Source organism: Pseudofrankia sp. DC12 (assembly GCF_000966285.1).
Taxonomy (GTDB): Bacteria; Actinomycetota; Actinomycetes; order Frankiales; family Frankiaceae; genus Pseudofrankia.
In genome coordinates this window covers 2,270,253-2,385,595 of sequence record NZ_KQ031391.1, presented here as the reverse complement: position 1 = coordinate 2,385,595, position 115,343 = coordinate 2,270,253, and the positions used below count along the sequence as shown (strand labels likewise).

Genomic DNA, 115,343 nt, shown 5'->3' with positions numbered 1-115,343 from the left:
GGCAGCGTGTTGGTCAGCACGACCTCGCTGATCGGCGAGTTCTTCAGCCGGTCGATGGCCGGGCCGGACAGCACGCCGTGGGTGGCCGCGGCGATCACGGTCGCCGCGCCGTTGGCCTTCAGCGCCTCGGCCGCCTTGGTGATGGTGCCGGCGGTGTCGATCATGTCGTCGACGATGACGCAGGTCCGTCCGGCGACCTGGCCGACGACCTCGAACATCTTGACCTGGTTCGGGACGTCCTTGTCGCGGCGCTTGTGGATGATCGCCAGCGGGCAGCTCAGCCGGTCGGTCCAGCGCTCAGCGACCCGGACCCGGCCCGAGTCGGGCGCGACGATGGTGACCTCGGCCGCGTCCACCCTGCGCTCGATGTAGTCGGCGAGCAGCGGCAGCGCGAACAGGTGGTCGACCGGGCCGTCGAAGAAGCCCTGGATCTGCGCGGTGTGCAGGTCGACGGACATCAGCCGGTCCGCTCCGGCGGTCTTGAACAGGTCGGCGATCAGCCGGGCGGAGATCGGCTCCCGGCCGCGGTGCTTCTTGTCCTGCCGCGCGTACGGGTAGAACGGCGCCACGACGGTGATCCGCTTGGCCGACGCGCGCTTCAGCGCGTCAACCATGATCAGCTGTTCCATCAGCCAGGTGTTCACCGGGGCTGAGTGCGCCTGCAGCACGAACGCGTCGCAGCCGCGCACCGACTCCTGGAACCGAACGAAGATCTCTCCGTTGGCGAAGTCGTAGGCGCTGGTCGGTACCGTGCGTACGCCCAGGGTCGACGCCACCTCGGCGGCGAGCTCGGGGTGGGCTCGGCCCGTGAAGAGCATGAGGTTGCGCCGGTTCTCCGTCTGGTAGCCCACCGCGTTACTCCTTGACGTGTCCTCCGGCCCATGCAGGCCCCGACCAGCCAGCTAGGTTCCGTGGACCGGGGCGGTAAAGCCAGCGATCCGGGATCGTAGCGGGGTGATGTGGCCTAGTTCATGGTTAGCGGCTCCGCGGCCGCGAGTGCCTCTTTTGTCGCCGACGTCTCCTGTGCCCGGCGGGCGGCCAGGGCGGCCGCCGTCCCGGGCCGGGAACGCTCGACCCAGCCTTCGATGGTGCGCTGCCGCCCCTCGGTGATGGCGAGCGCACCTGGAGCGACGTCCTGCTTGACGATCGCCCCGGCACCGGTGTAGGCGCCGTCGCCGACGACGACCGGCGCCACCAGTACGGTGTCGCTGCCGATCCTGACATCCGAGCCGATCACGGTCTTATGCTTGTGCACCCCGTCATAGTTCGCGAACACGGTGCTGCACCCGATGTTCGACCGCTCGCCAATGATGGCGTCACCGACGTAGGCCAGGTGCGGCACCTTCGTCTCGGCGCCGATCTCGGCGGCCTTCGTCTCCACGTAGGCGCCGATCCGGCCGTTCGCGCCCAGCCGGGTGCCCGGCCGCAGATGGGCGTAGGGCCCGACGCTGGCGCCCGGCCCGATCCACGACTGGGTGACCGTGCTGCGTTCCACGCAGGCCTCCGCCCCGACGGTCGTGTCGGTCAACGTGGTGTCCGGCCCGACGACGCTGCCCGCCGCCAGATGGGTCGCGCCGCGCAGATGGGTGTTCGGCAGCACCGTGCTGTCGGGCTCGAAGGTCACGTCGGCGTCGATCCAGGTCGTCGCCGGGTCGACGATCGTGGTGCCCGCGAGCATCGCCGCGGCGGCCAGCCGGTCTCGCAGCGCCGCGCCGGCCGCGGCCAGCTGCACCCGGTCGTTCACCCCGGCGATCTCCGTGGCGTCCGGCGTGACGTGGGCCGACACTGACTCGCCGCCGGCGACCAGCAGGCCGATCACGTCGGTGAGGTACTCCTCGCCCTGCGCGTTGTCCGTCGTCAGCCGGCTCAGTGCCGAGCGCAGCGCGCCGACGGTGAAGACGTAGACGCCCGCGTTGATCTCGCGGATCGCGGCGGTGGCCGGGTCGGCGTCCCGCTGCTCGACGATCGCCAGGACTGAGCCGCCCGGCGCCGCGCCTGCCGGGGTGTCCGCACCGGTCGCCGGTCTGGGGATCGAGGAGCTGTCGCGGACGATGCGGCCGTAGCCCGTCGGGTCATCGACGACCGCGGTCAGCACGCTCGCCGCGGCCGCGCAGCCGGTGTGCAGGCGTACCAGCTTGGCCAGCGTCGCCCGCGTGAGCAGCGGGGTGTCGCCTGGAAGCACCGCGACGGCGTCCGCCGAGCGCAGGCCGTCCAGGACGTCCATCGCCGCGCGGACCGCGTGCCCGGTGCCGCCCTGCCGGTCCTGCACGACCAGGCGCAGCCCGTGGCGCCCTTCCAGCGACTCCGCCACCGTCTCGCGGCCGTGCCCGACGACCACGACCGTGTCCGGCGCTCCCAGCGGTGCCGCGGCGGCCAGCACGTGGTCGAGCAGGGTCCGCCCGCCGACGCTGTGCAGCACCTTCGGCTTGGACGACCGCATTCGCGCACCGGCGCCCGCCGCCAGGACGATGGTGGCCGCCAGACGTGCCTGCGTCACGAGCGCTCCCGTAGAGATCCGCGCCGGGGAGCGAGGCCCCGGCACCGCGACAGGTCAACCAAGGACTGAGCGGCCGATGCGTCCGCGGCCAGGGGGGCCGCGGCCGGCTCCCGGCACCCTGGCCCGCGCGGCCGGCCGACGCCATCACCCTACTAGCGCGCCGCTCCTCGGCGGTCCACCACCGTCGCCATTTCGCCGGGACACGCACGGAGATCTCCCGTGAAACTTCGCGAGCCCATGGAAATCCGGCAACGCCGTGGCGGCGCACCGGCAGGCGTGGCGGTTGGGGAGACGGTGCGCGTGGCGGGCCGGCCGCGGGCTCGCGCGGGGGCGCCGGGCATACGGCCGGATCTGCCCGGGCCCCGGTCGGTCGGGGCCTGGGCGGGCCCGGCGCCTGGGAATCCACCGCCGGCCGGCCGGCGGCGCGAGCGGCTGTCGAAATTCAGTACGCGCGACCCGGCGATGGTAGACTTCTTCTGATTTCACGGTCCGCTGTAGTGTAATCGGCAGCACAGGAGATTTTGGTTCTCTTAGTCCACGTTCGAGTCGTGGCGGCGGAGCTGGCCGTTGCCGCCGGCCGGCCCATGGTCGACGGCATCGCCGCGTTCCCCCTGTTCTCCCCGTTGGCGGAAGTGCGTCACGATTGGCGCGGCTGCCTCGTTTTCTTGACCCTGAAAGTCGGTCCCGCGCGCCGCGAAAGTTTGTCGCCTCCGTTCTCGGCTCTTCGGCCGGTTTTCCCCGGGGCGCGGCTTCGGCGTCTTTCGCGCCGCGCTGCGGCGGCGTCAAATCATGGGCGATGATCCATGATCCATGATCCGTGCTCGGACCGAATCTGCCGCTGCCGGGACCGCGCGCGGCCGGCGGGCGAGGCCGGCAGCTACCCGGCAGTAGATGACACTCTCTGGCGCCCCACGGCCGGCCCGTGGTGTCCGGGCTGGCTCGCCCAGCCGCCGGTCTGTGGCGCAGGTTGACTGTCGGGTTTGGCGCTCTCCCATGACTCGCTGGCCGGGGCGCGACCTTCGCGGTAGACGGTCGCGGGCACGCAGGCTCACCTGGGTACAGAACGTCACTAGCGGGAGGTATCTCCGGGCGGGCCGTAACTGTGCCGGGGACGGGTAGTAAGAGCCCACGACAAGACCGAAAGAGTTTGCGTCGCGGTTGCCGGCACGCGCACAGACGCACCCCGGGGGCCGTTACCGTGAGCCCAACAGGGCCAATGTGTGGACCTGCCGCGACAGACAGGATGCCGCGATGACCGCGACCGAGACGGTGCAGCCTACGGATTCCAGTCCGCCGGATGGGCGAGGCGGGGTGGGTGTGGGCTCAGTTCCCGCGGCGGGGGCCCCGCGCGCGACCCGCAGCGAGCACACCAGCGCGCCTCGCTGGATGATCAAAGCTCGGACCGAGCAGATGGTGCTGGCCAGCATCATCTTCGTTCCGATCGCGGCGCTGATCGCCGCCGTCCCGCTGCTGTGGGATCACTGGATCACCTGGCACGACCTGGTGATCGCGGTGTTCATGTATGGCATCACCGGCCACGGCGTCACGGTGGGCTTCCACCGGTACTTCACGCACCGCGGCTTCAAGACGTCGCGGCCCGTCCGAATCCTGCTCGCGGTGTTCGGCAACATGGCGATCGAGGGCCCGGTCATCCGGTGGGTCGCCGACCACCGCCGCCATCACGCGTACAGCGACCAGGAGGGCGACCCGCACTCCCCGTGGCGGTTCGGCCCCGGCGCGCGGGCGCTGACGAAGGGCCTGTGGCACGCGCACATCGGCTGGTTGTTCGACGTTGAGCAGACCGACCAGCGCAAGTACGCGCCGGACCTGCTGGACGACAAGGACATCGTGTTGGTGAGCCGGACGTTCGCCGGCTGCGCGTTCGTGAGCCTCGCGCTGCCGGCCCTCATCGGCGGGCTGTGGGAAGGCTCCTTCGAGGCAGCGGTCCGTGCCTTCTTCTGGGGCGGCCTGGTGCGGGTGGCGCTGCTTCACCACACCACCTGGTCGGTCAACAGCATCTGTCACGTAGTGGGCAGGAGGCCGTACCGCTCGCGCGACCGTTCCGGCAACGTGTGGTGGATGTGCCTGCCGTCGATGGGCGAGTCCTGGCACAACCTGCACCACGCCGAGCCGACATCCGCGCGGCACGGGGTGCGCCCGTGGCAGATCGACACGAGCTTCTACATCATCAAGGCGCTCGAGCTGACCAGGGTCATCCGCGACGTCCGCCGCCCCACCAAGGAACGCCTGGCCAAGCTCGCCGCGCCCCGGACAGCGGCCTCGGCCGGCTGACCGCCACCGTCGTGGTCCCCGTCCCGGCGCGGTGCGGCCAGCCGCGACCACCCGGTTGCCCGAACCCCAGAAGTCCCGGCGCCCTGAACGAGGGCGCATGGGGGAGAGGCAGCCTGGGCGCGCTATTCACCCATTCCAGGCATGTTTCCCATGCCGCCGACGTCCTCGCCGGTGTCATTCGGGCCGGTGAAGCCGACGACGGGGACAACGAGCTGCAGCCGGCCGGCATGGGCGAAGCTGAGCGTAAGGGTAACCCGTTGCCCCTTTGTCAGCATTCGGACCGGGTTCACCAGCATGAGATGGGCGTGGCCGACGGTGAGTGCGGCCGTGCCATGCGCGGGGATGGTCAGCCCGGTCAGGGGGACCATCGTCGCGGCGCCGCCGTGGTCGACGGTGGTGTGCAGGCTCACCGAGCGGGCGGCGGGGGTGGTCGCCGAAATGAGGTCGTCGTCGGCCTTGCCGTCATTCTCGATGGTGAAGTAGGCGGCCGCGACATCTGGCGACGCCTGTTGCGGGATGTAGGCGCCGCGGATGCGCAGGCTGCCGAGGTCGCCGCTGCCGGTGTCGGCCGCGGCGGCTGGATCTGTGGCCGGAGGTATCCCGGGCGCCGTGCCGCGCGGCCCGGCCGCGGCGCCGTTTGGCGTGGTCGGGCGGGAGCCGGCAGCGGCGCAGCCGGCCACCAGCAGCGCGGCGACCAGCAGACTGATGGGAACGGCCCGCCTGGCCAGCCGGCAGGTCCGGCCCGCGGCAGCCAGGGAGCGATTGATCGGCATCGTGGTGGACCCTGACGTCAGCATGCGATCATCAGCCCTCCAGCAGCTGCTGGCCGACATATCCATCGGTCGGCGCGGCTGCTGGAATGGCGAACAGCGCGCTGCCGGTGTGGCGGATGAAGGCGGACAGTGCGTCGAGGCGGTCGAGCTTGCTTTGGATGGCGGTGAAGGCCACCAATGGGTCTGCCTGGTAGGCCAGGAAGAAGAGGCCGGCGTCGAGCTGGCCGGCGGCGTCGAGGCCGTCGTGATACGAGTAGCCGCGGCGCAGCATCCGAACCCCGTTGTTGGACTGCGGGTGGGCCAGCCGGATGTGGGCGTTGGCCGGGATCTCCAGATTGCCGTCGGAGCCGGTGGCGGTGAAGTCCGGGTCGGTGTGCTCGCTGCCGCCGGTCAGCGGGGCGCCGGTGGCCTTGCTCCGGCCGATGATCTGCTCCTGGCCACTGGTGGAGATCAGGTCCCATCGGTCGAGATCCATCCGGATCCGGCGGGCGACGAGGTAGCTGCCGCCGGCCATCCAGGCCGGTGCCGTGGAGTCGGCCCACACGGCCTGGTCGAAGTCGGGGGTGCCGACGACAGGGTTGTCGGTGCCGTCGAGCTGGCCCATCAGGTTTCGCGGGGTTCCGGTCGGGTCGGCCGCGGCGGCGGCAGTGCGGCGGAAGCCGTGCTGGGTCCAGCGCGGAGTCGCGTCAGCCTTGGCGAGCGTGTCGAGGTATCGCGCGGCCGAGACGACGACCATCGGATCCTCCGCGCAGATCTGCACGGCGATGTCTCCGCCGCTTCGGGCTGCGTCGAGATGATCGTGCGGGAAGCCCGGAATCGGGGCCAGCTGAGGCGGGATCCGGCTGGTCAGGCCGGCGAGGCGCAATGCCGAGGGGCCCAGGCCGATAGTGACCGTCAGCGCGGACGGCGCCAGGCCGAGGGCGCGCCCCCCGGCCGCGGCGGGCTGGGCGCCAGTCATGAGCGTACGGGCCGCGCCGGTCCATGCTGTGAGAACGGAGGTCAGCGCGGCGCGGCAACCGGCCACGCTGGTTTTGGAGGTCAGGTCGTAGGCGGTGAACACCAGGTGTGCGGGCGGCGGTTCGACGATCCCCGGCTGGTGTACCAGGCCTGGGCGTACAGCGGCGACGGCCTGGGCGCGCTCGCGAGCCACCCCGACCGGGGTGGCCGCTGGCCCGGTGCCGCGCTGAGCCAGTCCGCCGGCGACCGCGCCGGCGATCCCGCCAGCGCCGACCAGCCCCGCTCCGCCGAGGAACGCCCGCCGGCCGAGCCGTCGGGGCGGCGGTTGCTCGGCGGGTGCCGAGGCGTCCCGAGCCGGCGCCTCCCCGACCGCGGATGACGGCGGGGGTGGCGGTGCAGGCTCCGCACCGGTCGCGGGCGCGGTCTTGTCATGCCCGGCCTGCGACGGCGGCGGGGCAGGCAGCCGCGCGGCGGTCACTGTGTCTCCTTCAGTAGCAGCGGGATGTCGTGCGCGTAGTCCTCGACCTGGGTGTTCGCCAGGTAGACGGTGCGTGCGGTGCCGTCCGGGCTGAAGGCGGTGACCTGGGCGCCGTGGTCGACCGTGACCGTCCCGTCGGCCTGGCGCTGCGGCGCGGCCAGTGGGACGCCGAGCTGTCCGGCGTAGTCGGCCACCTGCGCCAATGGCCCACGCAGGCCGACGAAGGACGGGTTGAACTGGTCCAGCCATGACCGGATCACCGGCCCGGTGTCCCGGTCGGGGTCGGTGGTGATGAACACGACCGCGACCCGGCCGCGGTCGGCCGCCGGGACGAGGTCGAGCGCGCGGGCGATGTCGGCCATCGTGGTCGGGCAGACGTCCGGGCAGTGGGTATAGCCGAAGTAGACGAAGGTCAGCTTGCCGCCGGTCGCCGCTTTCACGTCGTAGGGCCTTCCGGCCGTGTCCGTCAGCCGGATGTCCGGCATGGGAAGCGGAGTAGCCAGCTCGGGGCCCCGCAGGCCGGCGGCCTTGGGGGCGTCGTCGAGATTGACCACCCCCGTTGACGAAGCCGACGAGCCGCCGCAGCCGGCGAGGGCCGCGGTCAGGACGAGGACGGCGGCGCCCAGGACCGTGAGCGTCACCACCGGATGCGTCCGTCGGCGCCGCCTGCCGGGGCGGTCTGCCGAAGCGTTCATGAACGGGATCCCTTCACATGGGGCATCGGGAACGACGGTCGCGGCATGCACGATCCGGCTGTCGCGGGCCCGCCTCGAGGTAGCCGGCCGCGGTGCGCGCGAGCTCCGCGAGGAGCCCAGCTCTCGGACGCCAGGAGCGATGTGGTGCGCTAGTGACATGGCTGACAATCTGATCTTCCGGCTTCCGCCAACCTTCGAGACCGCCGAGCAGGAGCGCCAGCACCGCAAGCAGCGGCTTGCCGCGGCACTGCGCATCTTCGGCTGGTTCGGCTTCGAGGAAGGGATCGCGGGACATATCACTGCCCGCGATCCCGAGCTGACCGATCACTTCTGGGTGAACCCGTTCGGGGTCGCGTTCTCGCACGCCCGGGTGAGCGACCTGATCCTCGTCAACGAGAGCGGGGAGACCGTCGAGGGCCGTTACCCCGCGAACCCGTCGGCATTCGCGATCCACTCCCAGATCCACCAGGCCCGCCCAGACGTGATCGCTGCCGCGCACAGCCACTCCATCTACGGCCGGGCCTTGTCGACGCTTGGCGACCTGATCGAGCCGATCACGCAGGATGCCTGTGCCTTCTACGAGGACCACAGCGTGTTCGACGACTACAACGGGCCCGTGTTCGATGTTGATGAGGGCAAGCGGATCGCCGCCGCGCTTGGTGGGTCCAAGGCCGTCATCCTCGCGAACCATGGCCTGCTGACCGTCGGCGAGTCCGTCGACGCCGCGGTCTGGTGGTTCATCGCCATGGAGCGGTCCGCGCAGGCGCAGCTGGTGGCGAAAGCCGTCGGCAAGGTGAAGCAGATTCCGCCCGAGCACGCTCAGGTGGCCCATGGCCTCACCGGCAACTCGCTCACCGGTTGGCTCAACTTCCAGCCTCTGTACGACCGGATCGTGCGCCGCGAGCCCGACCTGCTCGACTAGGAGCGTGCTGTCAGTCGCGGCGGTGCGCGGGTCATGCCGGTCTGGAGCATGACCCGCGCGGCAGCGCCGTCGAACGTGATGGGCACCGCCTACGGCGTGATCGCCCACGCAGTGGCCAGCCTGACGGTGAGTATCCTGTCACCTGGCGTGTCCTGGCCAGCGGAGAGCCAGCTTCCGGGCACCGAATGCCTCTGCGTACCGGTTGCCGGATTCCACACCCCGTAGCCGCAGGATCGACCGGAACAGCTCCTCGTCAAACCAGGGCTTGCCGAGCTGGCTGCGGAAGTGCCGATGCAGATGCTCGATCTTCGCGTCGACGACGTCCTCGGCGAGCGGGACGTACAGCGACGGGCGGCTCAGGTCCCCGTCCCACTTCGGGATCTCGTACTCGAGTATCAGCGCGCCTCGGAAAGCCTGCCAGGCCAGCTCCGCCAGGGCCCGGTGGTCCTGGTGGTAGTCCCCGACGGACGGCGCCAGGACGATGTCCGGCCGGACCTCGCGCGCGACACCGAGCAGTACCTCCTTCGCCGCGGCCCAGTCGGCCGGGACGAACCCGTCCCGGAACGAGTGCAGGTGCAGCGCGGCGAGCGAACCGCCCAGCAACGCGCGCGCGCTGGCGGCCGCCTCGTCTCGCCGGCCGCCAACGGCAGACAGAACGACCCAGTGCACGGCCGTGTCCGGGTGCGCGGCCAGCATGCTGATGATGGTCCCGCCGGCACCGATCTCGAGATCGTCGGAATGAGCGCCGAGAGCCACTACACGGTAGTGCTGGCCCTCGACAGGCAGTGCGGGTAGAAGCTCGATCACGGTGACTATCCGTGCCTACGCGACCGCTTGGGCGCCAACAGCGTCGAGACTCTCGACCGGTTCACCGGCACGCCGGCCGAGGAAGTCTCAAAGGACCACGGTCCACACTTCACGCTCCTGCCGGTCGAATTGAACGGCCCGGATCACTTCGGACCGTGTTCCGGTTGCCTTCCGCGCCGTTCGGTCAAGTCCACACGGTACTCGTCTCCTTGACGGTAACCGCACAGCCGCACCGGCCCGATAAGCGACCCCCAGGAGGCCGGTCCGCGACCGCACTCTTGCGGCTGTGCGGCGCAGCCTCTGGCGAACAGTCGCAGTGTGGTCGCTCTCCGAACTGGTCGATCTCCTTCTCGGGCCCGTGTGAATCATCGGTACGGAACTGCCACAGGGCACCAAAACCTTACCTCCAGGAAGGGTAGGCCTTCTGTTTGCGAAAGGCTTGGCCTTACGCTTGGGGAGAGTTGTCCGCGCGGTCTCGGCGGGCGAAACCCCTTGGGAAGACGTCGAGGCGGCCTTGGTGTGATGATCCGGAACGGTGGCTCGCCGAGTGGTCCGAGGTGGCGAGTGGTTAGTGTCACAGGACTTCGGAGCCGCTGCCAGGACCCCCTCGGCGCGGATCACCGACACGGTGGCCTCGCGGGCCCGGAACCCGGGACCCATGAACAGGGGAGGTTGCATTTGAGGGCGGCCGTATCTTCCGCTCGGGGAGAGTTGATTCTGTGGTGCGGGCAGGGTACATATTCTCTGGGGAGGGGTGGAGGCAGCCTCGGGGCGGGTGTCCTGAAAGGCGGGGCCCACCGCCTGGTCTGGCGTGGCCAGGCCTGGGTGGGAGGGGAGATTCAGATACCCGCCGGATCTGCCAGAAAGGTCTCGGCGGAGCGTGCGCTTTCTTGCGTACCGAGGAGTGTTCTGTCTGCCGCGTAGAGCGGCGGGGAAAAGAGAGCAACGAGTGAAGGTCGTTCTGTTCTGTGGTGGCCAGGGGCAGCGGCTCCTGGAGACGGATTCGACTCGACGTTTCGCGCCGAAGCGGGCGACCGATGCACCGAAGCCGCTGCACCCGGTTGGTGGGCGCCCTGTCCTGTGGCACCTCATGAACTGGTACGCGGCGCATGGGCACAACGACTTCATTCTTTGCGTCGGTTTCCGTGCGGAATTCGTGCGTGCCTGGGTGCAGCAGCTGAGCGAGCACCGGAGGGACGAGCCGACGCCCTGTCCGGGGGTGGTCACGCACCATCTTCTGGACGGTATGGCGGCCGGCTGGCGGGTGACGGTACTGGACAGCGGCCTGGATGCGCTTGTCGGGCAACGGCTGAAGGCGGCCCGGGATCTCGTCGCCGACGAAGATCTCTTCCTGGCGAACTATGCCGACGGCCTTTCCGATGTCCCGCTGCCGGACATGATCGAGGCGGCCCGGCGGACCGGGGCCGTCGCGACGATGCTGGCGGTTCCGCCGCCGTCGTCATTGCATTCGATCCGGATGCGCCCGGGCACGAGCGCCGTCGAGGCGATAGGCCCGCTCGCCGACGAGCGGGTCTTCGTCAACGGCGGGTTCTTCGTGATGCGTCCTGACGTGTTCTCGGTGTTGGGGGACGGCGAGGATCTGGTCGACGAGCCGTTCCGCCGCCTGGCTCGGGCCGGCGCTCTGCACGCGTATCCATATACCGGCTTCTGGCGGTCCATGGACACGGCGAAGGACCGGCAGGTCCTTGATGAGCTGTGGGCCTCCGACGTGCGGCCGTGGGCGATCTGGGAGCAGAGCCCGGCAGCCCCTCTGCTGGCCGCCGTGCCCCTTCCTCGTGAGCACGAATCGGCGGCCTCGTCGTAGGTCGTGGCGTCGACCCGGCGCGCGTTGAGTCGAGCGGCGCGCCGGGTCGCGGTGGCGCTCTGCCGAGCAGCCGTCCCGGGAAGCCTGTCGCGCGGCGCGAGCGGCGACAGGGATCCGACGGGTCGCGCGCGGCGTGCGAGATGCGCCCCTGCTCGGGCGCGCACGCTGATCGCCGGGTCACGCGGTGGCGCCGTTCAGACCGACCGACGGGCGAGCCCCAATGCGTAGTCCAGCCACCATTGTCCCGCGCCCGGTCCACCGTTGCACGTGCCGTCTGACTCGCCTGGGATTTTGATCCACAGGAACGCGTCCGCCCGGGCATCGCCGGTGGCCGCCGTCGGCCGGGCGCCCAGGCCTCGTCCGGGCGGGTTGCACCAAGCACCGTCCGGTGCTCGCCCCTGACCGTTGCGGGACGTGTCGATCACGAAGTGTGTGCCGCCACCGAGCCCCCCGGCGATGGCGTCACCGTAGGCCAGCTCATCGGCGGTGTCATCGAAGTTCGACACGTTCAGCGCGAACCCGCGGGCACGGTCGACACCCGCCTGCCGAAGCCGGGCCACCATGTCGGAGGCGTTGTGCCATTTCGCGTTGCCAGCGTCGATATACACACTGGCGCCCGCTGACGTGAGCGTGTCCACCGCGTAGCGGAGCAGCGCGTAGCGGGTCTGGGCATCGGCCGACGACAGGCAGTCGATCTGGGCCAGGGCATCCGGCTCCAGGATCACCGCGACCGGTCCGCGGCCGATGCCGGCCGCGTATGCGGAGATCCACGCCCGGTACGCGTCCGGGCTCGCCAGCCCGCCGGCCGAATAGCCGCCGCAGTCCCGGTTCGGTATGCCGTAGGCGACCACGACCGGCAGCGCGCCGGCCCCGTGTAGCTTGCCGACCCAGGCCGAAAGCCTCGACTGAAGCGTGGCGGGGTCGTGATCCCCGAACCAGGCGGCTGCCGAGCCGTTCGCCAGCCGGGACAACGTGGCGGCATCGGCCGGAGCCGACGACTGTAGAGCGCGGACAGCCGCTGCCGCGTCGCTTTCCGGATCGACGTAGAAGGTGGCGCCGCCGAAGGGGTCATCCGTTCGGACGGCTGGAGCCGGTCGCGGGGAGGCCGCCGCCGGCGCGGTCGTGGGAACCGAGGTCGGTGTCGCCTGGGCCGTCGGCTGACTCGACTGGGTCGACTGGGTCGCGGCCGGCGTGGCGGCAATGAGTGCACCCAGCGTTCCGCCGGGCACCTGCGTGGCATTCGACCTCGCGGGACCGAGCGTCGCGGTATCCGTCGATCCGGCGGCGAGGACCCGGTTCTGGAGGACGAATCCTCCGAATACCGCGAGCACCACCGCGAGCACGAAACACAGTCGCGATGTCGAAGGCGACCAGAACGGACGAACGCCGCGGCGCGCGGGCCGGCGATGGCCGCCGGTATTCGCGGCACGAGCCTCCCGAGGGTGCGTAGCTTTGCGCACCAGACCTCCGGACGGCCCACTCAACGACCGCGATTGCGGGTGACGGCAGTCTACTACCAGAGCGGCCGCCGCCTGCTTCTGGGTGCCGGCCCCGCGGACCTCGCGGGGCCGGCAGGGCCGTCGCCCGCCCCAAGGCCGCCTGGTCGGTTCGGCTGTGCCCGGAGCCCCGGCCCGGCGGCTGTCAGTGCCCCTCGGCGTTGCGGACGAGTTCTTCGGCCTGGGCCTGCCACCACTGCCCGGCCGCGGGGTCACCTCGGCCGCAGGTCCCGTCGCTGGCTCCCGGCGTCTTGATCCAAAGAAAGGCGTCGGCGCGGGGATCGCCGGTGTCTGTTGTCGGTGCCGGGCCGAGCCCCCGGCCGGGAGGGTTGCACCAGGCGTTGACGATGCCGCTGACGGCGCCTCGGCCGTTGCGTGAGGTGTCCACGACGAAGTGCGCTCCGCCGGTGAGCGCGGAAATCACGTCGCCGCGCGTGACCTCGTCCGTTGTCCGGTAGTAGTTGGCGACGTTGACCGCGAAACCACGGGCACGGCCCACGCCGGCATTTTTCAGGCGTTCGGCGATGACGGACGCCTGTGTCCAGCCGCAGTTCGCTCCGTCCAGGTAGACGCTGGTACCCGGTAGCCGGCCGTAGACATCGACGGCGTCATTCAGCAGCCCGTAGCGTTCTGCCTGCTGGGCAGCCGTCAGCTGGTCGAGCTGCGCGAGCGAGTCCGGCTCGAGGACCACGACCGCGCGGGCAGTCCCAATACCGGCCGCGACCTGGCGGGTGAAGGCCCGGTAGGCCTCCGCTGTCCGGAATCCACCGGAGGAGAAGCCAGCCCCGATGTCCCGGTGTGGGATGGCATAGACCATGAAGACGGCGGTGGACCCGGTTGCCACGGCCGCCGCGGCCCGACGGCGGACCTGCCCGGTCACGTCGGTCAGCCAGTCCCCGACTGGGAAAGCGGTCGGCGTCCGCACCAACAGGGCGATCTCGGCCGCGTGCGCCGGGTCGGCCGCGGCCTGCAGTGCCGCCTGGCTGGCGGTGTCCACCAGAAACGGCTCCCGAGGGACGGTCCCGGTGGCGCCCGACCCGACAGCCGGGGTTCCCGAAGCACCGGTTGTGCACCGGGCCTCGGGAGCCGCGCTGGCCGGCGTCTGCGCGTCCTCGGTCGCGCTCACGCCGCCACAGCCGCTGAGCACGAGACCCAGCAGCGCGGTGGCGAGACGGCGGCCGCGGATCAGTGGACCTGCACCCACTTGGCCACCGATGGAACGTTGTCGCCATTGTCGACGAAGAGCATGTAGTAGTCCGGCGGGAGCAGGTTGGCGTTGTCCGGCACGCTCACCGTGACGACGCCATTCGCCTGCTGCACGATCGGCAACTCCACCGACCGCTGCTCGGTGTCGGTGACATGGGTGTACGCGCCCGCCCGGATCAGGCGCACCTTCGACACCTTCTGGGAAGAAGTGATGTTGATCGTCGTGCCCCGGGTGGCAGCCGCTGGCGCGGACTGGATCACGGGACGGACCCCGCGGAAGAGATAGGCGGGTGAGTAGACCTCGACGCGGGTCTCGAAGAAGTTGTTGTCGGTGAGAGGGTTCGACCCGAACACCGCGACCCGGCCGTCAGGTAGCAGAAGGTACTCGGAGTGATAGTCCCGGCCGACGGTCGGATCGGCGGCCCTCGTGAACTGGTTGGTGTCGGGGTGATAGATCTCCGCCGTCAGGGAGTCCTTGGCGCGGTACGCCGCAGAACCGCCGGAGACCAGCACTGTGTCGTCGGGCAGAACCACCGCGCCAGGGTATCGCTTGGCGACCGACAGGTCCGGGCCCCGCTGCCAGGCCGGGTTGGATGAATTCAGGTCGACGATGGCCGTCCTGGCGGTCAACGTCTGGGTGTCCCCTACGCCACCGCCGCCGATGAACATCACTTTCTGTTCCTGGGCCGGCGGCAGCAGCACGGTACCAGCGGTCTCGTTGAGTTCGGGCAGGGGCAGGCCCAGCACCGGCTGGAATGCGTTGTTCGTGAGGTTCCAGAGGCCGGACTGCCTGGCCGCGAGGCTTGCCGGCCCATAGCCGGCGTTCGCGCCGGAGAAGAACAACCGGCCGTCGGCGGTGAGGAGCAGCGATGGGTAGGTCGGGAACTCCTTAACCAGGTCCGGATGCGTGATCCAGGTCTGGGTGGCCTGGTCGAAGGACTCGGTGTTACCCGGATCGATCTGGCCGTCCTCGTTCAGCCCGGACACCGCTACCACGGCGCCGTTGGCCAGCGTGACAAGCGTCGGATACCACCGCGCATAGTTCAGGGAGCCGACCTTCTCGTAGCGCTCGGTATCCGGATTGAAGACGTACGAGTCCTTCAGCCCCTGGTACTCGTGCTTCTTGCCGTCCGGCGAGTCCTGCGCCAGGACCTCGTACTTCTTCGTCCCGCCGGCGATCAGCAGCTCCCCGTCGGGCAGGAACGCATGTCCGGCGCAGAAGACGTCCCACGGTGTGTAGACGTTCTGGAACGTGTTCGCCGTCGGGTCCCACAACAGCGTCGTGAACTTCTTCGCGTCGAAGTTGTCCTGGCTGTTGCCCGATCCGGACATCAGCAGGACCTTGCCGCTGTGCAGGAGCGCCGCGTGGACGGTCCTCGACTTCGAGTCCGCGACCACGTCCCACCGGCCGTACTGGCGCTCGTACTGCGGCTGGTGTGCTTTCCAGCTGTCGTACTCGTCCGTCGCCCAGCCGCGGACGAACGGCCCGTTGCCGGCCACCAGGATGATGGCGAGGCAACAAATCTGGAATACGCGTCGGCGGCGCGGCGCACCCAACCATTCCGTCGTCGCCATCAGGTGATCTCCTCCAACTGGCCATCGAGGGACACCCTGCGGCGGCGCGGATGCAGGACGAGTGTCACGTCCTCGGTGTAGATGGGCAGGCCCCCGGTCGTGGAGGGGCTTGGGAGGGCCGGCTCTTCGGGGGCGGGCAGTGCGTCCTCGGGCCGGGCTTCGCCCGGACGCGCTGTCACGGCGGTGTCGCCTGTCGGGCTGCGCTCGTCCTGGGCCGTGACGCCGATGGGACGGACGCCGGCTGGCACGCCCGCGTCCACCAGGTCACTCCCACGGGCGATGACGGGCTGAGGCCCGGTGGCCGCGCGCCGGTCGGCCGCCGCGGCTATTGCCGGGACGTGCGCGATCCCCGTGTCGTCGGGGGCCTCGATGGTCTCGCCCAGACCAGCGGTGCGCGGCAACAAGGCCGGCGGTTGTGGAAGAGGCCCGATCAGCGGACCGGTCGCGTCGGTCGTTCCGGTACCGAAGCCGGGCGCGGCCGGCGCCCCCGTGGGCCGTGTGGGATCGACCCGTTGTCTGGGTATGTGCGCGGAGGGGAGCGGGTTCGGCGATTTGGCCCGGCGCGGGGCGAGAACCGGCTCGACCAGCCACAGCGCGATGGGAATGACGCAGGTGAGCAGCGACAGCGACGCCCAGACGAGGTTCGCCGGGTAAATATGCCCGAGGCTCGCGGCCGCGATGATCGACCCGGCCGAGATCGCCGCCCAGAACAGATGCTTTCGGAAGGTGAGCAGATGGTCCGGGCTTGCGGCGCGGCCCTTGGGGGTCACCACGAAACCGAGCTTGCGGCGCAGCAGCGCGCCGATCAGCGCGCTCGAGTAGAACGGCGTGCAGAGCACCGAGACGAAGATGCCGGACATCCCGGCGCTGCCCTTTTCCTCATGCGGGCTGATGTTGAAGCGCCGCAGCCAGAAATAGAGCAGGAGGCGGGCCAGGAACACGTCGATGTAGAGCGCCAGCCAGGCCGACACGTGGACCACGACGCCGGTCGACCCAAGCGCCATGTAGAAGATTGTCAGCGCCATGCCGAGTATCCAGGTGATGGCGATCGTCGGATAGTGCAGCATCAGCGTCAGGTAATGCAGCCGCGGCCCCCAGTCGAGCGCCTTGAGCCGGCGCGGCGCGTCTGTGACCATGACCTCGTTGGAACCCCTGGCCCAACGCAGCTGCTGGTTGAAGAAATCGGTCCAGCTCGCCGGGCCCTCGCCGACCGCGACGACGTCCGGCGTGTACACGGAGGTCCAGCGGTGGTTGGTGTCCGGGTTGCGTGCGCTGTGTACGGCGAGCGAGGTCGCGAGATCTTCCGTGATCGAGTCCTGGAAGCCGCCGATCTGGCGCCAGGTGGCGACGCGGTAGGCGTGGTTGGTGCCGACGAACATGCCTGAGGCGAACCGGTTCGCCGCCCGCTGTATCACGGAGTGGAACATGTAGTTCTGCGCTTCCGCGCCCCGGGTCAGATAGTGCCGGAAGTTCCCGTAGACCTGCGGGCCGACCACAAAGGCGACGTTCCGGTCGCGGAAGTAGCCGAGCATCCGGTCCGCGAAGTTTGGTAGCGGTATATGGTCGGGGTCGACGGAGAGCACCACGTCGTAGTCGTCACCGTGTGCGGCGAGCCATGAGTTGTGGTTGCCGTGTTTGGTCTTGGCCCGGAACGGGCCCGCCGAGGTGTTCCATTCGGCAACGCCCTTGCGGCTGAAATGCCGTACCCCGATCTCCTCGCACATGGCCCGCACGGCTGGGTCGTCACCCTCGTCCAGCAGCCATACGTCGATCGGTCGCTCATACTGGATGTTGCGGGCGGCGATCAGCGTGTCGCGGACGACGTCCAGCGGCTCCTTCGACGGCACAATCGTGGTCGTGAAGGCGACCCGCAGGCCGGGCATCGGCAGGACCGGTATCGGGTTACGCATGATGACGGATGACCAGCACAGGGTGATCGAATTCAGCAGGCGAATACCCTCGGTCACCACGATCAACCAGAACATGATGGCGTTGCCGACGCGGACGCCGGTCGGGAGATAGCGACCGTCAGGGTAGTGCTGAGGCTGGATCAGCCAGACGAAGAACAATGACGACAGGCCCAGGGTCACGACGAGCAGTGGCAGGACCTGACGCAGCTCGCGGCCCACCATCACGCGCCGGTAGGCGACCCGGTAGTCAGACCCGCCGCGAGCCAGGGTCGGCGTCCCGGCGAGCGTCGAGAAGGTGGCGTAGTCGTATGTCACCGCAGTCCCAAGTCTTCTGAAGATTTTCGATAGCCACGCGACGTCTTCGCGGTCGCCCGCGGGCCGACGTTCACCGGCGTCACCGACACGCCGTGAACCGTCGTGTCGTCAGTCGCTTGAAGCCTGGCTCCCGAGTCGGATGCACTCACCGTTGCTTCGCCGTCACGGCCGGCGGCGCGCTCCGCTGGAGTACCGCGACGACCGTTCCAGCAGCCGCGACGAGTAACCCGGCGGCGATGGTGAGCCACAGCCCGTGACCGGTACTCGTGGCCACCACGGGATGGTCGGTCTGGAACGTCCCGATCCGCAGCCGGGTCAGCTTGTGGGCGGCCGGCTCGCCGGCACCGATCCGGGTCGCCGCGAGCACGATGATCGCGGCGCCCGCCACTGGCGGCACGAGCCAGGCCCACCGCAGCCGGCCGGTGTGCGGCGCCAGCAGGCAGACGAGCATGACCAGCAACGCGAGCGCGAACACGAGCTGGCCGCTGGGGGCCAGGTCCCATCCGGACGCGGTCACGACCAGAAGATCCGATCCACGATCGGCGAGGGCTGCTCGCGACCAGTGCCGGAAGGAGCCGAGAACCGCGACCGCGGCCGCGAGCACGCAGATCCAGACCGCGGGGCTGATGTACCTCGACAGGTCGCCCTGTCGCCACTGCCCGACACCCCGTGGCGGCGTGGCAAGAGCCGCTGGGGGCTCTGGCTTGTCCCCAGCCTCTGGAACGTCCGACCTGTCGATAGACACGAGATCCTTTCCGGCGTCCGCCTGTCACCGGGCCCAGCGATGCGCCAGGCGGGGTACCCACTGCTCCCGGCGAGACATTATCTGCTGATTCTTTGGCCCATAAGGCGGGGCGTCCGCCCCCGTTTTCCCACCTCTCACGTAACTGTCTGGGGACGCTCGCGGCGTTCGATTGCTCGACCGATGTGTGATCGTATGACGACAGATAGTGGGTGAGACATGCCCTCACGTAACTGTCGAGATGGTCGAGAAGTCGCAGGTCGCCGGTACGGCGCCGCCAGGGGCTGCTCATGGCGGAAGGCTGGAGATACCCGAGCGGCCGTCATGCGCCGGAGGCCCGCGCCGCCATGAATCATGCCGATGAGCCCGACCGGACTCATCTGTACAACGGCGTCTAGCATTCAGGCTGCGGATGAGTTGACCAACGCTCGGCCGAATCCGGTTTCCTGTGGAGGTCCTGTGAGGCTGTTTCCCCGAACGGCTGGCGCGGCCACGGCGCGATCCGGGAGCTTCGCATTCCGCGGCGTCCACTCGCTGGCCGGCGTCGTGCTGCTCGCGGCCGCCGTTCTCGCGGGATGCGGTCAGAACGGCGCCGAAGAGAACGTGGTGGGGACCACACAGCCCACGCCGCCGTCCGATGTCATCGCCCCGCTCGCCGCCAGTGCGGTGGCGAGCGGAGGGAACCCGCTGGCGGGTCGCCCCTTCTACAAGGTCGAAGGGACCCAGGTCGACCACGCGGCCGACGCCATCCGGGCCGCTCGTCCCGCTGACGCCGCGCTCCTCGACAAGATCGCCAACACGCCCACCGCGATCTGGCTGGGCGCCTGGAACCCGGCCAACAAGGTCAGGGCGAACGTGACGGGCATCGTCGGTGGCGCCCGCTTCGCCAGCGCGACTCCGGTGCTGGCCATCTACCGCCTGCCGGCCCATGACTGCCGTGGCTACCCGGCAAGCGGCCCCGGATCGGCCGCCGACTACCGTGCCTGGATCGGTCAGATCGCCGCCGGCCTCAAGCCGGGTCCTGCCGCCGTGGTACTGGAACCCGGTGTCCTCGGCTATCTGGACTGCCTTCAGCCGGCCGATGCGAGCCTCACCTACACCCTGATGCGCGAGGCGGCTACGACGCTCACCAGCGCGGGTGCCGCTGTGTACCTGGACATCTCGAACCGGGCCGGGCTGAGCTCGGTCGAGGCGGCGTCCCGGCTGCGGCAGGCCGGAGTGGAGGCCGTCCGCGGATTCGCGCTGAACACCTCTCTGTTCACGGAGACGCCGGCGGTGATCTCCTACGGCGAGGCCATCGCCGCCCGCCTCGGGACCGGCGCCCACTTCGTCATCGACACCAGCCGCAATGGTGCTGGCAAACCGGCGGCCGGTCCGCTGTGCAACCCAGTCGGCCGCGCACTCGGCACCCGGCCGACGACCGCCACCGGCAGCGCGGCCGTGGACGCGCTGTTGTGGGTCAAGATGCCGGGCGAGTCCGACGGGACCTGCAACGGCGGCCCGGCAGCCGGCGTCTTCTGGACGGACTACGCGTTGGGCCTCGCGTCCCGAGCGGCCTGGTAGCGGGCGTCCCTGATGGCCGCACCCATGTCCTGGCCTCGGCCGGACCCGCGCCAGACCGGCTGGGACCGAGGCCTGCTGCTGCTCTCGCGGCTCGGCCAACCACGTTCGGCCTGCCGTGTTCCTTGGCGCCGTTCGGGAATCCGGCAGGCGTGACCATCTTGACGGCTGGGCGAGGACCGCGCCGGGCGTCCCCGGGGACCGCGGCGGCGGCCACTGCCGCGGCGGCCCTGGTCGCGGTCGTCGCCTGGTGGCTGCGCAACGTAGTCGGTAACCCGCCCACGGCCGGTGCCGCGGCCCTCTCCGCAGGCGCGCGGCTCTGTGGCCTCGTCGCTGGTTATCTCTGTCTTCTCCAGGTGCTCTTGGCAGCGCGGCTGCCGGTGCTGGAGCGGTGGATACCGGCTGGCCACCTCCGGCTCGCCCACGCCGTGAACGGCCTCGTACTCCTCGCGGTCCTGACGGGGCACGCAGGGCTCGCGGTGGCCAGCGAGGCCGCGGCCTCGAGCGCGCCCTTCGTGGGCGCCGCGATCGGTATGATCACCTCTTACCCATACCTCTGGTCGTCGGCCCTGGGCATGCTGCTCCTGTTCGCCGCCGCCGCGGCGACCGCGCGGCCGGTCCGCCGGCGGCTGCGCTACGGCTGGTGGCACGCGTTGCACCTGTCCACCTATCTCGCGGTAGCAGCCGGGTTCGCCCACCAGCTGCTTGGCGCCGATCTTCGCGGGACACCTGGCCGGGCGGTCTGGTCAGGGCTCCACATCGCCGTGCTGGCCGCGGTGGCCTGGTACCGGGTGCTGGCTCCGCTGTGGCTGTCCTGGCGGCATGACCTCCGGGTGTCCGCAGTGGTCGCGGAAACACCGGACGTGGTGTCGGTATGGGTCACCGGGCGGCAGATCGGGGCGTTGGGTGTGGAGCCCGGCCAGTATCTGCGGTGGCGGATCATGCGCCGGGGGCTGTGGCTGCACTCCCATCCCTTCTCGTTGTCGGCTGTGCCGACCGCGGAGGGGCTGCGGTTCACCGTGAAGGCGGTCGGCGACTACACCGGCGCGCTGATGCAGCTCACGCCGGGGCTGCGGCTGCTCGTGTCCAGCCCGGCCGGCGCGCTGACCGAGCGGACCCGGCGAGGCCGGAAGGTGCTTCTTCTCGCGGGCGGGATCGGCATCGCCCCACTGCGCGCCCTGCTCGAGGGGCTCGACGCCGACCGGGGTGACGTCACGCTCATCTACCGCACTGACCACGCCGACGAGGTGCTCTTTCGGTCGGAGATCGACGAGCTGGCGGACCGCAGGGGCGCGGACGTCCACTACTTGCACAGTCACCCTGAACCGGGGGGCGGGCCGGACCCGATCGGGCCTCATCAGCTGGTGAGACTTGTCCCCGCGCTGTTCGATTATGACGCGTACGTATGCGGGCCGCCGGGCATGGTGATCACCGCGGTAGCGGCGTTGCGGACAGCCGGCGTCCAGCGTCGGCGTATCCACACCGAGAACTTTCGGATCTAGTGCCAGGCAGGTTCCTCGGGCGGCCGCCGAAGGTCCGCGAGCGTGTCGGGACGCCGCGGCGTAAGACCCGGCACCCCCGTGGGGCGAAGCCGGGATCCATCCCAGACAGGCGGAGCCCTACCAGCGATCTCCAGCGGCCGTCGGGCTCGGCTGACGCCGGCCCCGATCACTAGGCTGGCGTGGTGGCCCATCTTCTCGGCGCGGAGTCCCTGCACCTGGAGTATCCGACCCGCGTCGTCTTTGACTCGTTGACCCTCGGCGTCAACGAAGGCGACCGGATCGGGATCGTGGGCCGCAACGGCGGCGGGAAGTCCAGCCTGCTCGGCATGCTGTCGGGCCGGGTCACACCGGGCGAGGGCCGGGTGACCCGGCGGGGCGGGGTCCGCGTCGGTGTGCTCGACCAGGTGGACACCCTCGACCCTGCCCAGATCGTGGGTCACGCGATCGTGGGCGACCGTCCCGAGCATGAGTGGGCCGGAGACCCGGCGGTGCGTGACGTGATCGCCGGGCTCGTCGCGGACGTCCCGTGGGAGACGGGCGTCGGCACCCTCAGCGGTGGTCAGCGCCGGCGGGTCGCCCTGGCCGCGCTGCTGGTCGAGGAGTGGGACGTGATCCTCCTGGACGAGCCGACGAACCACCTCGACGTCGAGGGCATCACCTGGCTCGCCGACCATCTCAAGCGACGCTGGGCGCGGGCCGCCGGCGGCCTGCTCGTCGTGACCCACGACCGTTGGTTCCTCGACGAGATCTGCACCGCGACCTGGGAGGTGCACGACCGGATCGTCGAGTCCTTCGAGGGCGGCTACGCGGCCTACGTGCTGCAGCGGGTCGAACGCGACCGGCAGGCCGCCGCCAGCGAGGCCAAGCGGCAGAACCTGATGCGCAAGGAGCTCGCCTGGCTGCGCCGCGGCGCGCCGGCCCGCACCTCGAAGCCGAAGTTCCGGATCGACGCGGCGAGCGCGCTCATCGCGGACGTCCCGCCGCCGCGCGACCGGGTCGAGCTGTCGCGGCTGGCGGCCGCGCGCCTCGGCAAGGAGGTCGTCGACCTGCTGGGCGTCTCGGTCTCGTTCGACGGCCGGCCCGTGCTGCGCGACATCGAATGGCGGATCGGGCCCGGGGAGCGGACCGGGCTGCTCGGCGCGAACGGCGCCGGCAAGTCGACGCTGCTCGCCCTCATCGCCGGCACGCTCGCGCCCAGCTCCGGGATCGTGAAATCCGGCAAGACCGTCCGGATCGGCGTCCTGGACCAGGGACTGCGCGAGCTGGACGAGGTCGCCGGCGACCGGGTGCGGGAGGTTCTCGCCCGGACGAAGACGACGTTCATGATCGAGGGCAGGGAACTGACGCCGGGGCAGCTGCTGGAGCGGCTCGGCTTCGCCCGCGAGCACCTGTCGGCCCGGGTCGCCGACCTCTCCGGCGGCCAGCGCCGCCGGCTGCACCTGCTGCTCGTCCTGCTGTCCGAGCCGAACGTCCTTATCCTCGACGAGCCGACGAACGACCTCGACGTCGACATGCTCGCGGTGATGGAGGACGTGCTGGACTCCTGGCCGGGCACCCTGATCGTCGTCTCGCACGACCGGTACTTCCTGGAGCGGGTGACCGACCAGCAGTACGCGGTCCTGGACGGCCGGCTGCGGCACCTGCCGGGCGGCGTCGACGAGTACCTGCGGCTGCGGGCCGCCGGCGTCGCGTCGACGGCCGTGGCCCCGGCGAACAGGGCCACCCCGGCGGGGACCGCCGGCGCCGCGGGCTTGGCCGCGCCCGCGGCGCCGAAGCTGTCCGGCGCCGAGGTGCGCGCCGCGCAGAAGGAGCTCACCGCGACTGAGCGGCGCCTCGACCGGCTCGCCGGGCAGGTCGCCACCGCCCACCAGAACCTGGCCGACCACGACCCCGCCGACTACGCGGGCGTCATGCGCATCGCCAAGGAGGTCGGCGACCTGGAGGCCGAGATCGCCGCCCTGGAGGAGCGCTGGCTCGAACTGTCCGAACAGGCGGGCTAGCACGTTCTTCGTTGATCTTTGCCGCTGTTCCTACGCCAGGTCGCATACCCAGGCAGAGATGATGCTCCACGGCGTGGGGTTTTGCCCACGCGGGCTGATCTAGAGCCACGCGGGCTGATCTAGAGCACTCTCGCGCCGGGGGCTGGCGCGGGCGCCTCGCGGACGGCGCGGGCCAGGCCGCTCGCCGCCAGGCCGGCGGCGAGATCGGCGCCGTGGGCCGCGTCCCGGGCGAGGAACGCCGTCGTCGGGCCGGAGCCGGAGACCAGCGCGCCGAGTGCGCCGAGCGCGCGGCCCTCGGCCAGCACGGCACCGAGCGACGGCCGCAGCCGGATCGCCGGAGCCTCCAGGTCGTTGCACAGCGCCGCGCCCAGCTCGGCCGGGCCGCCACCGGCGACGGCGGCCAGCACCGCGTCGGCCGGAGTCGGCGCCGTCCGGCCGTCAGCCGTGCGGCCCTCGGTCGCCCCGCTGTCGAACTCGCGGTAGACGGCCGGGGTCGACAGGCCGCCGTCGGCGAGCGCGAACACCCAGTGGTACTCGCCGGCGCCCACGACCGGGGAGAGCCGCTCGCCGCGGCCGACGCCCAGCGCGGTGCCGCCCGTCAGCGGGAAGGGCACGTCGCTGCCGAGGCGGGCGGCGAGCTCGGCGAGCGTCTCGGCGGGCAGGCCCGTGCCCCACAGCGTGTCGCAGGCGACGAGCGCGGCGGCGGCGTCGGCGCTGCCCCCGGCCATCCCGGCGGCGACCGGGATGCCCTTGGCCATCGTGAGGTGAATCCGGCGGCCGCGCAGGCCGGCGGCCTCGGCGACCAGCATCGCCGCGCGGACGGCGAGGTTGTCCGCGCCGGTCGGCACCACGGCGGGGTCGCCCGCCGGCCCGACGGCACCCTCGCCGCTGATCTCGACTGTCGCGGTGACCGCCGGCTCGTCACCGGAGCCACCCGCCGGTGCCAGCTCGGTGACGGTCAGCTCGTCGTACAGCCCGACGGCCTGCAGCACGGTGACGACCTCGTGGTAGCCGTCGGCCCGGCGGGGCCCGACCCCCAGGTGCAGGTTGACCTTGGCTGGCGCGCGCACGGTGACGCGGCGTGGCGAGGACTCGGGCGACAAGGTCGATCCGGTCGAAAGCTCGGTGGACATCGCTCGGCTCCTTGCGGGTGGCGGCCTTGCCCGAGAACCTATCCGGCCCGGTCACGGGCGCTCGCCCAGCCGGTCCGGGCGCGGTGCGGGCGCTACCGAGCGGAGCCGCGCACGGGCGGCGCCGCCGGCGGGCCCGGGCCATCGGCGTGCGTCGGAGGGGAGCGGCGTGGCGCGGCGACGTCGGTCCGGTACTGTGAAGAGCCGGAATCCTGGTGATGTCCATGGTGTCGATGTTCATGGTGTCGATGTTCGTAGTCGCGGTGTTCGTAGGCTTGGCGCTCCTGGCGCTGGCGTGCGAGGTCCCGAGGCTCGTGGTGTCGATGTTCGTGACGTCGGCGTTCGTGGTGTCCGCGTCCGGTCCCGCGCCCGCAGTCCTCGTGCCGTAGCTTATGAGAGCCTTTCGTGGCTCGACGAGCTCTGGCCTTGTGCCGCGGACCGGAGCCCCGCTGACCCGGCGGCCACGCGTCGGTCCCCACCGACCCGCCGTCGCCCGGATCCGCTAGCACCTGAGCCAGTCGAGAGGATGAGCACCGCCATGTCCGAGGTCCGCATCGTCGCGGAGCCGCGCACCGAGTTCGGGAAGGGCGGCGCTCGTCGCACCCGACGGGCCGGCAAGGTTCCGGCCGTCCTTTACGGGCACGGCCAGCCGCCGCGACACATCGCACTTTCCCAGCGTGAACTGCTGCACGCGTTCAAGACTGACGCCGGCACGAACGTGCTGCTCACCGTCGACCTGGGTGACGGCACCGAGCTGGCGCTGCCGAAGGACGTGCAGCGTCACCCCATCAAGGGCAGCTTCGAGCACGTCGACCTGGTCATCGTCCGTCGGGGCGAGAAGGTCACCGTCGACGTCCCGGTGAACATCACCGGCGAGCTGCACCCGGACGCCATTCTCGAGCAGCCGAACACCACCGTCTCGGTGTCGGCCCCGGCGACCGCGATTCCGGACTCGCTCACGGTCGACATCACGGGCATGGGCCCCGGCTCGCACCTCACAGCCGGTCAGCTCGGCCTTCCGGAAGGTGTCGCGCTCGAGGGTGACCCCGAGACGATCATCGCGCTGGCGCTGCCGAAGCCGACGGCGGCGCAGCACGAGGCCGGCCTCGGCGAGACCGGCGAAGCGGCCGAGAGCACGGGCGAGGCTGTTCCGGCCGAATCCGAGTAGTTCATCGGCGGGTCGATCGTGATGACCCGCCGCGGCGGGTCCGGCGCGGATCGTCTATCGACGGCCCGCGCCGGGCCTCCGCCTTTTCAATACCAACGGCGATGATTCGGCCAAAGCAGAGAAGATAACGGCGGGACTTCGGATGGCAGGCGAGGACGACGGAGCCTGGCTGGTTGTCGGGCTTGGTAATCCGGGTCCGGAGTACGCCAGCACCCGCCATAACGCCGGCTACCTGGTCGTGGACCTGCTCGCCGAACGGCACGGGGCCAGGCTGCGGTCGCACAAGTCGCGTGCGGACGCCGCCCAGCTCCGGCTCGGCGGCGCAGCAGCGGTGCTGGCGCGGCCCCGGTCCTACATGAACGTCTCCGGCCCGACGGTCGCGGCGCTGCGCTCGTTCTTCAAGGTCGACCCGGCGCGGGTGATCGTGGTGCACGACGAGCTCGACATCCCGTTCGGCGCGGTCCGCCTCAAGCGCGGCGGCGGCGACAACGGGCACAACGGGCTGCGGTCGATCACGTCCTCGCTCGGCACCCGTGACTACCTGCGGGTCCGCTTCGGCATCGGCCGCCCGCCTGGCCGGATGGACCCGGCCGACTTCGTGCTGCGCGACTTCGCCGCCCCGGAGCGCAGGGAGCTGCCTTTCCTGGTCGACCGTGCCGCGGACGCCGTGGAGGCGCTGGTCGCCGAGGGCCTCGAACCGGCCCAGAACCGCTTCCACTCGCTGGCCTGAGCAGGCCCGCCTCCCGATGGCCATCCGGCCTCGTCAGCGGGCGCGGACCGGCAGCTCGTCCCGCATCCGCGCGAGCAGGGTGGTGTGGTCCAAGGTCCGCAGCACGTAGGCGCGGCCGGACCGGCCCAGGTCGGCGGCTCGGCCCGGGTCGGCGAGCAGCCCGCACACCGCGTCGGTGAACGCCGCCGGCTCGTCCGCGACCAGCAGGTGTGTGGCCGGCGTCAGCTCCGCGCAGGAACGCGCGGCCTGCCAGCTCAGGCCCCGGCCGCCCGTCCGGGTGCTCACCACCGGCGTCCCCGCCGCCATCGCCGCGACCACCTTGATGTTCACCCCGGAGCCCGACCGCATCGGGTTCACCGACACTGCCGCCGTCCGCACGTAGGCCTCGACGCTCGGCACGTCGGTATGCAGCTCGATACCGGGGATCGCGCGCAGCCAGTCGGCCAGGCCCGGCTCGGGGCGCCGGCCCACCACGCGGAAGACCGCCGCCGGCTGGCGGGCCCGGACGGCGTCCCAACAATGGTCCAGGAACCAGCGCAGCGCGTCGACGTTCTGCGCGGTGTCCAGCGAGCCGACGAATACGAGCGTGCCCGCGGCCCGGCCGTCACCCGCCGCGGCTGGCCGGCCGGCCGGCTCGTCCGCGAGCGCGCCCACCGGCAGGAACGGCGGCAGGTGGAAGGTGGTTACGCTGGCCCGCCGGCGGCGCCACTCGTGGTCCTCCAGCGAGATGTCGGCGATCGCGGTGACCAGCGGCGAGTGGCCGAGCGACCGCTCCGAGAGCTGGAGCTTGCGGTACTCCAGCTCGTAGGCCACCGCACGCGGGCCGGACGAGCCGCGTGCCATCGCCCGGAAGAACGCCGACTCGATGTTGTGCGCGCGCACCAGGTGCGGCAGCCGCCAGACCCGGGCGATCTCCTGGCCGAGCCGGGCGGCCCGGAAGCTGTAGCTGATGACCGCGTCCGCGCGCGGCGGGGTGGTGCGCAGCGCCCGGCGCAGCGGCCCGACCGGCCGGGACGCGTACATGTGGGGCGTCACGTGCAGAAGTGCCAGCGGGCTGTCGTCCCGCGGGAGCGGGATCACCGCGGCACCGGGGACGGCCTTCTCGACCGCCTCGACGTCGAGGGCGCTCCTGGCCGGGACGAGGACCTGCATGCGGATGCCGGCGTTCGACGCGGCGGTGAGGAACCCGAAGGTCTCGACCCGGCCGCCGGCGTCCGCCGGGAGGAACGGCTCCTCGACGACGACGATCCAACGTTCGGCATCGCTCACGGCGCTCACTGTAGCCGGGCGGTCGATTGGCCCGACCTGGCCGCGCTGGGCCGGGCGTGGCCCGTTACCGGGTCGGATCCAGTCGGGCCGAGCTTGGTCGTCGGCCGGGGGGTCATAGTAGTCGGTGTCCGTAAACGCCCCTTCTAGGCACGACATCGTCGTCAGTGCTTGTCCCGAAGTGCGACATTGCGGATTACCCTGCGTGTCTGGTTGCTCGGATACGCATTTTCAGCGCGCAACTCGCCGGGCGATGGCCCCATCGACCAGGCATGAACAGGCTCCCGTTACGGTTGTTGCCCATGGCAGCAGTTCGGGCCCTCGGCCGTGGCGCCACCGTCGCCCTTCTGGGAGCGGCCACCGTGTACGGTCACGTTCTGTACCCGGTCTACATCGGGCTGAAAAGCCGAGGCCTTACCCCAGAGATGCCGGCTGACCCGGCTGAATGGCCGTCGGTGAGCGTCGTCGTGGCGGCGTACCGGGAGAGCGCCGTCATCGGCGCCAAGCTGGACGACCTGATGACCATCGCGTACCCCGGGCCCATCGAGATCGTCGTCGTCGCCGACGACGAGGAGACCGCCGCCGCGGCCCGCCGGGCCGGCGTCCGGGTGCTGTCCACCGGTGAGCGCCTCGGGAAGGCGCGTGCCGTGAACCGCGGCGTCTCCGCGGCCACCAACGACATCGTGCTGCTGACCGACGCGAACGCGACGGTCGCGCCGGACGCGCTGTGCGCCGCGATGCGGCACTTCGTCGACGCCGGCGTCGGCGCCGTCGCCGGCGAGAAGCAGGTCGACGACCCGCAGGGCGCGCAGGGCTTCTACTGGCGGTTCGAGTCGTGGCTCAAGCGGCGCGAGTCGGCGACCGGGGCGACCATCGGGGTCGTCGGGGAGTTCCTGGCCTTCCGGCGCGCGGCGTTCCGCCCGCTGCCCGCCGACACCGCGGTCGACGACGCCTGGCTTGCCCTCGACCTGCTGGAGAGCGGCCTGCGGGTGGTCTACGAGCCCGAGGCGTACTCCGTCGAGGGCCCGGCGCCCTCCTTCCAGGACGAGTGGGAGCGGCGCACCCGCATCGTCGCGGGCAACCTGGACATGATGTGGCGGCGTCGGGCCACGTTGTCGCCGGGCGCCCTGCCAGTCACCGGGCAGCTGTGGGGACACCGGCTGGTGCGCTCGTCGGTCGGGCCGTTCGCGCATGTCGCCCTCGTGGCGCTGAGCGTCCCGGCCACGCGGCACAGCTGGGCCGCGCGGCTGTTCCTGGCCGGCAACGTGGCTGGCGCGGCCAGCGCGGTCGCGCTGACGACCGGCCGCCAGCTGCCCGGGCCGGCGCGCCTGTTCGCCCAGGTGTTCTTCCTGCAGGCGGTCGCGCTGGGCGGCGTGCGTCGCTTCCTTGCCGGCGATCGGCCCGCGGTCTGGCCGAAGCCGGACCGGCTGCCCGAGCCCGGCCGAGCGCCCGGCCCGGACGGCGTCGCCGCGGACCGGTCAGCCACGGCCGGGTACCCGGCCCAGCGCGGCGGCCTGGGCATGGGCGAGCCGGTCATCGGCCCCGAGGCCGCGGCCACCGGCCCGATCATCCTGCCGCCCGGCTTCGGCGCCGGGAAGCCCTACGGCGCGCAGCGGCTGAGCCAGGCCTACGACCCCGCCGACCCGCTCGGCTCGGCCAGGACCTATGGGCCGGCCCAGACCTACGGACCGGCCCAGTGACCGCGGCCGCGCGGGAGCGCGACGAGCCCGGCACCGACCCGCGGTGGGCGTACGAGGTCGTCACCGTCAGCTTCCACAGCCGCGGGCAGCTGGAGCAGATGATCGCCGGGCTGCCCGCGGACATGCCTGTCGTGATCGTCGACAACGCCAAGGGCGCCGACCGGGTCTGGGAGCTGATCGCCGACCGGCCGAACGGGCGCTACGTCGACTCCGGTGGCGGGAAGGGCTTCGCCAAGGCCGCCAACATGGGCATCCGGTCGTCCGGCTACGAGTTCGTCATCCTCGGCAACCCGGACAGCCGGCCGGACATCCAGATCATTGAGGCCCTCGTCGACGACCTGCGTGCCGATGCGGAGCTGGTCTGCAGCGCGGCGACGATGCAGGGCCACGACGGCAGGCCCGAGCTGGGCAACGGCGGCTGGGAGCCGACCCCGCGCCGAGTGCTGCTGCACGTGCTCGGCGCGCACAAGCTCGCCCCGGCGGCGGCCCTGTTCGCCCGGCCCACCCCGGGCCGGGAGATGGCGCCGGAGTGGCTGACCGGGGCCTGCATGGCGGTGCGCCGGCGTACCTTCCTCGACCTCGGCGCCTTCGACGAGACGTTCTACGTCTACAACGAGGACATGGCGTTCGGCCGGGCGATCCGGGAGGCCGGGCTGCGCCAGAAGCTGCGCACCGACCTTCTGGTGCCGCACGGCGCGGGCGGCTCGGGCGCGGCGAAGACCTGGATGCTGCAGATGCGCGGCGCGTCGATGATCCGCTACCTGCGCAAGCACAACGCGCCCCTCAAGGTCAACGCGATGCGCGCGATGCTCGTCGCCGGCTACGCCGGTCGGACGGTGCTCTCCCGCGCCAGCGGCAAGGACGCGGCCGCACAGGAGCACGCCGCCTACATCAAGGGCCTGCTGGTCGGCCCGCCCAAGCCGTAGCGGACCGGCGGCGGGCCCGGCTGGGCCCGATCCCGCAGGTCGTGGCGGCTCCGCGATTCCCGCCGATTCAGCGTTGATTCCCTGCGTTCGCCGCCGTTGTCGGCGAGCAGGCGACAGCATGCCCGATGTCGGATGCGGGACCGGCCGCGCCTGAATGTCGGTCGCTGTGGAAAGCTGCCGGAATCCAGCAGACGTCCACAGCTGGCGGCATCCTGCGCCCTAACAGGCGCGCCCGATGCGGGACCAGACATGACACAGGGGGCGGGTCCGTGTCCTTCCCGCCGTCCCGGCGATCGCTGCCCGGGCTGCTACTGACGGCGCTGTGTGCCGGAGTCCTGCTCGTCGGTGGCGGGTCGCCAGCGCTGGCCGCGCAGCCGAGAGAGGCCTGGTACGCCCGCGCGCTGCGGCTCGACGACGCCCACAGGCTGTCGACCGGGAGCGGCGTCGTGGTGGCCGTCGTCGACGGCGGCGTGGACCCCGGCGCCCCAGCGCTCACCGGCGCGCTGGTGCCGGGCGCCGGCATCGGCGCGGACGCGGCGTCGGACGGACTGCGCGACGACGACCCCGAGGGTCACGGCACCTCGATGGCCGGCATCATCGCCGCCCGCCCGGTCGGGCCGGGCGGCAGCTCCACCGGCTTCCTGGGCGTGGCGCCCGACGCGAAGATCCTCTCGATCTCCACTGGCCGGGAGACCGACTCGGTGGAGGTCGCCGCCGGAATCCGGCTCGCGACCGACCGCGGCGCGACGGTCGTCAGCCTCTCGCTCGGCTCCTCCGGCCCAGCCGACCCGGACGAACGCGCCGCGGCCGCTTACGCACTGGCCCACGACGTCGTCGTGGTCGCCGCGGCCGGCAACGTGGACGCCGGCGACCCCGACCCGTTCGACCACCAGATCAACGCCCCGGCGAACATCCCCGGCGTCATCGCGGTCACCGGCTCGGACACTCACGGCGACTTCTGGGACGGCTCGGCGGCGGGCCAGCGGGCGGTGCTCGCGGCGCCGGCCCCGCTTGTCCGCGCGCCGGTCCCGGCCGCGTTGACGCCGAGCGGCGCGGAGGTGGCCGACGGCACCAGCAACTCGACCGCGATCGTCGCCGGGGTGGCCGCGCTGGTACGCGCCGAGCACCCGGAGCTCAACGCGCCGAGTGTGATCGAGCTGCTCACCAGGACGGCGGACGACAAGGGCCCGCGCGGCTGGGACCAGCAGTTCGGCTACGGGATCGTGGACCCGGTGGCCGCGCTCACGGCGCCGCCGGTCCCGGTCGCCAGCAACCCGCTGCTGACCCCCCCGCCAGGAGCCGCCGGTGGACCACTGGCGGCCGACGAGGACGCTCTGCTGGCCGCCGCGGGCCTGCCCGCCCCGGGCGGGACCGGGAACCCGGCCCGCCCGTCACCGTCACCGTCCGCGGCCGTGCCGTCTGGCCCGGCGGCATCCGCGGCTGGGGACGACGGGCCGGGCCGGCTGGCCTGGGCCGGCGGTCTCGCGGCCGCCGTGGTGCTCGGGACCGGCCTCGGTGTCGTCGCGTTCGCGCTGCGCCGGGTGCTTTCCCCGCGCGCGAGGGCTGCCCGCCGACGGCCGGCCGGCACCGGGGCCGCGGCCCCGGGCGGGCCTCCCAGCCAGCCGTCCCTCGTGCCGCCGCCCGGCGGGGGACCTGGGGGCTACGGGTGATCACGGTTGGCGCGGCCGCCGGTAACATGAGGGAATGACGAGCGCGCTACTGGAGGAGCTGGCCTGGCGTGGCCTGATCCACGACAGCACCGACCCTGCGAAGCTGCGGGCCCACCTCGACGGTGATGCGCGGCGCGTTTACATCGGCTTCGACCCAACGGCGCCGTCGCTGACGATCGGCAACCTGCTCCCGATCATCCTGCTGATCAGGGCCGGTCGCGCGGGTGTCCGGCCGGTCGCGTTGTTCGGCGGCGGCACCGGGCTGATCGGCGACCCGTCCGGCAAGTCCACCGAGCGCCAGCTGCTCTCGGCGCAGGACGTCGCGGCGAACGTCGCGCGCCACCAGGAGCTGATGCGCGGGATCTTTGCCCGCGCGCTCGAGCCCGACCAGATGCCGCTGTTCGTGGACAACTCCGCCTGGCTCGGCGGGCTTGGCATGATCGAGTTCCTGCGCGACGTCGGCAAGCACTTCCCGGTCGGCGAGATGACTAAGCGGGACACGGTCCGCCGCCGGCTGGAGGACCCGAACGTCGGCCTGTCGTACACCGAGTTCAGCTACATGCTGCTGCAGGCGTACGACTTCCGCCGGCTGTGCGAGGACCACGGGGTCACGCTGCAGATGGGCGCCTCGGACCAGTGGGGCAACATCGTCGCCGGGATCGACTACATCCGCCGGGTGCTGCGCACCCAGGCGTACGGGATCACCTGCCCGCTGCTGCTGCGCCCCGACGGCACGAAGTTCGGCAAGTCGGAGCAGGGCGCCGTCTGGATCTCCGCCGACCGCACCTCGACGTACACCTTCTACCAGTTTTTGATCAACCTCGCGGACGAGGATGCCCGCCGCTTCGCGCTGTTCTTCTCGCTCACCGCCCGGGAGCCGCTGGAGAAGCTGTTCGCCCAGCATGCGGAGACTCCGGCCCGCCGGACGCTACAGCGCTACCTCGCCAGGGAGATGACGGTCCTGGTCCACGGCGAGGCCGCCGCAGACGCGGCCGAGGCGGCGTCCGAGGCGCTGTTCAAGGGCGATGTCCGCGCGGTCAGCCCGGAGCTGATCGGTGACGTGTTCGCCGACGTCCCGAGCGTCGCCGAGCCGCTCTCCCGGCTGGATGGCGACGGCTGGCCGGTCGTTGACCTGCTGCTCGCCACTGGTCTGGCAAGCAGCAGGCGCGACGCCCGCGAGCATCTCGGCAACGGCGCCATCTCGGTCAACGGAGACACGGTGACCGCCGCCGCCGCCGTGACCGCGGCGGACCTGCTGCACGGCTCCGTCCTGCTGGTCCGCCGCGGCCGCCGCGAGTGGCGCGTCGCGCGGTTCACGTAACCGCGCGTCGCGTTCCGCCCGACGCATGCGGTTCCCGTCGTCCCCCTGAGCCGGTGCCGCGAGGACCGGGGGAACCTGTGCGGCCTTGCGGGGGCCGCCTCCGGGGGCGTCGAGTCGAGTGTGCCGGTGGGGCACCGCGCCGCAGCCGTTCCCTCAGGCGAGGGTTAGGGCGCACCTGCGCAGGTCGCGACGAGGCTGAGATCGTCCGCGGGGCGCAGGCCACAGCTGGACCTGCCGGGCCCGATCGATGGATCGCCAGAGCTGAGCGCGGGATCTACTAGCCTCTCCGATACCGGATCGCGCGTTCTGGAGGCTATGTGATCATCGCGCCAACTGAGCTGGACGGGCTGTTCATCGTCGATATCGAGCCGGTCTTCGACGAGCGCGGCCTGTTTGCCCGGACGTACAGCCAGGAGGAGTTCACCGCCGCGGGACTTCAGGTCGGCGTCACGCACGCCAGCGTCGCCTACAACCGTCGGGCCGGCACGGTGCGCGGCATGCACTGGATCTGTGAGCCAGTCCGGGAGACCAAGCTGGTGCGGGTGACCAGAGGAGCGCTGCTGGACGTGGTGGTCGACACCAGGGCCGGCTCGCCCACCTTCCTGCGCCATTTCGCCGTCGAGCTGTCCGCGGACAACCGCCGCGCGCTGTTCGTCGGCGCGGGCCTGGCACACGGCTACCAGACCCTCGTCGACGACACTGAAGCCAGCTACCAGATGAACGTTGCGTTCGAGCCGAGCTTCGAGCGGGGCCTGCGTCATGACGACCCGGCGCTCGGCATCTCCTGGCCGCTGCCGGTGACGGCGATCTCGAAGAAGGACCGGGCCTGGCCACTGTTGGGCCCGGACGCGACACAGACTGGACCGAGCCTGACCGTCAACCAGACCGCGTCGTGAGCCCGGCGTCGCCGCGCCGTGCACCGTCCCCGGCCGGGCACTCGGGGCGCTGACCTGCTCGCCCGCGGCGGCAGGCTGCTTGTGCGCCGCATGTGGGTGCGCTGGTGGCCGAGTGGTGGGTGCTAGCATGGCGCGCGGCAGGTGTCGTTCATGCACAGTGCACGTGTGGCCAGCGTGATGTGATCAGCGCACCGTGTGGCCAGCCGGCTGACCACCGCCGGCCGGGCCGGCCGTGGCCCTTGACTGGCCCGATGCCCGTGAGCAGCGGACCCGTGAAGGACGAGACGATTGAGTGGCCTGCGGGGATGGCGGCTGTCGGGACCGCGGCCACGGACCACCCGGACCGATGTATCAGAATGGGGCTGGGGTCGGACCTGACCCGGGCATTGGTGGAGCATGAGGCCCGGCCTGGCGCCGGGCGGTGAGGCAGGGGAACGGATGTCAGCGGCCACCGAGGTGACCACGTGCAGGTCGTGCGGCGGGGGGCGGCCGCGGCCGTTCCTCTCTCTGGGATCCACCCCGGTGGCCAACCGGCTGGTCCGCGCGGACGCGCTGGACGCCGTCGACCCGACGTTCCCGCTCGGCGTCGGCTTCTGTGAGCGCTGCGCCTTGGTTCAGCTCACCCACGTGCTGCCGGCCGACGAGATCTTCGACCAGGACTACCCCTACTTCTCGTCTTTCACCGACATGCTCGTCCGTCACTCCGAGAAGAACGCCGTGGATCTCATCGAGAGCTGCGGCCTCGGGCCGGACAGCCTGGTCGTCGAGGTGGCGAGCAACGACGGCTACCTGCTGAAGGCGTTCGTCGAGCGTGGCATCCCGGTGCTCGGGATCGAGCCGACGCCCGGCCCGGCCGCCGCGGCCCGCCAGGTGGGCGTGCCGACCCGGGAGGAGTTCTTCGGCGCCGAGGTCGCCCGCCGGCTGGTCGACGAGGGCCTGCGCGCCGACGTGATCATCGCGAACAATGTGATGGCGCATGTTCCCGACCTGAACAGCTTCGTCGAGGGCTTCTCGATCCTCCTCAAGGACGACGGCGTCCTCAGCATCGAGAACCCGGGTGTCGGCGCTCTGCTCGACCACACCGAGTTCGACACGATCTACCACGAGCACTTCTGCTACTTCTCCACGATCGCCGTCGATGCGTTGCTGCGCCGGCACGGCCTCGAGCTGATCGGCGTGACCGAGTTCCCCGAGCTGCACGGTGGCACGCTGCGCTGGCGGGCGGCCAAGGCTGCCGCCGTCGGTACGTCGGCAGCCGTCGACGCGTCGGTCGGTCGTGTGCTGGCCGCCGAGCGGGCCGCGGGGCTGGACTCGTACGACCGGTACGCCGGCTTCGGTGCCGAGGTCGGCGAGCTGCAGGACCAGCTGCGCGCGCTCCTGACCGACCTGAAGGCGAAGGGCGCGACGATCGCCGCCTATGGTGCCGCAGCCAAGGGCGCCACCATGGTGAACTCGACCGGCATCGACACCCGGCTCATCGACTTCGTCGTGGACCGCAATACCCACAAACAGGGAAAGTACGTGCCGGGCGCGCGGCTGCCGATCCTGCCGGCGGAGGCCGTGCTCGAGCGCCAGCCGGACTACCTGCTGCTGCTCGCCTGGAACGTGAAGAACGAAATCATGACGCAGCAGGCTGAGTACGCGGCGCGTGGCGGCGCGTTCATCGTCCCCGTGCCGCGGCCGGTCATCATATAGGCGGCGCGATGGAGCGGCCGTCGGCCTGGGCAGACGATCCCGAACGAGCCGAGCTCGTCGGTGACCGCTGGGTTCCCGGCGGGCTCCCGCCCGCTCAGCGCCCGTCCGAGGTCCGCTGGACCCAGCGCCGATCAGCCGATGCCGCACCGGTGACGTCCGAGGCCGTCCGGCCGGGAGCGCGCGGGAGCGACCGGGACGGGCGGCCACCCGAAGGCGCCGACCTGCTGCTGGGGCAACTGCAGAGCGGCTACCTGGGCAGCGCCACCCAGACGATCGACCTTTCGGTGCTCCGGCGCCTCCTCGCCGAGGAGGACGCCGGGCGGGACCAGGCGGGTCACTCAGCCGACGAGGCAGCCGGCTGGGCCCCGGGCGTCGACGATCCGCGGGGCCTCCAGGGCGCGCGCGTCCGTCCCCGGCCAGACGACCAGGCAGGGCCGCGTCAGGACGCCGAGGGCACCCAGGTCCACTTCCGGCACTGGGACGGTACCGAGTCCCCGCGCCGGGACGGCGCCGGGATGCGGACAGACCCCGAAGACACCCAGCTCCTGCGCCGGGACGGTTGTCGCGGCCGTCCCGCCAGCCACCGCCCAGACGCGGACGGCACCCAGCTGCTGCGGCGTCCCCAGACGCGCCCTCGTCGCCGTCCGGGCCGGGCCGACGACGAGGGCGTCTCGCCGGGTGAACCGCTCCTGCGGGATCTCGACGTGGCCGAGCGGCCGCGCGGGCCCGCGACCTGGGCCCGGGACGAGCACGCGTCCGGCCGGGTGAAGGGCACCCCGCGCAGCCGGGCGATCTGGACTCTGGTCGACCAGCTCATCTCCAGCGGAACCAACTCGATCCTGATGTTCGTCGTCGCCCGCGAGGTGTCGAAGGCCGACTTCGGCGCGTTCTCCGTGGCGTTCGCCGTGTTCGCCGTCGTCATCGGTTTCTCGAAGGCGGCCGGCGCGCAGCCGCTGAGCATCCGGTACTCCGGCGCGCCGGAGCGGGTGTTCGCGCGGGCCGCCGCGCGGGCCACCGGCGCGGCGCTGCTGCTAGGGGTGCTCGTCGGCGCCGGTTGCACGCTGGTGGGCGCGGCGCTGGGCGGGCTGACCGGGTCGGCGCTCGTCACGCTGGGGCTCGTGCTGCCCGGCCTGCTGGTACAGGACCAGTGGCGGCAGGTGTTCTTCGCCCAGGGCCGGCCGGCGGCCGCGGCGGCGAACGACGGAGTCTGGGCGGTCGTGCAGATCATCGGCGTGGCGCTGCTGCTGTCCCGGCACGTCACGCTGGCCGCGCCGATGCTGCTGGCCTGGGGCGCGGCGGCGGCCGTCGCGGCGTTGATCGGGGTGGCCCAGGCCGGGTTCTGGCCCGCGCCGGGGCACGGGCTGGACTGGGTCCGGGAGCACCGCGACATCAACGGCTACCTGGCGCTCGAGTACATAACCGTCCAGGGCGCGCTGAACGCGAGCCTTCTGATCATCGGGGTGATCGGGGCGGTCGAGCTGGTCGGCGCGCTGCGCGGTGTGCAGACCCTGCTGGGGCCGACGACCATCCTCGCGATGGGCCTGGTCAGCTGGGCGATCCCGGAGTTCTCCCGGCGCACGGACCTGACTGCCGCCGCCCGGATGCGCGCGGCCTACCTGCTGTCCGCCGCCGTCGCGTCGGTCGGGATCGTCTGGGGGCTGGGCTTCCTGTTCCTCGGGGTGGTCCGGGTCGGTGGGCACCAGCTCGGGCAGTCGCTGCTCGGCGACACCTGGCCGCAGACCCACCGCCTGCTGGCGCTGTCGATCGTGCAGCAGGCCGGAGCCGCGTCGACGGTCGGTGTGAGCTGCATGCTGATCGCCCTCGGCCGGGCGAAGAACACCTTCCGGCTGAATGTCATCGCTGCGCCGCAGCTGTTGCTCTACCCGGTCGTCGGCGTGGCGTTGGGCGGCGGCACCGGCGCGGTGCTGGGCTTTACGGTGGCGAACTGGATCATGCTCCCGTTCTGGGTCCGGATGCTGCGGGACGCCGCGAAGGACGCCGAACGCGAGAGCGACGCGGCGCGGCGTGGGCGGGGCGACCGCCCGAACGCGACGGGAGAGCGACGAGACCGGCGTGGCGGGCCGGTACGCCAGCCGGCGAGCCGACGAGGCGTGCCGGCGACGAAGAACCTGAGCGTGGAGTGACTCGATGAGGTTGTACGTGGTGTGCCGATCGGTGGGTTCCGAGAACGCCAAGAACCGTCCCGATTTTTACAGCAAAACCATCGCATTGGCCTCGTTGCTGCGTTCCGTAGAAAATGCCGGTGTTCCGACAAGGGTGGTCTTCGCGAACGACGGGCCGATTCCACCGGACCGGCTGGCGATGATGACGAGGGCCGGTGAGGTGCTGCCGGTCCGGTGCGGCAGCAACCGCTCGTCCTACCGCCTGGCGCTGCGGTTGCCCAAAGCCCGTGGCTGGGCGCCCGACGACCTGGTGTGGTTCGCCGAGGACGACTACCTCTACACCGCGGACGCGCTGTCCGCCGTCGTCGCGGCCGCCGAGAAGCTCCCCGAGGCCGACTACTTCACGACGTACAGCCGGCTTCGGTTCGGGGCCGACGCGACCAGGCGCAGCCCCACCTACTCGCCGCTGGACCGGTCCGACGGCGACGGTGACGCGGTCGAGATCGGCCGGGTCCGCTGGTACCGCGCGGTCAGCTCGACCAGCACCTTCGGCGCCTGGGTGCACACGATCGTCGCGGACGAGCGGCTGCTGCGCTCGGCGCCGTTCGTCGGCGGTGCGTTCGACCACGCGACCTGCCTGGCGTACCAGGGCTATCGCCCGTTCGGGCTGAGCCAGCTCGGCGGCGAGCCGCTGGCACCAGGCGAGCACCCCGCGCTCAAGCGGTTCGTCCGCCGGATCGCGCTGACCGGCCTGCGCAGCGCCCTGAACCTGGCCGCGCTGGCCAGGCCGGAGCACGACCGGCGGGTCCTCGTCGCGCCGGACCCGGATCTGGCCACCCATCTGGAGGAGGGCCACCTCGCGCCGGGGATCGACTGGGCGGCGGAGGCGCGTGACGTGGCGGACTGGCTGGGCGCCTCCCGGCGCGCCGCGGGTGACCGATGACGGCGCCGGCAGGGCCTGATCTCCCGCCCGCCGGTGGCCTCCGAAGTAGCGGCCCGCTCTTGTCTCTGATCGACGGCGAGAAGTGCGGTGAACGGGTGGGTGAGCGTATTGGCGCGTCGTAACCGCCCTGGGGTTTGGCGCTTGCCCGGTTGAGTTATGCTCGCATTCCAGGCTTCACGTTTGGTAAATCGAGCGTCCGGGCCGATCTGTCGGGCTGATCCAAGCGCGCTCGCTGCCGGCTGGGCTGATCGTCAGGTGGAAGCGAGGCGGAGGGCGTGAGCTCAGCGGGTTCGCAGAGCGGCGACGGGCGCAACGCGCCCGCGTTGTCCCTGCTGCGCGTCCTCGGGCGGCGCTGGTTCCACATCGTGATCGCCGTGGTCGCCTGCGGTGTCCTCGGGCTCGCGGTGAGCCTGGTCGCCACCCCGACCTACCAGGCCAGCGCGCGCGTGTTCCTCACCCTCGACCCGAACTCCGACCACCCCCGGACGCTGGAGACCCAGGCCGAGCTCGCGACCTCGACCCAGGCGATCTCCGACATCGCGAAGACGCTGCGGGTCTCGGAGTCCTACATCGCCGCGCATCTGACGGCCGCGCCCGCCGCTGCCGCGGACTACTTCACGATCACCGGTACGTCGAACAACCAGAAGAAGGCCAACGAGCTGGTCATCACCGCGCGGGACGAGTACAAGTCCCTGCTGGTGACGTACAGCGGGGGCAGCCAGGCCACGATCGACGATCTGACCGCCAAGCAGGCGGCGCTGGAGAAGGAGGCGAACGGGCCGAAGGACCCGTCGGGCGCCATCGCGGACGCGGCGAACCGGCTGCTGGAACAGATCACCACCGCGGAGGTGGCGCAGGCCACCGCCACGAGCATGATCGGGCTGGCTGAGGCGCCGACCGAAGGCGGGAAGATCGCTCCGAAGCCGTTCACCAACCTGCTGATCGCCATGCTGGTCGGCCTGTTCCTGGCCGTCGCCTTCGTCTGGATCCGCTACCTGCGCCGGCCGACCGTGCTCGACGGCCGAGCCGCGGCCGACGCGATCGGAGCGCCGCTCATCGTCGGCGGCTCCGGGCCCGCGACGCCCAGCATCGACACGATCGTCTCCGCCATGGCGGCCGTGCTGTCCCCGACGGTCAAGGTGGTCTCGCTGACCGCGGCGGCCCAGGGCGACCTGAGCTCCGACACGGTCGCCGGCATCGCCGCGAGCTGGTCGGACGACCAGGGGGTCGTGCTGGTCCTCGACGCGTCGCCGAGTTCCGACGTCCGCGCTGTCCTGGAGCGGCTGCCCCCGGCGACCTCGGGGGCGCTGCCCCGCTGGGCGCACGAGGCCACCTGCATGGCCCGCTCGTCCGGCGGTGGCCGCGGCCACGTCCTGTACAACCGGGTGTCCCCGTCGCGGGCGTCCCGGCCGGGCGGCCTCGCGCCGATCCTCGCCGACCGCGCCCGGGACGTCGACCTGGTGCTGCTGCTCACCCCGTCGCTGACCGACCTGCCGATGACCGCGGCCTCGGCGCTGCAGGCCGACGCGGTCGTCGTCGTGACTTCGGCGTTCACCCGTACCGACGAGCTGGCCGCCGTCGCCCGGGACTGGCCCGCGCTGTCCGACCGCATCGTCGGCGTCATCCACGGCGACCGGGGCGGCTTCCGCGCGTCGACGACCGCGGTGGAGGACCGCGGCGCGAACCGCTCCAGTCCCTCGGGCTCGGCGGACCGGGGCCGCGACCGGGACTACGACCGCGGCGACACCGAGGTGGACTCGACGGACCGCTTCGCCCGGCCGCGGTACTGAGCCCGCCGCGCGGGCGGACAGTTACGGAGCAGTTGGTGGCATACCGGCCTGGGTCGGCGTCGGAGATGGTGACGACGCTGACCACCCGCATTCCGCGGACCTGGGTCATCCCGACCCCGGAGCCGGCGGAGCGCGACACCGGTGCCGACGCGGCCACGCTGCGGCTGCTGACCATCCTGCTGGCCTGCGAGCTGTTCCTGCAGCGTCTGGTGGTGCCGGCCGGCGGCACCGGCGTCCCGATGATCATGCCCATCACGTTGGTTGGCACGATCATGCTGGTGCGTCGGGGCCAGCTGCGCACGAACCTGGTGCGCAGCCGGGCCTACCTGATCGCGATGGCGGCGTGCGTCCTCGTCGCGTTCGTCTCCTTCGCCCGCGGCGAGCAGAACGCCTCGTTGAACTCGCTGCTGCTCCTGGTGGTGTCGTACGCGCCGTTCGCCCTCGGCCTCGGCCGGGCGCAGGCCCGGGTGCTGCTGCCGCGGATGCTGGACCGGTTCGTCACCATGGCCCTAATACTGGCGGCGCTCGCCGTCGCGCAGTTCGGCCTGCAACTGGTCGGCGTGCACTACGTCGACCTGCTCGGCAAGATCGTGCCGTCCAGCTTCCTGGCGCAGAACTTCAACACGTCCTACCCCGTGCAGTACGGCTCCGGCCTCTACAAGTCGAACGCATTCGTCGGCCTGGAGCCGTCCTACGCCTCGCAGTTCCTGGCGGCCGGGCTGATCGTCTCGGTACTGCGCCGGACCCGGGTCTGGCGGATCACCCTTTTCCTGGCGGCCATCCTCTCGACGGTGTCCGGCACCGGCATCCTGCTGATCGCCTTCGCCAGCGTGCTGCTGGCCGTTCACAAGGGCGTGCGGTTCACGCTGACCGCGCTGGCCGTGCTGGTGGTCCTGGTCGGTGCGCTGTCACTGACCCCGGCGGCCAAGATCTTCGCGTCCCGTGCCACCGAGACGAAGTCCAGCGGTTCCAGCGGCAACCTGCGGTTCGTGACGCCCTACGTCCGGACCTACGACAACCTCTCGGCGAACCCGGAACGGGCGCTGTTCGGTAACGGCCCCGGCTGGTCTGACCGGGACTCCCAGGCGTTCACCGCGCGGACCGGCCTGCCGCTGAACTACGCGCTGCTGCCCAAGCTGCTGCTGGAGTACGGGCTGATCGGCGGCATCGGCTTCCTCGTCTTCATGGCGGCCGTGTTCATCCGCGGCTCGCCGTCGTTCGTCCTGACGGGGACGATGCTGTTCTTCTACGTCGTGCTGTCCAGCAGCCTGCTGAACCCGGTCGTCGGCTACCTGGTGCTGCTGTTGCTGAGCTGGTTCTGCGAGGACCAGCATCCGCTCGCGGCCGGCCGGCCGGCCCAGCGCCAGCTTCGGCTGCCCGCCCAGCGTGACCTCGCCGACCTCGCCGGCTACCGCTGACGGATCCGGCCGGTCTTCGGGCTGCCCATCTCCCGGCTCGCCCGCCGGCACATGGTGAGCTCATCTCCCGGCTGGCGCGGTCGCACCCACCATCAGGCTCGTCGGAGCGGTCCGCGGCCGGCCCCGCTACGCAGTGATGCCAGCTCCCTCACGTAAGGTGAGAGTTGTGTTGCGAGATGGCGATCTACGCGCCAGCCCCGCCTTCCGGGGGCGGGCCGCCGGCCGCGCTTTGATCGCCGCGCTGCTGCTGGCCGTCGTCGGGCTGAGCGCCTGCTCGCACTCGTCGCCCAGGAGTTCGCGTCCGCCGGCGGCCGTGGCCAACCCGTCGGTAGCGGGTACCGGCGTGCGCTGGGTCTCGGGGGCGAACGGCAACTACCCAGCCGAGATCCAGCCGTGGGCGGCCTGGACCGGCCGGCCCGTCGACCTCGCCATGATCTTCACGACGCGCACCGACTGGAGCACGGTCGAGTCACCGGACTGGCCGCTCAACGCCTTCACCAGGGCGGCCTGGCCCGGCCAGGTCTCGATCGCCCAGCCGCTGTGGCCGGACAGCGGCGGCAACGAGCGCGACTGTGCCGCCGGCGCCTACGACGAGCACTGGCACCGGTTCGGCGCGAACCTGCTGAAGTACGGCCGGGGCGACGCGATCGTCCGGCTGGGCTGGGAGTTCAACGGGGACTGGTACGACTGGTACCCGCGGGACGTCGACGTCTGGAAACGGTGCTACCAGCGGGCGGTCACCGCGCTTCGGGCCACCGCCCCCGACGTGAAGATCGACTGGACGATGACCATGCACCGGGACACCCTGGCGCACGGCGGGGACGTCTGGTCGGCCTACCCCGGCGACGCGTACGTCGACATCATCGGGATCGACTACTACGACATGTCGCCGCCGGCGTCGACCCAGGGGCTCTGGGACCGGCTCTGCGTCGCGCCGTCCGGCCTCTGCACGGTGATCCAGCAGGCCAGAGCGCACGGAAAGGAGTTCTCCGTCCCTGAATGGGGTGTCGTGAGCGGCGCGGGCGGCGGCGGCGACAACCCGTTCTTCGTCCAGAAGATGTATGCGATGTTTCAGGCGAACGCCGGCATTCTGGCCTACGAGGCGTACTACAACAACGCGGAGATGGACAACGTGCGCTCGTCGCTGCTGAATCCGGTCCTGAACCCGCTGTCCGCGCGGCGCTACCTGCAGCTCTTCGGCCCCGGCTGACGCCCGAGCCAGCCTGGTCTCGGGCGCTGCGCTGGTCGCGGCCCGACGGCGGCCGGCTCAGCGGTGCCGGGCCGTGGATTCCGCCGGACGCCACGGAGCTTCGCGCGGCCCGGCCGCCGCCTTCGGCGCGGCCTTCCTCCGATACGCTTTCGCCGTATTTCGGGCGGTGCCCGGCCGCCAGTGTTCCGGCCGCCGGCTCACACGGAGGAGTTGCGGGATGAGCGAAATCGCGGCCGCCCGGCTGACCGGCGCCGCGGCCACCGTGCGCCGTTCGATGACCCCGGCGGCGCTGCGCGAACGGGCACTGCTCCCGGCGCGGTCGCTCTACCGCCGGGCCTGGATGCGCCGAGGTCGCGACATCACCCGGGCCATGTCCCGGTCCTCCTGCCTCGTGGTCGCCCCGCATCCGGACGACGAGACCGTCGGCTGTGCTGTGGCCATCATGCGCAAGCGGGAGACCGGCACCCACGTGACGGTCGTCATCGTAAGCGACGGCGCCGCCGCCGAGCCCGCGCCGATGCCGCCCGCCGAGCTGGCCGCGCTGCGCAAGGACGAGGCGCGCCGCGCCGTCACCCGGCTCGGGCTGCGTCCGGCCGACGTCCGCTTCCTCGACGTGCCGGACACCAAGGTCGCCCAGCACGTGGACGAGGTCGCCGATCAGCTGGCCCAGCTGATCAAGGAGCTGGCGCCGGAACAGCTGCTGATCCCGACGTCCTGTGACGGCCACCCGGACCACGACGCGACCAACGTCGCCGCGCTGGAGGCCGTACGCCGGGCCGACTTCACCGGTCAGGTGCTGGAGTACGGCGTCTGGCTCTGGACGCACTGGCCGTGGACCCGCGGGTACGGCACCGAGGGCTACACCGCCCGCCGGCTGCTGCGCGACCCGCTGGACCGGATCCGCGAGGTGCGCCCGTTGCTCGTGGCGGCGAAGGGCTACCGCTCGCGCCAGGCCTACGCGCTGGCTGCCCACGGCAGCCAGGTCGGCCCGGCCGTCGGCGGTGGCTCGCTCCCGCCGTCGCTGCTGGCGGCGATGCGGACTCCGTTCGAGCTCTACCTGGAGGCCGGCGCGCTCGCGCACCTGAACTTCCTGCCCACGGCCCGGTCCGGCGCCGCCGACGAGGCGTCATCAGCCCCCCTCGCCGACGCCCCGGCGGGCGACTGACCGGGCCAAGCCCGCCGAGGCCAGGCCGCCCGCCAAGCGGGCCAGGGCCGACGCCTGGTACCGCGCCCGTCAAGGCCAGCCCGTCGCCATGATCGCCGGCTCGGCCTTCTGGTGGCTGAGAACCGGCCCCGGCCACGACCATTCGAGGGCCAAAACGGCGATCAGGGTCGCCGGGACCGGGCCCACCTGATCGAGGGTGGGACTAGCGAGCGGCCGCGGCCCGGGCCTGCCCGAACGAGGTGACGGCCCTGCGGTAGACGGCTACCCGGTCGCGGGCGATCTGCGCCGGGTCCAGCCGGTCGGCGCCGGCGCGCCCGTTACGGCCGATCCGCTCGGCCAGCTCGACATCGGTCAGGTACGGATCCAGGGCGTCCGCCAGCGCGGTGGGGTCCTCCGGCGGGACGACCGTGCCCGCCTCCCACTCCGCCAGGAACGGCGCGATGCCGGTGCGGGTGGTGGTCACCACCGGTCGGCCGGACGCCATGCCCTCCACGGCGGCGATCGAGAAGCTCTCGAACCGGCTGGGCACGGCGACGACCCTGGCCTGGCCATAGACGTCAACGAGCTCGCGCTGAGTTAGATGGCCCGCGAAGACGGTTGGCACGGCCAGCTCCAGGGCCCGCCGTTCCAGCCAGCGCCCGGTCGGCACGCCGTCGACATGGCCGGACGTGCTGCCAGCCAGGATCAGCTTCGCGTCGGTCCCCCTGGCGGCGACCAGCGCCAGCGCGTCCAGCAGCACGTCGAGGCCCTTGTTCGGCTCCAGCCGGCCGACCGCGGCGACCACGGCCCCCGTCCGGCTCACCGGCGGCACCCCGCGCCACGGGCCCGCGTCGAACGGGTTCGGCACGACCGCCACGTCCTCGCGGCGCAGCCAGCCGTACGGACGGACCGTGTCGACCAGGAGCTGGGACGGTGACGTCACCATGGCGGCCCGGTCGGCGGTGATCCGGTCCAGCCGGTCGGCGATCCGGCCGCGCAGCGACAGCGGCGGGCCAGCCAGCCGCAGCGTGAGCATGGTCGGAGCGTGCATGTGCACGACGACCGGGCAGGACGGGGCGACCACCTTCATCAGCGCGCGGGTCTCGCCGTCCTGCGTCTCGATCACGTCCGGCCGCAGGCCGAGCTGGCGCAGGTAGAGGGCGTAGGAGAAGGTCAGGCTGGCCCGAAGCGCCAGCGAGTCGCGCGGGTAGTTCGGGCCGGTCAGATAGCGGGCGTACCTGCCGAGCACCCGGCTCAGCGGCAACCGCAGCAGCGGGCGGCGATGGACGTGCACCCCGTCGACCTGCTCGTCGACGATGCGGTGGCCCTGCGCGCAGATGACGTGCACCTCGTGGCCGAGCGCCGAGAGCGCGGCCGAGAGCACCGCCGTGTAGATCCCGGCGCCGTCCCAGACGACCGGCGGGTACTGCTCACAGAGGAACGTGATGAGCAGCTTCCCGTCGACGGTCACGTTCGCACGCTCCCTGCCCGGTGGTCGGTGCCCCTGTGGTCGATGACGTTGTCGTCGCCGCCATCGGGCCGGGCGGGCGCGGGCCGCGACCGGGGGCGAAGCCGGCGAGGTCACTGTACAGTTGGCCGCTTTGCGCAACGCCCGTGGGAACGGTGCGCCTGGGCCGTTTCGTCATCGGGTCGGCGCCGCGTGGCCTCAACAGCGGGGGTGACATCAGTAGGACTTCCTGGCGGGCCGCAGGTGGACCTCGGTGATCTCCGCGTTCGCCGGCAGCGTCAGCACTCCGGCGACGACCTCCGCCACGTCCTGGGCCGCGAGCAGCAGCTCGGGCCGGTAGGGCCGACCCTCCTGGGCGAACAGCGCCTCCTGCCGCGGGGTCGCCGTCCGGCCGGGATGCACGCCGCAGACCCGGATGCCGTCCGCGTTGATCTCCTGGCGAAGGCTGTCGGTGACGGCCCGCATCGCGTGCTGCGTGGCGGCGAACTGGCCCAGGTTCGTGCCCGCGTGCAGGCCCTGCGACGAGTTGATCACGATGACGTCTCCACCGCCGGTGCGCAGCGCGGGCAGCAGCTCCTGGGTCAGCGCGTACGGCGCCCGGACGTTCGCCGCGTACAGCCAGTCGAGGTCGTCGAGCGGCGCCTCGGCATGCGGGCCGTTGGTGTAGCCGCCGGCACTGTGCACCAGGATGTCGACTCGAGGACCGGCCAGGAGCGCGGCGACCAGGGCCCGGCGGGCGTCGTCGTCGGTCAGGTCGACCTGCACCGGGCGCAGCTGCCCCGGGCAGCCGGCGGATGCGACCTCGGCGGCGGCAGCGGGCAGCGCGTCCAGCCGGGACTTGTCGCGGCCGACGGCGGTCACGTGCGCGCCCTCGGCGACCAGCCGCAGCGCGACGGCCCGCCCGATGCCGCTGGAGGCGCCGGTGACGACGGCGACCCGGCCGGCGAGCCGGAACTCGCCCGGGCTCCGGGCCGGCCGGCCCGGCGGGGTGGTGCCGTTCGCCTCGGCCGGGTTCACGCGATGCCCAGCGGGGCCTGTGCCTTGAGCGCCGCGTCGCCGAAGACGAGCAGGGCGTCGGACTTCGGCGGGACCTGGTCGTACTCGAGGCAGAGCTCCTCGGGCAGCGTCGCGAGGTCGGTGGCCCGCAGGTAGTCGCGCATCGTGGTGCCCGTGCAGGCCGAGTCGACGTTGGCCGCGCCATGGTGGCCGACCACGTCGGCGTGGTGCACGGTCCGGAAGTCGATGCTGAAGCGGGTACGGCCGGTGCTGTTCGGTACCGACGAGTGCAGCTGCTGCGCCGAGAAGATCATCATCCCGCCCGAGGGTGCGGCGACCCGCGTCTGGGGGAAGAGCTCGATCTCCTCCTGCGGCTTGGGCTGCACCCGGGTGTCGCTCTTGATGTGCTTCGCCGCCGAGGCCCGGTTGGTGGCGTTCCACTCGTAGTAGTCGTAGGTCTCGGAGTTGTTCAGGACCGGGCCGGCGAAGTACTTCGGATGGAAGGCGAGGCCGTTCTCCGGGACGATGTCGAAGATCGGCATCCACCAGTTGAGCTGGCAGAACGGCGCCGAGTACCAGGTGTCCCGGTGCGGGTGGAAGGCGTAGGCGATCCCCGACGTGAGGTAGTCGTCCGAGGTGGACGTGCGCAGCCGGGGCACGTCGAAGTACGTCTGCGCCGGGTCGGCGCCATGCTCGGCCAACAGGTCGCGGATCAGCTCCTTGCACCTCGGGTGGTGGATGAACCGCGGCTTGAGCTGCGCCAGCAGGGCCGCGTAGTCCTCCACGGCCATCTCGTACTGCGCCTTCTCCGGGTCGAGCCCGCCGAACGCGTCGCGGATCATCTCCCGGGTGAACTCGACGAGCGCGAGCGTCGACGGCTTCGGCGCGTAGACGAAGATGTCGCCGGCGAACAGCCGGGAGCGGCGCTCGTCATCGGACAGCGTGGACTCGACCAGAACCGTGCTCATCAAGCGTCCTTATCGCATTGGGCCAAGATCGGGCCGACTCGCAGTTGGGCCCACATGGGCCGGCTCGCAACTGGGCCAGGATCGGGCCGGCTCGTCTCCGGGCCAAGGCCGGGCCGGCTCGGCGCCGGCCTGGTCACCCGACGACCTCCGGCTCGCGGACGAGCAGCCCGACGCCGGCGAGGGCGTCGACCGCCGCGGTGACGGTGTCGAACGGGAGCTGGGCGCGCGCGGCTATGTCGAGCAGGTCGTGGCTGCCGTCGGCGAGGTTGAGCACCCAGAGCAGGCCCATCTCGATCGCCTGGCGGTTCATCGTCGCGCCGATCGCCCGGTACAGCCCGCGCCGGCCGAGCTGGGGCTCACCATAGGGGCTGGTGTTGCGCCAGACGGCGTTGCGCTCACAGATCTCGATGATCCTCGTCAGCACGCCGAAGGAGCCGGCAAGGCTCTCCGGCGTCACGAACGACAGATCGTCGGCCGACGTGTGGTACTCGGGGTACTCGCCGTGCTGGCCGCGACCGAGCCGGCCGACCGGGAGGTCGAAACCGGGGGAGCAGAACTGCCGCTCGTCGTAGCCGTACGGCGAGAAGTCGACCAGCCGATGCTCGGACCCGCTCTCGGCCAGCGCGACGGCGGCGGCCCGGTCGACGGTGCTGTCGCCGCGCCGGGTGCGCTTGTACGTGAACGCCGACCGGTCGCCCAGGCCGGTGAGGACGAGTCCGTGCCGGATCCGGCCGACGACGTCCCGGTTGCGGGCAAGCCAGGTGATCGACCCGATCGTGCCGGGGATGAACAGCAGCCGGAAGGTATGGCGTCTGCTCGGCAGTGCGGCCAGGTGACGGGCCAGTTCGGTGAGTACCGCGACGCCGGAGCCGTTGTCGTTCGCCATCGCCGGGTGGCAGACGTGCGTCGTCACCAGGAACTCGGGCGCCTCACCACCCGGCTCGCCCGTCGTCGCGCCGGGCAGGCCCGGCTCTGTCTCTGGGAGCAGGCCCGGCTCTGTCGCCGGGAGCACGATCTCGGCGTAGGTGAGCGAGCCGTCCTCGAGCGACGTGTCGATCACGACCTCGTACTCGCCGTCGGGCAGCGCCCGCAGCGCGGTGTCGGACAGGCAGAAGCCCCAGTTCTCGTTCCAGTAGGAGGTCCGGTAGGGAATCCAGTCCGGCCGGTCCGGCAGCGAGAACAGGTGCCCGCGCAGCTCGTCCAGCCCCAGCCTGGCCCGGGCCGGGACGCTGTAGCCCAGCAGGTGCAGCGGATGGTCGGCGACGTCGGCAACCCGCGAACCGTCCGGCCCGACGAGGTAGCCGGCCCGGACGTTCCACTCCTTCGGCACCGTCCAGTCGAGCACCGGCGTGCCGGACGGCACCTCGCGCACCTCGAACGGAACGGCGGCCCCGGCCAGCGCCTTCTGGACGAGGTCGAGGGCGGCGCGGACGCCGTCGCCGGTGATCGACCGCACCGGAGCCGCCGCCAGCTGGCCGACCAGCCCGTACAGCCGCTCGCCCAGCCCGGTGTCGCGGCCGGCATCCGCACCTTCAGTCATGGTGGTGATTGTCGGTCCCTGCCATCCAGGAGATCCTCACTGCCTCCGCGCCCGACCACGAGTTTCCAGGCTCCCGACCCGGGTCGACCAGACCGGAGCGGCCGGAGGCGCGGAGCCCCGTTTCTCTTCGCGTTCTTCCGGTAGGCGACCAGGCTCCCGACCCTGGACCAGCGGCGACCCCCGGCTTCCCGGGTCCGCCTCGGTCCAGCGTTGGGGAGGGCGCCCAGCGCCCGGCCCGGGCCGACTAGGGCGGAGCGGCCTCCGGCCGCTCCGCCCTAGTCGGCCCACACCCGCCAGGGGGCCGCACCGGCGTCCCACAGCTGGTTGAGCTCGGTCCAGTCCCGGAAGGTGTCCATGCCCATCCAGAATCCGTCGTGCGGGTAGAGGGTGAGCTGCCCGTCGCGGGCCAGCTGTTGCAACGGCGCGCGTTCCAGCATCATCCCCGGGTCGTCGTCCATGTACTTGTCGACGAACTCCCGCTCGAAGACGAAGAACCCGCCGCTGACCCAGCCGACCTGCGGCGGCTTCTCGGCGAACAGGGCGACGGTGTCCCCCTCGGTCCGCAGCTCGCCGTAGCGGCTGGACGGGCGGACCCCGGTCACCGTCCCGATCCGGCCGCCACGCTGGTGTGCGTCCCACAGGCCAGCCACGTCGATCGCGCCGACGCCGTCACCGTAGGTGAGCAGGAAGCGCGGGCCGGTCAGGTAGTCGCGGACCCGGCGCACCCGGGCACCGGTGCCGGAGAGCAGGCCGGTCTCGGCGAAGGTGACCTCCCAGTCCTCGTCGCCGATGGTGTTGTGGAAGGTGGGCGTGTGGTCGTCGGCGAGTTTCAGCGTGAAGTCCGCGACCTGTTCCCGGTAGTTGAGGAAGTAGTTCTTGATGACGTCGCTCTTGTAACCAAGACACAGGATGAAGCGGCGGAAACCGTAGTGCCCGTAGGTCTTCATGACGTGCCACAGAATGGGCTTGCCGCCGATGTCGACCATCGGTTTCGGCAGCTTCTCGCTGGCTTCGCGGATCCGCGTGCCCATGCCGCCGCAGAGGATGACGACCGGGATGTCCGCGGCGCCGGGGACGACGCGGCCTGGCGTGGAAGCCGAGCTCGAGGATGTCACGGCTGTTGTTCTCCCAGGGTCGGACCTGTTGGTTGGGGCCAGGGGCGGCCGAGCGTGCTCCTGAGCGTCGCTCTTGCCGACGCATGGGCTGACCAGGCCCTAGGCGCCCCCGGCGACGGCTCCGCGCCCGCGCTGGCCGGGGTGGTGCCGCCCGCGCCGGCCACGGCCGACCTGCCCGGCGGCCACCGTCGGCCGGCGTCGCCGGGGCAGGGCCGCGCGGCGGGAGCCACGCCTGCTGACGAGATCGCGCACCGGCCGGCGCGGCCGGAATTCGCGGCAGGATGCCGTCTCCTGCGCGGCGACGCCCGGGCGGTGACGCTCAGGACTGGCGCTCAGGACGCCGCCGAAACAACCGTACCGTACTGAACTTCTCCCACCGTGCAGGAAGCGCCGAGGGCTCCCGCGCGGGTGGCCTGGGCCTTTTCGCCACCCGGGTCGCGGAAAAGCCTGCGGCCGGGTTGGACAGCCCTGGTCGCCGAGCTTCGACAACGCCTCACCGGACGGCCTCGCTACGGGTTTACAGTTCGTTTCCGTCTACCCGGCGAGCCTTTCCTGCGGGTTGATCCGGATCCGGACGTGTCGGTCGACAGTGGCCGTTGTGCGGGGGAGGCGGCGACGGCCCCGGGGCCGGTCCGCCACGAGATCCGCCCGCGGCGCCTGGTTGGCGTCGACTGCTACCGCTGGCCGGGTATGCGCCGGACTGCCCGATGTATGTGCCGATTATCGTCATCGTCCAGCCTGTCCCACGGACGTCGCGGGACGGTGTCGCGCCGCGACGGAGGTGGACGTCGGTGCCCCAGCGTGGGACCCGGGAACGCACGTACGAGGCCTGTCGCGGCCCGGAGCGGCCAGCTGGCTGGTATGACCGGCTGGTCGACCTGGCTGGTGGCCCGCGGCGCTTCCGTCGCCGAGTGCTTCCAGGAGTCGCGCTCGTGCTGGTCGCGGTCCTCGGGCTGACAGCGTGGGCCGTGACGACCCGGCCGGGCCAGGGCGGCGGCTCCGGCTTCGCCGCGGTCGCGCCCGCCTCGACGGCGGCCCCGACCGAGGCCGCCGAAGCGGCGTCGGGCGACGGCGCCACGCCGGTCCGGGCGAAGGCGCGTCCCGCGGCGACCACCGGCGCGTGGGCGACCGGGGTGAACAGCGGCGACACGATCGCCGACGCGAATGCCTTCGCCAGGTTCCGCGGCCGGCCCAACGACGTCGTCGTGCTGTTCACCGCCCGCGACAGCTGGTCCTCGATCACCGACCCGTGGATCGGCGACTCCCCGGCGAAGTTCGCGAACTTCCCCGGCACCTGGTCGATCAGCTATCCGTTGTTCCCGGACCCGGCCGTCGGGACGCCGAGGTCCCAGCTGTCCCAGTGGTCGGCGGATCACATGGCCGCCTGCGTCCAGCACCAGTACGACGGCTACTACCGGCAGATCGGCGCCTGGCTCAACTCCCAGCCGAACCGGGCGAACTCGTTCGTCCGCATCGGCTGGGAGGCCAACGGTGACTGGTTCGCCTGGCAGGCGAACGACCCGAACACCTACAGGGAGTGCTTCCGCAACGAGGCCCTTGCGCTGCTCAGCGTGGACCCGCACGCCCGGATCGACTGGACGCTCAACGCCCACACCACCCTGCCGAACGTGTCCAGGGGCGACCCGTTCCGCGCCTACCCGGGCGATGACGTCGTCGACGTGATCGGCGTCGACACCTACGACCAGTACCCGCCGAGCCCGACGGTGTCCGCCTTTGACGAGCAGTGCTGGATGCCGAGCCCGACCCCGGGCCTGTGCACCGTGATCGCGTTCGCCTCGAGACATCGGAAGCTGTTCTCGGTGCCGGAATGGGGCGTCGTCGGCAAGGACAGCGGGGCCGGCAAGGCAGGGGCTGCGGGTGGTGACAACCCGACCTACATCGAGCAGATGGCCGCGATCTTCAAGCAATACAGCTCAATGCTCGCCTATGAGGCGTATTACAACAACAGCGAGCCGAACAACGTCCGTTCCTCGCTGGTGAACCCGGAGCTGCAGCCCCGCTCGGCCCGCGCCTACCAGAGTCTCTGGAACTGACCCGCCGGCCCGGCGCCGGGATGCCGGCCCGGCCCGGCCCGGCCTGGCCTGGCCGCCGGCCGCTCCGGTCCCGTAGGCTGACCATGGTGGCTTTGCCGGTGCGGTCGGCTGGGTATGGGCCTTACCCGTGCCCGCCCCGGGCCGTCGGCGCCGCCCCTGCCGGCGACTCCGCTCGCGGACCGCGCTGCACGTTGGCGCCTCGGCCCGGCCCCGCCGGCCCGAACGCGACCAGCCCTGGCCCCGGCTCTCGCGAGGTAGTCGAGAGTCGTGTGGGTAGCCGGCGACGCGGACCTGCTCGTGGCAGGCAGGGCAAGCCATGCGCCCGGACAACGGCGCAGACCGACATCCGCCGTCCGGCGGGCCGCCGCCGGACATGGAAGAGGCCCGGGACGGACTCGATGACCCTCGCGCCGCTGCTCGACGCTCTCACCGCCCGCCCGGGCGGCGAACCGGCGCTGGCCCGTGTCCAGGACGCCGTCACAGCCGCGGGAGGTACTGGCCCGGGTTTGGCCGCGGGAGGTACTGGCCCGGGCTCGGCGGTTGTGAGCCCGGTCGACCTGTCGGGGCCGCCGGGGCTGCGGCCGTTCGCCGTCGCGGCGCTGGCCCGGTCGGGGCGCACGGTCCTCGCCGTCACCGCGACGGACCGTGAGGCCGACGACCTCACCGAGGCCCTCGGCAGCCTGTTGGACCCGAGGTCGGTCGCCCTCTACCCCAGCTGGGAGACGCTGCCGCACGAGCGCCTGTCGCCGGGCGCGGACACCGTCGGGCGCCGGCTGGCCGTGCTGCGCCGTCTCGCGCACCCGGAGACCGTGGCGGCCAGCGGGCCGTCCGACACGCTGGCAGGCCCACTGGCGGTGGTCGTCGCCCCTGTGCGCGCGGTGCTGCAGCCCCAGGTCAAGGACCTGGGCCAGCTGGAGCCGGTGCTGCTGCGCACCGGCGACAGCGCCGATCTCGCGGACGTCGTCGAGCGGCTGGTCGGGATCGCGTACCACCGCGTCGACCTGGTCGAGCGACGCGGCGAGATCGCGGTCCGCGGCGGCATCCTCGACGTCTTCCCGCCGACCGAGGAGCACCCGCTGCGGGTCGAGTTCTTCGGCGACGAGATCGAGGACATCCGGCCGTTCGCGGTCGCCGACCAGCGTGCGCTCGACGCGCTGTCCCCAGGTACCGGCTATGCCCTGTTCGCCCCGCCCTGCCGCGAGCTGCTGCTGAACCCGGACGTGCGGGCGCGGGCGGCGCGGCTGGCCCAGGAGCACCCCGACCTCGTCGACATGCTCGACAAGATCGCGTCCGGTATCCCGGTGGAGGGCATGGAGGCGCTGGCCCCGGTCCTCGTCGACGACCTGGTGCTGCTGCTCGACGAGCTGCCCGCCGGCACCCAGGTGCTGCTGTGTGACCCCGAGCGGGTCCGGGCCCGGGCCGTTGAGCTGGTCCGCACCAGCCAGGAGTTCCTGGCCGCCTCGTGGAGCTCGGCCGCGCTGGGGTCCGAGACGCCCATCGACCTGGGCTCGGCGGCCTACCGCACGCTGGCCGACGTCCGGGCCCGGGCCATCGAGCTCGGCCTGCCCTGGTGGACCGTCAGCCAGTTCGGCGCCGTGGCCGGCGCCGACGGCTCGGACGCCGACGAGTCGCTCGCCTCCGACGTGCCCGACGAGGCGGTCGCGACCAGCCTGCGCCCGCCGCCCGCCTACCACGGCGACACGGCCCGCCTGCTCGCCGACGTCAAGGGCTGGCTGAACGACTCCTGGCGGGTCCTGCTGGTCACCGCGGGCCACGGCCCGGCGCAGCGACTGGTCGAGCTGCTGCGCGAGGCCGATCTCGGCGCCCGGCTGACCGACGACGCCGAGCTCGCCCCGTCGGTCGTCACCGTCACCCAGGGCCAGCTGGTCACCGGCTTCACCAGCGACCTGCTGCGCCTCGCGGTGCTGACCGAGACCGACCTGGCCGGTGCGCGCGGCGTCACCACCAAGGACATGCGCCGGATGCCGAGCCGGCGGCGCAAGGGCATCGACCCGCTGGCCCTCGCGGTCGGTGACCTGGTCGTCCACGAGGCGCACGGCGTCGGCCGGTACGTCGAGATGGTCACCCGCACCGTCGCCGGCGCCAAGCGCGAGTACCTCGTCCTGGAGTACGCCAAGGGTGACCGCCTTTACGTCCCCACCGACGCGCTGGAGCTGGTGACTCGCTACGTCGGCGGCGACGCGCCCACCCTGGACCGGATCGGCGGCGCCGACTGGACCAAGCGCAAGAGCCGCGCGCAGAAGGCCGTCAAGGAGATCGCCGGCGAGCTGATCCGGCTCTACAGCGCCCGGATGGCCGCGCCGGGGTACGCCTTCGCCCCCGACAACCCGTGGCAGCGCGAGCTGGAGGACGCGTTCCCGTTCCGGGAGACCCCGGACCAGCTGTCCGCGATCGACGAGGTCAAGCGGGACATGGAGCGCGCGGTCCCGATGGACCGGGTGATCTGCGGCGACGTCGGCTATGGCAAGACCGAGATCGCTGTGCGGGCCGCGTTCAAGGCGGCCCAGGACGGCAAGCAGGCCGCCGTGCTGGTTCCGACCACGCTGCTCGTCCAGCAGCACTTCCAGACGTTCTCCGAGCGTTACGCGGCGTTCCCGGTGATCGTCAAGGCGATGAGCCGGTTCAACACGGCGACCGAGCAGAAGGCGGTGCTGGCCGGCCTGGCCGACGGCACCGTCGACGTCGTGATCGGCACCCACCGGCTGCTCTCGAACGAGACGAGGTTCAAGGACCTCGGCCTGGTCATCGTCGACGAGGAGCAGCGCTTCGGGGTCGAGCACAAGGAGCACCTGAAGAAGATGCGGACGGCGGTGGACGTGCTCACCATGAGCGCCACCCCGATCCCGCGCACGCTGGAGATGTCGATCACCGGCATCCGGGAGCTCTCGACGATCGACACCCCGCCGGAGGAGCGCCACCCGGTGCTCACCGCGGTCAGCCCGTACGACACGCGCCAGGTCGCGGCCGCGATCCGGCGCGAGCTGCTGCGCGAGGGCCAGGTCTTCTTCATCCACAACCGGGTCGAGTCGATCGACCGGGCCGCCGCCCGGCTGCGTGAGCTGGTCCCCGAGGCGCGGATCGCGACCGCCCACGGCCAGCTCTCCGAGGACGTCCTCGAGAAGGTGATGGTCTCCTTCTGGGAGCGCAAGTTCGACGTCCTGGTCTGCACGACGATCGTCGAGTCCGGCCTGGACATCTCCAACGCGAACACGCTGATCGTCGAGCGGGCCGACGTCTTCGGCCTGTCCCAGCTGCACCAGCTGCGCGGCCGGGTCGGCCGTGGCCGGGAGCGGGCCTACGCCTACTTCCTCTACCCGCCGGACCGGCCGCTGACCGAGACCGCGCACGACCGCCTGGCCACCATCGCGCTGAACACCGACCTCGGCGCGGGAATGGCCGTCGCGATGAAGGACCTGGAGATCCGCGGCGCCGGCAACCTGCTCGGGGGCGAGCAGTCCGGGCACATCGCCGCGGTCGGTTTCGACCTGTACGTGCGGATGGTCGGCGAGGCGGTCGCGGACTTCAAGGGCGCGGCCCCCGAGGAGCTTCCGGAGGTCAAGGTCGAGCTGCCGGTCGACGCGAGCCTGCCGCACGACTACGTCGGCGCCGAGCGGCTGCGCCTGGACGCCTACCGCCGCCTGGCCGCCGCGGCCAGCGACGCGGACCTCGCCGAGGTGCGCGCCGAGCTGGTCGACCGGTTCGGCCCGCTGCCCGAGGTGGTGGAGAACCTGTTCGCCGTCGCCTCGCTGCGGGTGCTCGCCCGGGGCTACGGCCTGTCGGAGATCACCTTGGCGGGCAAGCAGATCCGGTTCGGCTCACTGGAGCTGCGGGAGAGCCAGACGCTCCGCCTGCAGCGCCTCTACAAGGGCGCCGTCACCAAGCCCGCCGCGAAGACCGTCCTGGTCCCCGTGCCCACGCAGACTGGCCGCATCGGCTCGCCGGCCCTGCGTGACAAGCCGCTGCTGGCCTGGGCCGCCGACCTGCTGTCCGCCATCCTCGGCGACTCCATCAGCGCGGCCGTGAACGCCGCCACCAACCGCCCGTAAGGTCCGCGGGTCCCGTGCTCGGCGGGACCGCGTCGAGCTCGCGGCCCGTGCGAGGCGCCGGAAACCACCACCCACGGCGGGTCGGCTCGGCCTGTGGGGCGACTGTGCACGGCAGGCGCCGAGGCGCTCGAATCCAGGCTCCGGCACGCACCGCCAGCAATTTCCGCCGCACGTATCCACGCGCCGCGGCGGTGACCAGCGGCGTCGCGGATGATCGCCGCGAGGTCGGCACCGTGTGGGCCACGGCGGTCGTGCCGCCGGGGCCGCCGGGGCCGCCGGGGCCGCCGGGGCGAGCAGGGGCTGCCTCGCGGCTCGGCGTGGCTTCGCGGTCGGCCCCATGTTGGGTGGGGTTGGCTGCATCACGCGATGTGCTCCGACTAACGTGGCGTCTGTACTGGTCTCGCCACTGGGGGACGACCCCGTCGGGAGTTGTGTCCGTGAAGCGTGCTCGGATGCTGGGTGCCATGGCCGGACTGGTCGGGCTGGTCGCGCTGGCAGCGGCCGGATGTACCAGCCATGTTGGTGCCGCAGCGCAGGTCGACGACAAGACGATCGGCACGGAAACCGTGCGCGGCATCGTCGACCGCGGCATGGCCGCGTACACCGCCTACACCACCGCATATCCCGACGCGGCAGCGCAGCAGACCCCGGTCACCCGGGACGACCTGCAGCGCCGGACGTTGGGCAGCCTCGTCGAGTACCAGCTCGACCTCACCGAGGCGCGCAAGCGCGGCATCACGCTCAGCCCGCAGGAGGCCGACGCCTACTACCAGTCGTACGCGATCTTCGGTTCCGGCAGCGTCGCGGCCTTCGAGCAGGCCGGTGCCTCGGCCGGGTTCGCCCCCGAGGACCTGCGGACGATCATCCGGACCTACGCGCTCGAGTCGAAGATCGAGGACGCGATCGCGCCGGACCTGGTTGCGTCGAGCGCGGACGTCAGGTCGGCCTACACCAGCGCGCTGACCCAGTTCAACGTGAAGTCCCTGCCGCTCAGTTTCGCCGAGGCGAGCCCGTTCCTGGCCCGCCAGCTGATGAACCAGCAGCGGGATGCGAAGCTGCGGCCGATCCTCGCCTCGGCCGCGCGCGCCGACCACGTCTCGGTGAACCCGCGGTTCGGCGTGTGGAGCGCGGACGACATCTCGGTGCTCGCGGCCGACGGCTCGATCGCGACGAAGGCGACGCCGGTGCCGGAACTTAACCTGGCTTCGTGACACCTCTGGTAACACTGCTCGAGACCAGCACCCGGGTCGCCCCCGGGCTGCTCACCGCTGACGCCTGGGACCTGGTTCGCCGGGTCCCGGTCTGCTGCGCCGATCCCGCGCACCCCCAGCTCGCCGCGCTGCGGGCCGCGGGTGTCGACGTCACGGTGCTCGCCGGGCCGGGCGAGGCGTCGGACGGGTGCGCGCTCGAGCCCGCGCGAGCGCTCGCCGCGGCGGCCGGCGCGTCCGAGGTCGTTTGGCTGCTGGAGCCGGCGGGCGCCTGGCCCGGCCTGGCGGCGGCCGCCGACACGCACCTGCGGGCCCACGCGACCGGCGAGCCGGCTGGCGTCCGCCTGCTCGCCGGCACCCACGACCTGCCCGGCGCGCGGCTGCTGGACGTCGTCGCGGTGATGGACCGCCTGCGCTCGCCCGGCGGCTGCCCGTGGGACGCCGAGCAGACCCACGGCTCGCTCGCCCCGTACCTGCTGGAGGAGGCGTACGAGGCGTACCAGGCGCTGGAGGACGCCGACCCGGTGGAGCTGCGCGAGGAGCTCGGCGACGTCCTCATGCAGGTCGTCTTTCACGCCCGCGTCGCCGAGGACGCCACCGACGGTCACGTCGACGAGGGCGGTGGGCGCTTCGACGTCGACGAGGTGGCGAACGGCATCGCGAGCAAGCTGGTCCGCCGCCACCCGCACGTGTTCGGCGACGTGGACGTCGCCGGGGCCGACGAGGTGGTCACCAACTGGGAGGCCATCAAGAAGGCCGAGAAGGGCCGGCGCTCGGTCACCGACGGGGTCCCGCTGACCCAGCCGGCCCTCTCGCTCGCCGCCAAGCTGCAGAGGCGCGCGCGCAAGGCCGGCCTGCCCGCCGACCTCGTCGTCGCGCCGGTGCTCACCGAGGGCGCCAGCCCGGCCGACCTCGCCCCGCGGTCCGCGGCCCACCCAGAGACGCTGTCAGGACGGTCCCTCGCTGCGGCCGTCGCGTCGTACGCCGCCGCCCCTGACCTGGACGAGCGAGGCGTTGGTGAGCTCCTTTTCGCTGCCGTCGCCCTGGCGGCGGCGGCCGGTGTCGACCCCGAGGCCGCGCTCCGGGCGCGGGCTCGGGCCTTCCGGGACCGGCTCGCCGGCGCCGAGGAGTCCGCCCACGCGGACGGCGTCGACCCCGCCGACCAGGACGTCGCCGCCTGGCGGGCCCGGTGGTCTCCCACCTCGCGCTGATCGGCGCAGGCGGTGACGGACCGGATCGGACAGTAGTCGCCCTCGGTTGAGGCGTGTTGGGCGAGTGATGTGCCCGAACGTGAGGTTTGGTGTGGTCATAGCCTCGGTCCATGGAGACGACGCCTCGCCACGCGCTCGCCGAGATCCGTGCGATGGCCGCGCGGCGCAACGCCCCGTTGATCCTCGAGCTGGACCTGACCGTCGACCCGGTCGAGGGGATCGTCGACGACCCGCTGACCGCGCGGTTCGGCCGACGGCGCCAGACACTGCGCGAGATCGTCGACGGCCTGCGCCGCGCCGCGCTCGACCCGAGGACGCGGGTGCTGGTCGCGCATGTCGCGAGCTGCGGGATGCCGATCGCGCGGGTGCAGGAGATCCGCGACGCCGTCGCTGAGCTCCGGGCCGCCGGGAAGTTCGCGATCGCCTACGCGGACACGTTCGGCGAGTTCGGCGGCGGCACGGTTCCCTACTACCTGGCCTGTGCGTTCGACCAGATCTGGCTCGCGCCGCCCGGTGACCTCGGGCTCACCGGCGTCGCCAGCCACACCCCGTTCCTGCGGGACGCCCTCGACCGGCTCGGCGTCGCGACCGAGCTGGGCGCCCGGCACGAGTACAAGAACGCCGTCAACACGTTCCTGGAGCGCGGCTTCACCTCCGCGCACCTGGAGGCCACCACCCGGGTGGTCGAGTCGTCCGCTGACGAGATCATCGCTGGCGTCGTGGCCGGCCGGCGGCTGCCAGCCGACCGGGTGCGCCGGCTCGTCGACGCCGGGCCGTTGTCGGCTCAGGCGGCGCTGCGGGCCGGCCTGGTCGACCGGCTCGGCTACCGCGACGAGGTCTACGCCGCCGTCCGCCGTCGCGCCGCGGCCACGGACCCGACCGAACCCCTGCCGGAGACCTCCGGCCCGTCGGCCAACGGGGTGGGCGGCCCAGCCGAGGCCGCGGCGCTGCCGCCTGAGCCGACCCCGCCAGCGGCCGTCGGTGCCGCCGCCGCTGTACCTCCGCCAGGCTCGGCCTCGGCTGCCGGGTCGGCCGACCTCGGTGGCGTGACGGCGGCCTCGGCCGGAGCCGGCGCTGACCAGCCCGCGGGAGCCGACGCGGCCGCGGCCACAGCGCGCACCGACCCGGCGGCGCCCGCCGCCGAGCCCGGCCGCACCCCACCCGTCGGCGCGCCGACCGCTGTGCCCGGCGCCTCCCCGGCGCCGGCCGCGGCCCAGGACGCCCCCGGCCGGCGGGCGGCGCCGGTCCCGCTGTACCTGGCCACCTATCGCAGGTCGGCCGCCCGCAAGGAGGCGTCGCCGCTGCGGCGGGCGGCACGCTCGTCCGGTGCCGCAGTGGCGTCCCTGCTCGGCCCGGACCGGCGCGAGGCGCGTCGCTCGGCGACGGTGCCCGGCCCGACTGGCCTCGGGGAGCTGGACGAGGCGGTCGCCGTCCCCGCGGACCGCGACCCCGGCACCGCGGCCGTCGCGCTCATCCACGGCACCGGCCCCGTGGTGCTGCGCCGAACCGGGCCGCCGGTCGGTGGTCGGATGCTGGCGGCCGACACGGTCTGCGCGGCCTTCAGGGCGGCGGCCAAGGACCCGGACATCGCCGCCGCGGTCTTCCGGGTCGACAGCCCCGGCGGCTCCTATGTCGCCTCCGACCTGGTGCGCCGGGAGGTGGAGCGGTTCCGTGCGTCCGGCCGGCCGGTCATCGTCTCGATGGGCTCGGTCGCCGCCTCGGGTGGCTACTTCGTCGCGCTCGCCGCCGACACGATCGTCGCCAGCCCCTCGACGCTGACCGGCTCGATCGGCGTCTACGGCGGCAAGCAGGTGATCAGCGGGCTGCTGGACAAGCTCGGCGTGGCGATCGGCGAGGTCGCCCAGGGCGAGCACGCGCTGATGATGTCGGCCCGCCGGCCGTTCAGCCCCGGCGAGCGGGCCAAGCTGGACGAGTTCCTCGACCGGGTCTACGCCGACTTCGTCGGCAAGGTCGCCATCGCCCGCGCGATGTCGCTGGAACGGGCGGACGAGCTGGCCCGCGGCCGGGTCTGGACCGGGGCCGACGCGCACCGGCATGGGCTGGTCGACGAGCTCGGCGGGTTGGAGCACGCGCTTCGGCTGGCCTGGACCACCGCCGGGCTGCCCGGCGCCCGGCCGTCCCGGGTGCGGCTGCTGCCGCATCGTTCGCTGGTGGACCACGTCCGGCCGGCACGGTCGAGCGAGGATGCCGCCGCGGGCTTCGGGGACGGGACCGGCGTGCACCTGGCTGGCGGCCTTGTCGGCGCCGCGCTGGGGCTGACCGGACCGTCTGCCGCGCCAATGGCTGGCGGGATGGACGCGGCGCTGGTCGGCGCGCTGGAGGCGCTCGCCGGCGGCTGGGCCGGCGTCCTGTCCGGCGGGCACGCCGGCGGCTGGGGTCCGCTCGCGGGGCTCGCGGCCCGCGCCGGCCTGCCCGCGGCCGGCCCGCTCCTGATGCCGCCGATCGGCCCCGTCGGCTGACGCCAGGACCGCCAGGACCGCCCGTAGTCGTGATCGCCGTCTGGCCCTCGACTGGTCGTGGGTCGGACCTGATCACAACCACTGGTGGGCCAGACTCGCGATCAGGCCGATGGGCCGACCTGGTTGGACGGCACGAGCTCGCTTGGTCGGACCAGATCAGGTGGTCTTCCGGGCGACGCCGACCGAGATCACGGTCGACTCCGTCTCGTCGGCCCGCCACTTTGTCGCCAGCACGACGCCGGGGCCGAGCAGGTCCCAGCCGTCGAAGAACTGGACGACCTGGTCCTGAGGACGGGCATGGAAACTGCCGGTCGAAGCCTCGCGCATCAGGGCGTACGCCGCCGCCAGGTCCTCGGCCGGGACGGCGCCGGTCGGCGCCTCGGCCGCCGGCGCGGGGCGGGTCAGGACGAGGAAGCTGCCGGGCGGCATCGCCTCGGACATTGTGCGCACGGTCGAGTACGGATCATCCTCGTCAGGCACGCAGTGCAGCATCGCGATGAGCATGAGCGCGATCTTGGCTGGGTATGACGGATCTGACCGGCCCGGCTCCTAGCCGCCTCATGGCCGAACTTTCGCTGTGCCGTCGGCGGTGTTCGGCGTGTGGGAGGCCCACGGACGCCGGGACGGCGATAGTCTCGCCAGCGGCCGGATTCGTCCGGACCTTGTAGCTTGTCCGCCCGAGCCGGCCCACCGTGGTCGCCGACCTGTGTCGGCTTCCGCGGGCCGCCTGTCGACCCGGGGTCGACCCCCGATGTCGAGCGTCGCTCGATCGCCACGTCCACCTGGAGGGAACCGTGCCGTCCATCGAGGCTGTAGCGGCCCGCGAGATCCTCGACTCGCGTGGCAACCCGACCGTCGAGGTCGAGGTCATGCTCGACGACGGCACCGAGGGCCGTGCGGCGGTTCCCAGTGGCGCGAGCACCGGTGCGTTCGAGGCCGTGGAGCTCCGCGACGGCGACGACCGTTACGGCGGCAAGGGCGTCACCAAGGCCGTCGAGGCCGTCATCGACCGGATCGGTCCCGCGCTGATCGACCTGGCCCTGGACGCCACCGAGCAGCGCCTCATCGACGCCACGATGATCGACCTGGACGGCACCCCGGACAAGTCGGGCCTCGGCGCGAACGCCATCCTCGGCGTCAGCCTCGCCGTCGCGAGGGCCGCCGCCGCCTCCAGCGGTCTGCCCCTGTTCCGCTACCTCGGCGGCCCGAGCGCGCACCTGTTGCCGGTGCCGATGATGAACATCCTCAACGGCGGCGCGCACGCGGACTCCAACGTCGACATCCAGGAGTTCATGATCGCTCCGATCGGCGCGAGCACCTTCGCCGAGTCGGTGCGCTGGGGCGCCGAGGTCTACCACTCGCTCAAGAGCGTCCTGAAGGGCCGGGGCCTCGCCACCGGCGTCGGCGACGAGGGCGGGTTCGCCCCGAGCCTGCCGGCCAACCGGGAGGCGCTCGACCTGATCGCCGAGGCGATCCAGAAGGCCGGGTTCACCCTCGGCGACGACATCGCCCTCGCCCTGGACGTCGCGTCGACCGAGTTCTTCGCGGGCGGCGCCTACACCTTCGAAGGCGCGAGCAAGAGCGCTGCCGAGCTGATCGACTACTACGCCGACCTGGTGGCCTCGTACCCGATCGTCTCGATCGAGGACCCGCTGGCCGAGGACGACTGGGACGGCTGGGTGGAGATCACCACGCGGCTTGGCTCGAAGGTGCAGATCGTCGGCGACGACCTGTTCGTCACCAACCCGGAGCGCCTCGCCCGGGGCATCGCGGCCGGCGCCGCCAACGCGCTGCTCGTCAAGGTCAACCAGATCGGCACGCTGACCGAGACCCTGGACGCCGTCACGCTGGCTCACCGGTCCGGCTACAAGGCGATGATGTCGCACCGGTCCGGCGAGACCGAGGACACCACGATCGCCGACCTGGCGGTGGCTGTCGACTGCGGCCAGATCAAGACCGGCGCCCCGGCTCGCAGCGAGCGGGTCGCGAAGTACAACCAGCTGCTGCGGATCGAGGAGGAGCTCGACGCGGCCGCGCGCTACGCCGGGGCGAGCGCCTTCCCGCGGCGGGCGGCCGGCTGAGGCCCGCGGGCCCGGGTCGATCCTCGCCATGCCGCGCCTGCCCCGGCGGACCGCACTCACCACCCGAGCCACCCTGCTCGCGGTGGTGATCTGCGTGCTCGTGCTGACGCTCGCCTACCCGCTGCGGCTCTACCTCCAGCAGCAGGCCGAGAACGCCGCGCTGGCCAAGCAGAACGCGGCGGCGCAGGCGCGCGTCGACGCGCTGAAGGCCGAGGTCGGCAAGTACGGCGACGACGCCTGGGTGCAGGACGAGGCCCGACGCCGGCTGCACTACGTCCTGCCCGGGGAGAAGACCTACGTCATGCCCGCCGCGCCGTCGCCGAGCCCGGCGGCGGGCAACGGGCGGGGCCGGTCCAGTCCGGACGAGGCGTGGTACAGCCAGCTCTGGTCCCAGACGGCCCCATAGCCAGGCGACTGGCGCGGGCCGGCCGGGCCCATCTCGGGACAGATCGCGGCGGAAGGCCAGGTCGATAGACTCGGCCGTCGGTCTTGATTTCTCGGCTGGGGGCGGTGCGGGTGGCGGGCGGTGATGCCGCGGCGGCAGGAGCGGCCACTCCCGAGGAGCCGACTGCAGCGGGATTGACGGCAGCGGCGCCGACGGGCCCGGCCGCTGACGGGCTGGCCGCGGACCTCGCGATCGTCGAACGCCAGCTCGGCCGCCGGCCGCGGGCGGTGCGTCAGGTCGCCCACCGCTGTTCGTGCGGGCTGCCCGACGTGGTCGAGACGGCACCTCGGCTGGAGGACGGCAGCCCGTTCCCCACGCTCTACTACCTCACCTGCCCGCGGGCGAGCTCCACGGTGTCCCGGCTGGAGAGCTCGGGCCTGATGCGGGAGATGACCGCCCGGCTCGCCGCGGAGCCGGAGGTCGCCGCCGCCTACCGGGCCGCCCACGAGGACTACCTCGCGCGGCGGGACCCCCTCGGCGGCCCGCTGCCCGGCAACCCGGGAGCGGGCGGGATGCCTGACCGGGTCAAGTGCCTGCACGTGCTGGTCGCGCACAGCCTGGCCGCCGGACCGGGCGTCAACCCGTTCGGCGACGAGGCCATCGCCGCGGCCGGGGACTGGGCCGCCCGCGGGCGCTGCGTGCGCGAGCAGGAGCCCGGCGACCCGCCCCGAGACCCGAGAGGAGCACGCGCATGAGCCGCGTGGCCGCCATCGACTGCGGCACCAACTCGATCCGGCTCCTGGTCGCCGACATCGCGCCCGGCCGGTCCGGCGGCGAGCCCGGTAACGACGGGGCCGGCCCGAAGCTCGTCGAGCTGACCCGCCGGATGGAGATCGTCCGCCTCGGCGCCGGCGTGGACCGCACCGGCGCGCTCGCCCCCGAGGCGCTGGAACGCACCTTCGCCGCGCTGCGCGACTATGCCGCCGAGATCGAGCGGCTCGGTGCCACCAGGGTCCGGATGGTCGCGACCAGCGCGACCCGGGACGCCAGCAACCGCGCGGAGCTGGTCGACGGCGTGCGCGCCATCCTCGGTGTCGACCCCGAAGTGATCACCGGCGACGAGGAGGCGGCCCTCTCCTTCGCGGGCGCCGCCGCTGAGCTGCCCGACGCCGCGACGCCGATCCTGGTCGCCGACATCGGTGGCGGGTCCACCGAGCTGGTGCTCGGTGACCGCTCCGGAGTCCTGGCCGCGCGTTCGGTCAACATCGGATGCGTGCGGATGGCGGAGCGGCACCTGCGCGCGGATCCGCCGGATCCGGCCGAGGCCGCCGCCATCGTCGCCGATGTGCAGGCCGCGCTGGACCTCGCCGAGGAGGTCGTGCCGCTGCGGCGGGCGGCCACGCTGGTCGGCGTCGCCGGCACCGTCACGACCGTCGCCGCGCTCGCCGCCGGGCTGCCGGAGTACGACTCCGAACGCATTCACCTGCTGAGCACGCCGGCCGACGCCGTCGTGGAGGTCACCGGGAAGCTGCTGGCCATGACCCACGCCGAGCGGGCCGCGCTGCCGGTGATGCACCCCGGGCGGGTCGACGTCATCGCCGCGGGGGCACTGGTGCTGCGCACCCTGGTCGAACGCGTCGGCCTGCCCGCGGTGATCGCCAGTGAGCGCGACATCCTGGACGGCATCGCCTTCTCCCTGGCCCGATGACCGATCGCGCCCCTGTTCCCGGGCGCACCCCCGACCGCGGGCATGACCGGCCCGCTGCTGACGAGCGGGGCCCGGTAACGGCCGGGACGGGCTGGCCGGGGGACCCCGCGACCTCGGCGACGCCCGTCGCGCTGACCGCCGCCGACGCCGCCAGGCTGGCGCGTGCCGCCGGCGGAGCGGACGAGCTCGACGCGTGCGCCTCCGTCTGCCGGGCCTGCCCGCGGCTCGTCGACTGGCGCGAGGAGGTGGCCCGGGTCCGCCGGGCCGCCTATGCGGGGGAGCGGTACTGGGGCCGGCCGATGCCGTCGTTCGGCCCACCCGACGCGCGGGTACTGCTGGTCGGCCTCGCGCCGGCCGCCCACGGTGGCAACCGGACCGGCCGGATCTTCACCGGTGACCGCAGCGGCGACTGGCTGTTCGCGGCGCTGCACCGGGCCGGACTGGCCGCGTCGCCGACCTCGACGGCCGCCGGCGACGGCCAGCGACTGCTGGACGCGCGGATCACGGCGGCGGTGCGCTGTGCCCCACCGGCGAACAAGCCGACCCCGGCCGAGCGGGACGCCTGTCGTCCGTGGCTGGTCCGCGAGCTGGAGCTGCTGCGCCCCCGGCTGCGGACGATCGTGGTGCTGGGCGGTTTCGCCTGGCAGGCGCTGTGGCCGGCGCTCGCGGCCGCGGGCTTCGGGATCCCGTCCCGGCGCGGGGCCTTCGGCCACGGCGCCCGCGTCGAGCTTCCGGCGGTGGCCGGCGGGCAGGCCGGCCCGCTGCTGCTCGGCTGCTACCACCCGAGCCAACAGAACACCTTCACCGGCCGGGTCACGGCCGCCATGCTCGACGACGTTCTCGGCGCCGCGGCGCGCCATGCGGCCACCGGGGCAGCGGGCTGATCGGCCCGCGCTCGATGTCCGTCACGAACCGTGCAATCTCGGCCAACAGCGCCCGATCCGATGTACGGGGCGTGCTCGGCGGCACGTGGCGGCGGGACGACGCAAAAGGTTCCGGAAGATGTCGACCGGGCCGCCGGAATACCCCAAAGTCATATCGCCGCCGGGCCGCGGGACCTGGGCCACCGTGGGCCAAATCACCGCTGTCGCCTGACTGATACCCGGATTTGCCCTTGATCTCGCTCCGGTCCGCCGCCACTGCCAGCTCGCCGGCCACAAGGCAGGCCGGCCTTGACCAGCGGGGCGGTGTGGATCGGCGCAAATGCGCATTCGTGGCCCAGGTCACTCCTGTGTAGCCCGCCTGGTGGCGCGGCATCGTCCGCTCGTCTGCTCTGGCGGGCGTACCAGCAGGCGGCCACGGGTACCGCCTTCCCATGGCAAATGGTCGGGCTCCGCGCATCCTCGTCGTCGGTGGCGGTTACGTCGGGATGTACACGGCCCTGCGGCTGCGGCAGCGGCTGCGGCCCGGTGAGGCGACGTTGACCGTGGTCGAGCCCAACTCGTACATGACCTACCAGCCGTTCCTGCCGGAGGCGGCAGCCGGCAACCTGGAGCCCCGCCACGTGGTCGTGCCGCTGCGCAAGGTGCTCCGGGGCTGCGAGGTGGTCAGCGGCCAGGTGACCCAGGTCGCGCACGCCGAGCGGACGGCGAGCGTGCGCACCGTCGGCGGCGACGAGTACGACCTCGGCTACGACATTCTGGTGATGGCGCCCGGGTCGGTCGCCAGGACGCTTCCGATCCCGGGCCTGAGCGATCTCGGGGTGGGATTCAAATCGGTCGCCGAGGCCATTTATCTCCGTAACAAGGTGATTGGAAGAATGGACGCGGCCGCGTCGACCCGGGATCCGGCCGAGCGCTCGCGGGCGCTTACTTTCGTTTTCATCGGCGGCGGATATGCGGGAATCGAGGCTCTCGCCGAGCTCGAGGACATGTCGCGCCACGCCTGTTCCTATTACTCCAACATAAGCCCGGACGACCTTCGCTGGGTTCTCGTCGAGGCGACCGGCCGCATTCTGCCCGAGGTCTCGCCCGCGATGGGCCTTTACACCGTGAAACAGCTGGAGCACCGCGGCATCGAGGTCAGGCTGAACACCTGCGTCACCAGCCTGCGGGACGGCCGGGTCGAGCTCGACGACGGTGCGGCGTTCGACGCGGACACGGTCGTCTGGACCGCGGGTGTGCGGGCCCACCCGATGCTCGCCCGCACGGATCTGCCGCTCGACGAGAAGGGCCGGCTGCGGGCGAGTCCCTTCCTTCAGGTCGACGGCGTCGAGGACGCCTGGACCGCCGGTGACTGCGCCGCCGTCCCCGACCTGACCGGGGCGCCGGGCACGTTCACCAGCCCGTCCGCGCAGCACGCGGTCCGCCAGGCCCGCCGGCTCGCCGAGAACCTGGTCGCGCACCTGCGCGGCGGGCCCATCGAGCCGTACAGCCACCGCTACGCCGGCAGCGTCGCCTCGCTGGGCTTCCATCGTGGCGTCGCCGACGTCTACGGGATCAAGCTGCGTGGCTGGCCGGCCTGGTTCATGCACCGCACGTACCACCTCAGCAGGCTTCCGACCTTCAACCGCAAGGCCCGGGTACTGGCCGACTGGACGCTGGCGCTGTTCTTCAAGCGTGAGATCGTCTCGCTTGGCTCGTTCGCCGACCCGCGGGCCGAGTTCCGCCGGGCGACCGCCGCCGAGCCGGCCTTGCGCGCCGCGGCCGCCCGCCCGACGGCGGTCGGCCGGGCCGCCGCGGGGCCGATCGGGCCGGTCTGACCGCCGGTCCGGGTTCTCCGTGCTCTCCGTGCTCTCCGGGATCGCCGGGGAACGCCGGGGAACGCCGGGGAACGCCGGGCCGCCGGCCTGGTCGCCCAACCGGTTGATTCGCGGAGACGACCGGCCGGAAAGGCGCCGGGCCGGGTGAGCTGAGGCGCCGTTGGTCGCCCAGTCCAGGCCTTCGCCAAGTGCCCCGCCCGGCCGGTCAATGGCCGGTCGGCCAGCCGGGGTGTTAGCCCCGCAGCGTCCGTGAGAGGAGGCCTGACTGTAATGATCACGCGACAAGCTATGACGGTCCGCGCTGATCTGTCCGCGCGTTGTTCACCTCTGCGTCACGAAGGGTGACGGGCGCGCTCTCCCTCCGCCGTCCGCGTGATTTCCCGACGTTGTGTTATTCCCAGAACGTACGTAGCGTGGTAGAAATACCAGCGATGTAGGCGAGCCGGTGTATCCCAACAGGTAGAGGAGGCTGTCCTAAAAACAGCTCGAGTGTCGGTTCGACTCCGACCACCGGCACGCGATCGGGGTTCGCGGCTTCGTGAGCCTTGCGGCACGTCCCGATCTCTTGCGCCGCCTTCGTGTTTGCCTGTTCGTGCGCCACGCCGCGCCTTGCGCCACTCCTGCGTGACATTGCCGCGGCGCTGTCCGACCCGGCGTGGGCATGGTTCGTCCACGCGGGCTCTTTACATTTCTTGACTCTGGGAACGTCGGCCTTTATGGGGGCGGCGTCGCATTCGGCTGCCCGATGCGTGGCGGGGCGGCTTCGCCAGGGCTGATCTCGACCATCAGGATGCCCTCATTGTCGCTTTGGGTGACGAGTTCGAAGCGCTGCGCGACTAGGTGCGCTGGTGGCTTGGGCCCTCTCACCGCGCCCGACTCACCGTCTTCGGGTGACGGCCGTCCACGGCCGCCGTCCTTGTCGCTGGACGCGGTCTTTCCGGGGACGCCGTGGGACAGCGTGGGGCGGTTGGGGTTCGTGGGATGCGGGCCGGCGATTATCGTGTGCAGTGGGTGCTGGGCGGGGCGTCAGCGGGCGCGTCGCGGGTGGCAGAGTGCCGTCCGGCTGGCCAGCGCGAAGGGAAGCGGCGATCCACATGGCGAGGACCCGATCGAGCAACCCGGTATTCACCCACCTGCGGTCCACGGCGCCGTCGTCCGACGAGCTCGCCTGGCCGCCGTCCGCGCAGGGCACGCCACCCGGGACGCCCACGCCTGAGGAACTGGCCCGGGTCTACCGGCAGCCGAGCTCGCTCACCATCGACGACGTCGTGATGCACACGCTCGGTCTGTTCGCCATCGCCGGCGTCGGTGGCGCCGTGGGCTGGTACGTCGTGGACCGTGCGCCCGGCCTGGTGTTCGCCGCCGGCATCGCCGCCTTCGTCCTGAGCCTCGTGATCCGGTTCACCGGCCGGATCAACCCGGCACTGGTGGTCGTCTTCGGGGTGCTGTCCGGCCTCATGGCCGGCGGCGTGTCGAGGCTGTACGCGAACGACTACGCCGGGATCATCCCGCAGGCCATCCTGGGCACGGCCGTGATCTTCGTGACGATGCTCCTCGCCTACCGCAGCGGGCGCCTGCGCGCGACGCCGCGGATGGCCCGCATCGTCGGCACCGTTCTGATGGCCGTCGTCATCCTGAGCATCATCGACGTGGCGCTGCGCCTCACGACCGGCAGCCACCTGCCCGTCATCAACGACGCCACCCCGCTGGGCATCCTGTTCAGCCTGGTGGTGCTGGTGGTCGCCAGCCTGCAGTTCATCCTCGACTTCGACGCCATCGAGCGGATGATCGCCGCGCGGGCGCCGCGGTCGGACGCCTGGGTGTGCGCGTACGGCCTGCTCATCGGCTTCATCTGGGTCTACCTGGAGATGCTGCGGCTCCTGTCGAAGCTGCGCCGGTAACCCGGGCCGGGTACTGGGTGGCCTGCGCGGGAGCGGCCGGGCGGCGTCAGCTGGCGTGGTTCGGACGGGCGGTGTCGATGCTCACCCGGATCAGGCCGCGCTGGTCGCGGACCATCGCGGCCCGGTAGCCGTCCCAGTCCGGGTGCTCCCCGGAGATGCCGCGGTAGTAGGCGACGAGGCCGTCCATGGCCGCGGGGCACTCGACGATCTCGGCCCGGCCGCCGATCCGGCCCTCCGGCGGTCACGGGAGCGTGCGCTCACGACCACCGGAGGGTGGAGACGGCGATCAGGCGTGCCGTCTCCCCACTGGCCATTCTTGGGGTTTCGCGCGTGCTGAGGGCCTCAGACCTTGATCGCTCGACGGCGGAGGTCGGCCTCATGGACGAGGGCGGCGGCGTAGTTGTGCGGCAGGTTGTGCTCGTCGCGTAGCCAGTTCACTCGTTCCGCGAACCGCAGCAGGCCTGGACCTTCCTCGACGCGCTGGAGCCAATGGGCCAGATCGTGGCCGGTGACCTTCGGAAGGCGATCAATGAGACTTTCGTGGGTCTGCTGGGTCTGTACGGAGCGGAACTGAGACATGCGCGCCTCCTGGCTGAACCCGGCGTCAACGGACCATGAAGGGAGGGTGCATCACGACGAACGGGAGGGCAAGCCCCGGCGCCATCCTCGTCAGGTAACCTGCCCGGATGTCGGAATCGGTCCCCGCAGATCCGAGCACATCCGACTCCGGTCTGACCCGGGAGGTCAACCGGCTGCTCAACCGGCTGCGAAGCTGGAGCCCGGCGGTCTGGGGCGTCACGGCCGCGGCGGGCGGCACCCGCGCCCAGCGGACCGCTGTCCTGGCCCAGGACCTCGCCCGGCTCGGCCGGGACGCCGGCTCGGGAGCCCCCGCCGGCCTGCGGCCACCGCCGTTGGCGCCGCACGGCCTGCCCGACCAGATCACCCTCCTTGCTGAGGAGCTCCTCGACCTGCTGGGACGCCTCGAACTCGCCCCGGCGCGGCGGGCGGCGTTGTTGTCCGAGGCCCGCGAGGTGGTCACCGCTGCCCGGCTCGATCTCGAAGGCCCAGGCTTCGGCTTCGCGACCACCACTGTGCGCTGACCGAGTCTCATCCCCCGAGGGATACCCGTCGCGCTCGCTCGCTACCCGCCCCCAACCGATGCCGACGAGGCGGCCTCTACCGGGAATGCCCAGGTGACGGCGAGGTGAGCTGGAAGTCCGAGGCGAGCCTCGCCAGCACCGGAGTGGCGACGATCCTGGCCCCGTCCAGCGTGTAGTGCACCCCGTCGCGGGTCCTGGCCAGCACGGACTGGCCGGCGGCGTCGCGCAGGTAGTCGCTGTAGTGCCCGTGGTCGGACAGCTCAGCGCCCAAGTCGAGGAACGTCGTCCCGGGAACCTGGTGAACGGCGTCCGCGACGGCGCTGTTGAGCTGCTGGAAGTAGCCGTCCATCCGGCTGGACCGGGCTGGTGGCAGGCTCACCCAGTACACCCGGCGGTGCCCGTCGTCGGCCCAGATCCGGAGCACGACCAGCGCGCGGCGGCGGTACTCGTCCACCCAGCCGGACGACCCGGCCGGGAGGACCTGGCCGTTCGGCATCGTGATGCCCTGGGCGTCGTTGGCGCCCAGCGCCACGACGACGACCTCCGGGGCGCGGGTCGCGACCTGCTCACGGGCGTGGCTGGCCCAGTCGAAGAAGTCCGGCCGTACCAGCCCGGTGCCGTAGCGTGTGTCCGTCTGCGCGCGCACCGTCGCCGGCGCCGTGTTGGCGATCGTGGGACCGAGCGACTCGGTCAGGGAGTCGCCGGTCACCAGCACGCGCAACGGATCGCTGATCGTCGGCACCCGTGGCGCCGGGAGTGGCGCAGCGGTCGCCGTCGGCCCCGCGCCGGACGCGGCGCCCCGAGCCGGGCCGGAGCCGGTGGCGGGCGGGACCAGGCCCGCCGCGGTCGCGAGCTCTGATGCCCCCGAGCTCGCGCCCGCGCCCTGGACGGGATGCCCGAACAGCGCGCTCAGCCGCTCGTCGGGCCAGTCGAGCCCGAGCGAACTGGTAAAACGGTCCAGCGGGCGGGCGAGCGCCAGGACCACATCACGAGGGCGCCCTGGGCCCATGCCCTCGCCGGTGTGCACCGCCGCGGGTGCACGCAGCAGTGCCATCGACACGAGCGTCCCGGCGACGAGGGTGAGCGCGCGCCGCGCCGGCACGAGCGACGCCGATGCCGACGGGCTACCGGCCGGTCCTGCTGCCGCGGTGACCTCGTCCGCCTGGGTGTCCACGGGCCAGGAGCCTGCCATGACACTACGGATCGTGTGCCTTAGCGACACGGATAGTTACTGTTCATCGCGCTCGATCCAGCGGCGGAACTCGATCTAGAACCGGAAATAGATGAATGGCGCGACGTCCTGGTGCCCGACCGCCGCGTACATGACCAGCAGGAACGCCACGACGCCGGCGACCTGGGCCGGCAGCGGCAGCCGGTCGAAGGCGCCCTGGGCCGCCGCCCACCACCGTCCCGGCACCGCCGCGAGACCCAGGCCGACCACGCTGGCGGCGACGACCGTGGGCGTTACCAGCCCGGTGGCGGTCCCGCCGGTACCGAGGCGGCGCAGGATCTCACTGGCGGTCGCCAGGTCGGGGGACCGGAACAGCACCCAGGCCGCGCAGACGAGATGGAAGGTGATCAATCGGCGGGCCCACCGCCCCGCGCCCCGCCGAGCCCAGCTCGGCGGATCCGGCGCAGCTCCGGAGCCGCTCCCGCCGTCAGGTAGCCCGGACTCGGTCCCGTCGGGGGAAGGCGGAAGCCTCAGGTCTCCCATGGTCGCCGGCGCTGGACCCGGGGTGCCGGCCAGACCCGGTGATTCGTGCGGACCCGGCGGGATGGCCAGCCCCGGCGGACCGAGCGGACCCGGCGGGACGACCAGACCCGGCGTGCCGGGCGGGCCCGGCACGCTCGCCAGCCCTGGCCGGCCGAGCGCGGCCGGCTGCGTGCTGGGCTGCTGACCGGTCCGGGGAAGCGGGATGGTGGCCAGCGCGGCCGTGGCGACCACGGGTGTCGATCGCGCCGTGGCGCGCCGCGCCCGGCGGCGGTCGAGCGTGCGCTCGGCGGCGAGGCCCGCGCCGTGCAGGGCACCCCAGCAGACGAACGTCCACGCCGCGCCGTGCCACAGCCCGCCGAGAACCATGGTGGCCAGCAGGTTGAGCTGAGTGCGCCTCGGTCCGCGCCGGCTGCCGCCGAGCGGGATGTAGACGTAGTCACGCAGCCAGCGCGACAGCGTCATGTGCCAACGCCGCCAGAAGTCCTGCAGGCTGGTTGCCGCGTACGGCCGGTCGAAGTTGTCCGGGAACCGGAATCCGAGCAGCAGCGCGATCCCGATCGCGATGTCCGAGTACGCGGAGAAGTCGCAGTAGATCTGCACCGCGTAGGCGTAGATCGCGACCAGCACCTCGACTGACGAGTGCTGCCCAGGGGTGTCGAAGACGGGGTCGACGAGCCGGCGGGCCAACAGGTCCGCGAGCACGACCTTCTTGACCAGCCCGCCGCAGATCAGGAAGACCGCCCGGGTCGCCGGTATGGCGGATCGGTCCCGGGGGCTGGCCAGCTGCGGGATGAACTCCCGGGCTCGCACGATCGGCCCGGCGACCAGATGTGGGAAGAACGCCTCGTAGACCGCGAAGTCGATCAGTCTGGCCGGCCGGGTGTCGCCGCGATGGACGTCGATGACGTACGACAGCGCCTGGAAGGTGAAGAAGGAGATCCCGATCGGCAGCGCCACCTGCAGCAGTGGGAGCGGTGCGGCGATCCCAAGGTCACCGAGCGTACGGTCCACGGACAGTGCGAAGAACCCGTAGTACTTGAACCAGCCGAGCAGGCCCAGATCCGCGGCGATCGCCGCGGCGAGCACCCACGACCGGCCGGACCGCCGACGGGCCAGCACGACGGCCGCCGCCTGGTTGATCAGCGTCGAGCTGGCCAGCAGCAGGACGAAGCGGATGTCGGTGTAGCCATAGAAGAAGTAGCTGGCCGTGAGCATGAACGGCTTCCAGTACCGCGGCCGCGGCATCAGCAGCCAGGACGTGGCCAGCACGACCAGGAAGAAGGCGGCGAAGTCGATCGTCGGGAAGATCACGCGCCACCATCCTCGTCACTGTCTGTATTGGGAACACCTTACTCAAAGTGACGTCATGGATGTGTATGGTGGCCACGTCGCGTGCTCGGTGCGGCCGGCCAACGGGCCGGCCCGTCCGGTGGCCCCTCCGGTGTCGGCTGGACCGGACGCGGTCGGTAGCGTCGTCCCATGCCGCACAGTGGGGCGTACGGACTGATACTCGCGTTGCATGTTCTCGCCGCGATGCTCGTGATCGGCCCGCTGGTGTTCGGCGGGCTGTTCCTGCCCGCGCTGGCGTTCGTCGGGCTGCGCGCGCTGCCCGTGCTGAAGCCCGCGCCGCTGCTGCTGCGGATCGCCGGCGCGGCGTCGCTCGGCGTCGTCGGTCTGGGGGCGGTGCTGGTGCACCGCGGGCCGTTCGGCAGCATCCGGGGCTATTCCGACGGCTGGCTCACCAGCTCGATCGCGCTCTGGGCGATCGCGACGCTCATCACGGTGACCATCCTGGCCGGTGGCGTCGCGACCGCCGTCGCCGAGATCGTGCAGACGGGCACGGCAGCGCGCCACCGGCTGCCCTGGCTCGCCCTCGCCGGGCTGGTCAGCACGGCCTGCTGGATCTCGATCGTCTTCCTGATGGTCATCAAGCCGGGCATGTGAGGTCGGGCGCGCAGCGCCCGACCGTCGGGCGCTTCGCGCCCGCCCGCCCTGTGACGTCCAGCGGCGTGGAGGTCGCGGCCGGGCGGGTTCTGGCCCGGTATGGCGGCCGGTTTGGCGGGGCCAGGTGACGACAACGGAACCGGACCCGCTACGAGACTGCTGAACAAATCGCTTCGGCCGCGGATCCAAGTTGTTCAGCAGGCTGCTAGAGCTGGATGGCGTGCTGGTAGAGCTGACGGACCGACGGGCCGAACGACGTGCCGTAGATGACGCTGGGGTCGGCCGAGTAGGCGTAGCTGACCACCGCGTCGAGAGTGCCGGTGCCGTCGTGGAAGCCGGACAGCCAGGCGCCGCCGCTGGCGCCCGCGGTCATGGCGCACGGCAGGCCGAGCGAGTGGCCGCCGCGCGGGTCCGGCGCCGTCGTGCCCGTGCAGGACATCAGCGTCGTTCCGTCGAACGGCGGCAGCTTCGGGTAGCCGAGGACCGTCTGCGGTCCCGCCACCGAGCCGGCTGTCGTCCCGTCGGTGAACGCGATCGGGAACGCGCCGCCGACCACGTCCTGCAGGTTGCGACCGCCGACCGGGCGGAACGTGGCGAAGCCGGCGTCCTCGTCGAAGGAACGCTGGTAGCCCCAGCCGCCGGTCACGGTCAGCTGGCTGGCATGCCAGATCCCGTAGGGCGCAGAGCCGTGCGAGTAGCCGGGGATGAAGATGACGTTGCTCGCGAACGAGCCGGCCAGGCCGCCCGAGTGCAGGCAGTGGCCGGCGGTCATCACCAGGTCGTGCCCTGGGCTGGACACCACGGAGCCCGAACAGGCGTAGTCGCTGCCGTTGATGGTGGTGAACAGGGCCCCCTCGATCCGGCCCGCCAGCCCGCCGCCGCCGTACGGCGTGACCACGTCATCCGCGAGCGGCTGCCGCTCAAGCGCGGCCAGTGGCGCTCCCACCGCCCTGCCCGGTCCGGCTGACCCGGTCTCGGCGGACGGCCCGTTCGCCTCCCGAGACCCTCCGGGCGTGCGGGTCAGCACGTTGGCCTCGATCGCGTTGACGAGGCGAGCCGGCGTCCAGTAGCGGGTCAGGTCCTCGTCGCTCTGGGACTGGCGATGGGAGTCGACGGACCCGCCGGCCGGCGGCTGGGTCGCCTCCGGCGGAGCGGCCGGAGCCAGCGTGGGCGTCGCGCCTGGCGTCGCCAGCAGGCTGAACAGCGCCGCGACCGCGGCCGCGAGTGTCCCGAGCAGCATCAGCCGACGGCGCCGCCGGCCTCGGACCGGGCGTTGCTGGGCTTGTCGCCGTGGGCCAGGGCGCCCGCGGCCAGGCCGCCGGTGGCTGGGCCCGGCACCCGAGCGGCGAACCTGATGGCTGGGCTGGCTGGTGGCGGCGCCGCCGCGCCGCCGCGGCCCGCGATGCCGGTGGGGGCCTGGTCGTGGGTTCCCGGGCGCGCTCTCGGCACCCCGCCCGTCCCCGGCCCGCGAAGATCCCACCCCGATCTGTGAGGACATGAATGCGGAAGGTAGCAGCAGTGTCGGAGGGTCTCGCGGGTTTCCCGGGCCGGGCCAGCCCGGGCCACGAGGGGGCAACCGCCCGAAGCCTCCGACGGCCAGAAGTTCCGATGCCCCAGCGCCTCACCCCCGCCGGGTGAGACCGTTCGTCAGGCGTCAGGGCCCTCGGCCGTCGCGGCGCGTTCCGCGGCGACCCGCTCCCTCGCCTGCGGGCGCGTCAGGGGCCTGGACCCGGCGGACCCACCGGCCGGTGAGCCCGCCGGCCCCTAGGTCACGACGCCTGGGTCACCGACGAGGCAGGTGGCCCCTAACGATGGGCCCGCCGGCCGCCGCGGGAGCGCAGGTAGTCGTGGACCACGTACTGGCCGAGGGCGTTCGGGTCGGGGGACAGCACCCGGCCGCCGTTGCGCCGGGCCATCTCCTCGACGAACTCGACGAGCCGGGGCTCGGTGTCGAGCATGAAGACGTTGATCCCGACGCCGCGCCGGGTCAGCCGGTCGACCTCGGCGAGGGTGAGCTCCAGCGTCTCGGGCATGGGCGGCCAGGAGAACGCCCGCGACCCGTCGCGCAGCAGGTGCGCGGTCGGCTCCCCGTCGGTGACGACCATGACCACCGGCTCGGACTCCGGGTACTTCGACAGCAGCCGCCCCGCGATCAGCAGTGCGTGCTGCAGGTTCGTGCCCTGGACCATCTCGGAGTCCAGCCCGGCCAGCTCCACCGGCCGCAGCTCGCGGGCGTAGTCCGAGAAGCCGATCAGGTGGATCTTGTCCTGCGGGAACCTGGTCGTCACGAGCGTGTGCAGCGCCAGCGCCGTCGTCTTCGCGATCCCCCACGTCCCGCGCAGGGCCATCGAGTAGGACAGGTCGACGAGCAGGCAGACGGCGGCCGACGTCCGTCGCTCCGTCTCGGCGACGGCGAAGTCCTCGACCTTCAGCCTGATCGACATTCCGGGCCCGGCGGGGCCCGTGGAGCGCGGCGATGCCGAGGCTGTCCGCAGCACCGCGTTGCGCACGGTCCGCACGACGTCGAGCGGCTGGGTGTCGCCGAACTCCCAGGCCCGGGTGGTGCCGATCAGCTCGCCGGCGCCGCCGGCGTCGGTCTGCGCATGATCGCCGCGGGCGCCGGAGGACAGCTGCTTGAAGATCCGTTCCAGCGCGGTCTGGCCGATCCGGCGCACAGCCCTCGGAGTCAGCTCCAGCCGCCCGGACTGGCGGGTCACGAACCCGGCCCGCTCCAGCTCGCGCTCGATCTGCTGGAGCTGGCGCAGGTCGTCGACCGCCGAGCGGCCGAGCGCCGCCGCGATCGCGTCCTGGTCGACGTCGTCGAGCGAGGCGCCCGGGTAGTCCTGGCCGAGTGTCGCGGCCAGCTCGTCCAGCTCGGCGAGCTCCTCCAGCGCCGACGTCGCGTCGCCGAGGCCGAGGCCGCTCTCGCCGCCTCGCCCGTCACCGAAGCCGTTCGCCCGCCCGGACGGGCGCCCGCCCCAGTTCAGGTTCGGCCGGGCGGACCGCAGCGCCTCCCCGAGCTGGGCCAGCTCGTCTCCGAGCCCCAGGTCCTCGACCGCTGCCGCCATGAGCTGAGCCAGTTCCTGGCGCTGCTTGGGGGAGAGCCCCGCGAGCAGGCGGGCGGCGGCGGCCGAGCGCCGGGCCAGGGTGTCGATCAGCTCGTCGAGGCTTTCCGGCCCTTCGGGGAAGAACTCCCCGAACTGGTCCATGAAGTCCTCGAAGGCCTGGCCGGTGTTCTCGCCGCGGGCGTCCTTGGCGAGCAGCTCGTTGAGCGCGCCGACCATCTCGCGGACCCGGGCCATGTCCTGCGGCGTGGCGCCCTCGAGCGCCTGCTTCATGCCGCGGAACTGCGAGTCCAGCACCTCGCGGCGCAGCAGGTCGGCGATCTGCTCGTAGGTCGCCCGCGCCTGCGGCGACCGCCAGTCGTAGTCGGCCAGCTCGCGAACCGCCCGCGAGGCGTCGCTGGGTAGCGCGTCCAGCTCGGCCTCGCGCATCCGGGCCTCGTCGGCCGGGTCGGGGAACAGCGCCGCCCGCTCCTGGCCGATGGCGTTGTCCAGCAGGCGCCGCACCTCCTGCAGGGTGCCGTCGAGCCGGCCGCGCGAGCGCACCTCGCGGCGGCGCCGGTCGACGGCGCGGCGCAGGTCGTCGAGCCCGCGCCGGCCGTCCATGCCGCGGCGCAACAGCGAGTCCAGTGCCTCGCGCGGGGTGCGGCCGTCCAGCACCTGGCGGGACATCTCGTCGAGAGCATCGGTGGCGGCGAAGGGGGACTCCAACGGGTCCGGCCCGCCCGCCCATGGCCCGTACCGGAAGGAGCTGGTGCTCACCGTTGCATCCCGTGCCTCTGTATCGATTTTGGCCAGACCCGGGCCTGGTCGATTTTGGCCAGACCCGGGCCTGGTCGATTTTGGCCAGCCCCGGGCCTGGTCGATTTTGGCCAGCCCCGGGCCTTGCCGTTCTTGCCAGCCCCGGGCTAGCCGCCGTAGACGGTCCTGCCGGGCAGTTCTTCCTTCGCCAGCCGGCGGTTGAGGTGCAGGCCCTCCATCGCCAGCTCCAGCGCCGCGGCGGCCAGGCCCGGCGACTCCGCGCCGTCGACCCCGAGCTTGGTGAGCATCCCGGCGAGGCCGGGTACCGGGCCGACCCGGCGCAGCAGCTCGGCCGCGGTCACCAGGTCGCCGGTCTCGACCGGCCCTTCGGCGTCGAACCGCTTCTGCAGGCCGGCGAGATCGGTCCCGGCCAGTCTGGCCCGGTACGTCTCGGCGATCGCGCGGCGCAGCAGGTGGGTGAGGATCTCGTCCTCGCGGCCCTCCTCGAGTGCCTCGAACTCGACCTTTCCGCGCACCGCCGGGACGATCGAGGCCAGGTCGACGACGCGTGCCGTCGGCACGTCCTCACCGGTCAGCGCCGCCCGGCGGACCGCCGAGGCGGCCACCGTCTCTGCGGCGGCGACCGCGAGCCGGGCCGACACGCCCGAGCGCTGGTCGACCTGCGGCGCGTCGCGGACCAGCCGGGTGAACCGGGCGACGATCTCGACGAGGTGGTCGGGCAGGACCGGCGCGCCCAGCGGGGAGCCCGTCCAGGCCAGCACCGCCTCCTGCTTGATCAGCCGCAGCTCGTCGTCGAGGCGCAGCGGGTAGTGGGTGCGCACCTCGGCGCCGAACCGGTCCTTCAGCGGCGTGATGATCCGGCCCCGGTTGGTGTAGTCCTCCGGGTTCGCGGAAGCGACCAGCAGCAGGTCCAGCGGCAGCCGCAACAGGTAGCCGCGGACCTGGATGTCCCGTTCCTCCAGGACGTTGAGCAGTGCCACCTGGATCCGCTCGGCCAGGTCGGGCAGCTCGTTGACGCTGAAGACACCGCGGTTGCAGCGGGGGACCAGGCCGTAGTGAACGGTCTCCGGGTCGCCCAGGGTGCGGCCCTCGGCGACCTTGACCGGGTCGACGTCGCCGATGAGGTCGCCGACGGAGGTATCGGGGGTCGCGAGCTTCTCGCCGAACCGCTCGTCGCGGTGCCGCCAGACGACGGGCAACTGCTCGGCGAGCTCGGCTAGCAGCGCCCGGCAGCGGCCGCAGACGGGCGCGTACGGGTGGTCGTTGATCTCGCAGCCGGCGACGGCGGGCGACCACTCGTCGAGCAGGCCGACGAGGGTGCGGATCAGCCGGGTCTTGCCCTGGCCGCGTTCACCGAGGAAGACGATGTCGTGCCCGGCCAGCAGCGCGCGTTCGACCTGCGGCAGCACGGTGTCGTCGAAGCCGACGATCCCCGGGAACCGGTTCTCGCCGGCCGCCATCCGGGCCAGCAGGTTGTCGCGCAGCTCGGCGCGGACGGACCGGTGTACGTGACCGGACGCGCGCAGCTCTCGCAGGGTGGTCGCGGCTGGCTGACGCCCGGATAGATCGGCGACCGACGGCGCGACGACCTTCGTTGCCGCGCCGGCCGGCGACGCGGTGCCCGGCGACGCGGTGCCCGGCGACGCGGTGCCCGGCGGAGGGGTGGGACGGGGCGGGACCGGCAGATCTACCACTCCTCCGACGCTACCGCCCGCCTGCGCCCGGGCCGGCGTGGTTCGCAAAGTCGCCCCGGCTTGCCCACCACCACGACTCGCCCCGGCGCCCCGAAACCCCATCCCACACCAAAAGCGGGACGTCGCCGCCCAAATCAGGAAATCACCGCGAGATGTGCCCCACCTCGGCCCGCTCCGCCACCTGTCGGCGGAGGGTGAGCCGAGGACCACGACCGGCGGGCCAGGCCGCCGGGTCCTCGGCGTGCGCGCAGGACCTACCAGGTCTTCAGGACTTACAGGACGTATGGGGCGACGGAGACGATCTCCACCGAGGCGTTGCGCCCGTTCGGCAGCGTGTAGGTGACCTTCTCGCCGGCCTTGCGGCCGGTCACCGCGCCGCCGAGCGGGGAGGCGGGGGAGAAGACGTCGATGGGCGCGCTGTGGTCCTCACGCGAGCCGATCAGGAACTTCTCGGTCTCGCGCTCGCCCTGGAAGCGGACCTCGACGACCGTGCCGGGGCCGGCCACTCCGGTGCTGGCCGCGGCCTCGCCGACCTTGGCGTCCCGCAGCAGGTCCGCGAGCTGGCGAATGCGCGCCTCCTGCTTGCCCTGCTCCTCCTTGGCGGCGTGGTAGCCACCGTTCTCCTTGAGGTCACCCTCCTCCCGAGCGGCCTCGATCTTGTTGGCCAGCTCGGTCCGGCCGGTCGTCGTCAGGTAGTCGAGCTCGGAGCGAAGCCGGTCGTAAGCCTCCTGGGTGAGCCAGGTCTGCTGGGTCACGCGTCACGCTCCTCGTAGCAAAGCAAATAGTCAGGTTATCAGGAAGATCTAGAATCTCGAAGACGACACGCGGCGCCTGTGGCTGACGCGCGGTGCTCGCGGCCCCGCCGCTGTGGTCGCGGCGGTCACCGAGAGCCGCGCCGACCGCGATGACGCCGCGACCTCCCGGATCGACGACCCCGTCTCCGACCCGGCAGGACCCCGTCGGTCCCCTCCCCAGGTATGGGGGCGGTGACACTGACGGTCATGCGGCGCCTGCCCTGTGTGGCAGGGTGGCGGCGTCGCCGGTGCACCGCACCGTGACCCTGTCGGCTGGGACCTCCCGGTCCGTCGGCTGGCCTTCATGGCTCGCCGACCCACCTCACGGCCCCGCCGGGGACCTCACTGTCCAGGGACGCGTGCGCGGACGGTGCATTGTGGCACGGCGTTCGGTGACTTTTCCACATGGACCGTGAAGTCGGCCACATAGCCGGGGCTCGGCTGGCGTGACGGCCCGGCGGGAGGCCGTCCTCAAAGCAGGGTGATGCCCAGTCGAGCCGACATGACGTCAGCCACATCTTGCGGCATCGCCGCCGGGCCGTCCGCGCGCGGCGCCGGACTGTCCTACGGATCAGCCACAATGGTTTTCATGCCGGTGAACCCGGGGGCAGCTCCCTCCTATGCCAGCCTCGCTGACAGCGATTCCGTCGCCCGCCGCGCGACGGGTGGCGGTCTGGCCGCCTCGACGCACACGCCGGGCCACGGGCTGCGGCTGATGGCCGTGCACGCCCACCCCGATGACGAGTCCAGCAAGGGCGCCGCCAGCATGGCGCGTTACGTCACCGAGGGTGTCGAGGTTCTCGTCGTCACCTGCACGGGCGGCGAGGCCGGCAGCATCCTCAACCCGGCCATGGACAAACCGGAGATCCTCGACCGGATCACCGAGGTCCGCCGGGAGGAGATGGAGCGCGCCCGCGCGATCCTGGGCGTGCGGCAGACCTGGCTCGGCTTCCTCGACTCGGGGCTGCCCGAGGGTGACCCGTTGCCGCCACTGCCGGAGGGCTCGTTCGGCACCCTCGACCCCGAGGTCGCGGCCGGCCCGCTGGTCCGGCTGATCCGCGAGTTCCGCCCGCAGGTCATCACGACCTACGACGAGAACGGCGGCTACCCACACCCGGACCACATCATGACCCACAGGATCAGCGCGGTGGCGTTCGAGGCCGCCGGTGACCCGGAGCGCTTTCCGGAGCACGGCACCGAGGCGGGTCTCGAGCCCTGGCAGCCGCTGAAGCTCTACTACCACCTGACCTTCCACAAGGCGCGCATCCTGGCGCTGCACGACGCGATGAGGGCCCGGGGGCTGGAGTCGCCGTACGCCGAGCGGCTGGAGACCTGGATCGACCGGGCCGAGGACAGCAACCGGGTGACCACCCGGGTCGAGTGCGGGGCCTTCTTCGAGGTCCGTGACCGGGCGTTGCTGGCGCACGCGACCCAGGTCGACCCCAACGGCCCGTGGTTCCGCGTCCCGCTCGACCTGCAGCGCGAGGCCTGGTCGACGGAGGACTACCAGCTCGCCCGCTCCCTCATCGAGGTCGGGACCCTGCCCGAGAACGACCTCTTCGTCGGGATTCGGTGACGGCCGCGCTAACGCGATTCGGTACGGCCGCTTTGCCACGGTCTGGTACGGCCGCGTCGCCTGGTCCCAGGCGAACTGCCTGGTCCCAGGCGAACTGCCTGGGCCTGACCGCTGTCGGCCGTGGCGTAGGGTCGAAGCGTGAACGAGGTGCTTGCGGGGCCGGTGCTGGCGGCCAACGAGATGAGCGCGGGGACGGCCGGGCTGCTCACCGTCGTGCTGCTCTGCGTGGCGTCCGGCTTCATCTTCTACTTCATGTCCGGCAGCCTTAAGCGGATGCGGGGCCACGTCGAGGACGGCGACTTCGCGGCGGCCAACGCCCACCGCCTCGCCGCGACGGCGGGCGAGGGTGAGCCGGCCGAGGTCAGCCAGGCCCAGGCCGTCGCCATCCCGGCCCAGTCCGCCGGCACGCCACCGGACGCCTGACCGGCTGATCCGTCGGCACTGCCGTCTCGACAGGCGGCGGGCCGGACCCGGCTGGGTCTCGGGGGCTGGCCAGCGCGTCGGCCGTGGGGCAGCGCCAGCCGAACGCCTGGGCCGCGCCGGCGGGCCAGCGACGCCTCCCGACAAACGGAGCCCGTCCCGCGAGGCCGCGGCGCATCGACTGGATATTCGGTCGCACCGGTACCCTCGGGTCGGAGACGATCGACTCCGTCCGCGCTCGTGGCGGCCGGCACCGGCGACGGCAGGCACGCCACCGGTGGCCGTAGGTCGCCCGGGCGAGACGGCCGCCCCAGCTGGAGCGGCCCGACACCCGGCTGGCCCGACCTGGCGTGGATGGACGAGCCATGCGAGCCCTGGTCGCCGACCGCTGGTCGGCTCGCCGGGGCCCGTGAACCCTGCCCCGAGGTCGAGCCCGCCTCGACGACGGACCAGCCGAGTGGATGCGACGAAGATGACCGACAAGGCCCAGAGCGGCGCGGCCGAGGACGCGACGGCGCCGGCCCCAGCCGAGACCGAGCTGCCGTTCCGTTACGGCCCCCGGCTGGCCGCCGAGATCGAGAGCCGGTGGCAGAGCTGGTGGCGGGAGCGTGGAACGTTCGCGTCCCCGAACCCGATCGGCCCGCTGTCTGACGGGTTCGACGAGGTCAAGGGCCTGGACCCGTTCTTCGTGCTGGACATGTTCCCGTACCCGAGCGGTGCCGGCCTGCACGTCGGCCATCCATTGGGCTACATCGGCACCGACGTCTACGCGCGTTACCTGCGGATGACCGGCAGGCACGTGCTGCACAGCTTCGGTTACGACGCCTTCGGGCTGCCGGCCGAGCAGTACGCGATCAACACCGGCCAGCACCCGCGGGTGACCACCGAGGCCAACATCGCGAACATGCGGCGCCAGCTGGGCCGTCTGGGCCTGGGCCACGACACCCGTCGCGAGATCGCCACCACCGACGTCACGTACTACCGGTGGACACAGTGGATCTTCAAGAGGATCTTCGACAGCTGGTACGACGAGAAGCTGGACCGGGCACGCCCGATCGCCGAGCTGGTCGCCGAGTTCGAGGCCGGCACCCGGACGCCCGCCGGGACCCTGCCGTGGTCCGAGCTGGACGCGACCGAGCGGCGGAAGGCCGTCGACGGCTACCGGCTGGCCTACCTGGCCGAGGGGCTGGTCAACTGGTGCCCCGGCCTGGGCACCGTGCTGGCGAACGAGGAGGTCACCGCCGACGGCCGCAGCGACATCGGCAACTATCCGGTGTTCCGCCGCCCGCTGCGCCAGTGGACGCTGCGGATCACCGCCTACGCCGAGCGGCTGATGGCCGACCTGGACCTGGTCGACTGGCCCGACTCGATCAAGCAGATGCAGCGCAACTGGATCGGTCCCTCCGACGGCGCCCACGTCACGTTCGCGGCCTCGACCGGAGATCCCGCCGGGCCGCCCAGGCCCGCGCTGGCCCTGGATGTCTACACGACCCGGCCGGACACGCTGCCCGGCGCGACGTTCATGGTGCTGGCACCGGAGCACCCGCTGGTCGGCTCGCTGACCGCGCCGCAATGGCCCGCGGGCACCCCGGCGGAGTGGACCTTCCTGGAGGGCCGCCCGGGTGGCACCGCCCCGGACGGGCCGGCCGGGATCCCGGCCGACTGGACACCGGCCGCCGCAGTCGCCGCCTACCAGGAGTTCGCCGGCAAGCGCAGCGACCGCCAGCGCGGCGAGGAGGTCGACCGGACCGGCGTCTTCACCGGCGCCTACGCCCGCAACCCGATCACCGGCAGGCACATCCCGATCTTCCTGGCCGACTACGTGCTGCTGGGTTACGGCACCGGCGCCGTCATGGCCGTCCCCGCGCACGACCAGCGCGACTTCTCCTTCGCCCGCGAGTTCGGCCTGCCGACCCCGCCGGTGCTGGCGCCGAGCGACGACTTCCTGGCCGAGCACGGGCTGTCGTCGAACGACTCAGTCGACGTCTGGCCGGTCGCCTTCTCCGGGGAGGGCGAGTACCTGCCCGCGCCGCCCGGAGCGCCGGCGCTGACCGGCCTGTCGAAGGCCGGCGCCGTGAAGGCCACCGTCTCCTGGCTGGAGGCGGCCGGCAACGGCAGGGCCGCCCGTTCCTACCGGCTGCGCGACTGGCTGTTCTCTCGGCAGCGCTACTGGGGCGAGCCTTTCCCGATCGTCTACGACGAGACCGGCCTGCCGATCGCCGTGCCCGACGAGCTGCTGCCCGTCCAGCTGCCCGAGATGACGGACTTCCGCCCGGCCCCGACGGCGGAGGACGACACCTCCGACCCGGTACCGCCGCTGGCCCGCGCGTCCGGCTGGGCCACGGTCACCCTGGACCTGGGCGACGGCCCGAGGCAGTACCGGCGCGAGACGAACACGATGCCCCAGTGGGCCGGCTCCTGCTGGTACTACCTGCGCTACCTGGACCCGACGAACGCCGAGCGGTTCGTCGACCCGGAGATCGAGCGCTACTGGATGCCGTCCATCTCCGGCCCGGACGGTGACGGCGGCGTCGACCTGTACGTCGGCGGCGTCGAGCACGCCGTGCTGCACCTGCTGTACGCCCGGTTCTGGCACAAGGTCCTGTATGACCTGGGCCTGGTGTCGACGAAGGAGCCGTTCAAGCGGCTGTTCAACCAGGGCTACATCCAGGCCGACGCGTTCCTGGACGCCCGGGGCATGTACGTCCCGGCGGTGGAGGTCACCGCCGACGCCGACGGCACGCTGCGCTTCGAGGGCGAGCCCGTCTCCCGCCGCTCCGGCAAGATGGGCAAGAGCCTGAAGAACAGCGTCACCCCTGACGAGATGTACGACGCCTACGGCGCCGACACGCTGCGCGTCTACGAGATGGCGATGGGCCCGCTGGATGCCGACCGGCCCTGGCGCACCGACGACATCGTCGGCCCGCACCGGTTCCTGCAGCGCCTGTGGCGCAACCTGGTCGACGAGGCGACCGGGCAGCCTCAGGTCGCCGACGCGGAGCTGGACGAGGAGGCGACCCGCACCCTGCACCGGACGATCCTGGCGGTGCGGGCCGACTACGCCGGGATGCGGTTCAACACCGCCGTGGCCAGGCTGATCGAGCTGACCAATTTCGTCAGCAAGCACTACTCGTCCGACGCGAAGCGGCCGCCGCGGGCGCTGGCCGAGGCGATGGTGCTGATGCTGGCGCCGCTGGCCCCGCACATCACCGAGGAACTGTGGACCCGGCTGGGCCACGACGGATCGCTGATCCGCGAGCCGTTCCCGGTCGGCGACGAGGCGCTGGCCGCCGAGTCGACGGTGACGCTGCCGGTCCAGGTCAACGGCAAGGTCCGCTTCACCCTGTCCGTCCCCGTCGGAGCCGCCGAGGGCGAGGTCAAGGCAGCCCTGACGGCGCACGAGGACTACGCGAAGCACACCGACGGCAAGACGGTCAAGCGCCTAATCGTCGTCCCGGGCCGCATCGTCAACATCGCCGTCGCCTGAGGCATCGGCCAGAGGCGGCGCCTCGCGCCTCTGGCCGACCGCCGGGGTCGGGCGCTGGGCGCCCTCCCCCATCCGTTCCGGCCGATCCCAGGCGCCGACTTGCCTGCGCAGACGCCGATCAACCGGCTGGCTGGGCAAGCTGCCACGCCTTGATCGAGAACTGCGCAGGGAAAAAGTAGACAAATTGGGGTATGCAACGCCGTTCTGCCTGCGCAACGGGTGATCAAGGTGTCCCGATGGGGCGTGAGGCTTTCTTGATCACTGGCTGCGCAGGGGAATTTGTGACCCGTTGGGGGGGTGGGGTGGCAGCTGGGTGTGGGGATGAGGGCGGGCTTGCTGCGGGGGCCGACCTGGTTCGCGGGCAGCGCGGAACTACGGCGTGGATGCTGATCCAGGGTCGGGAACTGGGTTGCGTGTCGTCGTCGGTGGCCCCGCGCTCGCGCTGCCGGCGGGGGCCGCGGCATGATCGCCGCGCGTGATGCGCGGTCTATCCGGTTTCGGTCGCGCGGTGTCGATGGCACCATGGGCTCGTGCCTGATGAAGCGAGCCCGCGGACGACCCGGGAGACGGCCTCCCGGGAGGCTGCGTCCCGGCAGGTCCGGCCGGGTTTCTCGCTGCCCGACGGTGAGCTGCGGTGGCGGTTCTCCCGGTCGTCGGGTCCGGGTGGGCAGGGCGTGAACACCGCCGACAGCCGGGTCGAGCTCCGTTTCGACCTCGCTCGTTCACCCGCGGTCCCCGAGCAGCTGCGGGCCCGGGCGCTGGCCCGTCTCGATGGCCGTCTGGTGGACGGGGTTCTCGTCGTCACCGCGTCCGAGCAGCGGGCCCAGCTGCGCAATCGGGAGGCGGCACTCGGCCGCCTCGTCGACCTGCTGCGCGAGGCGACCGCCCCGCCACCCCGCAGCCGACGCCCGACCAAGCCGTCCAGAGGCTCCGTCGAGCGCCGGCTCGCCGCCAAACGCCAGCGCGCGGACACCAAGCGCACCCGCCGCGCCGGCAACCCCGACTCCGACTGACCGCGCGGGGGCCAGCCGTCGCCCGCGCTCAGGCCGGCGTGGGAATTGCGGTGAGAACGCCCGCCGCGCAGGTCGGGTCCGCCTGCGTAGCGTCGGCGGCGATCAGCCCGCGATCGAACTCGTCCCCGTCGAGGCAGAAGCCCGAGCCACCCGGGCTCGAGACGTACGGCCCGCTCTCCCCGTCCGCGACGTCCCGCGGGTGGTGGAAGGTGTAGTTCTGCACGAACTGGCGGACGACGACGCGTACGTCGCCATCCCGCCGCAGCTCATAGACGACGGCTAGGTTCGCCTTCACTTGAAGCGTCTCGCGCCCCTCGTAGGGGTTCCGCGTCAAAGGTGATCGTGGAAGCGATGGGGACTCTCGGGTCGGCGAGGGACACGCCCGGCGCGAGCATCGTGAACATCGTCGAGTTCCTCCGCCCGGTCGGGATCCCCGCGATCCAGTCCCGGATGTCCGCGGCTGAACCCGGTGAGAGGAGCTGGTAGTAGTCGGCCGGGTCACCCGCGAGCGTCCGGCTGTCCAGCAGGGCGACGAGCAACTGCTTGGACACGTCCAGGGCGCCGCTGACCTGGACGGTGCTGAACCTGCCGGCCGGCGCCGCCGCCGGCAGCGTGATTCCGTCCGCGCCGACGCCGTATCTCGTCAGGTCCAGGCTCTGGAACGGATCGGTCGGCCCGGGTGTGACGGTCGACGCGGCCGCCGCCTCGGGCAGGGTGGCCTTCGGCTGGCTCGCGGCCGTCGGCTGGTCGCCGGCGTCGTGCAGTCCCTCGACGAAGCCCCCAGCGGAACGCTCCGAGCAGCGCGCCGACCATCGCGAAGACCAGGATGTTTCCCACTGAAAGACCGGCCAGCACGAGCCGTCGGGGGGTCGTCTCGGCGAGCGGCGCCGGCCGCCTGGGACCGGCGCCGGGTGCCAGGGGTGTCGGCCCGCCGGCCGGCCATCCGGTGGCGTTCGGCGGCGATGCCTGACCGGATCCCGTCGGCCCGGCGCCGGTGGGGACCACCTGCGCGACCTCGGTTTCGGCTCCGGCGACGGGCGGCCTCCCGGTTGCGGGCTGGCCCTCAGGGACGGGCCAGGCCGGATCGACGGGGGCGGCCGGCACCGAGGCCGAGCCTGGTAGGTCCGGCTTGACGAGCCCGAGCCCGAGCCCGGGCGCCGCGACAGGACGCGACGGCTTGGCCCCGTCGCCCGCTCGCGTCGGGCCGGGATCCGGTGTCGCCCAGCGGGCTACCAGGTCGGCCGCGGTCGACGGTCCGGCAGGCACCGGACTGGCGGCTGCGGGCGCGTTGGACGGCTCCGGCTGTGTGGGCGTGGACGGCGCCGAAGGGCCGTCCGTGGCTGGCGACCGCGGCCCGGCCGCGACATCGGCGGCCGATGTCGGAGGTGCTGGCTGTTTGTTCGGTTCGGCGCTCACTTGGAATCTCTCGACTCGTGGGGAGCGCAATTATGGGTACCCGGACTATTCGCGCATCCTGGGTGAGCTCAGGCGCGACACTTCGCGGAGGTCCTGCCCGCAAGCGGCGCCTCGACGTGTGCCCGCCACCCGGCTGGGCTGGCGGCCGCAGAGCCGCGGGTGTCCGTTTCGTGATCTCCCAGTCAAAAGAGGTGTTGACTATCTTGTGCCCCGCAACGAGATCGCCCCCGCAGGCTGGGCCGGCGGGGGCGATCGTCGCGCGTGCGTCAGGTGTGGTGACGCGGGTGGGCTAGCCGTTCAGGCGCTCGACGAGGGCCTGGTGCTCGGACCAGAGCTCCGCCGGGAGATGGTCGCCGAAGGTCTGGTAGTGCTGGGGAATCAGGTCGGCCTCCTGCTTCCAGACCTCCGTGTCGAGGGTCAGCAGGGTGGTCAGGTCGGCCTCGTCGATGTCCAGGCCATCGGTGTCGAACGCCTCGAGGGTCGGGTGCACGCCCAGCGGCGACTCGACGCCGTCCGCCTCACCCTCGAGCCGGCCGACGATCCAGGCGAGGACCCTGCTGTTCTCGCCGTAGCCCGGCCACAGGAACTTGCCCTCGGGGCTCTTGCGGAACCAGTTCACGTAGTAGATCCGCGGGAGCTTCGAGGCGTCGGCCTTCTGGCCGGTGGCCAGCCAGTGACCCATGTAGTCCGCCATGTTGTAGCCGCAGAACGGCAGCATGGCGAACGGGTCGCGCCGGAGCTGGCCGATCGCGCCGGCCTGGGCGGCCGTCGTCTCCGAGGCGACGATGGAGCCGTAGAAGACTCCGCGCTGCCAGTCGGGGGCCTCGGTGACCAGGGGCACCGCGGTCGCCCGGCGGCCACCGAAGAGGATCGCCGAGATCGGCACGCCGCGCGGGTCCTCCCACTCGGCCGCGATCGTCGGGCACTGGCCGGCGGGGACGGTGAACCGGGCGTTCGGGTGGGCGGCCGGGCTCGTCGCCTCCGGCGTCCAGGACTCGCCCTTCCAGTCGGTCAGGTGGGCCGGCTTGTCCTTCGTGAAGCCTTCCCACCAGATGTCGCCGTCGTCCGTCATCGCGACGTTCGTGTAGATGGCGTTGGCGTAGAGGGTCTCGACCGCGTTCGGGTTGGTGTCCGCCCCGGTGCCCGGTGCGACGCCGAAGAAGCCGGCCTCCGGGTTGACGGCGTACAGCCGGCCATCCTCGCCGAAGCGCATCCAGCAGATGTCGTCCCCGACCGTCTCGGCCTTCCACCCGGGGATGGTCGGGATGAGCATGGCGAGGTTGGTCTTGCCGCAGGCCGATGGGAAGGCGGCCGCAATGTAGTGGACCGCGCCCGTCGGGGCGGTCAGCTTGAGGATCAGCATGTGCTCGGCGAGCCAGCCCTCGTCCCGGGCCATGACCGACGCGATCCGCAGGGCGTAGCACTTCTTGCCGAGCAGGGCGTTGCCGCCGTAGCCCGAACCGAACGACCAGATCTCTCGAGTCTCCGGGTAGTGGACGATGTACTTCGTGTCGTTGCAGGGCCACGCCACGTCGTCCTGGCCCGGCTCCAGTGGGGCACCCAGCGAGTGCACCGCCGGCACGAAGAAGCCGTCCTCGCCGAGCTGCTCGAGGGCCGGCGCGCCCATGCGGGTCATCGTCCGCATCGAGATCGCGACGTACGGCGAGTCGGTGATCTCGACGCCGAGCGCCGAGATACGCGACCCGAGCGGGCCCATGCAGAACGGAACGACGTACATCGTCCGGCCACGCATACATCCGCTGAACAGGCCGTTGAGCGTTACGCGCATTTCTGCCGGCTCGACCCAGTTGTTTGTCGGGCCGGCGTCCTCACGCTTGGCGGAACAGATGTAGGTGCGGTCCTCCACACGGGCGACATCGCTCGGGTCGGAGAGCGCCAGGAAGCTGTTGGGACGTTTTTCCTCGTTCAGTTTCACCAACGTCCCGCGCTCGATGAGAAGATTGGTGAGCCGATCGAATTCTTGGGTGGAGCCATCGCACCACTCCACCTTGTCCGGCTGAGTGAGTTCGGCGATCTCGCGCACCCAGGCGAGCAGCCTGGCGTGCTTGGTCGGGGCGGCATCCAGCCCGGGAATCTGTGCCGCGGTCGTCACAGCTCACACCTCCGGTCGCGTCGAACCTGCCGCGTTCTCGCCTCGGTATACAGGTGCAGCTTGCGTGTAGCTTGCGCACCCGAACGCCCCCGTGTACAGGTGGTCACAATCCACCGGTGAGCCGGCGCTGACCGCCAGTGCTGTGTCCGCCAGTACGGCGCCAGTACAACAGTGTCCGCTCGTACAAGGGGTACGTTCGAGGCCGCGTTCAGGATCATTAGACTGTACCGCTCTTTCCGTGCGCAGTCGCGCGGTACAGTGGGGCGGAAACGTTGGTTCCATCACGCATCGGGATCGTTCGGACCCGCTGGCACGCCGGGGCGTGCGACGCTCCGGAGGGCCGCGCGGTTATCGTTCTGACGTGGTCACTCACGGAGCGACGCAACCCCACGCCGCCGGTCCGCAACCGGACTCTGGCGACAACCGCCCTGATGGCGACACAGCCGACAGCCGAGCCCACCCGCGTGACCTGGTGCGACCACGCATGCGGGGATGGCTACATGCCGGAGCTTTTCCGGTAAGTGTGGCACTTGGCGTGGTGGCTGTGGCGCTGCCGACGACACTCGGGGCCCGGCTCGCCGTCGGGGTTTACGCGATCAGTATTACGGCACTCTTCGGGACTAGCGCCCTCTACCACCGGACCCTGTGGTCCACCGCCCGGGCGCGGGCGCTGATGAAGCGCCTCGACCATTCGATGATCTTCGTTTTCATCGCCGGCACCTACACCCCCTTCGCGCTGCTGGCGATGCCGCGCCACATCGCCCAGCCGGTCCTGATCGTGGTCTGGAGCGGGGCCGCGCTCGGCGTGCTGCTGCGGATGCTGTGGCTGCACTCGCCGCGGTATCTGTTCGTACCGTTGTACATCGCGCTCGGCTGGGTGGGGGTGTTCGTCTTCCCGGAGGTCGCCCACACCGCCGGGGTCGCGACGCTGACGCTGCTGCTCGCCGGCGGCGTCTGCTACAGCGTCGGCGCGATCGTCTACGCCATGCGCCGGCCCGACCCCGCGCCCCGGGTCTTCGGCTACCACGAGGTGTTCCACGCGTTCACGCTCATCGCCGCCTGCTGCCACTACATCGCGCTGATGCTCGCCGTCTACCGCTGACCTCGGCGACCGCCGTGTGACGTCCCGCTGCCGCCGGGGCCAGGAGCCGCGCGGGTACCGGACGGGGCTGGCTGCCGGGCGCCGCCGGCGGGAGGCTTCGGCCGCCCCATAGCGTCAAAGGACGCGGACCGGCTTTGTGACACGAGAAGGAGTGCCCCGTGGCGAACAGGCTGGCCGACCAGACCTCCCCATACCTGCTCCAGCACGCCGACAACCCCGTCGACTGGTGGCCGTGGGAGCCGGCGGCGTTCGCCGAGGCGACCCGCCGCGGCGTCCCGGTGCTGCTCTCGGTGGGGTACGCGTCCTGCCACTGGTGCCACGTCATGGCCCACGAGTCGTTCGAGGACGAGGCCACCGCGGCCTTCATGAACCAGCATTTCGTCAACATCAAGGTCGACCGGGAGGAGCGCCCGGACGTCGACGCCGTCTACATGGACGTCACCGTCGCGCTCACCGGGCACGGCGGCTGGCCCATGACCGTCTTCCTCACTCCGGCCGGCGAGCCGTTCTTCGCTGGGACGTACTTCCCACCCCAGGGCCGCCCGGGCATGCCGGGCTTCGGTCAGGTGCTCGCGGCGCTGTCGGAGGCCTGGGTCACCCGCCGGGAGGAGATCGAGTCCTCCGGCGCGGACATCGCCCGCAAGCTCGCCGAGGCCGCCGAGACGCCCGCCGGTGGGCGCGCGGCAGGCACCCGGCTCGACGCCGACCTGCTGGACCGCGCCGTCGACCAGCTCGCCGGCCGGTTCGACCCGCGTAACGGCGGCTTCGGCGCGGCGCCGAAGTTCCCGCCGTCGATGGTCGCCGAGCTGCTGCTGCGTCACCACGCCCGGTCCGGCGACGCCCGGGCACTGGACCTCGTCGCGCTCACCTGCGAACGGATGGCCCGCGGCGGCATCTACGACCAGCTGGCCGGCGGTTTCGCCCGGTACAGCGTCGACGCGACGTGGACCGTCCCGCACTTCGAGAAGATGCTCTACGACAACGCGCAGCTGCTGCGCGTCTACCTGCACCTGTGGCGGGCCACGGGCAGCGGGCTCGTGGCCCGGGTGGTGCGCGAGACGGCCGAGTTCCTGCTGGCGGACCTGCGCACGGCCGAGGGCGGGTTCGCCTCGGCTCTCGACGCCGACGCGGTGCCCCAGGAAGCCCCCGACGGCCCCGGCGACGAGCACGCGAGCCATCCGGCCGAGGGCGCCAGCTATGTGTGGACCCCGGCCCAGCTGGCCGCGGTCCTCACGCCGGACGACGCCGCCTGGGCCGCCGAGCTGTTCGCCGTCACCCCGGCTGGGACGTTCGAGCACGGCTCGTCGGTGCTCCAGCTCCCCACCGACCCGGCCGACCCGGCGCGGTTGGCCCGGGTCCGCGACGAGCTTGCCGCGGCCCGGGCGCTGCGTCCACAGCCAGCTCGCGACGACAAGGTCGTCGCGAGCTGGAATGGCCTCGCGATCGCGGCACTCGCCGAGGCGGGCGCCCTGTTCGAGGAGCCGGCCTGGGTCGAGGCGGCCGAGCGGGCCGCCGGCCTGCTGCGCGACGTGCACCTGGTCGACGGGCGGCTGCGCCGGACCAGCCGCCATGGCAAGGCCGGCCCGAACGCTGGGGTGCTGGACGACTACGGCAACGTCGCCGAGGGCCTGCTCGCGCTCTACCAGGTGACCGGCGGGCTGGCGTGGCTTGAGCTGGCTAGGGAGCTGCTCGATGTCGCCCGCGCCCGTTTCCGTGCCCCCGACGGGGGTTTCTACGACACCGCTGACGACGCGGAGACGCTCCTGCGTCGGCCCCGGGAGATCTCCGACTCGCCGACGCCGTCCGGCCAGTCGGCGTTCGCCGGTGCGCTGCTGACCTACGCCGCGCTGACCGGCTCGGCCGATCACCGTGAGGACGCGGAGGCCACGGTCGGCCTGCTCGCCGCGCTGCTGGCGCGGGACGCGTCCTTCGCCGGCTATGCCGGAGCCGTCGCCGAGGCACTGCTCGCCGGCCCGGCCGAGGTCGCGGTCGTCGGCCGGCCCGACCTGGAGCGGCTCGCCCGGTTGGGCACCGCCCCGGGCGCGGTCGTGGTGACGGCCGGCCCGCTCACCGACCACCGGCCGGAACCCGGCGTCTACGTCTGCCAGCACTTCGTCTGCGAGCGGCCGGCGCGTACCGAGGACGAGGTCCGCCGCTTGCTGGGTGTCAAGCTCTCCGCTGGAGCCTGATCGCTGGGCGTGATCGCGCCCACCGCCCCGCCGGGTCCGGAGGCCGGCCCGGTGGTGTCGCTGCTGGTCCCCGCGTGAGCGCGCCGCGATCTCTGCGTGATCGTCGGGTGGCGGAACTCACGGTGACGATCGCGCGGTCGACCTGCTCGGCTGGCGGCCAGCCCCACGACGGGTGCGTTCACTACGGCTGCGTACCGTGACAATCTGGGTCCGAAGCGGGCCGGACGGGGGCCTGGTGCCTATCCCGGTCACGGAAGGCGTTGACGTACGTTCGCCACGTGTTCGGTGAAGTGGGTCGCCAACCCACCTACCTGCGGCTACCGTGATGCCTCGACGTCTCAAATCGTGGTCCGGCGTAGGGCTGGACCGCTGGGAGGCCCCTCGGTGCCGCTTTCGCGACAACGCCAGGAGGCCGGGACCCGGCCCCTGTGGGGCCATGTCCCGGACAACTCCGAGTAAGCGGGTGGGCGTGTGCCACGAACGCATGTCGTCGACACAAGCGTGCTGCTGTCTGACCCTCGCGCGCTGCTGCGATTCGCGGAGCACAACGTCGTGCTCCCCCTGGTTGTAATAGGGGAGCTGGAGGCAAAGAGAAACCACCCCGAGCTGGGCTGGTTCGCCCGGGAGGCCCTGCGCATCCTGGACGACCTGCGCATCCGGCACGGGCGTCTCGATCAGCCGCTGCCGCTGGAAGGCGGCGGAACTCTGCGGGTGGAACTGAACCACACCGACCCGACGGTGCTGCCACCGGGGTTCCGAGTCGGCGACAACGACTCCCGGATCCTGTCCGTCGCGCTCAACCTCGCGGCTGAGGGCGACGACGTGGTCCTGGTCACCAAGGACATGCCGCTGCGGGTGAAGGCCTCCGTGGTCGGCCTGCAGGCCGAGGAGTACCGGGCGCTGCAGCCCGTGGACACCGGCTGGGGCGGCATGGCGGAGCTCGGCGTGCGCCAGGAGGAGCTCGACAGGCTGTACGCCGGCGAGCACCTCATGCTCGCGGAAGCGGCCGAGCTGCCGTGCCACACGGGCCTTGTGCTGACGTCGTCCGGCGGCAGCGCCTCAGCGCTCGGCCGGATCTGCGCGGACAAGACGGTCCGGCTGGTACGCGGCGACCGGGAGGCCTTCGGGCTGCACGGCCGCAGCGCCGAGCAGCGGGTCGCGCTTGACCTGCTGGCCGACCCGGAGATCGGGATCGTCTCGCTCGGTGGCCGGGCCGGCACCGGAAAGTCGGCGCTGGCGCTGTGTGCGGGCCTGGAGGCGGTGATGGAGCGCCGGGCGCACCGCAAGGTCGTGGTCTTCCGCCCGCTCTACGCCGTCGGCGGCCAGGACCTCGGCTACCTGCCCGGCAGCGAGAACGAGAAGATGGCGCCCTGGGCGCAGGCTGTCTACGACACGCTGGGCGCGCTGGTCTCCGAGGACGTCATCGACCACGTCGCCGAGCGGGGGATGCTGGAGGTCCTGCCACTGACGCACATCCGCGGCCGGTCGCTGCACGACTCCTTCGTGATCGTCGACGAGGCGCAGTCGCTGGAACGCGGCGTACTGCTGACCGTGCTGTCCCGGCTCGGTGCCGGGTCGCGGGTGGTGCTCACGCATGACGTGGCGCAGCGGGACAACCTGCGGGTCGGCCGGCATGACGGCGTCGCGTCGGTGATCGAGACGCTCAAGGGCCACCCGCTGTTCGCGCACATCACCCTCACCCGATCCGAGCGGTCCCCGATCGCGGCCCTGGTGACGACGATGCTGGAGGACCTCGTCCTTTAGGCGAGGGGCACGCGTCCAAGGGGTGGTCCGTTTCCTTTCCGAGGGAACGGACCACCCCTTCGCGCTGTTGTGCGGGGTGGATCTCGCCCTTGACATTCTGGCCGGGGGCGGGCCGGCTACCGGAGGTGGTTCACATGCTGTTCGGACGGCGCGCGGCGACCATGGTCACAGCCGAGCAGGCGCTGCCCGGGCACGAGCGGCGGCTCTACGGCGTACCGGAGCGGCACGCGGTGCTCGGCACTCCGATCGAGGGCCCGTTCCCCGCGGGCCTGGCGGTCGCCCTGTTCGGCCTCGGCTGTTTCTGGGGCGCGGAGCGCAAGTTCTGGGAGACCCCGGGCGTCTACTCCACCGCCGTCGGCTACGCCGGCGGCTTCTCGCCGAACCCCACCTACGAGGAGACCTGCTCCGGCCTCACCGGGCACACCGAGGCCGTCCAGGTCGTCTACGACCCGAGCCAGGTCTCCTACGACAAGCTGCTGTCGGTCTTCTGGGAGTCCCACGACCCGACCCAGGGGATGCGCCAGGGCAACGACGTCGGCAGCCAGTACCGCTCGGCGATCTACACCTGCTCCGACGAGCAGGCCGCCGCGGCCGCGCGTAGCCGCGAGGCCTACCAGCAGCGGCTGACGGCCGCCGGCCACGGCGAGATCACCACCGAGCTCGCGCCCGCCGGCCCGTTCTACTACGCCGAGGACTACCACCAGCAGTACCTGCACAAGGTCCCGAACGGCTACTGCGGCCTCGGCGGCACGGGTGTCAGCTGCCCGGTCGGCCTCGCGGCGGCCGAGGGCTGAACGGGCAGCGAGCCAGCCGAGCCTGACCTGACCGACGGCCGGGGGTTGCCTGAGGTCGTCACAGCGACCTCGAACAACCCGTAGTAAGAGCTCGCCAGTGCGTTCGTCGGGGTCGGTGAGGGCGGCCAGCACCGTGGCCTGGCGGTGCGAATCATGAGATCATGGCTAGCTTGCCGTGGAAGATCAGAGCCACAAGGCCGTCATCCTGGCCAACCACGGCATGCTGACCGTCGCGGACAGCGTCGACGCGGCGGCGTACTGGTTCATCGCGGCGGAGCGGTCGGCGCAGGTGCAGCTGCTGGCGAAGGCGGCGGGAACCGTCACTCACATCCCGCACGATGAGGCCAAGCTGACCTGCCAGCTCAACGGCAACCCGCTGACCGGCTGGCTGAACTTCCAGCCGCTCTACGACCGGATCGTCCGCCGGGAGCCTGACCTGCTCGACTGAGCGACCGCACGCGCGGCCCTCGCCGGGGAGGGCCGCGAGGTGGCCAGATGGCATCTCTTCCCCTACGTCAGACCACCGGAGCCCACGAACCCTGGAACGGTGAGAAAACTCCGGGCCGCGAAGGGGACGAAACACCGCTGGTTGGGACAACGTGATTCCGAAGCTGTGCGTCTGTCCTTGTGGCGGCCCCCTGGGCCGGGGGCGGCGCGATCGATGACCTGATCGCGCCCGCCGCCCGGGGCTGGCCCCCGGCCGACGCGGAGAAGGACACGACAGAGAGCCAGGGGAGCCGGGGTGGCGGGTCGGGGCAAGGAGTATCGGACCTGGGAGGAGCTCAGTGGCTCCGAACGGCGTCGCGGGCTGGTGATCCTCGGGGGCGCCGGGGTGATCGTGGTCGGCGCGGTGGTCTGGGTGTTCGGGCCGACCGGTGGTGGGAGCCCGGACGGTGCCCCGCGGCCAGTGCTGGCCGCCGGCGTCGCGGGCGCGCCCGTCGCCGCGGGCTCGCAACCGGCAGCTGTCACGACGTCGCCGGTGCCGGACCTCACCGGCTTCTACGCGGCGATCGCCGGTCCGCGTGGGGACGTCACGTCCGCGGAGGCCGCCGTCCGCAAGGCGATCGCCGATCTCGACGGGATGGCGCTGCAGCCGGCCTGCGTGCTGCTGGACTCACGGGCTGTAGACGCGCAGCACGTCGGCGACGTACCGGACGGCGATGTCGGCCAGGCGTGGACGAAGGGCCTGGCCGACTACCAGCAGGCGGCGCGCTGGTGCGCCCAGCTGTTCGACGGGACGCAGGTCGCCCCTGAGACGCTGCGGTCGAACACGAGCAGCTCCCTCGACTCGGCCGACACCGCCTGGGCGTCGGTGCGGCCCGCCACGGCGGCTACCGTCGAGGTGGCGCAGGCCGGCACGATCGCCGCGGGCGCGGGTCCGGCGGGCCTCGCCGTCGCGAGCCCGGCTGGCTGACACGCCCCGCTCGACCAAGAAGACCTCCGCGACGGGCCGCCCGGCTGGCCGCGCGACTCCAGGGCCGGCCAGCCCGCCTCCCCTGCCACGTCAGGACGTAGGCGTCGACTCCGGCTTGGCGGTGACGGAGGCCTTCGGCGTGGCCGCGGGGGTCGTGGCCGGCGCCGTCGTCGAGCCGCCGAACGGGTTGCGCAGGCTCGGGCCGATGGTGATCCCGGGCACCAGCGCCGTCTCGCTGGCCGACGGCACCGCTCCCGTGCCGCCGGTGGCCGTGGCGGAGGTGCTCGGCCGGATGATCGGGCCGTTCGCGCGGTCGAGCAGGACCACTGCCGGGTTCGCCGACGTCAGGGTCGCCTGCGTCGGGCTGAACAGGAACGAGGCCTGCGGCAGGTAGTCGGCGTCGAGGAAGAACGCCCGCTCGATCGACTCGATCTGCACCTTCGCCTTGGTGTCCCGGCCCGCGCCGACCACCCGGACCGCCCGGATCTGCTCGATGTCATCCGCGACGGTGCCCGGCGGCAGTTCGATCGCGGTCGCGGCCGGCTCGTCGCGGCGCAGTGACCACTTGGCGACCCCGAGGTCGGACCGGTAGATCGTCGGGTCGCCGGCAAGCTTGATCCCGATCGTCACCCCGACCCAGGCGTTGTCCGTGTTGGGCGTAGCGCCCTGGGTCGACTTGCGCAGCACCAGGTAGAGGTAGGAACGCGGGTCGCCGGCGGACCTGGTCGGATTGGCGGACGGGTCGTCCAGCGGGTCCTCGGCGGTCTTGCCCTCGCGGATCAGCTCCTGCGACATCATCCAGTACGTCCACGGATTGTCATCCATGATCCGCTCCGGAGCCTCGTTCTCCGGGTCGATGTTGTCCAGCGCGGACAGTGTGTAGCGCATCTGGCCGTCGGTCTTCCCGCACACGTCGTTCGTCAGGCCACAGGTCTGGATCACCGGGTGGGTGCCCTCGTAGCCGCCCGTGTACGGCACGGTCGAGCCGTCCTGGCCGCGCACCATGGCGCTGCCGGGGACGGCCTTGCCGCCACCGTCGACCTCGACCTGGTACGCCCAGTTGATCTCGGCGCTGCGGCCCCACTGGGCCAGCATCTCCGGCACCGACGGGGCGCCGTCCTCGTTCGAGTAGACGACGGAGTAGCGCAGGATCGTGTTGCCGGGCGTCGTCGCCGGCGTCTCGGTGTGGAAGGCGACCATCGGCGTGTCGGTGACAGCGGTCTGGAACGGCCCGTTGATATCGGCCGTCGCGCCCTGGCCGCTGCGGCCGTAGACGATCGGCGCGAACTGCGAGGCGGCGTAGCCGTCGTCGGTCGCGGCCAGCGTGCTGAACTTCAGGTCGGTGACGTTCGCGGTCTTGGTGCCGCTGGGCGAGCGGTCGTCGTCGAACTTCACCTGCAGGTTGTGGCTGCCCGCCGTCAGGTCGCCCAGGTCGATGCTGCGCGAGACGGCGAACGTCGTCGCGATGACCACGTCAGACGTGTACTTGCCGTCGACGGAGAGCGACAGGACCGCGGACTCGCTGCCCATCGTCCCCCAGGACGCCTCCGGCGAGGCGGTCTTCATGGTCAGGATGACGTCGCCGCCGGCCGAGCTGAACGGGACCGACGTCTGCTGGCCGCGGGTGACGGACACTCCGACCGGCCCGGCCGGCTTCCCCTTGTGGCCGCCGCAGGCGGCGACGGTGAGCGTCAGCGCGCCGATCGCGAGCCCCGCGCCCAGGTGCCGAAAGGTGGCCCGGGCCCGGGGGGCCAGCCGGCCCGTACCGCTCGCCTTCGATGTGCCGGTCACTCGTTCCGCCTTTCGCCTCCGTGCCCTGTGCGCACCGCGTTCCATGCCTACGCTCCGGGCGCTCCCTGGTGCGCGCCGGGGCGCTTCCGGCCGGCGCGACGGGTGCCCGGCACGCCTCGGGCTTCGGTGCCCGTGCGGACCGCGTCTGGGGGTGCTTCGGGTCTGCCTCCCCCGCACCTCATCCTGGACTGTCCGGATCGGGCGCCTTCAGCCGGCTCCTGGTCTACTGTTCGGTCGGTCTCGAATGCCTCGCCGAGAGGCCGCGGGTGGCCGCGAGGCCCGAATGGCCTGGTGGCCTGTCGTACCAGGACTGGCGCGCTGGGTCCCGGCCCGCCGCCGACCTGTTACCGGGTTGGTGTGCCGGTCGCCCTCCAGTGGCTGTCCACGGCTGTTCGTAGTCCCCGGGTTTCCCGCGCCGAGGCGGCCGCCGGCGCGGACGATGGGGGGACGCCGCCGCGACCGTGTGGTCCGGGCCGCCGAGGTGAGCCGCGGCCGGCGGGTGCGGGTGGCGAAGGCGGCTCGAGACACCGGGGAGCGGTATTGGGCGCGGACAAGGCGGAAAAGACCGGCGGCGACGAAGGCAGGGCGGCCGGGACGCCGGCCCGGCTGTCGAAGGCGGACGCCGAGGCGGAGCTCGCCCGGCTGCAGATCGAGCTGGTGCGGATGCAGGAGTGGATCGTGCATTCCGGTCAGCGCGTCGTGGTGGTCCTGGAAGGCCGGGACACCGCCGGCAAGGGCGGCACGATCAAGCGGATCACCGAGCGGCTGAACCCGCGGCACTACCGGGTCGTCGCGCTCACGACACCGACGGACCGGGAACGCGGCCAGTGGTACTTCCAGCGCTATGTCGCGCACCTTCCGGCCGCCGGCGAGATCGTGTTCTTCGACCGCAGCTGGTACAACCGCGCCGGCGTCGAGCACGTGATGGGCTTCTGCACGGCCGAGGAGTACGAGGACTTCCTGCGTACCTGCCCGCAGCTGGAGCGGGCCTGGGCCCGGTCCGGGATCCTGCTGCTGAAGTACTGGCTGTCGGTCAGCGATGAGGAACAGGACCGTCGTTTCCACGCCCGGCTGAAGGATCCCGCCAAGCGCTGGAAGCTCTCGGAGATGGATCTGGAGGCGCGCGCGCACTGGGTCGACTACGCCGAGGCGAAGGACGAGATGTTCGCCTACACCGACCTGCGCGAGGCGCCGTGGTTTGTCGTCGACGCCGACGACAAGCGGACCGCGCGGCTGAACCTCATCGCCCACCTGCTCTCCCAGGTGCCCTACGAGGAGGTCGAGCGCCCGCCGGTGGTGCTGCCACCGCGCCAGCAGCGGGCCTACAAGCGCCCGCCCATCGACAGCCAGACCTGGGTTCCCCGGCGCTACACCGTGGACTGAGCCGTACCTCGGGCGCTGCCGGCGCCCGCGCCGGCCCGACCGGCAGTTCCGTTGACCAGGCAAGTCCCGGACCAGGGGGTGCGGCGGTGCGCAAGTACGTGATCATGGGCGTTCAAGGCAGTGGCAAGGGAACGCAGGCGCGGCTGCTCGCGGCCGACCTGGATCTGGTCCACATCAACGTCGGCGACATCTTCCGCTGGAACGTGCAGAACCACACCAAGATCGGCGCTCAGGTGCGGCGCGCCGTCGACAGCGGGCACCTGGTCGACGACGAACTGGTGGAGCGGGTCGTGCGGGAACGGCTCACCAACCACGACTGGAACTACGGCTTCGTCGTCGACGGCTTTCCGCGCAATGCCCGGCAGGCCGAGTTCTTCCTGGAGAGCTACGACATCGACGGCGTCATCTATCTCGACCTGACCGACGAGGAGGTGGTGCGCCGCGTGCTGGCCCGGCGGCTGTGCTCCCGGTGCGGGCTGGACTACAACCTGATCGCGAGCCGGCCGAAGGTGCCCGACGTCTGCGATGTGTGCGGCGGCGCGCTGGTGGCCCGGCCCGATGACAACCCGGAGGCGCTCGCCGTTCGGCTGCGGGAGTACCACGGCAAGACGCGGCCGGTACTGGAGATCTTCCAGCGCAAGGAGTACGTGGCCGTCGTCGACGCGAGCCAGCCGGTGCCCGCGGTGAACGCCGAGATCCGGGAAAGGCTGCGGCTTCCCCCGGCCGGTGCCGCACATTGAAGTCGCCGAATGATTGGGCGATTTATTGTGCGTCAAGGGGTCTTTAGGCTCAGATATAAGGGCTTAGTCCCTCGTGGTTGGGTTGACGATGCGTAGGGCTAACGCATTTGAACCGTAAAGTTTGCCCACAGTGTCTGGCGAACGGTGTGGATCGGGCCGACGGACGGTAGCTTCCCTCTCGTGTCGGTCACGAACAACGCAGTGGTCAGCGCCGCGCTCGGCTATGTCGAAGCCAACCCGGCCGAGCTCGAAGCGGTCCGCGATCTCGTAGTCCTGTCCCTGCTCGGACCTCATGTCACTCTCCCTGACACGCTCCCGGCGCACCTCGCGTGTCGCGCGGTCGTGGTCACCCCCGACTGGCACCTGCTGCAGGTGGCCGAACCGGTGCGGTCGGGCTGGCAGCTCCCCGGCGGCCATGTCGGAGAAGAGGACTCCTCGCTGCTCGGGTCGACCCTCCGCCAGCTGCGGCGCCGTACCGGGATAGACCCGGACACACTGCGGCCGGAGTCGACGCTGCCGCTCGACGTCGACGCCGTACCCATCGCGCCGGCACCGTCGCTCGCCGAGCCGGAGCACGTCCACTACGAATTCCGCTACCTGCTCCACCTGCCCAGCCGCGAGCTCACCCGTGCCGACGCGGGGCTGCGCTGGGTCCCGGCGGACGACGTTCCTGGAAGACTGGGAACCAAGCTCCGGCGCAGCTCACGGATGGCGCCCGCGCTGCGATAGCCGCGGGCGCACCGGAGTTCGCCCGGCCGAGGCGGGGAGGTCCAGACGATGGCGCATGACGGCACGGCAGGAGGCGATACGGCAGGTGGAGGCGCGGCCGGCGGGGGCAGGCCCGGCGGCCGGGCCGAGTCGTTCGACCTGGTCGTCGAGTCGTCGGCTCCGGCGAGCGCCGTGTTCGCGCTGCTGGCCGACGGCGCTGGCTGGGCGTCCTGGGCCGGGCCGCTGGTGCCACGATCGCGCTGGTACCGCACTGGGAAATCGGCGCCCGGTGGCGTCGGGGCGATCCGCGAGCTTGGGCTGCGTCCCATCCTGAGCCGTGAGGAGATCCTGGAGTACGTGCCGCCGCGGCGGATCGTGTACACGATCGTCTCGGGCATCCCGGTCGACGGCTACCGGGGGACGGTCGACCTCGACCCGCTGCCCGGCGGCGGCACCCGGATCACCTGGCGGGCGAACTTCGTCCCCACCTACCCGGGTACCGGCCCGGCGCTGCGGCTACTGGGCGTGACGATCGTCCGCTCGATCGCTCGCCACCTTGCCCGGGCCGCGGTGACCCACGCGCCGGCGCCCGCCTCGGGACCGGGCACCGAGGGCTGACCTCGCCGCGAGCGCGCCCGGCTGGCCCGAACCTGGCCGGACGATCAAATGGTTCTGTTAAGAATCAGTATTGGGCGTGTCATGCTTTCATTCCGTTACGGCTGGGTTTACGGGCATTGAAACCGCGCTGTGACCAATGACTGCCACGTAACGTGACAAATATTTTTGGAAACCGTAACACCGTGCAAACATCAATAGAGGCACAACGGCCATACAAACGGGGGCATGGCGCTTTCGCATGGCCGCTCGGGCTGTTCTCACCGCATCCGTAGACCGCGGCGTAGCCGCGCCCGGCAGATCGTTCTGACGATCGGTACCGGGATCACCTTCACCGGGGTAGGCCTCGCCTCCAGCGCTACCGCAGCCTCGGCCGGGCCCAGCTCGGCCCCGACTGTGGCCGTGCCCTCGATCAGCGCGCTCATCGCCGCTCCGGCGTCGTCCGCGTCCCTCCCCACGCCGGTGCTGACCACGGTCGCCCCGACCGCGACGAGCCAGCCCACCAGCGCGGCTCCGAGGGCCGCCGCCACGGCGGCCGCGACGTTCACTACCGCCCTGACCGCGCAATGGCGGTCCTACCTCGCCGGCCGACCGGGCTCAATCAGTGTTGCCCTCTATGACAAGAACACCGATCGGACGGTGTACGTGACGCAGAATCGCCGGACTGGCTGGGAGACGGCCAGCACCGTGAAGCTCGACATTCTCACCGACCTTCTCTCGAAGACCGGCGAGGGCGGGAAGCTGCCCGCGCCGCAGCTGGCGCGAGCCAAGCCCATGATTTCCGTGAGCGACAACACCGCGGCCAGCACGCTGTGGCGGACCGCCGGCGGAACGGCCGGGATGAACGCCTTCTACGGCCGCCTGGGAATGACCTCGACCACCGCGGGATCCGGCGGCTACTGGGGCCTGACCGAGACGACCGCCCTCGACCAGCTCAAGGTGCTGCGCGCCGTCTCCTACCCGGGCCCGTACCTCTCGGCGAACGCCAGGGCCACGGCGACCAGCCTGCTGAACACGGTGATCCCTGCGCAGCGCTGGGGCCTGACCGCGGGCGTCCCAGCCGGCGTCTCGGTCCAGCTCAAGAACGGCTGGCTCCCGCACGGCCCTGGCTGGGTGGTCAACAGCCTTGCCCACGTCCACGGTGCCGGCAAGGACTACGTCATGGCCGTCTACACGCGCGACAGCGCCACGGAGCAGACGGGAATCAACACCATCGCCGGCCTCTCCCGGATCGCCTGGTCCACCGTGCCGGCCGGCAGCTGACCTGGCGAGAACTCTCACCTATCGTCAATATCTCGACGCGCAGAGTCGCGTGGCACAGGGCCTAACCAGCGCCACAAGGAACTGCGTGGCATTGTGTGATCCCGGATCTCGGCAGGTGAGGCTGGGGAGGGCACATGATCGGCGTCCCGGAGGGGTCGTCGCTGGACGTCGCCGGGGATATCGATGTACCTGAGACCCCGGCAGACGCCCGGCCCAGCCCGGCCCGGCACCGCTCGGCCCGGCTGCGGCGGAAGCGGTTGCGGCCAACCCACCTGGCTGCCGCCGGGATGTTCGCCCTGCTCGTGACCGCGACTCTGGTAGGAGCGAGCTTCACGGGCTCGGGGAAGACGACGCAGGAGCCGGCCGCCGCCGCGGTCACCCCGCGTGGGCCCGCCGCGCCGCCCACTCAGATCGCCGGGGACGCGGTGCTCAACTGCTCGCTGATCACGAGCCTCTCCGGCTGGCGGGCGTCCTCGGACACCGGGCACGTCGAGCTGACGAGGGTGGCCACACCGCCTACGCCGGTGGGTGAGACGACCGCCGCGGACGTCGTGGCGTCCAGCCCCACCGGGAAATGGGCGATGGTCCTGATCTCGCTGCGCCAGCCCGGGGACTATTTCCAGGTCGGCAGTACCTACCGGATGCAGCTGTGGGTCCGCGACGTGACCGCGTCGGGTGCGAACCTGATCCTCGTGCTCGCCAACCAGAACTATCGCGCCCAGCCGAGCACGGCGAGCATGGGCAGCGCGCACAAGGACACCGAGTGGCATCTGGTCTCCAGAACGTTCGTCGCGACCGCCCCCGGCGGCGACGACACGGCTCTGTACGTGCAGCTGCCCGCTGACCAGGCCTTCCACTACCAGCTGACGGGCGCAAGTGTGAGCCCGGTCGTCGTTCCCGGGGTGCCTCATGTCGACGGCCCGCCGGCCCAGGTGGTCTCCTTCGACGGACCGGCTGGCAGCCCGCCGAACCCGGCGCAGTGGAACCGGGAGGTCGGCGGGAACGGCTGGGGGAACGGCGAGCTGGAGACCTACACGAGAAGCGTCTCCAACGCCCAGCTGGACGGCTCCGGGCATCTTGTGATCACCGCCCGGCGCGAGACGAAGACGGGTCCGGACGGTATTCGCCGGGACTACACGAGCGCCCGGATCAACACCCTCGGCAAGGTCGTCGTCCAGCCCGGGTCCTATGTGGAGTCGACGATCGACGTGCCGGTGGGCGGCGGTGTCTGGTCGGCCTTCTGGCTCATCGGGAGCAATTTTCCGCAGGTCGGCTGGCCGGCGTCCGGTGAGCTGAACGTGATGGAGGTGGCGGGCGCCGACACGACCTGGGTGCACACGGCCGCCCACATGGCCGAGATCGGAAACCCGCGGGCGCTGGCCGAGTTCGGGTGGGGCGACGCCGGTGGCTCCACCGATCTCGGCCCGGACCTTCGCGCTCGCACGCATTCGTACGGCGTGTATTTCGACGGCCAGACCGTCCGGTTCTACATCGACCGCAAGGAGCACATGGCGGTCTGGGCGCAGGACGCGACCGCCGCCGGCTGGGACTGGCCCTTCGGCAAGCCCGAGAGCCTCGTCCTGAACATCGCCGTCGGCGCCGGTGACCCGGCCAACACGACCTTCCCGCAGACCATGACCGTCGGCCCGATCTCGGTCTGGCAGGGCGGCACGCCGTTCTAGGCCAGCGTACCGCCGCCGCGGCGGCGGATCCGGCCGGCGCGGGATCAGCCGCTGAAGCGTGCCACCGCCCGCATCTTGTTCATGGCGTCGAGGGCCGCGACCTTGTAGGACTCGGACAACGTGGGGTAGTTGAAGACGCTGTCGACCAGATAGTCGATGGTGCCGCCACAGCCCATCAGGGTCTGGCCGATGTGCACGATCTCCGTGGCGCCGGTGCCGAAGACGTGGACCCCGAGCAGCTTGCGGTCGTCAGGGCTGACCAGCAGCTTGAGCATGCCGTACGAGTCGCCGACGATCTGGCCGCGGGCGAGCTCCCGGTACCGCGCGATGCCGACCTCGAACGGCACGGAGCTCTCGGTCAGCTCGTCCTCGGTCTTCCCGACGTAGGAGATCTCCGGAATGGTGTAGATCCCGATCGGCATCAGTTCGGCGCGCATCGCGTGCACCTCCTCGCCACAAGCCGAGTAGGCGGCGAGCCGGCCCTGCTCCATCGACGTCGCGGCGAGCGCCGGGAAACCGATGACGTCGCCGACGGCGTAGATGTGGTCGACCTCGGTACGGAAGTCCGAACCCACCTTGATACGGCCGCGGTTGTCGGCCGCCAGGCCGGCCTTGTCGAGACCGAGACTGTCGGTGAGGCCCTGCCGGCCGGCGGAGTACATCACGGTGTCGGCCGGGATCTTCTTGCCGCTTTCGAGCAGGGTGAGCGTTCCGCCGTTGTGCCGTTCCACCGAGACGACCGACTCGCGGAACCGGAATGTGACGGCGAGGTCGCGCAGGTGGTATTTCAGCGCCTCGACGATCTCCAGGTCGCAGAAGTCGAGCATCCGGTCGCGGCGTTCGACGACCGTCACCTTCGTCCCGAGTGCCGCGAACATCGACGCGTACTCGATGCCGATGACGCCGGCACCGACGACGACCATCGAACGGGGCAACTTGTCGAGGTTGAGGATCTGGTCGCTGTCGACGACGGTCCGCCCGTCGAAGTCGACCGTCTCCGGCCGCGCCGGCCGGGTCCCGGTCGCGATGATGACCTTTTCCGCGGTGACGTGGCGACCGTCGAGGCCGGCGGCGCTGGTGATGGAGACGGTGTGCGGGTCGGCGAACGCCGCCGTGCCGGTGAGGATCGAGACGTGGTTACGGCTCAGCTGGCTGCGGATGACGTCGATCTCGCGGCTGATCACGTGCTGCGTGCGGGTGGTCAGGTCTCCGACGGTGATGTCGTCCTTGACCCGGTAGCTCTGCCCGTACATCTCCCGCTGCGACAGCCCGGTGAGATACAGGACCGCCTCACGCAGCGTCTTCGAGGGAATCGTGCCGGTGTTGATGCAGACGCCGCCGATCATGTCGCGGCGGTCCACGATCGCGACCCGGCGCCCGAGCTTGGCGGCGGCGATCGCCGCCTTCTGGCCGCCCGGCCCGGACCCGATGACCAGCACGTCGTAGTCGTACACGCGGGCTCCCCCTGTTGCTGAACACCAGGTTGCTGTGCGCCAGGTCGTCGTGCGCCAGCGACCCGCTCCCGGGTCAATCGATCGCAGATCTGCAAACAGAGGGTATCTGGATGGACAAGGGGCAAAGTGCCCACCGCCACTATTGTTACCGCCTCTTTCCGCGACGGTTCCAACGGCGACACCTGTCGACCGGCCGCCGCCCGGACCGGTGGCCGGGGCGAAACGGACTGCCCGTAGGCGACCGTCAGGCCCGATCTTCTGCGCGCCGCCGGAGGAATGCCCCATCGGGGTACAGGAGACCGCAAACGGTACAGTGATCGCATGACGCCAGTGTGTGCTCGCGGTGACGTGGCGAGGGTTACGCGCCGGCGTCGCGCGACGGTTCTCACGACCGCCGCGGTCTGCGCCGGCTTCCTTCTCGGCTGCTCCCAGGCACCCCAGGCCCTTGGTGGTGACCGCGGAACAGCCACGCCCGCGCCGGTCCAGAGCTCTTCCGCCACCGGCGTCCCGGCCGCCTCGGCGGTCCCGTCCTCCGCCGCGCCGGTGGCTCCGGCGAGCAGCCAGCCCGTGGCCAGGGTGACACCGTCACCGCTCGCGTTGGCGGCCGCCCCGGCGCCGGCGAGCCGCGCTCCCGCTCCGGCGAGCAGGCCCGCGGTGGCCGCGCCGGCGGCGGGGAGCGCGGCCGGCTGGGGCAGCCCGGCGCAGGTCGAGACCTTCGACGGCACGGCGCTCACCGCGTCGCACTGGTACATCTACGACTCGCCGGACGCGCGTGCCTACCCCCGGGAGGCCAGCAGGAGCGTCGTCTCGGGCGGCCAGCTGCGGCTCACCGGCGGCCTTGACTCCTCCGGCCGGGATGTGTCCGGCGGTGTGGCATCGACCTTCAACCAGCTCTTCGGCCGCTGGGAGGCGACCTTCCGGGTCGACCGGGGGAACGGCTACTCGGCCGTCGTCCTGCTCTGGCCGCGCAGCGAGAAATGGCCGACCGACGGTGAGGTCGACGCCATCGAGGTGTGGGACGGCAGCCGGCAGTCCGGCGGGGTGAACATCCACAACGGGTCCGCGAACAACGTCGTCGGTAGCGGGATCTCGGCGGACTTCACCCAGTGGCACACCATCGCCGTCGAATGGCTGCCGCAGCGGATCACTGTGCTTCTCGACGGCATGCCGCGCTACACGGTGAACCGGCCGGCTTCCGGCTTCGACCCGATCCCGTCCACCTCGCCGATGCACCTGGCGCTGCAGCTCGACAAGGGCTGTGTGGCCACGCTGCCCTGCCGGGACGCCTCCACCCCGCAGTGGGTGACGATGTACGTCGACCAGGTACGGATCTGGACGGCCCCGCCCGCCATGCTGGGCTGAGCCACCGGCCCCCGCGTGCCGGTGGCCGACCAGGATCGGCCACCGGCACGCCCAGCCGTGGCGGGGTCGCCTACGGGTGGGTCATCGACAGGACGTCCAGCGCGGCGTCGAGCTGCTCGACCGTGAGCTTGCCGTCCTCGACGTAACCGCGCTCCAGCACGACCTCGCGAATTGTCTTCTCCTGCGCGAGGGACAGCTTGGCGACCTTCGCCGCCTCCTCGTAGCCGATGTACTTGTTCAGCGGCGTGACGATCGACGGCGAGGACTCGGCGTACCGGCGGCACCGCTCGACGTCGGCCTCGACGCCGTCGATGCAGCGGTCCGCGAACAGCCGGCTGATCGTCGACAGGATGTGGATCGACTCCAGCAGGTTGCGGGCGATCACCGGCAGCATCACGTTCAGCTCGAAGTTGCCGGCCGAGCCGCCGAACGCGACGGCGGCGTCGTTGCCGACGACCTGGGCGACCACCTGGCAGACCGCCTCGGGAATGACCGGGTTCACCTTGCCCGGCATGATCGAGGAACCTGGCTGCAGGTCCGGTAGGTGGATCTCGCCGAGCCCGGCGCGCGGGCCGGACGAGGCCCAGCGCAGGTCGTTGGAGATCTTGTACAGCGAAATCGCGATCACCCGCAGCACGCCGGACGCCTCGACGAGCCCGTCCCGGGACGCCTGGGCCTCGAAGTGGTTGCGCGCCTCGGTCAGTGGCAGGCCGGTGCTGGCCGCGAGCTCCGAGATCACGGTCGCGGAGAAGCCGGGCGGGGTGTTGATCCCGGTGCCGACGGCGGTGCCGCCCAGCGGAAGCTCGCCGATCCGGGGGAGTGCCGCGTTCAGCCGCTCGATCCCGAGCGCCACGGCCGCGGCGTAGCCACCGAACTCCTGGCCGAGCGTCACCGGGGTCGCGTCCATCAGATGGGTACGGCCGGACTTGACCACGTCGGCGAACTGCTCGCTCTTACGCGACAGCGACGCGGCCAGGTGCTCCAGCGCCGGGATCAGCTCGGTGACGATGCCCTGCGTCGCGGCGATGTGGATCGACGACGGGAACACGTCGTTCGACGACTGCGAGCAGTTCACGTGGTCGTTCGGGTGCACCGGCCGGCCGAGCCGCTCCGTCGCCAGCGTCGCGATGACCTCGTTGGTGTTCATGTTCGACGACGTCCCGCTGCCCGTCTGGAACACGTCCAGCGGGAACTGGTCGTCCCAGTCGCCCCGGGCGACCTCGGCGGCGGCGGACGCGATCGCCTCGGCGATCTCACCGTCCAGCACCCCGAGCTTGGCGTTCACGGTCGCGGCCGCGGCCTTGATCCGAGCGAGGGCCTGGATGTGCGCGCGGGAGATCCGCATCCCGGAGACCGGGAAGTTCTCGACCGCGCGCTGGGTCTGCGCCCGCCACTTCGCGCTGGCCGGGACCCGGACGTCCCCCATGCTGTCGTGCTCGATCCGGTACTCCTGCTCGGTCATGTCCCGCTACTCCTCGTCCTGGACCGGCGCGTCGTCCTGAAGATGCTGCCACCGGTCATCTTCGATCACGCGGCTGCCGGCGCGCACGGGCTCCCGAACCGGCTCGCCCGGTGCCGCGCCGACGACAAAGGCCGCGCACCAGGCGCGGCCCTTGTATGTTGCGGTGTCTTGCGCTCGGTTCAGCTGGTGGCGGCGCTTTCCTTCATGCGGCGCATGTCACGGCGCAGCTCCGGCGGAAGCGCGAAGAGCAGGTGCTCCTCGGTGGAGGTGACCTCCTCCACGTCGTTGAAGCCGCGTTCCGCGAGCCACGACATCAGCTCGGTGACCAGCTCCTCCGGCACGGAGGCGCCGCTGGTGACGCCCACGGTCTCGACGCCCTGGAGCCACTCGGCGTTGACCTGCTCGCAGTTGTCGACCAGATAGGCCGCCGGCGCGCCGGCGTCGAGGGCGACCTCGACGAGGCGGACGGAGTTCGACGAGTTCGGCGAGCCGACGACCAGGATCAGGTCGACCGCGTTCGCGATCTCCTTCACGGCCACCTGGCGGTTCTGGGTCGCGTAGCAGATGTCCGAGTTCGGCGGCCCGGTCAGATGCGGGAACCGCTCGCGCAGCGCATCTACCGTCGTCATCGTCTCGTCGACGGACAGCGTCGTCTGCGAGAGGTAGGCGACCCGCTTCGGGTCACGCACCTTCACGTCCGCCGCGTCCTCCGGGCCGTCCACCAGGTGGATGCGGTCCGGCGCCTGCCCGGTGGTCCCGACGACCTCTTCATGGCCCTCATGGCCGATGAGCAGGATGTCGTAGTCCTCGCGGGCGAACCGGCGCGCTTCGGAGTGCACCTTGGTCACCAGCGGGCAGGTGGCATCGATCGTCCGCAGCTTCCGCTCGGACGCCTCCTCGTGCACGGTGGGTGCTACCCCGTGCGCGGAGAACACGACGGTGGCACCGTGCGGCACCTCTTCCGTCTCCTCGACGAAGATCGCGCCCTTCGCTTCCAACGTCTTGACGACGTGGGCGTTGTGCACGATCTGCTTACGCACGTATACCGGAACGCCATACAGCTCCAGTGCCTTCTCCACGGTCTGAACCGCTCGATCGACACCGGCGCAGTAGCCGCGCGGCTTGGCCAAAAGGACCCGCCCCATGTCTCGGCAGTCTACGCGGCACCGGCCCGGCGGGAAGACCGGCCGCCGGTGCGTCACGCGTTGACGCGATCCGTCCCACACAGCGTTGAGCCCGACCGCCTAACGTGCAGGGGTGACCATGACCTCGACGCCTGAACAGCCGCTGCCGGTGCGGACGGTGTCGCGCGCGCTCGGGGACTGGATCAACCGGTTGGGTCGGATCTGGGTCGAAGGCCAGGTCACGGAGATCTCCCGGCGGCCGGGCATGAGCACCGCGTTCCTGACCCTGCGCGACCCGGTGGCGGATGTCTCACTGCGGCTCACCTGCGCCCGCACCGTGCTCGACGCCGTCGGGCCCGCGCTGACGGACGGCGCCCGGATCGTCGTCTGGGGCAAGCCGTCCTTCCACCCGGGGCGGGGCACCCTGGCGCTACAGGTCTTCGAGATCCGCCCGGTCGGGGTCGGCGCGCTGCTCGCCCGGTTGGAGGCGTTGCGTCAGCTGCTGGCCGCCGAGGGGCTGTTCGCCGCGTCACGCAAGCGCCGGCCGCCGTTCCTGCCGGGCGCGGTGGGCCTGATCACGGGCCGGGCCAGCGCCGCCGAGCGGGACGTGGTCGAGAACGCCCGCCGCCGCTGGCCGGCGGTCAGGATCGTCACCCGCGAGGTCGCGGTGCAGGGGCCGCTGGCGGCGGGCCAGGTCATCGACGCCCTGCGCGAGCTGGACACCGACCGCGAGGTCGAGGTCATCGTGATCGCGCGCGGGGGTGGCTCCCTGGAGGATCTGCTGCCGTTCTCCGACGAGGCGTTGCTGCGGGCGGTCGCCGCGGCCCGCACCCCGGTGGTGTCGGCGATCGGACACGAGCAGGACAGCCCACTGCTCGACTACGTGGCCGACGTCCGCGCCTCCACGCCGACCGACGCGGCCAAGAAGGTCGTGCCCGACGTCGGTGAGCAGGCCGCGCTGGTCGCGCAGCTGCGCGGGCGGGCCCGGCGCGTCGTCGAGCACCGGCTCGACCGCGAGAGCAGGGCCCTGGCCGACCTGCGCGGCCGGCCGGCGCTGGCCGCCCCGCTGCGCGGTCTCGACCGCCGCGGCGAGTCGGTGGAGGCCCTGGCCCGGCGCGCGTTCCGGTGCGTCACCCATGCTGTCGACGTCGCTGGGCGGGAGGTCGCGCACGCGGCCGCCCGGCTGCGGGCGCTCTCGCCGGCCGCGACGCTCGACCGCGGCTACGCCCTGGTCCAGGACGGGTCCAGCGGGGCGATCATCCGCGACCCGGCGGGCCTGACCGCCGACCAGACGCTGCACGTCCGCGTCGCGCGGGGCTTGTTCACCGCGACAGTGGCCGACCCGCTCCCGTCTCAGTCGCCGGCCGCGGCGCCCGCCGCCGTCGACGAGGCTCCGGTCGGGGTGGACTCCTCAGCCTGAGCGGACCCCCAGCCTGACCAGAACGCCCCCCGACCGCGTCCCGGCGTGACCGACCACCCCGAGCTCCAGGAGCCCCGCCATGACCGAGCCGACCGCCGCGCGGCCAGGCCCGCCCACCTACGAGGCCGCCCGCGCCGAACTGGAGGACGTGGTCCGCCGCCTCGAGGCCGGCGGGATCACCCTCGAGGACTCCCTCGCCCTCTGGGACCGCGGAGAGGTGCTGGCCCGCACCTGCCAGGACTTCCTCGACGGCGCCCGGGCCCGCATCGCCGCCGCCCAGTCGGACCCGGCCGCTGGGCCCGCCGGCGACTGACGCCCGCCTCGGGCGGGACGCTCGCGCCCTGAGGCACTGTCGTGGCGGTGCCCGGCTCCGGCGTCTGGCTCCGGTGCCCGGCTCCGGCGTCTGGCTCGGGGTGCCTGGGCGTTCTGTGGCGGGTCCGGTCAGGTCGCCGTGGCAGGGACCGGGCGCAGCGACGCGGCGAGGGCCTCCAGATCGGCCCGGTCGGCACCGCCGGGACCGGCTCCGTCGTCGACGATGATCGTGGCGGCTCCGGCGGCGCGGGTGAGGGCCAGGTGGCCGTCGTCGTCCGGGCGCAGCTCCCAGGCCTGGCCGCCGAGCGTCGTCGTGCCGGTCACCGGCCGGTTGCCGAGTTGCTGCTGCACGGCGTTCGGGTCGTTGGTGACCTCGTACCGGGCATAGGTCCGGTCGTTCTTGCGGTCGATCACGTAACCGATCGTGAGCATGGCCTGGTGTGCCTGGCCGGCGACCGAGCCGGGGACCTGCATCCGCACCGAGGTCGGCTTCCAGAGGCTCTGGCCGAGTCCGGTCGGCGCGAGCACCGGATAGGGCGCCTGCCGGGCGAACGACTGGACGGATGTCGTCGCGTCGGACACCACCTTGATCGGCTGGCCATTGCCTCTCGGCATCACGAAGAGGAAGAACACGAGCACACCCGCCATCACCACGGCAAGCGAGAGCACCATGTCCCGGACGGTCTCCTGACCACGCGCACGTGCCACACCCCCATCATCCAGGCCTCGTGACCGTCCGGCGGACCGGGGAGCGTGGCGCCCGACACCCACCGGACGCGGACGCAACCTTTCGGGGTCGGGCGGCGTCTGTAGCGAAGCAGGGGCGACCGTCATGCGGAGGGGGCGTGACGGTCGCCTCATGCTTCGGTCTTCGCGCCGGCCGTGTCGACGCGGTCCCGTGGCGCTGGGCCGGTGCCCCTCGGCCGGCCGCCCGGCCGCCCGGCCGATTGGCCAGATTCCTGGCCGAATCGCGCCGTTGGGTGCCGCGTCCTACCGGCGGGCTCCCGTCAGGGACGCGAGGTTCCGTTACAGGCACGAGGGTTCCCGCCAGGGGCCAGGGACACGACGGTTCGCGTCAAGGACACGACGGTTCGCGTCAAGGAC

91 protein-coding genes and 2 tRNA genes (1 of these 93 only partly in view) are annotated in these 115,343 nt (G+C 71.9%); 57 read left to right on the top strand and 36 right to left on the bottom strand.

Annotated elements, in window-relative coordinates; genetic code table 11:
• Nucleotides 1–851, bottom strand: the 5' portion of a protein-coding gene (locus FRADC12_RS09625; protein WP_045876411.1) for a ribose-phosphate diphosphokinase. It extends 124 nt beyond the left edge of the window; the window shows 851 of its 975 coding nt (coding positions 1–851); its start codon is at nucleotides 849–851; its stop codon lies off the left edge, out of view.
• Between the two features lie 113 nt (nucleotides 852–964).
• On the bottom strand, nucleotides 965–2,497 hold the full coding sequence (gene glmU / locus FRADC12_RS09620) for a bifunctional UDP-N-acetylglucosamine diphosphorylase/glucosamine-1-phosphate N-acetyltransferase GlmU (RefSeq protein WP_084010549.1): 1,533 nt from the start codon (nucleotides 2,495–2,497) through the stop codon (nucleotides 965–967).
• A 488-nt stretch (nucleotides 2,498–2,985) separates the two neighbouring features.
• Here glmU and FRADC12_RS09615 point away from each other — a divergent pair.
• Nucleotides 2,986–3,057 (top strand) — tRNA-Gln (locus FRADC12_RS09615).
• 691 nt (nucleotides 3,058–3,748) lie between these two features.
• A complete protein-coding gene (locus tag FRADC12_RS09610) occupies nucleotides 3,749–4,789 on the top strand; it encodes an acyl-CoA desaturase (RefSeq protein ID WP_045879326.1) in 1,041 nt (346 codons plus the stop codon).
• A gap of 122 nt (nucleotides 4,790–4,911) precedes the next feature.
• Here FRADC12_RS09610 and FRADC12_RS28215 read toward each other — a convergent pair whose 3' ends face one another.
• The 3 genes from FRADC12_RS28215 to FRADC12_RS09595 are packed head-to-tail and all read right to left on the bottom strand — an operon-like array spanning nucleotide 4,912 to nucleotide 7,692.
• A complete protein-coding gene (locus tag FRADC12_RS28215) occupies nucleotides 4,912–5,586 on the bottom strand; it encodes a copper chaperone PCu(A)C (RefSeq protein WP_052710784.1) in 675 nt (224 codons plus the stop codon).
• A 7-nt stretch (nucleotides 5,587–5,593) separates the two neighbouring features.
• Complete coding sequence (locus tag FRADC12_RS09600; protein ID WP_232303703.1) at nucleotides 5,594–6,997, bottom strand: Dyp-type peroxidase; 1,404 nt, start codon at nucleotides 6,995–6,997, stop codon at nucleotides 5,594–5,596.
• A complete protein-coding gene (locus FRADC12_RS09595; protein WP_045876410.1) occupies nucleotides 6,994–7,692 on the bottom strand; it encodes an SCO family protein in 699 nt (232 codons plus the stop codon). The genes FRADC12_RS09600 and FRADC12_RS09595 overlap by 4 nt, the downstream gene beginning before the upstream one ends.
• Nucleotides 7,693–7,849: 157 nt before the next feature.
• Between FRADC12_RS09595 and FRADC12_RS09590 the strand changes: the two genes are divergently transcribed.
• Nucleotides 7,850–8,614 carry a class II aldolase/adducin family protein gene (locus tag FRADC12_RS09590; RefSeq protein WP_232303702.1) on the top strand — a complete coding sequence of 255 codons (765 nt, stop codon included), beginning with the start codon at nucleotides 7,850–7,852 and terminating at the stop codon, nucleotides 8,612–8,614.
• Nucleotides 8,615–8,752: 138 nt separating this feature from the next.
• Here FRADC12_RS09590 and FRADC12_RS09585 read toward each other — a convergent pair whose 3' ends face one another.
• Entirely contained in the window at nucleotides 8,753–9,421 is a 669-nt protein-coding gene (locus tag FRADC12_RS09585; protein ID WP_045876408.1) for a PIG-L deacetylase family protein, read from the bottom strand.
• 949 nt (nucleotides 9,422–10,370) lie between these two features.
• Between FRADC12_RS09585 and FRADC12_RS09580 the strand changes: the two genes are divergently transcribed.
• A complete protein-coding gene (locus FRADC12_RS09580) occupies nucleotides 10,371–11,246 on the top strand; it encodes a glycosyltransferase family protein (RefSeq protein ID WP_045876407.1) in 876 nt (291 codons plus the stop codon).
• 194 nt (nucleotides 11,247–11,440) lie between these two features.
• Here the strand turns inward: FRADC12_RS09580 and FRADC12_RS09575 are convergent, their stop codons facing one another.
• From FRADC12_RS09575 to FRADC12_RS09555, 5 genes are all read right to left on the bottom strand, one after another.
• The gene (locus FRADC12_RS09575) at nucleotides 11,441–12,589 is read right to left on the bottom strand and encodes a glycoside hydrolase family 6 protein (protein ID WP_232303701.1); all 1,149 of its coding nucleotides are present in this window, start codon (nucleotides 12,587–12,589) and stop codon (nucleotides 11,441–11,443) included.
• A 298-nt stretch (nucleotides 12,590–12,887) separates the two neighbouring features.
• Nucleotides 12,888–13,946, bottom strand: a complete 1,059-nt coding sequence (locus FRADC12_RS09570) for a glycoside hydrolase family 6 protein (protein WP_232303700.1) — start codon at nucleotides 13,944–13,946, stop codon at nucleotides 12,888–12,890.
• The gene (locus FRADC12_RS09565; protein ID WP_045876406.1) at nucleotides 13,928–15,523 is read right to left on the bottom strand and encodes a galactose oxidase early set domain-containing protein; all 1,596 of its coding nucleotides are present in this window, start codon (nucleotides 15,521–15,523) and stop codon (nucleotides 13,928–13,930) included. Before FRADC12_RS09565 ends, FRADC12_RS09570 begins: the two co-directional genes overlap by 19 nt.
• Complete coding sequence (locus tag FRADC12_RS09560) at nucleotides 15,523–17,748, bottom strand: glycosyltransferase family 2 protein (protein ID WP_045876405.1); 2,226 nt, start codon at nucleotides 17,746–17,748, stop codon at nucleotides 15,523–15,525. The genes FRADC12_RS09565 and FRADC12_RS09560 overlap by 1 nt, the downstream gene beginning before the upstream one ends.
• Nucleotides 17,749–17,893: 145 nt before the next feature.
• Nucleotides 17,894–18,493 carry a Trp biosynthesis-associated membrane protein gene (locus tag FRADC12_RS09555; protein ID WP_157488754.1) on the bottom strand — a complete coding sequence of 200 codons (600 nt, stop codon included), beginning with the start codon at nucleotides 18,491–18,493 and terminating at the stop codon, nucleotides 17,894–17,896.
• 456 nt (nucleotides 18,494–18,949) lie between these two features.
• Here FRADC12_RS09555 and FRADC12_RS09550 point away from each other — a divergent pair, with 456 nt between their 5' ends.
• The 3 genes from FRADC12_RS09550 (at nucleotide 18,950) to FRADC12_RS09540 (ending at nucleotide 23,552) form a co-directional block, all read left to right on the top strand.
• Entirely contained in the window at nucleotides 18,950–20,053 is a 1,104-nt protein-coding gene (locus tag FRADC12_RS09550; protein WP_052710781.1) for a glycoside hydrolase family 6 protein, read from the top strand.
• Between the two features lie 149 nt (nucleotides 20,054–20,202).
• A complete protein-coding gene (locus FRADC12_RS09545; protein WP_198152841.1) occupies nucleotides 20,203–21,552 on the top strand; it encodes a ferredoxin reductase family protein in 1,350 nt (449 codons plus the stop codon).
• A gap of 182 nt (nucleotides 21,553–21,734) precedes the next feature.
• Nucleotides 21,735–23,552, top strand: a complete 1,818-nt coding sequence (locus tag FRADC12_RS09540; RefSeq protein ID WP_045879319.1) for an ABC-F family ATP-binding cassette domain-containing protein — start codon at nucleotides 21,735–21,737, stop codon at nucleotides 23,550–23,552.
• 119 nt (nucleotides 23,553–23,671) lie between these two features.
• Here the strand turns inward: FRADC12_RS09540 and FRADC12_RS09535 are convergent, their stop codons facing one another.
• Nucleotides 23,672–24,685: a 4-(cytidine 5'-diphospho)-2-C-methyl-D-erythritol kinase gene (locus tag FRADC12_RS09535; RefSeq protein ID WP_045876403.1), complete on the bottom strand. Its 1,014-nt coding sequence runs from the start codon at nucleotides 24,683–24,685 to the stop codon at nucleotides 23,672–23,674.
• 215 nt (nucleotides 24,686–24,900) lie between these two features.
• Here FRADC12_RS09535 and FRADC12_RS31000 point away from each other — a divergent pair, with 215 nt between their 5' ends.
• The 3 genes from FRADC12_RS31000 (at nucleotide 24,901) to pth (ending at nucleotide 26,580) form a co-directional block, all read left to right on the top strand.
• Nucleotides 24,901–25,071, top strand: a complete 171-nt coding sequence (locus tag FRADC12_RS31000) for a hypothetical protein (RefSeq protein WP_198152840.1) — start codon at nucleotides 24,901–24,903, stop codon at nucleotides 25,069–25,071.
• Between the two features lie 149 nt (nucleotides 25,072–25,220).
• Nucleotides 25,221–25,850, top strand: coding sequence for a 50S ribosomal protein L25/general stress protein Ctc (locus FRADC12_RS09530; RefSeq protein WP_045879318.1), 630 nt, complete (start codon nucleotides 25,221–25,223; stop codon nucleotides 25,848–25,850).
• A gap of 142 nt (nucleotides 25,851–25,992) precedes the next feature.
• Complete coding sequence (gene pth, locus FRADC12_RS09525; RefSeq protein WP_045876402.1) at nucleotides 25,993–26,580, top strand: aminoacyl-tRNA hydrolase; 588 nt, start codon at nucleotides 25,993–25,995, stop codon at nucleotides 26,578–26,580.
• 33 nt (nucleotides 26,581–26,613) lie between these two features.
• On the opposite strand, the gene FRADC12_RS09520 is transcribed toward pth, so the two are convergent.
• Complete coding sequence (locus FRADC12_RS09520) at nucleotides 26,614–27,849, bottom strand: glycosyltransferase (protein WP_045876401.1); 1,236 nt, start codon at nucleotides 27,847–27,849, stop codon at nucleotides 26,614–26,616.
• Nucleotides 27,850–28,301: 452 nt separating this feature from the next.
• On the opposite strand from FRADC12_RS09520, the gene FRADC12_RS09515 reads away from it, so the two are divergent.
• The 12 genes from FRADC12_RS09515 to FRADC12_RS09460 all read left to right on the top strand — a co-directional run bounded on the left by FRADC12_RS09515 (nucleotide 28,302) and on the right by FRADC12_RS09460 (nucleotide 44,703).
• Nucleotides 28,302–29,546, top strand: a complete 1,245-nt coding sequence (locus FRADC12_RS09515) for a glycosyltransferase (protein WP_502685240.1) — start codon at nucleotides 28,302–28,304, stop codon at nucleotides 29,544–29,546.
• Complete coding sequence (locus FRADC12_RS09510) at nucleotides 29,543–30,472, top strand: glycosyltransferase family 2 protein (protein WP_045876399.1); 930 nt, start codon at nucleotides 29,543–29,545, stop codon at nucleotides 30,470–30,472. Before FRADC12_RS09515 ends, FRADC12_RS09510 begins: the two co-directional genes overlap by 4 nt.
• A gap of 269 nt (nucleotides 30,473–30,741) precedes the next feature.
• Complete coding sequence (locus FRADC12_RS09505; protein WP_052710779.1) at nucleotides 30,742–32,142, top strand: S8 family serine peptidase; 1,401 nt, start codon at nucleotides 30,742–30,744, stop codon at nucleotides 32,140–32,142.
• Nucleotides 32,143–32,176: 34 nt separating this feature from the next.
• Nucleotides 32,177–33,463 (top strand): tyrosine--tRNA ligase, encoded by a 1,287-nt coding sequence (gene tyrS, locus FRADC12_RS09500; RefSeq protein ID WP_045876398.1) that lies wholly within the window; start codon nucleotides 32,177–32,179, stop codon nucleotides 33,461–33,463.
• A gap of 317 nt (nucleotides 33,464–33,780) precedes the next feature.
• Nucleotides 33,781–34,359: a dTDP-4-dehydrorhamnose 3,5-epimerase family protein gene (locus FRADC12_RS09495; RefSeq protein ID WP_045876397.1), complete on the top strand. Its 579-nt coding sequence runs from the start codon at nucleotides 33,781–33,783 to the stop codon at nucleotides 34,357–34,359.
• A 438-nt stretch (nucleotides 34,360–34,797) separates the two neighbouring features.
• Nucleotides 34,798–36,054: a class I SAM-dependent methyltransferase gene (locus tag FRADC12_RS09490; RefSeq protein WP_157488752.1), complete on the top strand. Its 1,257-nt coding sequence runs from the start codon at nucleotides 34,798–34,800 to the stop codon at nucleotides 36,052–36,054.
• A gap of 8 nt (nucleotides 36,055–36,062) precedes the next feature.
• Complete coding sequence (locus tag FRADC12_RS28210; protein WP_052710778.1) at nucleotides 36,063–38,198, top strand: MATE family efflux transporter; 2,136 nt, start codon at nucleotides 36,063–36,065, stop codon at nucleotides 38,196–38,198.
• Nucleotides 38,199–38,331: 133 nt separating this feature from the next.
• A complete protein-coding gene (locus FRADC12_RS09480) occupies nucleotides 38,332–39,120 on the top strand; it encodes a hypothetical protein (RefSeq protein ID WP_232303699.1) in 789 nt (262 codons plus the stop codon).
• 275 nt (nucleotides 39,121–39,395) lie between these two features.
• On the top strand, nucleotides 39,396–40,910 hold the full coding sequence (locus FRADC12_RS09475) for a Wzz/FepE/Etk N-terminal domain-containing protein (RefSeq protein WP_045876394.1): 1,515 nt from the start codon (nucleotides 39,396–39,398) through the stop codon (nucleotides 40,908–40,910).
• Between the two features lie 35 nt (nucleotides 40,911–40,945).
• Entirely contained in the window at nucleotides 40,946–42,328 is a 1,383-nt protein-coding gene (locus FRADC12_RS09470; RefSeq protein ID WP_052710777.1) for an O-antigen ligase family protein, read from the top strand.
• A 166-nt stretch (nucleotides 42,329–42,494) separates the two neighbouring features.
• Nucleotides 42,495–43,538: a glycoside hydrolase family 26 protein gene (locus FRADC12_RS09465; protein WP_232303698.1), complete on the top strand. Its 1,044-nt coding sequence runs from the start codon at nucleotides 42,495–42,497 to the stop codon at nucleotides 43,536–43,538.
• Nucleotides 43,539–43,755: 217 nt separating this feature from the next.
• Nucleotides 43,756–44,703: a PIG-L deacetylase family protein gene (locus FRADC12_RS09460; RefSeq protein ID WP_045876391.1), complete on the top strand. Its 948-nt coding sequence runs from the start codon at nucleotides 43,756–43,758 to the stop codon at nucleotides 44,701–44,703.
• A 202-nt stretch (nucleotides 44,704–44,905) separates the two neighbouring features.
• Here FRADC12_RS09460 and FRADC12_RS09455 read toward each other — a convergent pair whose 3' ends face one another.
• The 5 genes from FRADC12_RS09455 to FRADC12_RS09435 all read right to left on the bottom strand — a co-directional run bounded on the left by FRADC12_RS09455 (nucleotide 44,906) and on the right by FRADC12_RS09435 (nucleotide 50,769).
• Nucleotides 44,906–46,153 carry a glycosyltransferase family 4 protein gene (locus FRADC12_RS09455; protein ID WP_045876390.1) on the bottom strand — a complete coding sequence of 416 codons (1,248 nt, stop codon included), beginning with the start codon at nucleotides 46,151–46,153 and terminating at the stop codon, nucleotides 44,906–44,908.
• 213 nt (nucleotides 46,154–46,366) lie between these two features.
• Complete coding sequence (locus FRADC12_RS09450) at nucleotides 46,367–47,167, bottom strand: SDR family oxidoreductase (RefSeq protein ID WP_045876389.1); 801 nt, start codon at nucleotides 47,165–47,167, stop codon at nucleotides 46,367–46,369.
• A complete protein-coding gene (locus FRADC12_RS09445; protein ID WP_045876388.1) occupies nucleotides 47,164–48,114 on the bottom strand; it encodes a phytanoyl-CoA dioxygenase family protein in 951 nt (316 codons plus the stop codon). Before FRADC12_RS09445 ends, FRADC12_RS09450 begins: the two co-directional genes overlap by 4 nt.
• 133 nt (nucleotides 48,115–48,247) lie before the next feature.
• Nucleotides 48,248–49,654 carry a DUF4910 domain-containing protein gene (locus tag FRADC12_RS09440; protein ID WP_045876387.1) on the bottom strand — a complete coding sequence of 469 codons (1,407 nt, stop codon included), beginning with the start codon at nucleotides 49,652–49,654 and terminating at the stop codon, nucleotides 48,248–48,250.
• Nucleotides 49,655–49,929: 275 nt separating this feature from the next.
• A complete protein-coding gene (locus FRADC12_RS09435; RefSeq protein ID WP_045876386.1) occupies nucleotides 49,930–50,769 on the bottom strand; it encodes a glucose-1-phosphate cytidylyltransferase in 840 nt (279 codons plus the stop codon).
• A gap of 791 nt (nucleotides 50,770–51,560) precedes the next feature.
• Between FRADC12_RS09435 and FRADC12_RS09425 the strand changes: the two genes are divergently transcribed.
• From FRADC12_RS09425 to sppA, 5 genes are all read left to right on the top strand, one after another.
• Nucleotides 51,561–52,823 carry a glycosyl hydrolase gene (locus FRADC12_RS09425; RefSeq protein ID WP_045876384.1) on the top strand — a complete coding sequence of 421 codons (1,263 nt, stop codon included), beginning with the start codon at nucleotides 51,561–51,563 and terminating at the stop codon, nucleotides 52,821–52,823.
• Between the two features lie 398 nt (nucleotides 52,824–53,221).
• Nucleotides 53,222–56,890: a transcription-repair coupling factor gene (gene mfd, locus FRADC12_RS09420; protein ID WP_045876383.1), complete on the top strand. Its 3,669-nt coding sequence runs from the start codon at nucleotides 53,222–53,224 to the stop codon at nucleotides 56,888–56,890.
• A 452-nt stretch (nucleotides 56,891–57,342) separates the two neighbouring features.
• Nucleotides 57,343–58,101, top strand: coding sequence for a SurA N-terminal domain-containing protein (locus tag FRADC12_RS09415; RefSeq protein ID WP_232303697.1), 759 nt, complete (start codon nucleotides 57,343–57,345; stop codon nucleotides 58,099–58,101).
• A complete protein-coding gene (locus FRADC12_RS09410; protein ID WP_045876382.1) occupies nucleotides 58,098–59,309 on the top strand; it encodes a nucleoside triphosphate pyrophosphohydrolase in 1,212 nt (403 codons plus the stop codon). Before FRADC12_RS09415 ends, FRADC12_RS09410 begins: the two co-directional genes overlap by 4 nt.
• A 110-nt stretch (nucleotides 59,310–59,419) precedes the next feature.
• Nucleotides 59,420–61,789, top strand: coding sequence for a signal peptide peptidase SppA (sppA, locus tag FRADC12_RS09405; protein WP_045876381.1), 2,370 nt, complete (start codon nucleotides 59,420–59,422; stop codon nucleotides 61,787–61,789).
• A 156-nt stretch (nucleotides 61,790–61,945) separates the two neighbouring features.
• Here the strand turns inward: sppA and FRADC12_RS09400 are convergent, their stop codons facing one another.
• Nucleotides 61,946–62,293, bottom strand: coding sequence for an SAM-dependent methyltransferase (locus FRADC12_RS09400; protein ID WP_084010544.1), 348 nt, complete (start codon nucleotides 62,291–62,293; stop codon nucleotides 61,946–61,948).
• A gap of 290 nt (nucleotides 62,294–62,583) precedes the next feature.
• Between FRADC12_RS09400 and eno the strand changes: the two genes are divergently transcribed.
• The 8 genes from eno to FRADC12_RS09360 all read left to right on the top strand — a co-directional run bounded on the left by eno (nucleotide 62,584) and on the right by FRADC12_RS09360 (nucleotide 70,565).
• Nucleotides 62,584–63,870 (top strand): phosphopyruvate hydratase, encoded by a 1,287-nt coding sequence (gene eno, locus FRADC12_RS09395; RefSeq protein ID WP_045876380.1) that lies wholly within the window; start codon nucleotides 62,584–62,586, stop codon nucleotides 63,868–63,870.
• Between the two features lie 28 nt (nucleotides 63,871–63,898).
• Nucleotides 63,899–64,276: an FtsB family cell division protein gene (locus FRADC12_RS09390; protein ID WP_045876379.1), complete on the top strand. Its 378-nt coding sequence runs from the start codon at nucleotides 63,899–63,901 to the stop codon at nucleotides 64,274–64,276.
• A 110-nt stretch (nucleotides 64,277–64,386) separates the two neighbouring features.
• Nucleotides 64,387–65,010, top strand: coding sequence for a DUF501 domain-containing protein (locus tag FRADC12_RS09385; RefSeq protein ID WP_084011292.1), 624 nt, complete (start codon nucleotides 64,387–64,389; stop codon nucleotides 65,008–65,010).
• Entirely contained in the window at nucleotides 65,007–65,963 is a 957-nt protein-coding gene (locus tag FRADC12_RS09380) for a Ppx/GppA phosphatase family protein (protein WP_045876377.1), read from the top strand. Before FRADC12_RS09385 ends, FRADC12_RS09380 begins: the two co-directional genes overlap by 4 nt.
• The gene (locus FRADC12_RS09375) at nucleotides 65,960–66,847 is read left to right on the top strand and encodes a uracil-DNA glycosylase family protein (RefSeq protein ID WP_084010543.1); all 888 of its coding nucleotides are present in this window, start codon (nucleotides 65,960–65,962) and stop codon (nucleotides 66,845–66,847) included. The genes FRADC12_RS09380 and FRADC12_RS09375 overlap by 4 nt, the downstream gene beginning before the upstream one ends.
• A 431-nt stretch (nucleotides 66,848–67,278) precedes the next feature.
• Nucleotides 67,279–68,664: an NAD(P)/FAD-dependent oxidoreductase gene (locus FRADC12_RS09370; RefSeq protein ID WP_045876376.1), complete on the top strand. Its 1,386-nt coding sequence runs from the start codon at nucleotides 67,279–67,281 to the stop codon at nucleotides 68,662–68,664.
• Between the two features lie 441 nt (nucleotides 68,665–69,105).
• Nucleotides 69,106–69,180 (top strand) — tRNA-Leu (locus FRADC12_RS09365).
• Nucleotides 69,181–69,758: 578 nt separating this feature from the next.
• Nucleotides 69,759–70,565, top strand: coding sequence for a Bax inhibitor-1/YccA family protein (locus tag FRADC12_RS09360; RefSeq protein ID WP_045876375.1), 807 nt, complete (start codon nucleotides 69,759–69,761; stop codon nucleotides 70,563–70,565).
• A gap of 46 nt (nucleotides 70,566–70,611) precedes the next feature.
• On the opposite strand, the gene FRADC12_RS29415 is transcribed toward FRADC12_RS09360, so the two are convergent.
• Together FRADC12_RS29415 and FRADC12_RS09350 are read right to left on the bottom strand one after the other, a co-directional pair.
• Nucleotides 70,612–70,752: a pyridoxamine 5'-phosphate oxidase family protein gene (locus tag FRADC12_RS29415; RefSeq protein WP_198152839.1), complete on the bottom strand. Its 141-nt coding sequence runs from the start codon at nucleotides 70,750–70,752 to the stop codon at nucleotides 70,612–70,614.
• Between the two features lie 155 nt (nucleotides 70,753–70,907).
• Nucleotides 70,908–71,144 carry a DUF4287 domain-containing protein gene (locus tag FRADC12_RS09350; protein ID WP_013421859.1) on the bottom strand — a complete coding sequence of 79 codons (237 nt, stop codon included), beginning with the start codon at nucleotides 71,142–71,144 and terminating at the stop codon, nucleotides 70,908–70,910.
• A gap of 107 nt (nucleotides 71,145–71,251) precedes the next feature.
• Between FRADC12_RS09350 and FRADC12_RS09345 the strand changes: the two genes are divergently transcribed.
• Complete coding sequence (locus tag FRADC12_RS09345) at nucleotides 71,252–71,665, top strand: hypothetical protein (protein ID WP_045876374.1); 414 nt, start codon at nucleotides 71,252–71,254, stop codon at nucleotides 71,663–71,665.
• A gap of 76 nt (nucleotides 71,666–71,741) precedes the next feature.
• On the opposite strand, the gene FRADC12_RS09340 is transcribed toward FRADC12_RS09345, so the two are convergent.
• Together FRADC12_RS09340 and FRADC12_RS09335 are read right to left on the bottom strand one after the other, a co-directional pair.
• Nucleotides 71,742–72,839, bottom strand: coding sequence for an SGNH/GDSL hydrolase family protein (locus FRADC12_RS09340; RefSeq protein WP_232303696.1), 1,098 nt, complete (start codon nucleotides 72,837–72,839; stop codon nucleotides 71,742–71,744).
• 93 nt (nucleotides 72,840–72,932) lie between these two features.
• Entirely contained in the window at nucleotides 72,933–74,690 is a 1,758-nt protein-coding gene (locus tag FRADC12_RS09335; protein ID WP_045876373.1) for an MBOAT family O-acyltransferase, read from the bottom strand.
• 168 nt (nucleotides 74,691–74,858) lie between these two features.
• On the opposite strand from FRADC12_RS09335, the gene FRADC12_RS09330 reads away from it, so the two are divergent.
• The gene (locus FRADC12_RS09330) at nucleotides 74,859–75,323 is read left to right on the top strand and encodes a hypothetical protein (protein WP_045876372.1); all 465 of its coding nucleotides are present in this window, start codon (nucleotides 74,859–74,861) and stop codon (nucleotides 75,321–75,323) included.
• A 205-nt stretch (nucleotides 75,324–75,528) separates the two neighbouring features.
• On the opposite strand, the gene FRADC12_RS09325 is transcribed toward FRADC12_RS09330, so the two are convergent.
• From FRADC12_RS09325 to greA, 5 genes are all read right to left on the bottom strand, one after another.
• Nucleotides 75,529–76,563, bottom strand: coding sequence for a trypsin-like serine peptidase (locus FRADC12_RS09325; protein WP_232303695.1), 1,035 nt, complete (start codon nucleotides 76,561–76,563; stop codon nucleotides 75,529–75,531).
• The gene (locus tag FRADC12_RS32975) at nucleotides 76,563–76,772 is read right to left on the bottom strand and encodes a hypothetical protein (protein ID WP_232303694.1); all 210 of its coding nucleotides are present in this window, start codon (nucleotides 76,770–76,772) and stop codon (nucleotides 76,563–76,565) included. The genes FRADC12_RS09325 and FRADC12_RS32975 overlap by 1 nt, the downstream gene beginning before the upstream one ends.
• Nucleotides 76,773–77,128: 356 nt before the next feature.
• Nucleotides 77,129–79,147, bottom strand: coding sequence for a vWA domain-containing protein (locus FRADC12_RS09320; RefSeq protein ID WP_045876370.1), 2,019 nt, complete (start codon nucleotides 79,145–79,147; stop codon nucleotides 77,129–77,131).
• Between the two features lie 146 nt (nucleotides 79,148–79,293).
• Nucleotides 79,294–80,682, bottom strand: coding sequence for a magnesium chelatase ATPase subunit I (locus FRADC12_RS09315; RefSeq protein ID WP_045879310.1), 1,389 nt, complete (start codon nucleotides 80,680–80,682; stop codon nucleotides 79,294–79,296).
• Between the two features lie 431 nt (nucleotides 80,683–81,113).
• Nucleotides 81,114–81,596, bottom strand: coding sequence for a transcription elongation factor GreA (gene greA, locus FRADC12_RS09310; protein ID WP_045876369.1), 483 nt, complete (start codon nucleotides 81,594–81,596; stop codon nucleotides 81,114–81,116).
• A gap of 754 nt (nucleotides 81,597–82,350) precedes the next feature.
• Between greA and mca the strand changes: the two genes are divergently transcribed.
• The 4 genes from mca to arfB all read left to right on the top strand — a co-directional run bounded on the left by mca (nucleotide 82,351) and on the right by arfB (nucleotide 88,131).
• Nucleotides 82,351–83,211 carry a mycothiol conjugate amidase Mca gene (mca, locus tag FRADC12_RS09305; protein WP_045879309.1) on the top strand — a complete coding sequence of 287 codons (861 nt, stop codon included), beginning with the start codon at nucleotides 82,351–82,353 and terminating at the stop codon, nucleotides 83,209–83,211.
• 138 nt (nucleotides 83,212–83,349) lie between these two features.
• Nucleotides 83,350–83,634, top strand: coding sequence for a hypothetical protein (locus FRADC12_RS09300; protein ID WP_045876368.1), 285 nt, complete (start codon nucleotides 83,350–83,352; stop codon nucleotides 83,632–83,634).
• 469 nt (nucleotides 83,635–84,103) lie between these two features.
• Nucleotides 84,104–87,118 (top strand): leucine--tRNA ligase, encoded by a 3,015-nt coding sequence (locus FRADC12_RS09295; protein WP_045879308.1) that lies wholly within the window; start codon nucleotides 84,104–84,106, stop codon nucleotides 87,116–87,118.
• Between the two features lie 530 nt (nucleotides 87,119–87,648).
• Nucleotides 87,649–88,131: an alternative ribosome rescue aminoacyl-tRNA hydrolase ArfB gene (gene arfB / locus FRADC12_RS09290; protein ID WP_084010539.1), complete on the top strand. Its 483-nt coding sequence runs from the start codon at nucleotides 87,649–87,651 to the stop codon at nucleotides 88,129–88,131.
• Nucleotides 88,132–88,159: 28 nt separating this feature from the next.
• Here arfB and FRADC12_RS09285 read toward each other — a convergent pair whose 3' ends face one another.
• Nucleotides 88,160–88,465, bottom strand: coding sequence for a hypothetical protein (locus tag FRADC12_RS09285; protein WP_045876367.1), 306 nt, complete (start codon nucleotides 88,463–88,465; stop codon nucleotides 88,160–88,162).
• A 209-nt stretch (nucleotides 88,466–88,674) separates the two neighbouring features.
• Between FRADC12_RS09285 and FRADC12_RS09280 the strand changes: the two genes are divergently transcribed.
• Nucleotides 88,675–88,971, top strand: a complete 297-nt coding sequence (locus FRADC12_RS09280) for a hypothetical protein (protein ID WP_045876366.1) — start codon at nucleotides 88,675–88,677, stop codon at nucleotides 88,969–88,971.
• Nucleotides 88,972–89,836: 865 nt separating this feature from the next.
• Here the strand turns inward: FRADC12_RS09280 and FRADC12_RS09275 are convergent.
• Nucleotides 89,837–91,660: a phosphoenolpyruvate carboxykinase (GTP) gene (locus FRADC12_RS09275; RefSeq protein WP_045876365.1), complete on the bottom strand. Its 1,824-nt coding sequence runs from the start codon at nucleotides 91,658–91,660 to the stop codon at nucleotides 89,837–89,839.
• Between the two features lie 484 nt (nucleotides 91,661–92,144).
• Between FRADC12_RS09275 and trhA the strand changes: the two genes are divergently transcribed.
• The 6 genes from trhA to FRADC12_RS09245 all read left to right on the top strand — a co-directional run bounded on the left by trhA (nucleotide 92,145) and on the right by FRADC12_RS09245 (nucleotide 98,923).
• Entirely contained in the window at nucleotides 92,145–92,762 is a 618-nt protein-coding gene (trhA, locus tag FRADC12_RS09270; RefSeq protein ID WP_045876364.1) for a PAQR family membrane homeostasis protein TrhA, read from the top strand.
• Nucleotides 92,763–92,920: 158 nt separating this feature from the next.
• Nucleotides 92,921–94,951 carry a thioredoxin domain-containing protein gene (locus tag FRADC12_RS09265; protein ID WP_045876363.1) on the top strand — a complete coding sequence of 677 codons (2,031 nt, stop codon included), beginning with the start codon at nucleotides 92,921–92,923 and terminating at the stop codon, nucleotides 94,949–94,951.
• 471 nt (nucleotides 94,952–95,422) lie between these two features.
• The gene (gene phoH2 / locus FRADC12_RS09260; RefSeq protein ID WP_045876362.1) at nucleotides 95,423–96,715 is read left to right on the top strand and encodes an RNA 5'-3' helicase PhoH2; all 1,293 of its coding nucleotides are present in this window, start codon (nucleotides 95,423–95,425) and stop codon (nucleotides 96,713–96,715) included.
• A gap of 134 nt (nucleotides 96,716–96,849) precedes the next feature.
• Nucleotides 96,850–97,509 carry a peptide-methionine (S)-S-oxide reductase MsrA gene (gene msrA, locus FRADC12_RS09255; RefSeq protein ID WP_045876361.1) on the top strand — a complete coding sequence of 220 codons (660 nt, stop codon included), beginning with the start codon at nucleotides 96,850–96,852 and terminating at the stop codon, nucleotides 97,507–97,509.
• 175 nt (nucleotides 97,510–97,684) lie between these two features.
• Nucleotides 97,685–97,957 (top strand): class II aldolase/adducin family protein, encoded by a 273-nt coding sequence (locus FRADC12_RS09250; RefSeq protein WP_045876360.1) that lies wholly within the window; start codon nucleotides 97,685–97,687, stop codon nucleotides 97,955–97,957.
• A 294-nt stretch (nucleotides 97,958–98,251) separates the two neighbouring features.
• Complete coding sequence (locus FRADC12_RS09245; protein WP_045876359.1) at nucleotides 98,252–98,923, top strand: hypothetical protein; 672 nt, start codon at nucleotides 98,252–98,254, stop codon at nucleotides 98,921–98,923.
• Between the two features lie 90 nt (nucleotides 98,924–99,013).
• Here the strand turns inward: FRADC12_RS09245 and FRADC12_RS09240 are convergent, their stop codons facing one another.
• Nucleotides 99,014–100,714, bottom strand: a complete 1,701-nt coding sequence (locus tag FRADC12_RS09240; RefSeq protein WP_232303691.1) for a hypothetical protein — start codon at nucleotides 100,712–100,714, stop codon at nucleotides 99,014–99,016.
• A gap of 540 nt (nucleotides 100,715–101,254) precedes the next feature.
• Here FRADC12_RS09240 and ppk2 point away from each other — a divergent pair.
• The 4 genes from ppk2 (at nucleotide 101,255) to FRADC12_RS09220 (ending at nucleotide 104,163) form a co-directional block, all read left to right on the top strand.
• Nucleotides 101,255–102,097 carry a polyphosphate kinase 2 gene (ppk2, locus tag FRADC12_RS09235; RefSeq protein ID WP_045876358.1) on the top strand — a complete coding sequence of 281 codons (843 nt, stop codon included), beginning with the start codon at nucleotides 101,255–101,257 and terminating at the stop codon, nucleotides 102,095–102,097.
• Nucleotides 102,098–102,183: 86 nt separating this feature from the next.
• Entirely contained in the window at nucleotides 102,184–102,837 is a 654-nt protein-coding gene (locus FRADC12_RS09230) for an adenylate kinase family protein (protein ID WP_045876357.1), read from the top strand.
• Between the two features lie 180 nt (nucleotides 102,838–103,017).
• A complete protein-coding gene (locus FRADC12_RS09225; protein ID WP_232303690.1) occupies nucleotides 103,018–103,566 on the top strand; it encodes an NUDIX domain-containing protein in 549 nt (182 codons plus the stop codon).
• Between the two features lie 48 nt (nucleotides 103,567–103,614).
• The gene (locus FRADC12_RS09220) at nucleotides 103,615–104,163 is read left to right on the top strand and encodes an SRPBCC family protein (protein WP_052710776.1); all 549 of its coding nucleotides are present in this window, start codon (nucleotides 103,615–103,617) and stop codon (nucleotides 104,161–104,163) included.
• 257 nt (nucleotides 104,164–104,420) lie between these two features.
• Here FRADC12_RS09220 and FRADC12_RS32970 read toward each other — a convergent pair whose 3' ends face one another.
• Entirely contained in the window at nucleotides 104,421–104,708 is a 288-nt protein-coding gene (locus FRADC12_RS32970; protein ID WP_232303689.1) for a hypothetical protein, read from the bottom strand.
• Between the two features lie 97 nt (nucleotides 104,709–104,805).
• Here FRADC12_RS32970 and FRADC12_RS32965 point away from each other — a divergent pair, with 97 nt between their 5' ends.
• The gene (locus FRADC12_RS32965) at nucleotides 104,806–105,423 is read left to right on the top strand and encodes a serine hydrolase (protein ID WP_232303688.1); all 618 of its coding nucleotides are present in this window, start codon (nucleotides 104,806–104,808) and stop codon (nucleotides 105,421–105,423) included.
• A 134-nt stretch (nucleotides 105,424–105,557) separates the two neighbouring features.
• On the top strand, nucleotides 105,558–107,105 hold the full coding sequence (locus FRADC12_RS09210) for a family 16 glycosylhydrolase (protein WP_045876354.1): 1,548 nt from the start codon (nucleotides 105,558–105,560) through the stop codon (nucleotides 107,103–107,105).
• Between the two features lie 44 nt (nucleotides 107,106–107,149).
• Here FRADC12_RS09210 and sthA read toward each other — a convergent pair whose 3' ends face one another.
• On the bottom strand, nucleotides 107,150–108,559 hold the full coding sequence (gene sthA / locus FRADC12_RS09205; protein ID WP_045876353.1) for a Si-specific NAD(P)(+) transhydrogenase: 1,410 nt from the start codon (nucleotides 108,557–108,559) through the stop codon (nucleotides 107,150–107,152).
• Between the two features lie 567 nt (nucleotides 108,560–109,126).
• Here sthA and FRADC12_RS09200 point away from each other — a divergent pair.
• Nucleotides 109,127–109,921 (top strand): glycoside hydrolase family 16 protein, encoded by a 795-nt coding sequence (locus FRADC12_RS09200; protein WP_198152838.1) that lies wholly within the window; start codon nucleotides 109,127–109,129, stop codon nucleotides 109,919–109,921.
• Between the two features lie 70 nt (nucleotides 109,922–109,991).
• Here the strand turns inward: FRADC12_RS09200 and FRADC12_RS09195 are convergent, their stop codons facing one another.
• Nucleotides 109,992–111,383, bottom strand: a complete 1,392-nt coding sequence (locus FRADC12_RS09195; protein ID WP_045876351.1) for a class II fumarate hydratase — start codon at nucleotides 111,381–111,383, stop codon at nucleotides 109,992–109,994.
• Nucleotides 111,384–111,562: 179 nt separating this feature from the next.
• Nucleotides 111,563–112,528 (bottom strand): 4-hydroxy-3-methylbut-2-enyl diphosphate reductase, encoded by a 966-nt coding sequence (locus tag FRADC12_RS09190; protein ID WP_045876350.1) that lies wholly within the window; start codon nucleotides 112,526–112,528, stop codon nucleotides 111,563–111,565.
• Between the two features lie 112 nt (nucleotides 112,529–112,640).
• On the opposite strand from FRADC12_RS09190, the gene xseA reads away from it, so the two are divergent.
• Both xseA and FRADC12_RS09180 read left to right on the top strand, forming a co-directional pair.
• Nucleotides 112,641–113,927 (top strand): exodeoxyribonuclease VII large subunit, encoded by a 1,287-nt coding sequence (gene xseA / locus FRADC12_RS09185; RefSeq protein ID WP_045876349.1) that lies wholly within the window; start codon nucleotides 112,641–112,643, stop codon nucleotides 113,925–113,927.
• 79 nt (nucleotides 113,928–114,006) lie between these two features.
• Entirely contained in the window at nucleotides 114,007–114,240 is a 234-nt protein-coding gene (locus FRADC12_RS09180; RefSeq protein ID WP_045876348.1) for an exodeoxyribonuclease VII small subunit, read from the top strand.
• 128 nt (nucleotides 114,241–114,368) lie between these two features.
• Here the strand turns inward: FRADC12_RS09180 and FRADC12_RS09175 are convergent, their stop codons facing one another.
• Nucleotides 114,369–114,947, bottom strand: a complete 579-nt coding sequence (locus FRADC12_RS09175) for a DUF4245 domain-containing protein (RefSeq protein WP_084010536.1) — start codon at nucleotides 114,945–114,947, stop codon at nucleotides 114,369–114,371.
• Nucleotides 114,948–115,343: the final 396 nt, after the last annotated feature.

What these genes read in the sequence shown, in the direction of transcription:
- FRADC12_RS09375 (WP_084010543.1), top strand. Translation starts at nt 65,960, where the DNA reads ATGACCGATCGCGCCCCTGTTCCCGGGCGCACCCCCGACCGCGGGCAT.
- FRADC12_RS09295 (WP_045879308.1), top strand. Translation starts at nt 84,104, where the DNA reads ATGACCGACAAGGCCCAGAGCGGCGCGGCCGAGGACGCGACGGCGCCG.
- FRADC12_RS09330 (WP_045876372.1), top strand. Translation starts at nt 74,859, where the DNA reads ATGCCGCACAGTGGGGCGTACGGACTGATACTCGCGTTGCATGTTCTC.
- mca (WP_045879309.1), top strand. Translation starts at nt 82,351, where the DNA reads ATGGCCGTGCACGCCCACCCCGATGACGAGTCCAGCAAGGGCGCCGCC.
- FRADC12_RS09595 (WP_045876410.1), bottom strand. Translation starts at nt 7,692, where the DNA reads ATGAACGCTTCGGCAGACCGCCCCGGCAGGCGGCGCCGACGGACGCAT.
- FRADC12_RS29415 (WP_198152839.1), bottom strand. Translation starts at nt 70,752, where the DNA reads ATGGACGGCCTCGTCGCCTACTACCGCGGCATCTCCGGGGAGCACCCG.
- FRADC12_RS09440 (WP_045876387.1), bottom strand. Translation starts at nt 49,654, where the DNA reads ATGACTGAAGGTGCGGATGCCGGCCGCGACACCGGGCTGGGCGAGCGG.
- FRADC12_RS09400 (WP_084010544.1), bottom strand. Translation starts at nt 62,293, where the DNA reads ATGCTCATCGCGATGCTGCACTGCGTGCCTGACGAGGATGATCCGTAC.
- FRADC12_RS31000 (WP_198152840.1), top strand. Translation starts at nt 24,901, where the DNA reads ATGTCCATGGTGTCGATGTTCATGGTGTCGATGTTCGTAGTCGCGGTG.
- pth (WP_045876402.1), top strand. Translation starts at nt 25,993, where the DNA reads ATGGCAGGCGAGGACGACGGAGCCTGGCTGGTTGTCGGGCTTGGTAAT.
- FRADC12_RS09360 (WP_045876375.1), top strand. Translation starts at nt 69,759, where the DNA reads ATGGCGAGGACCCGATCGAGCAACCCGGTATTCACCCACCTGCGGTCC.
- FRADC12_RS09210 (WP_045876354.1), top strand. Translation starts at nt 105,558, where the DNA reads ATGATCGGCGTCCCGGAGGGGTCGTCGCTGGACGTCGCCGGGGATATC.
- FRADC12_RS09415 (WP_232303697.1), top strand. Translation starts at nt 57,343, where the DNA reads ATGCTGGGTGCCATGGCCGGACTGGTCGGGCTGGTCGCGCTGGCAGCG.
- FRADC12_RS09190 (WP_045876350.1), bottom strand. Translation starts at nt 112,528, where the DNA reads ATGGGGCGGGTCCTTTTGGCCAAGCCGCGCGGCTACTGCGCCGGTGTC.
- FRADC12_RS09380 (WP_045876377.1), top strand. Translation starts at nt 65,007, where the DNA reads ATGAGCCGCGTGGCCGCCATCGACTGCGGCACCAACTCGATCCGGCTC.
- FRADC12_RS09535 (WP_045876403.1), bottom strand. Translation starts at nt 24,685, where the DNA reads ATGTCCACCGAGCTTTCGACCGGATCGACCTTGTCGCCCGAGTCCTCG.
- FRADC12_RS09530 (WP_045879318.1), top strand. Translation starts at nt 25,221, where the DNA reads ATGTCCGAGGTCCGCATCGTCGCGGAGCCGCGCACCGAGTTCGGGAAG.
- FRADC12_RS09220 (WP_052710776.1), top strand. Translation starts at nt 103,615, where the DNA reads ATGGCGCATGACGGCACGGCAGGAGGCGATACGGCAGGTGGAGGCGCG.
- trhA (WP_045876364.1), top strand. Translation starts at nt 92,145, where the DNA reads ATGCGGGGATGGCTACATGCCGGAGCTTTTCCGGTAAGTGTGGCACTT.
- FRADC12_RS09180 (WP_045876348.1), top strand. Translation starts at nt 114,007, where the DNA reads ATGACCGAGCCGACCGCCGCGCGGCCAGGCCCGCCCACCTACGAGGCC.
- FRADC12_RS09390 (WP_045876379.1), top strand. Translation starts at nt 63,899, where the DNA reads ATGCCGCGCCTGCCCCGGCGGACCGCACTCACCACCCGAGCCACCCTG.
- FRADC12_RS09445 (WP_045876388.1), bottom strand. Translation starts at nt 48,114, where the DNA reads ATGAGCACGGTTCTGGTCGAGTCCACGCTGTCCGATGACGAGCGCCGC.
- FRADC12_RS09610 (WP_045879326.1), top strand. Translation starts at nt 3,749, where the DNA reads ATGACCGCGACCGAGACGGTGCAGCCTACGGATTCCAGTCCGCCGGAT.
- FRADC12_RS28210 (WP_052710778.1), top strand. Translation starts at nt 36,063, where the DNA reads ATGGAGCGGCCGTCGGCCTGGGCAGACGATCCCGAACGAGCCGAGCTC.
- FRADC12_RS09345 (WP_045876374.1), top strand. Translation starts at nt 71,252, where the DNA reads ATGTCGGAATCGGTCCCCGCAGATCCGAGCACATCCGACTCCGGTCTG.
- tyrS (WP_045876398.1), top strand. Translation starts at nt 32,177, where the DNA reads ATGACGAGCGCGCTACTGGAGGAGCTGGCCTGGCGTGGCCTGATCCAC.
- mfd (WP_045876383.1), top strand. Translation starts at nt 53,222, where the DNA reads ATGACCCTCGCGCCGCTGCTCGACGCTCTCACCGCCCGCCCGGGCGGC.
- FRADC12_RS09325 (WP_232303695.1), bottom strand. Translation starts at nt 76,563, where the DNA reads ATGCTGCTCGGGACACTCGCGGCCGCGGTCGCGGCGCTGTTCAGCCTG.
- FRADC12_RS09460 (WP_045876391.1), top strand. Translation starts at nt 43,756, where the DNA reads ATGAGCGAAATCGCGGCCGCCCGGCTGACCGGCGCCGCGGCCACCGTG.
- sppA (WP_045876381.1), top strand. Translation starts at nt 59,420, where the DNA reads ATGGAGACGACGCCTCGCCACGCGCTCGCCGAGATCCGTGCGATGGCC.
- FRADC12_RS09490 (WP_157488752.1), top strand. Translation starts at nt 34,798, where the DNA reads ATGTCAGCGGCCACCGAGGTGACCACGTGCAGGTCGTGCGGCGGGGGG.
- FRADC12_RS09370 (WP_045876376.1), top strand. Translation starts at nt 67,279, where the DNA reads ATGGCAAATGGTCGGGCTCCGCGCATCCTCGTCGTCGGTGGCGGTTAC.
- msrA (WP_045876361.1), top strand. Translation starts at nt 96,850, where the DNA reads ATGCTGTTCGGACGGCGCGCGGCGACCATGGTCACAGCCGAGCAGGCG.
- FRADC12_RS09350 (WP_013421859.1), bottom strand. Translation starts at nt 71,144, where the DNA reads ATGTCTCAGTTCCGCTCCGTACAGACCCAGCAGACCCACGAAAGTCTC.
- FRADC12_RS28215 (WP_052710784.1), bottom strand. Translation starts at nt 5,586, where the DNA reads ATGCTGACGTCAGGGTCCACCACGATGCCGATCAATCGCTCCCTGGCT.
- FRADC12_RS09590 (WP_232303702.1), top strand. Translation starts at nt 7,850, where the DNA reads ATGGCTGACAATCTGATCTTCCGGCTTCCGCCAACCTTCGAGACCGCC.
- FRADC12_RS09195 (WP_045876351.1), bottom strand. Translation starts at nt 111,383, where the DNA reads ATGACCGAGCAGGAGTACCGGATCGAGCACGACAGCATGGGGGACGTC.
- FRADC12_RS09565 (WP_045876406.1), bottom strand. Translation starts at nt 15,523, where the DNA reads ATGGCGACGACGGAATGGTTGGGTGCGCCGCGCCGCCGACGCGTATTC.